The organism is Eisenbergiella porci (assembly GCF_009696275.1).
Classification (GTDB): Bacteria; Bacillota; Clostridia; order Lachnospirales; family Lachnospiraceae; genus Eisenbergiella; species Eisenbergiella porci.
On sequence record NZ_VUMI01000011.1, the window covers coordinates 1 to 115,343 of the forward strand.

96 protein-coding genes and 2 pseudogenes are annotated in these 115,343 nt (G+C 49.3%); 32 read left to right on the top strand and 66 right to left on the bottom strand.

What is annotated here, in order from left to right; all coding sequences use genetic code 11:
- The 5 genes and pseudogenes from FYJ45_RS08515 to FYJ45_RS33120 form a co-directional block, all read left to right on the top strand.
- Window positions 1–1,182, top strand: a 1,182-nt coding sequence (locus tag FYJ45_RS08515) for an IS110 family RNA-guided transposase (RefSeq protein ID WP_154464263.1), incomplete at its 5' end; no start/stop codon positions are given.
- 468 nt (window positions 1,183–1,650) lie between these two features.
- Complete coding sequence (locus tag FYJ45_RS30565) at window positions 1,651–2,160, top strand: hypothetical protein (protein ID WP_235930728.1); 510 nt, start codon at window positions 1,651–1,653, stop codon at window positions 2,158–2,160.
- Between the two features lie 54 nt (window positions 2,161–2,214).
- A complete protein-coding gene (locus FYJ45_RS30570; RefSeq protein ID WP_235930729.1) occupies window positions 2,215–2,520 on the top strand; it encodes a hypothetical protein in 306 nt (101 codons plus the stop codon).
- Between the two features lie 177 nt (window positions 2,521–2,697).
- A complete protein-coding gene (locus FYJ45_RS08525) occupies window positions 2,698–3,432 on the top strand; it encodes a lysophospholipid acyltransferase family protein (protein WP_021635280.1) in 735 nt (244 codons plus the stop codon).
- A 27-nt stretch (window positions 3,433–3,459) separates the two neighbouring features.
- A pseudogene (locus tag FYJ45_RS33120) lies at window positions 3,460–3,759 on the top strand (acyl-CoA--6-aminopenicillanic acid acyl-transferase); the annotation flags it as partial.
- Between the two features lie 18 nt (window positions 3,760–3,777).
- Here the strand turns inward: FYJ45_RS33120 and FYJ45_RS30575 are convergent.
- From FYJ45_RS30575 to FYJ45_RS08545, 5 genes are all read right to left on the bottom strand, one after another.
- On the bottom strand, window positions 3,778–4,011 hold the full coding sequence (locus tag FYJ45_RS30575) for a hypothetical protein (protein ID WP_235930730.1): 234 nt from the start codon (window positions 4,009–4,011) through the stop codon (window positions 3,778–3,780).
- Window positions 4,001–4,834 carry a serine hydrolase domain-containing protein gene (locus FYJ45_RS08530; RefSeq protein ID WP_235930731.1) on the bottom strand — a complete coding sequence of 278 codons (834 nt, stop codon included), beginning with the start codon at window positions 4,832–4,834 and terminating at the stop codon, window positions 4,001–4,003. The genes FYJ45_RS30575 and FYJ45_RS08530 overlap by 11 nt, the downstream gene beginning before the upstream one ends.
- Window positions 4,835–4,958: 124 nt before the next feature.
- Window positions 4,959–5,399 carry an RbsD/FucU family protein gene (locus tag FYJ45_RS08535; protein WP_154464264.1) on the bottom strand — a complete coding sequence of 147 codons (441 nt, stop codon included), beginning with the start codon at window positions 5,397–5,399 and terminating at the stop codon, window positions 4,959–4,961.
- Between the two features lie 12 nt (window positions 5,400–5,411).
- On the bottom strand, window positions 5,412–6,887 hold the full coding sequence (locus FYJ45_RS08540) for a rhamnulokinase (protein WP_154464265.1): 1,476 nt from the start codon (window positions 6,885–6,887) through the stop codon (window positions 5,412–5,414).
- A gap of 90 nt (window positions 6,888–6,977) precedes the next feature.
- Complete coding sequence (locus tag FYJ45_RS08545; RefSeq protein WP_154464266.1) at window positions 6,978–8,771, bottom strand: L-fucose isomerase; 1,794 nt, start codon at window positions 8,769–8,771, stop codon at window positions 6,978–6,980.
- Between the two features lie 229 nt (window positions 8,772–9,000).
- On the opposite strand from FYJ45_RS08545, the gene FYJ45_RS08550 reads away from it, so the two are divergent.
- Window positions 9,001–9,864 (top strand): AraC family transcriptional regulator, encoded by an 864-nt coding sequence (locus FYJ45_RS08550; RefSeq protein ID WP_154464267.1) that lies wholly within the window; start codon window positions 9,001–9,003, stop codon window positions 9,862–9,864.
- Window positions 9,865–10,224: 360 nt separating this feature from the next.
- Here FYJ45_RS08550 and gnpA read toward each other — a convergent pair whose 3' ends face one another.
- From gnpA to FYJ45_RS08570, 4 genes are all read right to left on the bottom strand, one after another.
- A complete protein-coding gene (gene gnpA / locus FYJ45_RS08555; protein ID WP_154464268.1) occupies window positions 10,225–12,381 on the bottom strand; it encodes a 1,3-beta-galactosyl-N-acetylhexosamine phosphorylase in 2,157 nt (718 codons plus the stop codon).
- Window positions 12,382–12,423: 42 nt separating this feature from the next.
- Window positions 12,424–13,296, bottom strand: coding sequence for a carbohydrate ABC transporter permease (locus tag FYJ45_RS08560; protein WP_021635271.1), 873 nt, complete (start codon window positions 13,294–13,296; stop codon window positions 12,424–12,426).
- 15 nt (window positions 13,297–13,311) lie between these two features.
- A complete protein-coding gene (locus FYJ45_RS08565; protein ID WP_154464269.1) occupies window positions 13,312–14,205 on the bottom strand; it encodes a carbohydrate ABC transporter permease in 894 nt (297 codons plus the stop codon).
- 83 nt (window positions 14,206–14,288) lie between these two features.
- Window positions 14,289–15,644 carry an ABC transporter substrate-binding protein gene (locus FYJ45_RS08570; RefSeq protein ID WP_154464270.1) on the bottom strand — a complete coding sequence of 452 codons (1,356 nt, stop codon included), beginning with the start codon at window positions 15,642–15,644 and terminating at the stop codon, window positions 14,289–14,291.
- A gap of 371 nt (window positions 15,645–16,015) precedes the next feature.
- Between FYJ45_RS08570 and FYJ45_RS08575 the strand changes: the two genes are divergently transcribed.
- Window positions 16,016–16,843: a helix-turn-helix domain-containing protein gene (locus tag FYJ45_RS08575; RefSeq protein WP_154464271.1), complete on the top strand. Its 828-nt coding sequence runs from the start codon at window positions 16,016–16,018 to the stop codon at window positions 16,841–16,843.
- A 12-nt stretch (window positions 16,844–16,855) separates the two neighbouring features.
- On the opposite strand, the gene FYJ45_RS08580 is transcribed toward FYJ45_RS08575, so the two are convergent.
- The 7 genes from FYJ45_RS08580 to FYJ45_RS08610 form a co-directional block, all read right to left on the bottom strand.
- Window positions 16,856–17,821, bottom strand: a complete 966-nt coding sequence (locus FYJ45_RS08580; RefSeq protein ID WP_154464272.1) for a DUF1848 domain-containing protein — start codon at window positions 17,819–17,821, stop codon at window positions 16,856–16,858.
- Entirely contained in the window at window positions 17,818–19,197 is a 1,380-nt protein-coding gene (locus FYJ45_RS08585) for a UDP-N-acetylmuramoyl-tripeptide--D-alanyl-D-alanine ligase (RefSeq protein ID WP_154464273.1), read from the bottom strand. Before FYJ45_RS08585 ends, FYJ45_RS08580 begins: the two co-directional genes overlap by 4 nt.
- A 19-nt stretch (window positions 19,198–19,216) precedes the next feature.
- Window positions 19,217–20,242 (bottom strand): D-alanine--D-alanine ligase family protein, encoded by a 1,026-nt coding sequence (locus FYJ45_RS08590; protein WP_154464274.1) that lies wholly within the window; start codon window positions 20,240–20,242, stop codon window positions 19,217–19,219.
- Between the two features lie 303 nt (window positions 20,243–20,545).
- Window positions 20,546–21,739 carry an amidohydrolase gene (locus FYJ45_RS08595; RefSeq protein WP_154464275.1) on the bottom strand — a complete coding sequence of 398 codons (1,194 nt, stop codon included), beginning with the start codon at window positions 21,737–21,739 and terminating at the stop codon, window positions 20,546–20,548.
- 1 nt (window position 21,740) lies between these two features.
- Complete coding sequence (locus FYJ45_RS08600; protein WP_154464276.1) at window positions 21,741–22,658, bottom strand: M23 family metallopeptidase; 918 nt, start codon at window positions 22,656–22,658, stop codon at window positions 21,741–21,743.
- 89 nt (window positions 22,659–22,747) lie between these two features.
- Window positions 22,748–23,755 (bottom strand): SpoIID/LytB domain-containing protein, encoded by a 1,008-nt coding sequence (locus tag FYJ45_RS08605; RefSeq protein WP_195841739.1) that lies wholly within the window; start codon window positions 23,753–23,755, stop codon window positions 22,748–22,750.
- Between the two features lie 595 nt (window positions 23,756–24,350).
- Window positions 24,351–26,642: a hydratase gene (locus tag FYJ45_RS08610; protein ID WP_154464278.1), complete on the bottom strand. Its 2,292-nt coding sequence runs from the start codon at window positions 26,640–26,642 to the stop codon at window positions 24,351–24,353.
- A gap of 406 nt (window positions 26,643–27,048) precedes the next feature.
- Here FYJ45_RS08610 and FYJ45_RS08615 point away from each other — a divergent pair, with 406 nt between their 5' ends.
- Entirely contained in the window at window positions 27,049–28,275 is a 1,227-nt protein-coding gene (locus FYJ45_RS08615) for an HlyC/CorC family transporter (protein ID WP_154464279.1), read from the top strand.
- Window positions 28,276–28,361: 86 nt separating this feature from the next.
- Here the strand turns inward: FYJ45_RS08615 and FYJ45_RS08620 are convergent, their stop codons facing one another.
- Window positions 28,362–29,477, bottom strand: coding sequence for a phosphotransferase enzyme family protein (locus FYJ45_RS08620; RefSeq protein ID WP_154464280.1), 1,116 nt, complete (start codon window positions 29,475–29,477; stop codon window positions 28,362–28,364).
- Between the two features lie 520 nt (window positions 29,478–29,997).
- On the opposite strand from FYJ45_RS08620, the gene FYJ45_RS08625 reads away from it, so the two are divergent.
- Window positions 29,998–30,921, top strand: coding sequence for an AraC family transcriptional regulator (locus FYJ45_RS08625; protein WP_154464281.1), 924 nt, complete (start codon window positions 29,998–30,000; stop codon window positions 30,919–30,921).
- A 54-nt stretch (window positions 30,922–30,975) separates the two neighbouring features.
- On the opposite strand, the gene pap is transcribed toward FYJ45_RS08625, so the two are convergent.
- The 4 genes from pap to FYJ45_RS08645 all read right to left on the bottom strand — a co-directional run bounded on the left by pap (window position 30,976) and on the right by FYJ45_RS08645 (window position 35,120).
- On the bottom strand, window positions 30,976–32,448 hold the full coding sequence (pap, locus tag FYJ45_RS08630; protein ID WP_154464282.1) for a polyphosphate:AMP phosphotransferase: 1,473 nt from the start codon (window positions 32,446–32,448) through the stop codon (window positions 30,976–30,978).
- A 274-nt stretch (window positions 32,449–32,722) separates the two neighbouring features.
- Window positions 32,723–33,472 (bottom strand): DUF3169 family protein, encoded by a 750-nt coding sequence (locus FYJ45_RS08635; protein ID WP_154464283.1) that lies wholly within the window; start codon window positions 33,470–33,472, stop codon window positions 32,723–32,725.
- A 135-nt stretch (window positions 33,473–33,607) separates the two neighbouring features.
- Window positions 33,608–33,811, bottom strand: coding sequence for a helix-turn-helix transcriptional regulator (locus tag FYJ45_RS08640; protein WP_025487603.1), 204 nt, complete (start codon window positions 33,809–33,811; stop codon window positions 33,608–33,610).
- Window positions 33,812–34,343: 532 nt separating this feature from the next.
- Entirely contained in the window at window positions 34,344–35,120 is a 777-nt protein-coding gene (locus FYJ45_RS08645; RefSeq protein WP_025487604.1) for a DeoR/GlpR family DNA-binding transcription regulator, read from the bottom strand.
- Window positions 35,121–35,566: 446 nt separating this feature from the next.
- Between FYJ45_RS08645 and FYJ45_RS08650 the strand changes: the two genes are divergently transcribed.
- The gene (locus FYJ45_RS08650) at window positions 35,567–36,829 is read left to right on the top strand and encodes a sn-glycerol-1-phosphate dehydrogenase (RefSeq protein WP_154464284.1); all 1,263 of its coding nucleotides are present in this window, start codon (window positions 35,567–35,569) and stop codon (window positions 36,827–36,829) included.
- Here FYJ45_RS08650 and FYJ45_RS08655 read toward each other — a convergent pair.
- Window positions 36,826–37,242, bottom strand: coding sequence for a hypothetical protein (locus FYJ45_RS08655; RefSeq protein ID WP_154464285.1), 417 nt, complete (start codon window positions 37,240–37,242; stop codon window positions 36,826–36,828). The genes FYJ45_RS08650 and FYJ45_RS08655 overlap by 4 nt on opposite strands.
- Before the next feature lie 129 nt (window positions 37,243–37,371).
- Here FYJ45_RS08655 and FYJ45_RS08660 point away from each other — a divergent pair, with 129 nt between their 5' ends.
- From FYJ45_RS08660 to FYJ45_RS08670, 3 genes are all read left to right on the top strand, one after another.
- The gene (locus FYJ45_RS08660; RefSeq protein ID WP_154464286.1) at window positions 37,372–37,638 is read left to right on the top strand and encodes a hypothetical protein; all 267 of its coding nucleotides are present in this window, start codon (window positions 37,372–37,374) and stop codon (window positions 37,636–37,638) included.
- Window positions 37,639–37,770: 132 nt separating this feature from the next.
- Window positions 37,771–38,193 carry a hypothetical protein gene (locus tag FYJ45_RS08665; protein WP_154464287.1) on the top strand — a complete coding sequence of 141 codons (423 nt, stop codon included), beginning with the start codon at window positions 37,771–37,773 and terminating at the stop codon, window positions 38,191–38,193.
- A complete protein-coding gene (locus tag FYJ45_RS08670) occupies window positions 38,174–39,559 on the top strand; it encodes a glycosyl hydrolase (protein WP_154464288.1) in 1,386 nt (461 codons plus the stop codon). Before FYJ45_RS08665 ends, FYJ45_RS08670 begins: the two co-directional genes overlap by 20 nt.
- Window positions 39,560–39,630: 71 nt before the next feature.
- Here FYJ45_RS08670 and FYJ45_RS08675 read toward each other — a convergent pair whose 3' ends face one another.
- Window positions 39,631–41,148: a response regulator transcription factor gene (locus FYJ45_RS08675; protein WP_154464289.1), complete on the bottom strand. Its 1,518-nt coding sequence runs from the start codon at window positions 41,146–41,148 to the stop codon at window positions 39,631–39,633.
- Entirely contained in the window at window positions 41,145–42,887 is a 1,743-nt protein-coding gene (locus FYJ45_RS08680; protein WP_154464290.1) for a sensor histidine kinase, read from the bottom strand. The genes FYJ45_RS08675 and FYJ45_RS08680 overlap by 4 nt, the downstream gene beginning before the upstream one ends.
- Before the next feature lie 318 nt (window positions 42,888–43,205).
- Between FYJ45_RS08680 and FYJ45_RS08685 the strand changes: the two genes are divergently transcribed.
- The 3 genes from FYJ45_RS08685 (at window position 43,206) to FYJ45_RS08695 (ending at window position 46,413) form a co-directional block, all read left to right on the top strand.
- Window positions 43,206–44,558 carry an ABC transporter substrate-binding protein gene (locus FYJ45_RS08685; RefSeq protein ID WP_154464291.1) on the top strand — a complete coding sequence of 451 codons (1,353 nt, stop codon included), beginning with the start codon at window positions 43,206–43,208 and terminating at the stop codon, window positions 44,556–44,558.
- Between the two features lie 72 nt (window positions 44,559–44,630).
- Entirely contained in the window at window positions 44,631–45,545 is a 915-nt protein-coding gene (locus FYJ45_RS08690) for a carbohydrate ABC transporter permease (protein WP_154464292.1), read from the top strand.
- 10 nt (window positions 45,546–45,555) lie between these two features.
- Entirely contained in the window at window positions 45,556–46,413 is an 858-nt protein-coding gene (locus tag FYJ45_RS08695; RefSeq protein WP_195841740.1) for a carbohydrate ABC transporter permease, read from the top strand.
- A 214-nt stretch (window positions 46,414–46,627) separates the two neighbouring features.
- Here the strand turns inward: FYJ45_RS08695 and FYJ45_RS08700 are convergent, their stop codons facing one another.
- The 3 genes from FYJ45_RS08700 to ileS form a co-directional block, all read right to left on the bottom strand.
- Window positions 46,628–46,930, bottom strand: coding sequence for a hypothetical protein (locus FYJ45_RS08700; protein WP_154464294.1), 303 nt, complete (start codon window positions 46,928–46,930; stop codon window positions 46,628–46,630).
- A gap of 309 nt (window positions 46,931–47,239) precedes the next feature.
- Entirely contained in the window at window positions 47,240–49,735 is a 2,496-nt protein-coding gene (locus FYJ45_RS08705) for a glycogen/starch/alpha-glucan phosphorylase (protein WP_154464295.1), read from the bottom strand.
- Between the two features lie 248 nt (window positions 49,736–49,983).
- Complete coding sequence (gene ileS / locus FYJ45_RS08710; protein ID WP_154464345.1) at window positions 49,984–53,151, bottom strand: isoleucine--tRNA ligase; 3,168 nt, start codon at window positions 53,149–53,151, stop codon at window positions 49,984–49,986.
- Window positions 53,152–53,946: 795 nt separating this feature from the next.
- Between ileS and FYJ45_RS08715 the strand changes: the two genes are divergently transcribed.
- The gene (locus FYJ45_RS08715; RefSeq protein ID WP_195841742.1) at window positions 53,947–55,212 is read left to right on the top strand and encodes a chloride channel protein; all 1,266 of its coding nucleotides are present in this window, start codon (window positions 53,947–53,949) and stop codon (window positions 55,210–55,212) included.
- 135 nt (window positions 55,213–55,347) lie between these two features.
- Here FYJ45_RS08715 and FYJ45_RS08720 read toward each other — a convergent pair whose 3' ends face one another.
- Window positions 55,348–55,509, bottom strand: a complete 162-nt coding sequence (locus FYJ45_RS08720) for a hypothetical protein (RefSeq protein ID WP_154464297.1) — start codon at window positions 55,507–55,509, stop codon at window positions 55,348–55,350.
- A 149-nt stretch (window positions 55,510–55,658) separates the two neighbouring features.
- Between FYJ45_RS08720 and FYJ45_RS08725 the strand changes: the two genes are divergently transcribed.
- Together FYJ45_RS08725 and FYJ45_RS08730 are read left to right on the top strand one after the other, a co-directional pair.
- Window positions 55,659–57,116 (top strand): nicotinate phosphoribosyltransferase, encoded by a 1,458-nt coding sequence (locus FYJ45_RS08725; RefSeq protein WP_154464298.1) that lies wholly within the window; start codon window positions 55,659–55,661, stop codon window positions 57,114–57,116.
- 27 nt (window positions 57,117–57,143) lie between these two features.
- Window positions 57,144–58,025 (top strand): DegV family protein, encoded by an 882-nt coding sequence (locus tag FYJ45_RS08730; protein ID WP_154464299.1) that lies wholly within the window; start codon window positions 57,144–57,146, stop codon window positions 58,023–58,025.
- 135 nt (window positions 58,026–58,160) lie between these two features.
- On the opposite strand, the gene FYJ45_RS08735 is transcribed toward FYJ45_RS08730, so the two are convergent.
- From FYJ45_RS08735 to bglB, 6 genes are all read right to left on the bottom strand, one after another.
- On the bottom strand, window positions 58,161–58,793 hold the full coding sequence (locus tag FYJ45_RS08735) for a YczE/YyaS/YitT family protein (protein ID WP_025487617.1): 633 nt from the start codon (window positions 58,791–58,793) through the stop codon (window positions 58,161–58,163).
- Between the two features lie 30 nt (window positions 58,794–58,823).
- Window positions 58,824–60,494 carry a hypothetical protein gene (locus tag FYJ45_RS08740; RefSeq protein ID WP_154464300.1) on the bottom strand — a complete coding sequence of 557 codons (1,671 nt, stop codon included), beginning with the start codon at window positions 60,492–60,494 and terminating at the stop codon, window positions 58,824–58,826.
- Window positions 60,495–60,693: 199 nt separating this feature from the next.
- Window positions 60,694–62,328 (bottom strand): extracellular solute-binding protein, encoded by a 1,635-nt coding sequence (locus FYJ45_RS08745; protein WP_195841743.1) that lies wholly within the window; start codon window positions 62,326–62,328, stop codon window positions 60,694–60,696.
- A 120-nt stretch (window positions 62,329–62,448) separates the two neighbouring features.
- Window positions 62,449–63,318, bottom strand: a complete 870-nt coding sequence (locus tag FYJ45_RS08750) for a carbohydrate ABC transporter permease (protein WP_021639510.1) — start codon at window positions 63,316–63,318, stop codon at window positions 62,449–62,451.
- The gene (locus tag FYJ45_RS08755) at window positions 63,318–64,259 is read right to left on the bottom strand and encodes an ABC transporter permease (protein ID WP_154464302.1); all 942 of its coding nucleotides are present in this window, start codon (window positions 64,257–64,259) and stop codon (window positions 63,318–63,320) included. The genes FYJ45_RS08750 and FYJ45_RS08755 overlap by 1 nt, the downstream gene beginning before the upstream one ends.
- Window positions 64,260–64,291: 32 nt before the next feature.
- Complete coding sequence (gene bglB / locus FYJ45_RS08760) at window positions 64,292–65,401, bottom strand: beta-galactosidase BglB (protein WP_154464303.1); 1,110 nt, start codon at window positions 65,399–65,401, stop codon at window positions 64,292–64,294.
- Between the two features lie 140 nt (window positions 65,402–65,541).
- On the opposite strand from bglB, the gene FYJ45_RS08765 reads away from it, so the two are divergent.
- The gene (locus tag FYJ45_RS08765; RefSeq protein WP_035323848.1) at window positions 65,542–66,474 is read left to right on the top strand and encodes a helix-turn-helix transcriptional regulator; all 933 of its coding nucleotides are present in this window, start codon (window positions 65,542–65,544) and stop codon (window positions 66,472–66,474) included.
- A 79-nt stretch (window positions 66,475–66,553) separates the two neighbouring features.
- Window positions 66,554–66,706 carry a hypothetical protein gene (locus tag FYJ45_RS08770; RefSeq protein WP_154464304.1) on the top strand — a complete coding sequence of 51 codons (153 nt, stop codon included), beginning with the start codon at window positions 66,554–66,556 and terminating at the stop codon, window positions 66,704–66,706.
- A gap of 24 nt (window positions 66,707–66,730) precedes the next feature.
- Here FYJ45_RS08770 and FYJ45_RS08775 read toward each other — a convergent pair whose 3' ends face one another.
- Window positions 66,731–67,393: a lysoplasmalogenase gene (locus FYJ45_RS08775; RefSeq protein ID WP_154464305.1), complete on the bottom strand. Its 663-nt coding sequence runs from the start codon at window positions 67,391–67,393 to the stop codon at window positions 66,731–66,733.
- Window positions 67,394–67,858: 465 nt separating this feature from the next.
- Between FYJ45_RS08775 and FYJ45_RS08780 the strand changes: the two genes are divergently transcribed.
- A complete protein-coding gene (locus FYJ45_RS08780) occupies window positions 67,859–68,182 on the top strand; it encodes a hypothetical protein (RefSeq protein WP_154464306.1) in 324 nt (107 codons plus the stop codon).
- A gap of 39 nt (window positions 68,183–68,221) precedes the next feature.
- Here FYJ45_RS08780 and FYJ45_RS08785 read toward each other — a convergent pair whose 3' ends face one another.
- Both FYJ45_RS08785 and FYJ45_RS08790 read right to left on the bottom strand, forming a co-directional pair.
- Window positions 68,222–69,076 (bottom strand): sugar phosphate isomerase/epimerase family protein, encoded by an 855-nt coding sequence (locus FYJ45_RS08785; RefSeq protein WP_154464307.1) that lies wholly within the window; start codon window positions 69,074–69,076, stop codon window positions 68,222–68,224.
- A gap of 4 nt (window positions 69,077–69,080) precedes the next feature.
- Entirely contained in the window at window positions 69,081–70,118 is a 1,038-nt protein-coding gene (locus FYJ45_RS08790) for a Gfo/Idh/MocA family protein (RefSeq protein ID WP_154464308.1), read from the bottom strand.
- 577 nt (window positions 70,119–70,695) lie between these two features.
- On the opposite strand from FYJ45_RS08790, the gene FYJ45_RS08795 reads away from it, so the two are divergent.
- Window positions 70,696–71,904: an ROK family transcriptional regulator gene (locus FYJ45_RS08795; RefSeq protein ID WP_154464309.1), complete on the top strand. Its 1,209-nt coding sequence runs from the start codon at window positions 70,696–70,698 to the stop codon at window positions 71,902–71,904.
- A 125-nt stretch (window positions 71,905–72,029) separates the two neighbouring features.
- On the top strand, window positions 72,030–73,106 hold the full coding sequence (locus tag FYJ45_RS08800) for a Gfo/Idh/MocA family protein (protein WP_154464310.1): 1,077 nt from the start codon (window positions 72,030–72,032) through the stop codon (window positions 73,104–73,106).
- A gap of 144 nt (window positions 73,107–73,250) precedes the next feature.
- Here the strand turns inward: FYJ45_RS08800 and spoVT are convergent, their stop codons facing one another.
- From spoVT to yaaA, 8 genes are all read right to left on the bottom strand, one after another.
- Window positions 73,251–73,796: a stage V sporulation protein T gene (gene spoVT / locus FYJ45_RS08805; protein WP_154464311.1), complete on the bottom strand. Its 546-nt coding sequence runs from the start codon at window positions 73,794–73,796 to the stop codon at window positions 73,251–73,253.
- A 422-nt stretch (window positions 73,797–74,218) separates the two neighbouring features.
- Window positions 74,219–74,899 carry an LrgB family protein gene (locus FYJ45_RS08810; protein ID WP_154464312.1) on the bottom strand — a complete coding sequence of 227 codons (681 nt, stop codon included), beginning with the start codon at window positions 74,897–74,899 and terminating at the stop codon, window positions 74,219–74,221.
- Complete coding sequence (locus FYJ45_RS08815; protein ID WP_025487640.1) at window positions 74,892–75,266, bottom strand: CidA/LrgA family protein; 375 nt, start codon at window positions 75,264–75,266, stop codon at window positions 74,892–74,894. The genes FYJ45_RS08810 and FYJ45_RS08815 overlap by 8 nt, the downstream gene beginning before the upstream one ends.
- The gene (locus FYJ45_RS08820) at window positions 75,263–75,799 is read right to left on the bottom strand and encodes a cysteine hydrolase family protein (RefSeq protein ID WP_025487641.1); all 537 of its coding nucleotides are present in this window, start codon (window positions 75,797–75,799) and stop codon (window positions 75,263–75,265) included. The genes FYJ45_RS08815 and FYJ45_RS08820 overlap by 4 nt, the downstream gene beginning before the upstream one ends.
- A gap of 126 nt (window positions 75,800–75,925) precedes the next feature.
- A complete protein-coding gene (locus FYJ45_RS08825; protein WP_021639540.1) occupies window positions 75,926–76,375 on the bottom strand; it encodes an Lrp/AsnC family transcriptional regulator in 450 nt (149 codons plus the stop codon).
- A 34-nt stretch (window positions 76,376–76,409) separates the two neighbouring features.
- Window positions 76,410–79,946 (bottom strand): transcription-repair coupling factor, encoded by a 3,537-nt coding sequence (mfd, locus tag FYJ45_RS08830; RefSeq protein ID WP_154464313.1) that lies wholly within the window; start codon window positions 79,944–79,946, stop codon window positions 76,410–76,412.
- The gene (gene pth / locus FYJ45_RS08835) at window positions 79,943–80,530 is read right to left on the bottom strand and encodes an aminoacyl-tRNA hydrolase (RefSeq protein WP_021639542.1); all 588 of its coding nucleotides are present in this window, start codon (window positions 80,528–80,530) and stop codon (window positions 79,943–79,945) included. Before pth ends, mfd begins: the two co-directional genes overlap by 4 nt.
- Before the next feature lie 196 nt (window positions 80,531–80,726).
- Window positions 80,727–81,512: a peroxide stress protein YaaA gene (yaaA, locus tag FYJ45_RS08840; RefSeq protein ID WP_154464314.1), complete on the bottom strand. Its 786-nt coding sequence runs from the start codon at window positions 81,510–81,512 to the stop codon at window positions 80,727–80,729.
- A 1,069-nt stretch (window positions 81,513–82,581) separates the two neighbouring features.
- Between yaaA and FYJ45_RS08845 the strand changes: the two genes are divergently transcribed.
- Together FYJ45_RS08845 and FYJ45_RS08850 are read left to right on the top strand one after the other, a co-directional pair.
- Window positions 82,582–83,067: a sigma-70 family RNA polymerase sigma factor gene (locus tag FYJ45_RS08845; protein WP_154464315.1), complete on the top strand. Its 486-nt coding sequence runs from the start codon at window positions 82,582–82,584 to the stop codon at window positions 83,065–83,067.
- A gap of 25 nt (window positions 83,068–83,092) precedes the next feature.
- Entirely contained in the window at window positions 83,093–84,508 is a 1,416-nt protein-coding gene (locus FYJ45_RS08850) for a hypothetical protein (protein WP_154464316.1), read from the top strand.
- A 69-nt stretch (window positions 84,509–84,577) separates the two neighbouring features.
- On the opposite strand, the gene thrS is transcribed toward FYJ45_RS08850, so the two are convergent.
- The 6 genes from thrS to FYJ45_RS08880 all read right to left on the bottom strand — a co-directional run bounded on the left by thrS (window position 84,578) and on the right by FYJ45_RS08880 (window position 90,346).
- The gene (gene thrS / locus FYJ45_RS08855) at window positions 84,578–86,335 is read right to left on the bottom strand and encodes a threonine--tRNA ligase (protein WP_235930733.1); all 1,758 of its coding nucleotides are present in this window, start codon (window positions 86,333–86,335) and stop codon (window positions 84,578–84,580) included.
- Between the two features lie 427 nt (window positions 86,336–86,762).
- Window positions 86,763–87,086 (bottom strand): DUF885 family protein, encoded by a 324-nt coding sequence (locus tag FYJ45_RS08860; protein WP_154464318.1) that lies wholly within the window; start codon window positions 87,084–87,086, stop codon window positions 86,763–86,765.
- Window positions 87,007–87,276 carry a hypothetical protein gene (locus tag FYJ45_RS08865; protein ID WP_195841744.1) on the bottom strand — a complete coding sequence of 90 codons (270 nt, stop codon included), beginning with the start codon at window positions 87,274–87,276 and terminating at the stop codon, window positions 87,007–87,009. Before FYJ45_RS08865 ends, FYJ45_RS08860 begins: the two co-directional genes overlap by 80 nt.
- Window positions 87,277–87,659: 383 nt before the next feature.
- On the bottom strand, window positions 87,660–87,935 hold the full coding sequence (gene spoVG / locus FYJ45_RS08870; RefSeq protein ID WP_021634407.1) for a septation regulator SpoVG: 276 nt from the start codon (window positions 87,933–87,935) through the stop codon (window positions 87,660–87,662).
- A gap of 21 nt (window positions 87,936–87,956) precedes the next feature.
- Complete coding sequence (glgD, locus tag FYJ45_RS08875; RefSeq protein ID WP_021634406.1) at window positions 87,957–89,075, bottom strand: glucose-1-phosphate adenylyltransferase subunit GlgD; 1,119 nt, start codon at window positions 89,073–89,075, stop codon at window positions 87,957–87,959.
- Window positions 89,072–90,346 carry a glucose-1-phosphate adenylyltransferase gene (locus tag FYJ45_RS08880; RefSeq protein ID WP_154464320.1) on the bottom strand — a complete coding sequence of 425 codons (1,275 nt, stop codon included), beginning with the start codon at window positions 90,344–90,346 and terminating at the stop codon, window positions 89,072–89,074. The genes glgD and FYJ45_RS08880 overlap by 4 nt, the downstream gene beginning before the upstream one ends.
- Before the next feature lie 461 nt (window positions 90,347–90,807).
- On the opposite strand from FYJ45_RS08880, the gene murC reads away from it, so the two are divergent.
- The 6 genes and pseudogenes from murC to FYJ45_RS08910 all read left to right on the top strand — a co-directional run bounded on the left by murC (window position 90,808) and on the right by FYJ45_RS08910 (window position 97,276).
- Window positions 90,808–92,187, top strand: coding sequence for a UDP-N-acetylmuramate--L-alanine ligase (gene murC, locus FYJ45_RS08885; RefSeq protein ID WP_154464321.1), 1,380 nt, complete (start codon window positions 90,808–90,810; stop codon window positions 92,185–92,187).
- 306 nt (window positions 92,188–92,493) lie between these two features.
- Entirely contained in the window at window positions 92,494–93,645 is a 1,152-nt protein-coding gene (locus tag FYJ45_RS08890) for a DnaD domain protein (protein WP_154464322.1), read from the top strand.
- A gap of 39 nt (window positions 93,646–93,684) precedes the next feature.
- Entirely contained in the window at window positions 93,685–94,656 is a 972-nt protein-coding gene (locus FYJ45_RS08895) for an ATP-binding protein (RefSeq protein WP_276892491.1), read from the top strand.
- Between the two features lie 11 nt (window positions 94,657–94,667).
- Window positions 94,668–95,846: a ribose-phosphate pyrophosphokinase gene (locus FYJ45_RS08900; RefSeq protein WP_154464323.1), complete on the top strand. Its 1,179-nt coding sequence runs from the start codon at window positions 94,668–94,670 to the stop codon at window positions 95,844–95,846.
- A gap of 422 nt (window positions 95,847–96,268) precedes the next feature.
- Window positions 96,269–96,520, top strand: a pseudogene (locus FYJ45_RS32635) (diguanylate cyclase domain-containing protein); the annotation flags it as partial.
- A gap of 267 nt (window positions 96,521–96,787) precedes the next feature.
- The gene (locus FYJ45_RS08910; protein WP_154464324.1) at window positions 96,788–97,276 is read left to right on the top strand and encodes a QueT transporter family protein; all 489 of its coding nucleotides are present in this window, start codon (window positions 96,788–96,790) and stop codon (window positions 97,274–97,276) included.
- A gap of 168 nt (window positions 97,277–97,444) precedes the next feature.
- Here FYJ45_RS08910 and FYJ45_RS08915 read toward each other — a convergent pair whose 3' ends face one another.
- The 15 genes from FYJ45_RS08915 to atpA form a co-directional block, all read right to left on the bottom strand.
- A complete protein-coding gene (locus tag FYJ45_RS08915) occupies window positions 97,445–98,389 on the bottom strand; it encodes an alpha/beta fold hydrolase (protein WP_154464325.1) in 945 nt (314 codons plus the stop codon).
- Window positions 98,390–98,397: 8 nt separating this feature from the next.
- Entirely contained in the window at window positions 98,398–99,747 is a 1,350-nt protein-coding gene (locus FYJ45_RS08920; protein WP_154464326.1) for a sensor histidine kinase, read from the bottom strand.
- Window positions 99,726–100,397: a response regulator transcription factor gene (locus FYJ45_RS08925; protein WP_154464327.1), complete on the bottom strand. Its 672-nt coding sequence runs from the start codon at window positions 100,395–100,397 to the stop codon at window positions 99,726–99,728. Before FYJ45_RS08925 ends, FYJ45_RS08920 begins: the two co-directional genes overlap by 22 nt.
- A 21-nt stretch (window positions 100,398–100,418) precedes the next feature.
- Window positions 100,419–101,249 (bottom strand): TraX family protein, encoded by an 831-nt coding sequence (locus FYJ45_RS08930; protein WP_154464328.1) that lies wholly within the window; start codon window positions 101,247–101,249, stop codon window positions 100,419–100,421.
- A 91-nt stretch (window positions 101,250–101,340) separates the two neighbouring features.
- Window positions 101,341–102,201: a helix-turn-helix domain-containing protein gene (locus FYJ45_RS08935; protein ID WP_154464329.1), complete on the bottom strand. Its 861-nt coding sequence runs from the start codon at window positions 102,199–102,201 to the stop codon at window positions 101,341–101,343.
- Between the two features lie 262 nt (window positions 102,202–102,463).
- The gene (locus tag FYJ45_RS08940) at window positions 102,464–104,992 is read right to left on the bottom strand and encodes a hypothetical protein (protein ID WP_154464330.1); all 2,529 of its coding nucleotides are present in this window, start codon (window positions 104,990–104,992) and stop codon (window positions 102,464–102,466) included.
- Between the two features lie 10 nt (window positions 104,993–105,002).
- Window positions 105,003–106,148, bottom strand: a complete 1,146-nt coding sequence (locus tag FYJ45_RS08945) for a class I SAM-dependent methyltransferase (RefSeq protein ID WP_154464331.1) — start codon at window positions 106,146–106,148, stop codon at window positions 105,003–105,005.
- Window positions 106,149–106,302: 154 nt separating this feature from the next.
- Window positions 106,303–107,097 (bottom strand): hypothetical protein, encoded by a 795-nt coding sequence (locus FYJ45_RS08950; protein WP_154464332.1) that lies wholly within the window; start codon window positions 107,095–107,097, stop codon window positions 106,303–106,305.
- 172 nt (window positions 107,098–107,269) lie between these two features.
- Entirely contained in the window at window positions 107,270–108,661 is a 1,392-nt protein-coding gene (locus FYJ45_RS08955; RefSeq protein WP_154464333.1) for a hypothetical protein, read from the bottom strand.
- A complete protein-coding gene (locus FYJ45_RS08960) occupies window positions 108,651–109,784 on the bottom strand; it encodes a DUF58 domain-containing protein (RefSeq protein WP_154464334.1) in 1,134 nt (377 codons plus the stop codon). The genes FYJ45_RS08955 and FYJ45_RS08960 overlap by 11 nt, the downstream gene beginning before the upstream one ends.
- 71 nt (window positions 109,785–109,855) lie before the next feature.
- The gene (locus FYJ45_RS08965) at window positions 109,856–110,797 is read right to left on the bottom strand and encodes an AAA family ATPase (protein ID WP_154464335.1); all 942 of its coding nucleotides are present in this window, start codon (window positions 110,795–110,797) and stop codon (window positions 109,856–109,858) included.
- Between the two features lie 159 nt (window positions 110,798–110,956).
- Complete coding sequence (gene atpC / locus FYJ45_RS08970; RefSeq protein ID WP_021634382.1) at window positions 110,957–111,361, bottom strand: ATP synthase F1 subunit epsilon; 405 nt, start codon at window positions 111,359–111,361, stop codon at window positions 110,957–110,959.
- Between the two features lie 10 nt (window positions 111,362–111,371).
- Window positions 111,372–112,763 carry a F0F1 ATP synthase subunit beta gene (gene atpD, locus FYJ45_RS08975; RefSeq protein ID WP_021634381.1) on the bottom strand — a complete coding sequence of 464 codons (1,392 nt, stop codon included), beginning with the start codon at window positions 112,761–112,763 and terminating at the stop codon, window positions 111,372–111,374.
- Window positions 112,764–112,880: 117 nt separating this feature from the next.
- The gene (atpG, locus tag FYJ45_RS08980; RefSeq protein ID WP_154464336.1) at window positions 112,881–113,789 is read right to left on the bottom strand and encodes an ATP synthase F1 subunit gamma; all 909 of its coding nucleotides are present in this window, start codon (window positions 113,787–113,789) and stop codon (window positions 112,881–112,883) included.
- Window positions 113,790–113,808: 19 nt separating this feature from the next.
- The gene (atpA, locus tag FYJ45_RS08985) at window positions 113,809–115,314 is read right to left on the bottom strand and encodes a F0F1 ATP synthase subunit alpha (protein ID WP_021634378.1); all 1,506 of its coding nucleotides are present in this window, start codon (window positions 115,312–115,314) and stop codon (window positions 113,809–113,811) included.
- Window positions 115,315–115,343: the final 29 nt, after the last annotated feature.

Sequence of the window (115,343 nt, forward strand, 5' to 3'; positions counted from 1 at the left end):
TCCCGTGAGCTTGCCGTCTCAAAAATAAAGGAAGCACAGGAGATGTATTCTCTTGAAAGCCGCTGCTTCCTTGAATCCACCGGGATCTACCACATCCCACTCCTGTACTTCCTTCGTGATAAGGGTTTTGACTGCGCCGTCATTAATCCTATCATTACTAAGAATAGCACAAATAGGAACGTCAGGAAACTCCATAATGATAAATTTGATTCAAAAAAAGCTGCTAAAGTCGGCCTGGATGCCTCCCTTAAGACTTCCATTGTCCCGGATGACGCAATCATTGACCTGCGCAATCTCGTGCGTGACTACTATTATTTCAAGGACCTGCAATCCGCTATCGTATTGAAGCTTAATGCGGAACTCAAAGTGTCCTTCCCCGCATACCTGAATGTGTTCAGCAAGGTCACAACCCAGACTTCCTTAAAGCTTCTGGAAGCTTACCCCCTTGCAGCGGACATGCTTGCCGCCCCAAAAGACGAGCTTGTGGAAATCATCCGCAGCACGGCACGCTTTGGGGAAAAGTATGCCCTCGCCAAGTATGATGCCATATGCACCGCTGCAAAGGATGCCGCTGTTTTCGGGCGTGCCCTTAAAAGCAACGCTCTCCGGATCAGGCTATACATAAAAATGTACTGGGAATACCATGCCCATCTGGACAGCATACTGGAAGAACTGCATCAGGCTGTCGACAAACTGGAAGGGACACCGGACTATGACCGCATCTGCCTTATCCAGACACTGCACGGTATCGGCTTTTTGAGTGCCGTCGTCCTGATCGCGGAAATGGGATCCTTTGACCTGTTCCCTTCGCCTAAGAAGCTCTATGCTTACTTTGGACTGGATCCTGGTGTAAACGATTCCGGCAAGTTCCATGGAGACAGGGTTCACATGTCCAAGCGGGGCTCCAGTCTTGCCAGGCGTATCCTGCATATGGTCGCCATCAACAACCTGAAAGTGGATAAAGCAACAAAAGCCCCCGTGAACCCGGTCATTTATAATTATTACATCCGCAAATGTGCCAGCAAAAAAAAGATCGTTGCTGTCGGGGCCGTCATGCACAAAATCTGCAACATCATTTTCGCCATGCTCCGGGATAATAAGCCTTTTGAGCTCATTACGCCGAAAGAACACTGTGAACATTATGCAACAGAGCACCCAGAATCTGTGAACAACGCTGCCTGATAGATTTGAATTACATTTTAAAATCCCATGGCAATGGGTTTATTAAGGTTACCCTTTTTTACATCAGCTGCTTGAAAAAAACTTTGTAAACATTTTTCATTTTACCTATTGACATTTCTTAGCTGGACTTCTCTTTCCTTATGCTTCTATTCTAACAAATCACAGGAAAGGAAAATCCTTCTGATTTTTTGGATTTATTACTGTTTTTTTGGAAAATTGGTTGTGCCGCCATCCAATCCGTGTTAAATTATCCCTACGGATATTCTAATCTTCTTCCGGCCTTTTTAACAGGCCTTTAAATATCCGTTCTTTTCTCTTATGCCGCCAGACGGCATCCGGCGTTTTCGCCATCATCTCTTTTCTAATAATTACGAAACAGAAAGCGTGGTGTACAGCCTATGGTTTAATTTCGCCCACATTACCGTTGAAACAAAATAAAAATACTGTATAATGGAGGTAACACAAAAATTGGAAGTACAAATTACCAAAGAATACAAGGACAGGCTGTTCCGCCTGGTTTTCGGGGAAAAGGAGGATTTGCTTGCACTATATAATGCGGTAAACGAAAGCGCCTATTCCAACCCAGAGCAGCTTGCGATCGTGACGCTGGAAAACATGCTCTATCTGAAAATGAAAAATGATATCTCCTTCCTCATCGGAGATATCCTGAATCTTTATGAACACCAGAGCACCCTGAATCCCAATATGCCGGTCCGCGGTTTTCTCTACTTTGCCGAGACCTACCAGAAATACCTGATGAAGCATAAATACAGGCTGTACGGCAAAAAGCTCATTCCCCTTCCCCGGCCGAAATATATTGTCTTTTACAACGGCCTGGAGGATCAGCCCGACCGCGTTGAGCTGAAAATGTCCGACGCTTTTCCTCCTGCTTCGGATGCCGGAGAGCCATGCCTGGAATGCCGGGCAATTATGCTTAACATCAATGCGGGGCACAACAGCGGGCTCATGGATAAGTGAAGGAAATTAAAGGAATATTCCATCTTTGTAGAAAAAGTACGAACGAAACTGCAAATGAATCTGCCCTTCGATGAAGCGGCAGATGCCGCCATCCGGGAATGTATTCAGGAAAATATACTGAAGGACATTCTCACAGCCCATCGCGCGGAGGTGATTGATATGTTATTTACGGAGTATGACGAGCAGGAACACATGGCTTTTTTAAAGGAAGAAGGTCTGGAAGAAGGCATAAAAGAGGGAGAAAACAGGGTCAATCAGTTAATACGGCTCCTGATTGAGAACGGACGCAGCAGTGAAATAGAAAAGGCCGTTACCAGCCATGACTTTCAGGAAAGCCTGTTCCAGGAATTTGGCCTCTGATATCTGCATTATTTGCTGAATTAACCTTTCCCTGTATCTATCGCAGGATAAACGCCTCTATCGACACAAAGCAAATAAATTCTTGCTTTGCAAATAATGGTAGTATATACTTAAAAATACAAATACCCCGGGTATTTATCACGGTTTCCGGGGACAGGGAAAGGAAGGAATCATCCCATGATTCGTTTTATCAGTGTGGCAGTATTCGTAGTTTTATTTCTTATCCTGAGCATTCCGCTTATGATCGCAGAGTGGATTATCGGGAAATTCAATATGGACGTCAAAAACAGGAGTTCCCTGGCTATTGTCAACTGGGCTTTCCGCTGGTGTCTGCGCCTGTCCGGCGTTAAAATCACCTACATCGGCGAAGAACGCGTTCCCAGGGATCAGGCCGTGCTTTACATCGGAAACCACCGGAGCTATTTTGACATCCTTATGACCTATGTCCGGGTTCCACGCCCCACCGGCTATGTTGCCAAAATAGAAATGTTGAAAATACCTCTCCTCAGCAACTGGATGAAGAACCTGCATTGCCTGTTTCTGGACAGGAATGATTTGAAACAGGGCGCCAAAATTATTTTAACCGCTATTGGAAAAATTAAGGACGGCATTTCCATCTGCATTTTCCCGGAAGGCACCCGCAACAAGGTTCCCGATACTTTCCTGCCTTTCCATGCAGGAAGCTTCAAAATTGCCGAGAAATCCGGCTGTCCCATCGTCCCTATTGCTTTGAATAACGCCGGTGATGTTTTTGAGGATCATCTTCCCAAGATAAAGAAAACTCATGTCGTCATCGAATACGGCGAGCCGATTTATCCCAATGAGCTTCCAAAAGAAGACAAAAAGAGACTGGCGGATATTACGCTGGAGAGAATTAAAGAGATGTATTTTAAGAATAAAGAGCTGGTGTAAACATACCGTAAAATAAACAAAGCGGATATGAATGAAATAATCAGATTATTGGATCGATGGTGTCCGGGTCTTAACGATGAACTGCAGGGTTTTGCCGATGCAAGTAGTATACCTGTCTCGAAAGTTGCTTATTATGCAGGTACATATCTTCGTCCGTCATGTAGCCAAATCGCAATATCTGCCCAGAAAAGTGCAAACGGCCACCCTATTCTTGCACGGAGTTATGAATATCATCACGATTTAGAAGAATTTACACTGGCGCGCACATGTGCAGATGGGAAAAATGTTCATATAGGCACCTGTGTGATGATGTTTGGGCGGGAAGAGGGGATTAACGATAAGGGATTAGCTGTAGCTATGAGCATGAACACTGGACGCCAGATAAAAACCCGTGGGATGATGTACCGCCGCCATCCGGGCAAGCTCCTTCTCCAGACGCTCCACCGTCTCCTCAGCCGGAAGCTGGCCCTCAAACAGATAAAGCTTATTATCATCGTAGTTCGTGGATAGTAAATCCCCGAAGGCGCCCGCGATGCGTCGGCCCAGATTTGCAAAATCAATTCCCTCCTTATTCGCCATCAGTGTAACGCATACCAGTTCCTTTGCATCCGTAAAGCGGCTCATGAATCAGCACGGAACCGGCCAGTCCGATATCCCAGAAGGAAATATCCTGTGCGGATGCCCAAATATCCGAAAAACCTCTTAACGCGGAGGAATCCGTACGTGGTATCAAACCTCCTTCTCCGTCATAGCTTGCCGCAGGCTCTGTGGGATCAATGTACAGCCGATCCTTCTTAAACAGCTGATGTACATTTTCCGTAAGAGAAACATCCTCATGCATAAAACGCCCCAAATCCTCCGCAAAGCCGGTATGGCGCAAACCAAGGTATTGAATCTGCCTTTTCGTAACAAAGTCATGGTAGCTCTGTTCCCCCGCCCTTTCCACAATTTCCGTCAGCAGAAGAAAATTCGTAGCGCTCTGCATCACCTCTGTTCCCGGTTTAAAGTGCAGCGGCAGCGTCTGAACCGAATCTATTAATTCTCCAAAGGCCCCTGCCCTGTATGGATTAAAATCCTGCTGGAAGCGGTAATCCGGCAGACCCGATACATGGCGCAGCAGCTGAAGTATTTCAATTTCCTTCCAGGCTTCCGGAACCACCTGAATCCATTTTCCTACCGTATCGGAAAGATCCAGCCTGCCGTCTTCATAAAGCTGCATAACGGCCACCGCCGCAAAAGCCTGGGAAATATGCCCCGCCGGCCACATAGTGTTAGGGGAGGCCAGACGCCTCTGCTTTTCATCAGACATTCCGTATCCAACCACCCGCGGGATATACGGCGCCTGTACAATGGCAGGCGTAAGTCCGGGGATCTCATGCTCCCGCATAAAATCATATATCATACTGTCTACCGCCTGTCCCAGATTTTACCTCCGACACATAAAAAGGGTATTCCAATACCTGAGCACACAGGCTTATGGAATACCCTTAAAGTCATTTCTGTTTTATTTTCTCTTCGTTCTTTCCTTAATCCTTCACGACGCCCTTCTGCAGCATCACATTGGCATATACAGCCATTTCGCCGGTCGCCACAATGGCATAAGCAGTTTTTGCCTCATCATAGAAGGCAAACCTTTCAATATTGCCGACCGCCGCGCTTCCCCTGTTGTCGTACCTGGAAATGATTTCTTTATACTCATCCCAGATAGGAGTCTCCACAGGATCTCCCGGCATTACCTCCATCAGGTTCACGGGATGCTCTACATAAGTATCAAGCGGGAATACCTGAAGGATGGCGTCCAGAATTTCCGGGACACCGTGTCCGTCCAACCGAACTACCTTGGCATTTTTCCCCATGGATTCCACCGGGAAATTCCCGTCCGCAATTACAATCCTGTCACTGTGTCCCATTTCACACAGAACCTTTAACAGCTCCGGTGATAAAACAGAAGGAATTCCTTTTAACATAGCTGCCTCCAATCACCATTTCATGATAGCTTCACAATAGTTCCGATAGGCTTCCTCCCAGCGTTCTCCATCCTGCGGGTCAAACCTGCGGATTTCTTCCGAAGCCTTAATTACACTGCGGATTTCTTCCAGACTTTCCACAGCGCCTTCCGCCATTAGCTGAATCGCCACGTTTCCGTAAACAGTGGCCTCCACAGGACCTGCATATACGGGACGCCCGCATGCATTTGCTGTCAGCTGGCACAGCAGCGCACTCTGTGTTCCGCCGCCCACCATATGTATCACGGGATATTCCTTTCCCGTACATTCCCTGATTTCTTCAAAAGCCATACGGTATTTCAGCGCAAGGCTTTCGTTAATGCAGCGTACGATCTGCCCTTCCGTTTCCGGTACCGGCTGCCCGGTACGTTTGCAGAATTCCCGGATTCTGCGGGGCACATTTCCTGAAGGCGCAAATTCGGGAGCGTCCGGATCGATCAGAGAACGGAACGGCTCCTCTTTGGAAGCCAGCTTTTCCAGCTCGCCGAAGCTGAATTCCTTTCCTTCCCGCATCCACTGCCTGCGGCTCTCCTGAATCAGCCAAAGACCGATAATATTCTTCAGGAAGGAAATTTTTCCTCCCACGCCGCCCTCGTTTGTAATATTAAAACGGGCGCTGTTTTCATCAATAATCGGCTCATCAAGCTCTGTGCCAAACAGGCACCAGGTCCCGCAGCTTATGAAAATAAAATCCTTTTCCCCTGTAGGCACGGCCGCCAGCGCACACTGGGTATCATGTCCGGCGCCCGCCACTACCTTCATAGGCTCAATCCCCAGCTCCTCACACAGCTGCTGGCTGAGTGTTCCCACGGTAGTACCGCTGGGAACCACCTGCTGCAAAAGCCTTTCAGGCAGGCCCAGCTTTTCTATCACCTCATCCGACCAGTTCTTCTTTACAGCATCCAGCATCTGCGTTGTGGATGCAATGGAATACTCGCAGCATTTCCCGCCGGACAGATAATAATTGAATAAATCCGGCATCATCAGAAGGCTGTCAGCCTGTTCCAGCAGTTCCTTTTTATTCAGCGCAAGATACAGGAGCTGGAATACCGTATTGATTTCCATAAACTGATTGCCGGTGATTCCATAAAATGTATCCTTGTCTATTTTTTCAAAGCTTTTATCCAGCATCCCATTCACTCTGGCATCCCGATAATGCACCGGATTCCCCAGCAGATTCCCTTCCTTATCCAGAAGTCCGAAATCCACTCCCCAGGTATCCACACTGATGCTGTCTATCTTCCCATATGCTTTGGATTTAATCAGCCCCTGCTTGATTTCATGAAACAGGCGGAGAAAATCCCAATACATGGTATTCCCCAGGATGACGGGATCGTTGGAAAAACGGTGCAGCTCCTCCACGGTTATCTTTTCCCCGTCAAAGCTTCCCAGCATGACTCTTCCGCTGGAAGCCCCCAGGTCAACCGCTAATACCTTCTTTGTCTCCATAGGCGGCTCCTTATTCTGATTCTGTGAAACAACAAATCAGGGCCAGGCGGACCTTCGATTCGTCTGACCCTAATGACCTGCTCCGGGATGTTATTTGTACATAGGGCCGTAAGTAGCACATGCACGGTAATCCTGGCCTTCCTTATCCATACCGAATGCATTCCATGCGGAAGGACGGAAGATCTTTTCTTCAGGCACGTTGTGCATGCTTACCGGGATTCTCAGCATGGAGCACATGGTAATCAGATCCGCTCCGATATGCCCATAGCTGATAGCGCCATGGTTTGCGCCCCAGTTATTCATTACATCATATGCTGTTGCAAATGCGCCCTTGCCGGTTGTGCGGGGTGCAAACCAGGTGCAGGGCCATGTATAATCCGTACGTTTCCAGAGCTTGTCAGAAACCTCATCGGGAAGCTTCACCGTCCAGCCCTCTGCGATCTGGAGCATGGGCCCAAGTCCCTTTACAAGGTTCAGACGGATCATGGTAACAGGCATCTGGGCTTCCGTAACAAATCTTGAGGAGTAGCCGCCTCCTCTGAAGTATCCGAAGTCCGCTTCATTCCATGTGGTGGCTTCCATGATAGCCTTCTGATCCTCCTGAGTAATCTCATACCAGGGCTTCATCACGTTGTTGCCGTCCTTATCCTTTGCCTGTCCGTTGGCATCCAGACATGCTGCGCCGGAATTAATCAGGTGGATAAATCCGCCCGCTTCCTTCGCTACGCCTTCTATCTCATAGCCAGTCGCTTTCTTAACCGCTTCCGGGCTCCAGTAGGTACGCACATCTGCAAAAATCTGCGCCCGGTTGGTCAAAAGCTTCATAAACATCATTCCCAGGCCGTTGAGGACGTCATTTTCCGTCGCGAGTACATAAGGCTCTCTAGGTCCGTTCCAGTCAAAGGAGGTATTCAGCATCGCTTCCGCGAAATCACAGTTGGGGTAGAAATCCGTCCACTGACGCTGTCCCTGGAAGCCTGCCGCAATCGCATTATGGCCTACCATTTCCTCTTCACAGCCAACGGGCAGGTTCTTGTTGCCGTTCATCAGATCTTTGATGATACACATCATCTTAACAACGAACTCCCAGTCCTCGTCCTTCTTCTCTCTGGACTTCTGAACCTCTTCAGGATTTTTATCAAAGCCTTCAATGCAGTTTGCTTTTGTCCAGGCCAGCGCCTTTTCAAATTCTGCCTTGTCATAAATGCCTTCCGTCATACGGCGGATGATTTCCACCTCATCCACGGATTCCACACGCATTCCCAGATACTCTTCAATAAATGCGGGATCAATGATGGAACCGCCGATGCCCATGCAGATAGAACCAATCTGCAGATAAGATTTTCCTCTCATAGTGGCAACCGCTACCGCAGCTCTTCCGAAGCGAAGCAGCTTCTCCACAACATCCTCCGGGATATCCGTTGCGTCCGCATCCTGAACATCATGTCCGTAAATACCGAATGCCGGAAGTCCCTTCTGCGCATGGGTAGCCAGTACACTTGCCAGATATACGGCTCCGGGACGCTCCGTACCGTTAAAGCCCCATACGCCCTTGATCGTATTGGGATCCATATCCATTGTTTCCGCGCCATAGCACCAGCAGGGTGTTACGGTCAGGGTAATATCCACACCGCCCTTGCGGAATTTGTCCGCGCATGCCGCAGTCTCGCCCACACGCCCGATGGTAGTATCTGCAATGATCACCTTTACAGGCTCCCCGTTGGAGTAGCGTAAATTCTCTTCAAACAGCTTTGCCGCTGCCTTCGCCATATTCATTGTCTGCTCTTCCAGTGATTCCCTCACCTTCAGGTAGCCTCTTCTTCCGTCGATGGTGGGCCTGATGCCAATTACCGGATAATCCCCTACATATCTGTTTTCTGCCATTTCTTTCCCTCCTTGAAAAAATACCTTTACCGGTTTCCACAGGAACTTAACTGATACCGCTAAGTTCGTTAAGTTCAGTATATCATTGGCAATTTCTTTTTGCCTGTGTTATAATGGCAAAAAATATAACAATATTCACTTTTTTTTAAAAAACTGTGAAATAAATAAAAACAGGGGAAAACCCTCTGCAGGCCGTTTGTGAAAGCGCCATATATATGGAGGAAAGCGTATGCATTATCTGGATTATAATGAAAAAATAGATCATGGGACACCGGATTTTCCCATTGCATTTTATCATGTGGATGAGCATCATTCGCGGTATAATATGCCCTTCCACTGGCATAAGGAAATGGAGCTGATTCAGATATTAAGCGGTTCTCTCCGGCTTTATCTGGATGATGAAGAGATAAACGCAGGGGCCGGCGATGTGATTCTTATCGGGGAAGGCATCATACACGGCGGCGTTCCTGAGCATTGTATATATGAATGCGCCGTTTTTGATTTAAATCCCACTCTCATGCATACGGACGCCTGTAAACGGTATATCCGGCTCATTTCCCGGCATCAGATACGGCTGTATAACTATTTTCAGGCGGGGGAAAGCAGGAATTCCCGCCTGCTGAAGGCAGCCTGCCGTCTTTTTGACGCGGTACGTTACCCCCATGCGGGAAGCGAGCTGAGAACGTTGGGAGCTTTGTTTGAGTTTTTCGGCTGTATTTTTGAAGAGGAATATTATGTTCCCACAACGGAGGAGCCTTCGTCGGCCCCCAAGAAAATGGATCAGCTTAAGCCTGTTCTGGAATACATTGACGCCAATTATGCCAGCCCTGTCACACTTGCGGATCTGTCACGGATTGCGGGAATGACGCCCAAATACTTCTGCCGCTATTTCCGTACCGCGGTGCACCGGACTCCCATGGATTATCTGAACTATTACCGCGTGGAGCGCGCCTGCTACATTCTGAGCACCACCGAGCTTCCCGTCACGGAAATTGCCTATCAATGCGGCTTTAATGACAGCAGTTATTTTGTCAAAACCTTTAAGAAATATATGGGAGTGACCCCGAAGCACTATGCCCTGGGACGAGTTTGAAAAAAGACAGGATTTCCAAAACAGAATCTTTTATCGCATTTCCGGTAATACAGGCACTTTCTGAGCCTTTCGGATAAAAATGTAAAAGATCCTGCTTCAGAAACCTCTGAGAGAACCGGACATCGGTATTAATATGGATAGATTCCATATCGATATGTTTTGTACATTTATATAATAAATAATAACGTATTGCATTACATGTGTCAACTCTATAAAATCTTAGTTCTTCCGGTTTTCAGTATATAAAAAAAATACTGTCCGGCTTCCTGTTCCCCCCTCGGAAATGCACGCTGTTTTTTTATCTTCAAAATTAAAACAGACGCCTCCGGCTGCTGCCGAAAGCGTCTGTCATCACTGTTCTCAGATTTCGTACCAGATAATCTGGTTTGCTTCCAAATCCAAATCAAAGCCTGTTCCGTCACCCTTATATACGGTCGTGGACTGGGGTTCATAGGTGTTATTTACCACACAGTATTTGCCGTTTTTAATATAGGCATGTACTTCCACGCTATAGTTGGTGCTGAACCACTTATTGATATTTTCTTCTTCGCCTGTGCTCCATAAAATAGCACGGTAGAGAAGCCTGCTGTTTTCAAAGCTGTAAGGAAGCCCGCTGATATATACGGCGCGGCCCTTGCCGAACTCATTCACCGCCAGCTTTACTTCTTTATCCTCGGATACAAGCACCTGTGCGTTTTCCAGCGCATAAATATATTTCCTTGATTCGCCGAAATCAATTCTCTCCTGAGAGTCAGCCGTAATGAAGTGGCTGTGGTTTTCCCAGTTGTATTTATCATAGCCGAGTGTGAAGTCTCTTTCTTCCTCAACGCCGAACACATTTGCCAGCTGGAAGAAATGTCCGTTTGCCTGATGGCCGCTGGGTTCTCCCACACCGATAATGCCGCCGCCGTTATATACGAATTCCTTAACGGCAGAAGAAATTACCGGATTGCACCACCACTCACCGCCTGTCTGTGCGGTATCCGCATCGCCTACGTTGATGATGACATCAATATCCTTTAAAATATCCTTATCTTCCAGGATATCTTCAAAGCTGATGAACTTCACGTCAAACGGCGCGCCGGAGAGCGCCTCTATAATTCCTGCATAGGAGTAATTCTGCTTGAAGTAAATCGCATGATGCACCATATGATTTCCCCAGGCTCTCATTTTTCCCCAGCAGTTCAGCACTGCCACCTTCTTAATGCAATAAGGCGTAGTGCCCTTGATATTATCGTAAAGCTCCCTGAATTCCGCACATACGGATTCCACGTAATCCACAAAATCGGGGAATTCATTCGCCAGCTTCAGGTAACCGCCATAGCCGATGCGGTCAATAGGCTTTCTCAGAATCGCACGTCTTGCCGTTACCCAGTTCGTCTTTGCTTCCTTAACAGGATCGCCTCCCTCATGGAAGGTATCCGGGAAGAAATAAGGCAGGAGGCGGCCTTCCGTATATTTCACCCCTTCGATATCGCTGATCAGACGGAGTGTTGCTCCGTTGCCCACGCTTCCAACCACCGCATCAAGGCCGATGGTCTTAAACTCATCCATAAACGGTTCCGTTCCAATCCAGTGGTCACCCAGGAACATCATCGCCTCCCTGCCGCATTCATGGCAGATATCCACCATTTCCCTGGCAATCTTGGCGACCTCTCTTCTCTGGAAGGCCTGGAAATCCTTGTATTCTTTGGAAGGAATACGGTACTGGTTATTGTAATAGCCCTGATCAATGATGAATTCAGGCCGGAATTTGTAGCCTGCTTCCTTTTCGAACTGTTCCAGGATATAAGGGGATACTGATGCGGAATATCCGTACCAGTCCACATATTTTTCTCTGGCCAGCTCGTCAAATACCAGCGTAAACTGGTGGAAAAATGTGGTGAAACGCAGCACATTTACATACGGATGCTCCTCAATAAATTTGCGCAGGCGCTTCATGGTATATTCATGGGTTTTTGGCTGTCTCACATCAAAGGTAATCTGATGCTCTACATCCTTCCACTCATTTACCACCGCGTTGTACATATGTACCGGATCCCACATGATATATGCAAGAAAGCTCACGGTATAGTCATGGAAAGGCACGCTTTTGATTTCCACCTCTCCCGCTTCTTCATCATAGGTCCAGTCCGCTGTGGGAACCACCTCTCCCGTTGTCCGGTCGATTACCTCCCACCAACGTCTGATGTCATCCCTGCTGTTAGGGGTAAGCATATCAGGATACAGGCCTTTCATAAGCCTGATCCTCAAAGCTTCCCCGGCTGCCGTGTAGAACGGCGTCATTACATACATCTGCTGGATTTCATCAGGATTAGCCTTTGCCCAGGCATTATCCTTTCTCGTAGTATAATAGGTGGAATAAACCTTCAGTCCCACATCCTTTAACTCTACGGGAAAATCCGTGCCGTCGCAGTCACGAACCGCATCTGCGCCCCAGCGTTTGGATAAATCCAGTGTTTCCTGTATCACGTCTATATCGGTGGGAATTGTTACTCTCCCTTTTTCCTGACTCATATTGTGCCTCCTCTTCTTTAAATAAATACGGCATCCATGCCATTAACCTTTGATACCGCCTCCTGTAACACCGGCAATAATCTTCTCGGATAAGAAAATGTACAATAAGAATGTGGGCAAGAACACGATAACAACCGCCGCAAACAGTCCGCCGTAGTCTCCCGTGTACTTCATGGAGTTTACAATCTGGAGAAGGCCGACGCCTACAGGTGTCATTCTTTCGGAGCTTGCAAAGATCAATGCCATGAAGAATTCGTTCCACACACCCAGGAAGTTAAAAATAGTTACCGTAATCAGCGCCGGCTGTACCAGAGGCAGCATGATAACCCAGAAGGTTTTAGCCGGAGGGCAGCCGTCAATTGCCGCCGCTTCTTCGTAGGTCTTACTCAGAGTTGCGAAGAAGTTGAGCAGATAGGTTGTTGTATAAGGTACATTTAAGAAAATATACAAAAGTATCAGCAGAATCCTGCCCTTCAGATTCCATTTTGTGGAGAGTGAGAAAATAGGCATGATAATCATAACCGCAGGAATACTCATGGCAACGATCAGGCTGGATTTCATGACCTTGTTGCCGAGGAATTCAAACCTGGACAGCACATAGGCTGCAGGCGCGGAAATCAGGATTACGCCGACACAGGCCGTTATCGCATACAGCAGGGAGTTGGCGAAGAATACGGAAACATTCTGCGCTTTCCATGCGTTTGCATAGTTCTCAAAATGAAGGCCGCTCTCAAATTTGAATACTGATCCGGAGAAAATTTCCCTGGATGTGGAAAGGCTGGCGCCCAGAATCCATAATAAAAAGGCAGCTGTGAATATGATCCAGACAAGTACGATAATATATCCCGGAAGAAGAGATGCTTCTTTTCTCCAGTTAATTCTTTCTTTTACCTTAGGCTCTTTCTTTTTGCTCATAATCCACACCTCCTCTTAGAATTCCAGATCATCATCTCTGAGCAGTCTGTTCATGACGACATAGATAACAACAATGATGAGTGCCAGAATCACGCCGGTAGCAGCACCTGCGCCCGCATCTCTTGTTGAGTTGCCCTTGCCGCCGAAAACCGTATCATACAGATAAACAACGGGAACCGTGGTGGTAATCTCCGAATCCACAGGTGAAAACATTTTTGACCACAGGAAGAATGTGGTGGTATGTACGCTCCAGAAGGTAATGTTCGTCTTGGTAATTCCCTTCAACAGAGGCATTGTTATCTTGCCGAACTGCTGAACCTTGTTGGCTCCGTCTATCGTTGCCGCCTCATATAAATCCGCCGGGATTCTTTCAATACCGCTGATAAATATCAGCATGTAATAGCCGACCGCACCGAAGATGAATGCAAACAGCATTGCCCAGAACTTGGTATCATTGCCCAGCCATTTTACGCCCTCCAGCCCAAATGTCTGAAGGATTTTATTGAGCATACCATAGTCGTTGTTGTAAACATACTGAATCCACATGGTTGCCAGGGCAACAGCACTGATAACGTTGGGAAGGTAAATTGCAGCACGGAAAAACTTCTTAAAGCGGATGCCGCTTGTCAGTATAACAGCGAACAGAAGCGAAAAGGAAAGAACAATAATGCCGCCCACAAGCCAGATACGGAACATATTCCACATGGAAGCCTGCCATCCGGGGCTGTTGAAAATCTTCTGATAGTTGCTCATACCGTTAAAGACCCAGGTGGAGGTGTCTGATGTCACACTTTCAATCTGGAAGAAGCTCATGATTACGGTCCTGACCACAGGATAAAAATACATGATGAGGAGGGTTAACAAACAGGGTAATATAAAACCTACAATTAAGGACTTATTTTTTTTCATTAATATGTCACCTCTTCTTGTCAAAAGAGGCGGCACCACTTCAGTGCCACCTCCACTTGATAAACCTGTTTAGTTTTTATGTTTTAGTATAAAGCATCCATTGCTGCTGCGAAATCTTCACCGGTAGCATATTTGCCTTCATACAGGCTGATGATGATATCCTTAAAGCTGGTCTTTAATTCGGAGTTATCATTCAGGCCCATGTTCCAGGACAGGGGAGCTTTGGTAGCAACCAGAGCTTCTACGGTACCGCTCATGATAGCGGGTGCTGTATTGCTGGGGTCTGCAGGAATCTGATCCGCTGTATCAGCCATCTTCTGGTCAAATTCGCCGCTTGTTAAGAACATCAGGAAATCAAATGCTGCCTGTGCGTTCTCGCTGTATTTTGTGATAGCAAGGGAGTTAGCGCCTGCATATGCATTAGAAGGATCCGCGCCGCCTTCAACTGCAGGGTAGTTGAACATTCCCCAGTTGATTTCTGTGCCGGAGTTGTTGTTTACTTCAGGTGCTACGTAATTAGCGCAGACAACCATTGCCACTTTACCAGTTAAACCAATCTTGTTCTGGCTGGAAGGATATTCATCCGGAGCGCCGTCTGCAAGATATCCTGCTTTAACAAAATCGATAATCTGCTGAGCTGCTTTTACAACGCCTTCGTTCTTGCTCCAGCCGCCGTTTACAGCCAGGTCGGAGATTGCTTTTTCACCGATTACTCTGTCAAGATGGTAACCAAAGGTGAAATCTGCGTATGCGCTGTCAAGAGCCAGGGGCTGATAGCCTTTGTCAACCATGGTCTGGCATGCTGCAAGGAACTCATCCCATGTGGTGGGAACGGAGATTCCGCAGTCATCGAAGATATCCTGGTTGTAGAACACGCCGCCTACCTGGGGCTGCTCTGTTACACAGGGAAGGAATCCTGCCCACTCTGTTGCAACTTCATTGAAGCATGCATAGCTGGTTGCGTCATAGTTAGCTGCCTTAGCCATATCTGTAAGGTCATAGCAGTAATCTTTGTAGTTCTTTGCGATTCTGGAATAGTCATCTTCGAAGATATCAATCTTCTCATTGGATTCCAGAGCTGCCTGGATGATGGTGTTGATGTCACGGCCCTTCCACTCGATATTAATGGTTGCGCCTGTCTTCTCCTTGAAAGCATCTGCTGCTTCCTGGATTACCTGGCCCTGAGGCTCTGTGGAGTTCCACATGGACCACATTGTCAATGTAACGCCGCTGTAATCTGCCGCTCCGCTTTCTGCTGTCGTTTCAGCTGCTGCGGTTGATTCAGCAGGAGTTGTTTCTGCCTCAGCTTCCTCTGTAGCTGCGGGAGTCTCTGCAGGCTTTGACTCAGCAGGCGCTGTTGTGCCGCTGTTGCCGCAACCTGCCAGCAGGCTTGCTGCCATAACAGCTGTTAAAAACAAACTGACGAATTTCTTTTTCATTTTTTTCCTCCTTTAGTTTGTGCATCATGTATCGTTTTTTGATAATCTCAGTATATCTTTTATAGCCAATCTATACAATCCATATCTTGCTTCTTTTTTTAGAAATATTGCTTTTTATCGCAAGATTTGTTAATATATTTTTAGTCATATACGTGCGCCATCAGATTTAACTGCTTGTTTTTTTAAACAGATTGCTTAATCTCTTACTTTAAAAACCTGTGTTTTTTATATTTTTATACATCTTTTTTGCACAAATGTTTGCTTTTCATTGTTATCCGCCCGTTTTCAAGCGCAGTATTTCTAAAAAGAAAAGGAATGACGGATTGCATGTATAGCCTAAAAGACACCGACCAACCATAAAGGAGAAATTTATGCCGATTACAAGATACCCCCTGGAAACCGGGGAAATTGATCCGATTAATGCAAAGCTTTTATATGTCACGCATTCCATTTATGAAAACGACTGGCCCAGCCTGCCGCATATGCACTATTTTACTGAGCTTTGCTATATTAAAAAGGGTACGGGGAATTATTTGATTGAAGATCAGAACTTTCCTATTAAAGAGGATGATTTTATCATCATCAATTCCTATACCTCCCATACAGAGCGGTCTGTGGGGGAGATTCCGCTGGAATACATTATCCTTGGTGTTGAAGGCCTGAATTTTTCCTTCGGTGGGGAGCATGAGCACCTTATTTTCAACTGCAGGCGTGATCATGAGGAATTTGCCTACTTTATGGATTCCCTGCTGGGGGAGATGGAGAATAAAAGGCCCCACTATGAGCTTGTGTGCCAGGATCTTCTCAACATGTTGATCGTCAAGCTGATACGCAGGACGAACTTTTCCTTTGAATTCGTTCCCTCCGTGAAGTCCAGCCGGGAATGTATCAAGCTGAAGCAGTATATGGAGGCGAATTATAACCAGAACATCACGCTGGACACGCTTGCCCATGTATCCCATCTGAATAAATACTACATGGTGCATGCCTTTACCCGGCAGTTCGGATGTTCTCCCATGAATTATCTGATAGAGGTAAGAATAAAGGCCAGCAAGGAGCTGCTGGCCAGTACGGATTACAGTATAACGGAGGTTGCGCAGTCCTCCGGATTTTCCTCACAGAGCTATTTTGCCCAGTGCTTTCTGAAACACTGCCATATGACGGCCAGCGCTTACCGGAAGGCCTGTCAGGGCAGATAGGATCCGGCAGGTTCAGAGCTTCAGCTCATACTGTCCATCGAAGCAGGAAACAGCCTTCCGCTCCGTTACCTTGTCTCCTTCTCTGACATGTCCGACAAGCATTTCGCTGTTTTTATCCATCTGCCGCAGATTGGCCTCCAGAGCCTTCGGGGAATGGTTGGCATAGCAGTAGATGCAGCCATTAGGACAGGTGTTATAGGCGCCGATGTCAATGCTTTCATAGCAGCCGCAGCCTTTTCGCTGTCCTTTGTCAGGCTTGAGCTTCACGCTGCCGCCCAGGATATCCTCTATGACGGCCCTGTCAATGCAGGAGGCTCTTCCCACGCCAAATGCGGTCAAATCCTTTGCCTCACAGCAGGCGCTGACCTGCAGCCCATATGTCGCACCGGTGCGGGCAAAAAAGGCCGCCAGCTCCTCCATTTCCGTTTCCGCCGCATCGCGCAGCAGGCTTTTCCTCCTGGCTTCAGGTTTTCCCGGTTTCTGCCAGTACCCATTTCCGGAGTATCTGTCCACAAAGCTGACAATCACGCTCCGCATACAGCCCTGCAATTCCAGGCACAGCTGCCGGAACGCCTGTTTATGATATCCGATTCCCATTTCTTCATTTAAAATAACAGGATCATAACGCCAGATAATCCTGCTGCTTCCAATCTGTTCCGCCAGGCTGCGGAAGGTGCGGATAATTTTCTTTTTATCCCGCAGGCCCGGTTCCAGCGCTTTGCCATAGGGCGTAAGCGTAAACTGGAAATAATACCGGTAGCCTCTGCTGTCCAGTTCCTTCAGATAAGGCATCAGCGGCTGCGGATCCTTCGTCCAGAAAACAATGCAGTCCACTGCCTCCGGCGTCATGGGTATGCGGCCAAGCTGGCCCGCGTTAAACGGATTTCTTACCACCGCAAAGCCTTCACGGATCCGGTTCATAAACCATTCGCAGTATCTGCAGGGGATATCGGTTCTTCTGGAAACAGACAGAATCATGTCAGTTGCTCCACCACCTTTTCAAAGCCCATCCCACGGGAAGCCTTCACCAGTATCGTGTCACCCGGCAGAAGGAGGTCCGAAAGGCCTTCCAGAAGGCTTTCCCTGTCCGGAAAATAATGGATGCCGTGTTTTTCCCCCGCTTCCGCCGCCTTCAGGGCGCCTTCGTACATGTGACGGGACAGCTCCCCGGTACAGATCAGGCAGTCCACGCCTTTTTCCACGGCATACCCTCCCACGCATTCATGCAGCTTCGCTTCCTCTTTCCCCAGTTCAAACATGTCTCCCAGCACCGCCACAGTCCGGCCGTCGGCCTGAAGGAGAAGATCCACGGCCGCCTTCATGGAAACCGGATTGGCATTATAGCAGTCGTCGATGACAACTTTATCCGCCAGCTCAATGATGTGGCTGCGTCCGCTGACACCTTCCACCGCGGCAATCCCCTTACTGATTTCCTCCGGCGTAAGGCCAAGCAGGCGTCCTACGGCAGTGGCGGCCAGGGCATTATATACCATATGTCCGCCGGGAAGCGGTATCTTCGCGTTAAAGCTTATCCCCGACTCCCTGTCATGAATCACCGCCTCGCTTCCGAGAAGTCCCCTGCCTGCAATATCCGCCGCATAAATCCGGCAGCTTGAAGAAAGCCCGAAGGTTACCGGAGGCTTTCCTTTTACTTCTTTTATTGTGCTGAGCATGTCATCGTCGCCGTTAACGCATACGGCGCCGTCTTCGCCCATGAAATCAAAAATTTCCGACTTGGCCTTCAGGATCCCTTCCCTGCTTCCCAGGAATTCCAGATGGCACTGGCCGATATTTGTCATGATACAGATATCGGGACGGGCAATGCGGCTTAAATTATGCATTTCCCCGAAATGGTTGATACCCATTTCCAGTACCGCAACCTCCGTGTCCTCAGGCATGGAAAGCACCGTCAGCGGCACGCCGATTTCATTATTATAATTTCCCAGGGTCTTATGGACCCTGTATTTCTGCGAGAGTACGGAAGCAACGAATTCTTTGGTGCTGGTCTTCCCCACGCTTCCGGTGATGCCTACAACCTTCACAGACAGCTGCCTGCGGTAAAATTCCCCTATCCTTTTCAGGGCTTCAAAGCTGTCCTCCACCAGAATGCAGGGGCCTGCAGGCTGCTCCGGCAGCCGTTCGCATACTACGCCAAGCGCGCCGCCCGCAAAAACCTCCGGTATAAACCGGTGTCCATCCACCCGTTCTCCTTTTGCGGCAATAAAAAGGAAATCCTTTCCGGCTTTTCTGGAGTCGATCACCACGCCCGCCGCCTCGGCAGCAGGGGGCTCACCCGGGCAGATCAGCCTGCCGCCGCATGCCTGGGCGATGTTGGTTAAAGTCATATTTTTCATATACGTCCTCTTTTCCTGATCAGTCCTTTTGCGCCAGCTCCAGAATCCACTGGCACAGGTCTTCAAAGCTTATTCCAATGGCCCGGGCTTCCTGCGGAATCAGGGAGGTAGGGGTCATTCCGGGAAGGGTGTTGGCCTCCAGGCAATACAGCTTGCCTTCCTTATCCATCATGAAATCCATCCGCGCATATTTTTTGAGGCGCAGCGCCCGGAATACTTTTTCGGAAATGAGCTGCATTTCCCTGGACTTATCCTCCGGCAGGTCCGCCGGGCAGGTTTCAATGGTGCTTCCCGCCTGGTATTTGTTCTTATAATCATAAAAGCCGCAGAGAGGGGCGATCTCAATTACCGGCAGCGCTTTTCCGTCAATGACTGCACAGGAAAATTCCCGTCCTTCAATATACTGCTCAATTACCGCTTCCTCATCATATTTGAAGGCTTCCTCCAGGGCGGCCTGGTATTCCTTTTCCTCATGCACGATGCATACGCCCACGCTGGAACCGCCCTTGCAGGCCTTAACTACACAGGGATAAGGCACTCTTTCCGCGCTTTCCTGTCCCTTTCTCACACGGATCCCCGCCGGGGTCGGAATGCCGTGGAAGGCAAAAAGCTCTTTTGCCAGGCTCTTATCCATGGACAGCGCCGAGCTGACGTAATCCGTTCCCGTATAATGGATTCCAAGCAGGTCAAAAGCCGCCTGCACCTTTCCGTTCTCTCCGTCCTCTCCATGCAGTCCCAGGAAAACAACATCGGCCATCTGGCAGATCTCTATCACGTTGGGGCCGAAAAAGCTCCTTCCGCCATCCTTTCGCAGCGCCTTTATCTGCACTATATCAGGATTGCTTTCCTTGATTCCCCCTATGTTTTCAGCCCAGTCCACATCCTTTTCAAAAATGCCGGCGTAATCGTCTTCATATCCCAGATAGACATCCAGCAAAACCGCCTGGTGTCCCTTTTTCTTTAACGCTTCATAAATCATGCGGCTGGAGCTTAAGGAAACATCCCTCTCCGTACTGATGCCGCCGCCTAATACCACAATTTTCATGAGTCTCCTCCAATTCCTGTAATTTATTTTAAGCTAAGACAGCTTTTCTCAGGAACTGTTATAAAATGCACAGTCCAGTTCCTTACTACCTTATTTTTCACAGGGCCAATTTATGTCAGATACCGCCCGTGCTTTTCAATTGTAGCATATCCGGGGCTATTAGAAAATGAAAAAGATGCTTTTTTTAAGGCTCACAGTGTTCCGGGGGAGGGCATGGAAATACCCGTCCGGGCCGCGGGAGGGATGCGGTTCGGGCGGGTTGGGATTTGAACAGGGACCTGGATAAGAATTCAGGAATTAAAATTAAAAGCCGGTATCCCTGTATACAATTTTTCCGTTAATTATAGTGCACATGGTCCTGGTGAAGGTTTCCATAGGGTTGCCTGTAAAAATAGCAATATCCGCATCCTTTCCTGGTTCCAGGCTGCCCACACGATCAAATACGCGGCAGATACGGGCGGGATTGCAGGTAATGGCTCTCAGTCCTTCCTCCAAAGGCAGTCCGGACTTTACGGCAAGACCCGCGCAAATGGGCAGCGACTGGATAAGGGATACGGGGTGATCGGTGGTAATTGCCACCAGCACCCCTGCCTCGCGCAGAATGCCTGCGGTTTTAAAAGCCATATTCTGTACTTCTATTTTGCTTCTGCTGGACAGGTCGGGGCCGACTATTGCGGGAAAGCCCTCTTTTGCCAGGTCCTCCGCGATGAGGTGTCCTTCACTGCAGTGGTCAAGTGTCATAGAGAGTCCGAATTCTTTTGCAATGCGTATGGCGGTATATATATCGTCCACCCGATGTACATGCGCCTTCAGGGGAATTTTCCCTTCCAGTACGGGCATCCAGCATTCCAGGCGGAAATCCGGTTCAAAATCCGGTTCCTGCCCCTTCGGGCAATCCTTTGTCAGGCGCATTTTTTTCTTACGGTATTGTACAGCCTTATGGAGCTCCTCCCGCAGGATTCCCGCGATGGCCATTCTGGTAACCGGGGATTTTTCCTGGCCGGAAAAATTAACCTTGGGGTTTTCTCCGAAAGCGATTTTCATAGCGGCAGGGGCCTTTACAATCAAATCATCTATGCGTCTGCCCTTTGTTTTAATAAAGGCAAACTGGCCGCCCACCACGTTGGAGCTTCCCGGGCCTACCATAATTGAGGTAATTCCTGCCCGGACGGCATCGTCAAATGCGGCATCCATGGTATTTACGGCGTCTATGGCTCTCAGCCAAGGCGTTACCGGAGAGACATTTTCATTGCAGTCATCTCCCTCCATCCCTTTTTTTTCTTCCGTAATGCCAACATGGCAGTGGGCTTCAATCAGGCCCGGCATCACCAGGCAGCCGGATGCATCAATGATTTCCGTACTGCCCGTGTCCGGGACTTCTATCCTTTCCGCCACTGCGGTTATTTTTCCATTTTCGATCAGGACGCTGCCCTTGGGGATAACCTTTCCCATCATGGGAAATACGCGTCCGTTTTGTATCAGCAGCTTACCTTCCATCTCAGCTCAGCCTGTTCAGTGGATTTACCGGCTGTCCGTCTTTGGTCAGCTTGAAATAAACATTGCAGCCTTCCACGCTGTAATATTTGGTAGGCTCCGCCACCTTTCCGATAATTTCCCCGGTGGTTACCACATCACCTTCGGCTACGGTAAGATCCGTCAGCTGTCCGTAGGTAAGTTCATAGCCGTCGCCCAGATTCATAATGACTGCGGTTCCGATTTCCGGATCCTCATAAATGGTGGTTACCTGTCCGTCGGCGGCAGCCGTAATGCCTTCTCCCTGGGTAGCGGCAATGATGATCGCCGGATTATATTTATACTGCTGGAGTGTGGCAAAAAAGACGGTCTTGTCCATGCTGTAATTCACGAGGACATTTCCCACGATGGGCCATACAAGGGTATCTGACTCGGAAAAATCCAGGGCAGGCACCGTATTCATGGCATCCTCGTCTCTTTTTGCAGTCTCATTCCCATCGTCTGTTTTTGCTATGGCATCGGACGCGTTTGCTTCCAGCGCTTCCTGTGATTCCTGTGCCAGCGCCTCCTGTTGCGCTTCGGCCTGTGCCGCCTCTGCAGCTGCCTGCTCCGCTGCCGCCTGCTCTCCGGCGTTTGCCGTGCTGCCAAGCATTTTCATGTCAGGGTTGTCCACTTTCCCGGAATTGGCCTCCTGAAAGCTGGGATCATAGTCCAGCTCACCGGCATCAGCCTGCTGTTCACCCAATTCCTGTGCTTCACCCGCTTTATCCCTGTTGGCTTCGTCCAGCGTGGTGAAATCCACAATATAATTATCCTCTTCTTTTTCCTGGCCTCTGTTTCTTACATACAAGCCGGTAGCGGTCAGCGCCGTCAGAACGAGGCAGCTGGATACCAGCATGATTGCTTTTTCTTTTCTAAAGCTTGATCTCCTTCTTCTTCTCATAGGGCATTCCTTCTCTTTCCTATTCATTTTGGCAGATGCCAATTATCAGTTGAAATCCTTCAAGCTTAGTCTTTCCGTTTTCCTTTCCATTATTCAGTTTTTTGTATTTCAACACCTTTAAAAAAATCTTTTAAAAGAGCCAGAAAATCCTCGCCCTGCACCGCCCTGCGGTTAGCCTCAAACTGACAGAAACCCAGCCCATGCCCTACGCCGCGGCTTTCCAGCACTACAAGCCCCTGCTCCTCACTGATGGTAAAGCAGGAGGAATTCAGGGAAAAAAGGCTGCGGAATTTTTCTCCCGACATATGTATTCCCTCCGCATCCACCCACAGGACATAACCGGCGCTGTCTCTTGTGAGGGTTATTTTTTCCGTTTCACTGACTCCCAGGGCCGTCCAGAATTCGTTTTTCTTTATGGTTGTTCGCAAGGTATAGCCTTCGGCTTCTATATCATGCTCGCAGTCCACGCTCACCAGATAATCATAGCCTTCGCCCAGCACCTCCCTGCCGTTTCTCGTCTTTCCCGCACTGAGCCAGAAGTAGGCCGGTTCTATAAGCTTTCCCTCCCAGGTCAGATACATACCCTTTGTTTCTGATACAGCCCGGGAAATTTTTGCCTGATTATCCACAGCCGAGCTTCCCCAGAGAGCTTCCCGTTCCCGCAGATCCAGATAGTCCTGTCCGATTTTCCTGGCGGAAATCGTTGTTTCTTCAACCGATGCCCTTTCCTCATACGCCTTCATGCACATGGTCCGGAGGATCACAGCCTGCGCCTTGAGCGTCTCTTCCTCACAGCCTGCGGGGATACTGGCCGCCAAAGCGCCTTCCACATAAACCTCCAGGGGGATTCTGCTCACTCCCGCGCTGCTTTCACAGGCCACCATGAACTTTCCTTCTTCCTCAAATACCGGAACGGTTTCATGGCCGCTTTCTCCTTTTCCGAAAAAAAGGCTGCATACATAGGGAAGCAGGAGTAAAAATAAAAGGACCGCACAAAGATCCAGCAGCCGCTGCCGGCCTGCGGAATTTCTGAATGCGGGGGAAAACGGCCTGCGGGGGGTGGGGCGGGTTTTCGGAAGTAACTTTTTTCTGTCCATAGTCATCTCTCCGCATTCTGCATATTTACTCCATTCTATGTCCCACCACCCATTTTTATTCGTGGGGAACGGATGAAGGCATGTGCCACGGCGGCTTCCCGTCTCTGTCCGGTGGGGGCCGGGGCCTGTCTGTGTTTCCCGGGGGCGGCGGTGGGGTATTTTCTGATCCAGTTTCAAAAACGGGGTGTTTCTAACTGTTTCGCAAAGCCAGGATTCGGCCAACGTGGCCAAAACTCCTCGCCCGCGCGACTTACGTCGCATTGGCTCGTCAGACAGGCCACTAGGGGCGGCCGAATCCTGGCTTTTCGAAGCAGTAAGAAACATCTCCGTTTTTTCCAATGGATCTGAAAATATCCCCACCGCCGCCCCCGGGAAACACAGACAGGCCCCGGCCCCCACCGGACAGAGACGGGAAGCCGCCGTGGCACATGCCTTTATCCTATTGGTTGTGATAATAGGGAGGAAGGACAAGGGGTAAATATGGCAAAGGCCATATCTGTATTTGGGAACAGATATGGCCTTTGGAGGTGATAATGATAAAAAGTTATTGGTAATGAGCGATATTTAATAATAATTTGTTAGGGTTGTTATTTTACTATTTTACGCGGTTGTAATTTATGAGGCAGCCGTCCAGGATGATTTGGCGTTCTTCTTTGGTTAGGTCGCCCAAGGTTAGGGGGAAGGGGGTGAGGCCTTCGGGGGTCACGGTGTAGGCGGTAATGGTGTCCTGGGCTTCTTCTACGGCTTTTCTGATGCCGGGGATGAAGAGGTAGTCTTTGTTGGTAAAGGGAAGGGGGCCTTCTTCAATGAGGAAGGGGAGCATTCCCCAGTTAATCAGGTTGGAGCGGTAGCGTTTGGTGGCGTATTCGGTGGCTATGTTGGCCCAGCCGCCCAGGACTTTCTGGCAGCTGGCTGCCTGTTCCCTGGCGGATCCATCGCCGGGTTTTACTGCAAAAATGGTGGATCCAAAGCCGATGTTTCCTTCGCCTGCTTCCGGGAAGCGGGTGTGGATGGTTTCCATGACGGGCTTCAGCTCGGGCTTGGCCTCCAGGGGGCACTTTCCTTCCATTACGGCGGTCTGGGCGGTTTGGATGTCTTTTGCCAGGCCTACGTAGGCGGGGTCTTTGCGGGAAAGCGTGAATTCCGCAAGGCCCAGAGGGTTGGAGCGGTAGGAGGAGGTTTCTCCGGAGGGGATCAGTTCATCGGTTGTGGTAACCGGGTCGTGGATCTCGGATACTAAGCGGAGTACCAGGTTTTCCGGGAGTTCGCACATGGCCGGCCAGTCTTTGATGTTGGGGCCGAAGTGGATTGCCACCTCAGGATCCGCCGCGCCCTTGGAATCGAATACGCGGTTTGCATATATTTTGGAGTCAAAATGGTATTTGTATTTGCCCAGGGTAGCATCAAATTCCGTTGCCGGTGTGAGGACGCCTTTGTTGGCTGCAGTTGCCGCAATGGAGCGGGCATCCATGAGCGCAACGGATGCGATCTGGCCGTTCTGGAGCTTGCTGCCTTCTCTGTTGGGGAAGTTCCTGGTGGAGTGGCGGATGCTGAAGCCGTTATTGGCCGGGGTATCGCCTGCTCCGAAACAGGGGCCGCAGAAGGCGGTTTTCATGACTGCGCCGGTTTCCATAATCGTGGCGGCACAGCCGTTTTTGATGAGTTCCATATAAATGGGCATGGAAGCAGGGTAAACGCTGAGCGTAAATTCATCCGCACCGATGTATTGTCCTTTGAGGATGTCCGCTGCCGCGCAGATATTTTCAAAGCCGCCGCCTGCACAGCCGGCGATGATTCCCTGGTCCACATGGAATTTTCCGTTTCTCACTTTGTCGTGCAGGGTGTAGTTGACAGCGCCGTCAAGGCTTACCTGGGCTTTCTTTTCCACATCGCCCAGGATGTCATCCAGATTGGCGTTGAGTTCTTCAATCGTATAGGTGTTGCTGGGGTGGAAGGGCATGGCAATCATGGGTCTGATGGCGGAGAGGTCCACAGTTACCAGGCCGTCATAGTAGGCCACGTTTCCGGGGTTGAGTTCCTTATATTCTTCCTTCCTGCCATGGATTTCGTAGAATTCTTCGATTTCCCTGTCTGTTTTCCAGATGGAGGAGAGACAGGTGGTTTCCGTGGTCATGACGTCGATGCCGATTCGGAAGTCAGCACTCAGTTTTTCCACGCCGGGGCCTACAAATTCCATGACTTTATTTTTCACATAGCCATTTCTGAATACTGCGCCGATGACAGCCAGGGCAACGTCCTGGGGGCCTACGCCTCTGATGGGCTCTCCGGTGAGGTAAACGGCAACTACGCCGGGCATTTTGATATCATAGGTCTGGTTGAGAAGCTGTTTAACCAGCTCCGGCCCGCCTTCGCCCATGGCCATGGTTCCCAGCGCGCCGTAGCGGGTATGGGAATCGGAGCCGAGAATCATCCTGCCTCCGCCGGCAAGCATTTCCCTGGCGAACTGGTGGATAACAGCCTGATGAGGGGGCACATAGACGCCGCCGTATTTCTTGGCACAGGTGAGTCCGAAGAGGTGATCGTCTTCATTAATCGTCCCGCCCACCGCACAGAGTGAATTGTGGCAGTTGGTAAGCACATAGGGTATGGGGAATTTGGTCAGCCCTGATGCTCTCGCCGTCTGAATAATTCCTACAAAGGTTATATCATGGGAGGTCAGCTTGTCAAATTTGATTTTCAGGTTGTCCATGTTACCGGAAGTGTTGTGGCTTTCCAGGATGCCGTAGGCAATTGTTTCCTTTGCCGCTTCCTCCTTTGTTACCTGTCTTCCGGTTTCGGCAGCTATCCGCGCCGCCGCATCCTGATTATCAGGAATGATCTGTGTGCCGTTTACAAGATAGGCACCGCCTTCTAGTAATGTTACCATGTGTCTCCTCCTTTATTTATGTAATGCATAATTTTCAGCTTCACTTACTGATTACTTATTATAGAGGAAACACAAAAAGGAATCAATCTTAAATTGCGGGTACTTTCCGGTATCCGCAGATAGCGCTGCAATTTACATCTCCTTTGGGCTTCCGGCGCCTATGCTAAAATTCTGTTAAGCTGTGTGTAAAACAGTTGAGTCATCTTCTGCTTTCTGTTATTGTGTATAGTAAAAACATTTCCCAAAGGAGGTATGCATTTTATGGATGAATCAGACGACAGTGACGGAAATCCTTCCTGTTTTCAGTTCCGCAGAATGGTATTGCTGGAATGATCCTTTTTGTCACAGGAACCGGCAGCCATCACTGAATTGAATTATGAAAGGATTTTATCTGTAAGGTTAAATTATGAATATTACACTGTTAATTATTATTTTATGTATTGTCATGTCTGCTTATTTCTCCGCAACGGAAACCGCTTTTTCTTCCCTGAACCGTATCCGCATAAAAAATATGGCCGATAAGGGGAACAAAAGGGCCGCGCTTGTCCTGAAGCTGTCCTCGGATTATGACAGGCTTCTTTCCACCATTCTTATCGGCAATAATATTGTGAATATAGCCAGCGCTTCCCTTTCTACCCTGCTGTTTGTCAGGTTCCTGGGGGAGGATATGGGCGCCAGTGTTTCCACCGCCGTCACTACTGTGGTGGTCCTGATTTTCGGCGAGGTGTCTCCCAAGAGTATTGCCAAGGAAGCGCCTGAGAGCTTTGCCATGTTTTCAGCGCCCCTTCTGAACGGTTTCGCCCTTCTGCTCACTCCCCTGAACTTTCTTTTTAAACAGTGGAAAAAAGTGCTCTCCCGGCTTTTTGGCACCGCCTCAAACCAGACTATTACAGAAGAGGAGCTGATAACGATTGTGGAAGAGGCGCAGCAGGGCGGCGGCATCGACAGCCAGGAGGGCGAGCTGCTGCGCAATGCTATTGAGTTTAACGAGCTGAAGGCGGCTGACATCCTTACTCCCAGGATCGATATTACCGGAATCAGCGCGGATGCCTCCTCTGAAAAAATTGCTTCCGTTTTCGCGGCTACCGGTTATTCCCGTCTTCCTGTATATCAGGGCTCCATTGACAATATCACCGGAATTTTGTATCAGAAGGATTTTTACAATTCGGTTTATGGAACGGACAAAGCCATTGAGAGCATCATCCGCCCGGCGCTTTACATAACCAGGCACCGTAAAATCAGCCTGCTGTTAAAGGAGCTTCAGGCTTCCAAGCTTCATATCGCCGTCGTCATCGATGAATTCGGCGGCACCGTAGGCATTGTTACCCTGGAGGATATCCTGGAGGAGCTGGTGGGGGAAATATGGGATGAACATGACGAAATCATCCAGCCCATCCGCAGGCTTTCCGGGAAGGAATATCTGGTCATGGGCAGCGCCAATGCGGATAAGCTGTTCGAAACGCTTGGCGTGGATGAGGAAACGGAGACGGTCTCCGTCAACGGCTGGATTATGAATAGCCTCTCAAAAATACCGGAAAAGGGAGACTCCTTCAGCTTTCACGGCTGGAAGGTAATCGTAACGGAAATGGAAGAAAGACGTGTGAAAACCGCACGTATGGTCCGCACCGATTAAGACAGGCGCCGGACGGCGCACCATCAAAACAGCCGCGCCAATAAAGGCGCGGCTGTCATATGATAATCATTCCCCATGTAAAACGCTTATAAATATTTCTCTGCGATTGCCGTCATTTTATCCCACTTGCTCTCCATGTCGGCCACCAGCTTGAACTGGGTGCGGGCGCGGTCCAGGTTATGCTCGGGACGGTGGATTTTGAAATAAACATCTCCCTGAAGATAGTCCGCCAGGAATCTCATTCCGCATTCAAGCGTCATGAGCTTTGCCCCCATGGGAAACATACGGATTTCCTGCTCTGTCAGGCTGCCGCCGCAGCCTTCCACATAGCCTTTGGTATAGATTTCAAAAAGCTTCAGGTCACAGCTGATTAAATCCAGATTTTTCTCATCTTCCGCTCCGGTGCTCGCGCCAAAACGGATGGAATCACCGTAATCATAAAGTGCGGAGCCGGGCATTACCGTATCCAGGTCAATGACGCACAGACCTTTTCCCGTCTTATTGTCGATCATGATATTATTCAGCTTCGTATCATTATGTGTAACACGCAGCGGAAGCCTGCCCTTAGCCAGCGCATCACAGATAACATGGGTATCAGGCTCTCTGTCCAGCACGAAACGGATTTCTTCCTGCACGCCGGAGGCTCTCTTCATCACATCCTCTTCAACCGCCCTGGTAAAATCCACAAACCGGCTCACCGTATTATGGAAATTCGGGATGGTTTCATGCAGGGTCGCCGCCGGATAATCCGCCAGCAGCCTCTGGAAATTACCAAAGGACAACGCGCTGTTATAGAAATCCTCCGGCTTCTCAACGATATCAAAGCAGGTCGCATCTTCAATAAATATGTAGGTTCTCCAGTAATCGCCGTCCTCGTCCACCAGGTAATTATCTCCGTCAACCGTGCGGATTACGTTCAGTGTTTCCCGATCCGGATCTCCGCCGTTCTGGATAATTTTATTTCTGAGGAAGGAGGTTACATTCATGATGTTCTCCATTAGCTCCCTGGGCTTTTTAAAAATTTCATGATTCATGCGCTGCAGAATGTACCGTTTTGGCCTGCCGTTATCAAGCGTACAGGTCAGACGGACCGTATCATTAATATGACCGCTTCCATAAGGAACCGCTTCGGTCAGGGTTCCTTCAATCCGGAACATCGGCGCAATTTTCTCTTGAATTACCTTCATATCCAGTTTATCCATTTCCACTCCTATCTGCGCGCTGTGACGCGCATGCGGCTGTAGCCGCATACAAATCCTACCGGCTGCAGTGCTTTTCTTCCGGCCCCTGAAAACGCTTTTCTGCCAGCCTTCATCTCCGCTACTTCTCCGGTCCCAGATCCGCAGCCATTTTCCCTTTTTGTATTTTCATTATAACATTATTACACAATAATTATTTACACAATAATTTCGCTTTTTTATCTGATTATGCCAACAGATAGACTTTTTACATAAAAATATATTCATTTATTTTTATTTTTTGTTTATATTTTGTAATTTATTTATTTTTATTTTCAATATCAAAGGCTCATTGCACAAATAGTTCAAATCTCTTTGTACTATCTGTCCGCTTATTTATACAATCAGTTGGGCAAAATAAAAAAAAGTATGAAAAAAAGGTGAATTTCTTCCCCGAATTTGTTAATATAAGTTCATACGCATTATAAACTTTCCGGAGTGAACAGCTTTTTTTCCGGCCCCGGATGAAGAAAGGATAAGAGACATGGAAAATACAAATGCCGGCGCTTATGAGTATGTGACACTGCAGCCTTCCCTTCTGATCAACAGGCTGTATACCGTACATTATTTTGAATATATGAATGATTTTTCCTTTCCCGGGGAAGCCCATAATTTCTGGGAGTTCCTGTGTGTGGATAAGGGCGAGGTCAATGTGGTCGCCGGAAGCCGCACCCTGTCCCTGAAAAAGGACGAAATTATATTTCATAAGCCTAACGAATTCCATACGGTGCGTTCCAACGGCAAGGTGGCGCCTAACGTGGTGGTGGTTTCCTTCGAATGCACCTCGCCTGCCATGGATTTTTTCAGGGACCGGGTGTTTACAATCGGCGAATCGGAACGCAGCCTCATCGCCCAGATCATTACGGAGGCCCGGCAGCTGTTTTCCTCCGTCCTGGATGATCCTTATCTGAAAAAAATGGAGCTGTCCGCCAATCCGCCCTTTGGAAGCGCACAGATGATCCAGCTTCATCTGGAACAGCTGTTAATTCAGCTGATCCGCCATTATACGGCAATAAAACCGGAGCTTAAACGTCCTACCACACTGAAGCAGAAATCCGATGTGGATCTTTATGAACGGATAATGAATTACCTGGAGCTTCATATTTATGCACAGCTGACGATTGAACAGATCTGCAGGGACAACCTGGTGGGACGTTCCCAGCTGCAGAAGCTCTTCCGTGAAAAAAACGGCTGCGGCATCATCGATTATTTTTCCCGGATGAAAATCGACACCGCCAAGCAGCTGATCCGGAACCAGAGCCTGAATTTCACACAGATAGCGGATACCATGGGTTATACGTCCGTCCATTATTTTTCCAGGCAGTTCAAAAAAATTACGGGCATGACGCCCTCCGAATATTCTTCTTCCATCAAAAAATTATCAGAAGAGCCGCAGTTCAGGAAATAACCCTGAGCTGCGGCTCCTTTTTATCAGTCCGGGCAGCCGTTTCCGACCTCGCGGCTACTCTCCCAAAACCTTTTCCAGTTCCTTAATAACTATTTTCAGCGCTTTAATTCTGGCGTATTTCTTATCCACGGACTCCAGGATATGCCATGGCGCATAGGTGGTGCTTGTTTTCTGAATCATCTCATTGACCGCCAATTCATAGGCATCCCATTTTTCCCGGTTTCTCCAGTCCTCATCCGTAATTTTCCACTGCTTTTCCGGTGTGTTCTGTCTTTCGTTAAACCGCTCCAGCTGGGTATCCTTATCAATATGCACCCAGAACTTGATGACCACCGCGCCCCAGTCCACCAGCTCCTTTTCGAACTCATTGATTTCGTTATAGGCACGCTGCCAGTCGTTAGTACTGCAGAAACCCTCAATTCTCTCCACCATAACGCGGCCGTACCAGGTTCTGTCAAATACTGCAATATGCCCGGTCTTGGGAAGCCTGGTCCAGAAACGCCAGAGATAATGGCGCGCCTTCTCATGCGGCTCCGGGCTGGCGATGGGGTGCACCTCAAAGCCTCTGGGATCCAGCGCCCCGGTGATCCGTTTGATATTGCCGCCCTTTCCTGCCGCATCCCAGCCCTCATAAGCGATGATCACAGGAACCCGCTTACGGTACAGCCGGTTGTGCAGTTCTCCCAGCCTTTTCTGAAGCTTATCCAACTCCTCCTGATATCCAGCTTCCTCTATTGTTTTATCCAGCGCGATTTCGCCAAGCTTCGGCATTTTTTCCAACGGGAAGGTATTCTGCAGCAGCGGAACAGCAAGGCTCTTATTCTGCAGCGCCACGTCAATCCCCTGACAAAGCATCTCCAGCACCTGCAGCTGCGCCCACTTCCTGGAATGGGCATCTACAATATACCAGGGGGCGGTGGAAACATTGGTGTCATCAAGATAGCGGTCGAATACCTTCAGACATTTATCATAATGCTTATTCTGCCAGCGGTCGGATTCGCTCACCCGCCAGCTCGTATCCTTATTTACCAGCAGCGCGTCCAGACGCTTCCGCTGTTCTTTTTCATCAATATGGAAGAAAAACTTCATAACAAGATAGCCGTTGTCCGTAAGCTGTCTTTCAAAACGTTTTACACTGTCAATTCTGGAAGCATAGCCCTTGTCATCCAGCTTTCCCTGCAGCACATCCCCTGTGATTTCGTCCATCCAGCCGGAATCAAGGAACGTGAATTTTCCCGCCTCGGGAATCCTGGCAAAATACCGGTACAAAAACGGTTTCCTCAGTTCCTCCTCCGTAGGCGCCGCCATGGTTGCCACCTTGAAAAAACGGGGATCAATGTTCCTGATAATCTTCCCAATAGTACTGCCCTTCCCGGCAGTTCCCCAGCCTTCCATCAGCACCAGCACCGGCAGGCCGTGCTCCTTAATCTGCATTTGCAGCGCCCCCAGCCTCTTTCTGGCCTCCCCCAGACGCCTGCCCAGTTCCTCTTCCCCGGGTCTTTCCTGCTCTACGTGATTTTTCAGCATATTACCTCCCTCCTGGTCTCCTTGCAGAAGATCATACAAATATAATTTGTAGTTTTCCCGTAACTATTCAGCAGGTCTGTTCAGTAAATGCAAAGGCCTGTCTGAAATACTGCAAACAATTACATTTTGCTTTCCCCGCCTTTCTTTCAGTGTATCACACGCAGGGCCGGGAGACAAGGAAGATTGCCCGAATTACGTCAATTAAATACTACAGCGCCGTATTCACAAATACGGCGCCATAATCACTCATTATATCCAGGACAAACCAATATCGTTACATCTTATTCCCTTTCTCCAGCCTCATGCTGCCAAAGCAATAAACCCCCGTATTCACACCCCAGGCAATACAAATAAGAACAATCGGGAAATTTCCCGTATCAAACATCAGTTTACCAAAAAACGCTGCTGCCTCCAGCAGGGGAAGTAAGGTTTTCATTGCTATAAAGGAACTGTAGGACGCCTTATAAATCACCATCTGCTCCGCTTCATCACAGCTCTCCAGCCATTTCTGCGTAAAATGGGCGTCTCCCACATCCCCCCGCTTCAGCGGCTGAATCCGCTTCACCTGCTTCACCAGAAACGCCTCCATAACCACAACAACCGTACAGCACACCAGGAAACATACGACGTTTGCCAGCATCATGGGATTCTTCCCATCCACAGCCAGTCCGAACAAAAGAAACTGAATCACCATATTCAGTTCATTCGCCGTTATCGCCGCATTCTGATATTCCCCTGCCCGATCCTCCGCTTCATAGTTCCCCAGCTTAATCTGCGCACCGGCCCTGAAATAAAGCGTCACAGCAATGCCTCCCAGCACAATAAAAAATCCAAGCTGATACCACAGGGCATATGCCAGATAGCCATTAAAAAACAAATGCATTACATTCTCAGTCTCTCCCTTTATGGAAAAAATCAGAAAAGCACCGAAAAACCCCAACGCTCCCCCAATCACAAGCCAAAGCGCTATTTTCCCAATAATACGCCCCATACTCTTTGATTTCCCTGTCATCTTTTCACTCATAAAAACCTCCTGCCGGCCGGCTTTTACCTGCCATCCTTTCAAAATATCCGTTAACCTTTCCAAAAATTACACGCCTGTCAATCCTGCCCAATCTTCACTCAGCCTTCCGCCAACCCTTCATTCGTCCTCAAACCTTCATTCATCCTCATATGTAAAAATATCCTCCACAGTCGTACCGCAAATAGCCGCCAGCTTCAGCGCCAGGCTCACCGACGGAGAATAATCCCCCCTCTCGATAAGGCTGATCGTCTGCCTGGACACCCCCGCCAGCTTCCCCAGCTCCGCCTGATTCACACCCAGCCTTGCCCGATGTTCCTTCAATCGATTATATAACGGCATCCCGCCCTCCTTTCCCGGCCATCCCATAACGCCTCCGGCCGCAGCAGCATGATTAATTTACTTCCTGCCTAAGAGCTCTTATCCAATCTTTAATGACAACTTTCCTTGTCAAAATCATCATACCACTGACAAATAAAGTTGTCAATGACAAATTTACTTGTCATTCTTATTATAGATTTAACTGTTAATTCTATAATACATTTCCCTGCCATTTCACTTTACCCTCTTCTTCCTGCCACCCTTGTTTTTTACTTTCCAAACGGACATGTCTGCCTGCGCAGACATCACCATGAATGAAAGCCGATTGCTCCGGGACTTTCACAGTAAATCCCCAATAAAATAAGCACCTGATTCGCTTTCCCTCCTCAGATGCCCTTAAAAAAACTAAAATTTATCAATCTCCACAGCCCAGTCAAAAATCCCTCCCTATACAATCCGCACAGCCAGGGGATAAATGCATCGGCGCCAGCGCCTTCGTCCTTTTGCCATAAGGGAACTGCCGGGGGCCGGTGCATTTACCTTATCCCTCCACCTAAAGCTGAGGCGCCACCACTGTTTTGACCCCCTTATCCCCAAAGCTCTCCACCAGTTCCTCCGGTGCATGCCAGTCCGTAATCAGAACATCAATATCCTCCGGCCGGGCGATAAGCACCATGGAATCATCACCGAATTTCGTGTAATCCAGCATCATTATTTTTTCCTTGGAGATAGAAAGTATCTTTCTTTTCAGCTCAGCCTCTCCCAGCGTCGGCGTGGAAAAGCCTCTTTCCACCGTAAAATGATTGCCGCTGATAAAACCCTTGTCAAAAAAAAGGTTCCCAAGCACCTGCTCCGCCAGATAACCCACGCAGGAATAAATATTCGTGCGCAGCTCTCCCCCGATAATAATGCTGTGGATATCGCTTGCCTTCGCCAGCTCCATGGCCACATAAATATTATTGGTACACGGCATTATATTTCTTTTCGGCCCTTCCACGATTAACCTTGCCAGCTCACAAACCGTCGTACCGCTGTCCAGGAAAATAGCTTCCCCGTCCTGGATGCAATCATAGGCCGCCATGGCAATCGCTCTTTTCTCCTCCCGGTGACGCACTTCGTTTTCCTGATGGGAAAATTCCCGCAGCGATCCGTACCTGCTGACCGCTCCGCCCCAGGTCCGCTTCAGAACACCCTCCTGCTCCATGCTCGCAAGAAGCTTACGCACAGAAACCTCCGAAAGCGAAAAAGCCTCGCTTAATTCCGAAACTGAAATAGATGATTTTATTTTCAGCTGATCTAAAATATATTTCCGACGTTTCTCCTGATTCATATGCCTTCCTCTCTGCCGTCCTGCTCCGGCAGTTCCTTCTTTTTTTTACAAAACCCATAGCCCCTTGGGCTGATTTCAGGCCTGCATGATGCCCCGCTCCCATCTGACATGCTCTTCTTTCGAAACACCCCCTGGAATATCGGAACACGCCCGGGTTCTGTCCGGCTTCGTTCTTACCCAATTATATACTTTATCCCACACATTCTGCAACCGTTCTTTGTGTTTCCCTTCTGTTTCATGATAAATTTCGTCAACAGATCCGATTGTTGTTACGGTTCTTTCATTTTATTTACGATTTTATTTCATTTTCTATGGACATCAAAAGATGATTATATTATAATATAGCTGAATCGGATGCCGAAAGTGCCGGCTGGCGCGGCAAACATGCTATTTTAACCGGATAGTTACATTCTTTACCATAAATCAAACCCATAGGAGGAATCCACATGATAATCGACAGTGCCAAACTCAACGGCCCCTGCTCCTGCGGCAGAAGCCATGAAATGATCACAAAGGAAGCCATAATTGAACCCGGCTGCCTGAAAAAGCTGGATCTTTATATGGACAAATACGGCCTTACCGGAAAAAGGGCTGTAATCTACGACGAAAATACATATCATGCCAAAAACATCATCCATCCGGCCGCTGATCAGGAAATCATTCTCGATCCGTCCAATCTCCATGCCAACGAAATCGCAGTGGGAAAGGTGATGGAGCAGCTTGAGGAAAATATTGATTATCTGGTTGCCATCGGAAGCGGAACCATCCACGATACTACCAGATATTGTGCAAACGACAGAAAAATCCCCTTCGTTTCCTGTCCCACGGCCGCCAGCGTAGACGGCTTCTGCTCCACGGTTTCCGCTATGACCTGGAAAGGCTATAAGAAAACCATGCCCGGCGTGGCGCCCGTTTTTGTCCTGGCCGATATTGATATTATCAAGGAGGCCCCTCTTTACCTTGCCCTCAGCGGCGCCGGCGATATTTTTGGAAAATATACGGCTCTGGCTGATTGGAACGCTGGCCATGCCATTACGGGCGAATATTTATGCCCGGTTATCGAAGGTATGACCCGGGATGCTGTGGACGCAGTCCGTTCCTGCTGCACCGGCCTGGCCGAAGGAGATGAAAACGCCTTTGAACAACTGACCTATGGTCTGATTCTTTCCGGACTGGCCATGCAGCTTATGGGAAATTCCCGCCCTGCTTCCGGTTCGGAGCACCATGTCTCCCACCTTATCGAAATGCAGCCTGCCGCTTTTCCGTTCCATTCAGATGCTCTCCATGGCGAAAAGGTGGGCGTGGGCACCATCCTTATTTCCCGTGCCTGCCATAAACTGGCTGAAATCGAGGATATTACGCCTTATGTACATCCTTATTCCATGATCCCCGCTTCCCAGCTGGAGTCTTTCTATGGCCCCGCCCTGTATCCCAGCATCGTGGAGGAAAACAAAAAGGACTGCATGGAAGGGGCCACCCCTGAAATGCTCATTAAAGCATGGCCGGAAATACGCAGAATCATTTCAACCATCCCTGCTCCTGAAGAACTGTCCGCCCTTTATGAGAAAATCGGTGCAAAAAAAACACTGGAGGATATCGAAGTTCCCTCCGAATATCTCCCCCAGCTTCTTAAATTTTCTCCCAGCGCCCGCAACCGCCTTACTTTGATGCGTGTATGCTGGATGCTGGACATTCCTGAACTTAGCTAATCTATGCAGGAAAAAGCTGCAGAATTTATTGCTGAAAAAAACAGCTGTTCTTCAAAAAGGCAGGCCGCCGGATTCTTAGCGGTTCCTGCCTTGCACTGTCCCCGGTACACATAGATCATCTCAAAAAAATCATGATTATGGAATGCTGTAAGAAAATACCGGATACCGTTTTCCCTGTCTGTGGCATGAACCGTTTCCATCGTCACCTTTGCCTGCTCCTCTTTATCAAAGGCCTGGACGGCACGTATGGTCCGATGCCTTTTTGTCCCTCCAAAAACATCCTCCATTTCCCCATATCTGTTCCGGGAAAGGTTTGTCATATAACCGTCTCTGTTTTCATGGTTCCTGTTTTTTTCCGTCTTTTCAAGCAGGATCCATTCATTAATAATCTCAGTATCTTTTTTCTTTCCCATAAACCTCTCCTGTCACTTTATTACATAAATAGCAGTATATTTTGTCATTTCCCTCAATACGGAAATCCCTGCTTTGCACCTATAATGGACTTGTAGCCAATATTTTATTTACATACTAGGAGGAATCCAATGAAAGCATATACTACCGAACCAATATGCCCCAGGCTGTCTCATTATAATACCTCTGCCGGCTTTGCGGAAGAATTCCGCAGTCCTGCAGGAAACACCCGCCCCAGAATACGCTGGTGGCTGCCCTCCGCCTATCTAAGCATGGGCGGTATCGAAAATGATATCCGCTCTATGGCAGAAGCCGGCTTTGGCGGTGCGGAGGTGGTCCCCATGCCTCGCTTTGACATCCCTGGTGATTTAACCATAGAGTGGGGTACGCCCCGATGAAAGGCTTTTGCCGAACACATCCTGGAAATCGCTGGGAAATATAATTTTACCATTGATTTTTCCATAACACCCTTCTGGCTCCTGGCGCTGCCTTCCGTTACGGATGCATCCAATCCGGAACATGGTGCCCAGATGGAAACCGACTGTGCCTGGATTGACGGCATTACCAAAGCTGCTCCTTTTTCAGGATCCGTTCCTGTATCAGAGCAAGCCGTAGCGGATGCCGCCTCCGTAGGCTGCATCCCTCGTCTGGCTGCTGTCACCTGTGCAAAATATGCAGATAAGCCTTCACATACCCTTGTCCATTCTTCCGCCCGTGCCTTTCTCCTTAACAGGGAAGTTCTGGCTGACAAATCGGATCCTCTTTCCTGGAGTCTCTCCTTTACTCCTGAGGAGGATGGAGAATATGTAATTTTCGCCTGGTGGGAACACCCCTCAGGAAACAAAACCTGCCAGAACCTGCAGCTAGATCATTACAGCCGCAAGGCCACAAAGCTTTTAACCGACTACTGGGAAAAAGAACTGATTCCATGTTTTGAGCGAGTTTTCCAATAACTGGAGCAGCTGTCAGCCAAACTGGCTGCATGCCAGATTATATACAGACTTTCTGGCCAGAAACCAACTTGTCCTAAGACAGGGAAGCAGCAAAATGGATCTCGCAGTTTACAGACATAGCTATGAGGAAATCATTGATTTCAACCATGCTGTCAAGCTGTATGATGACGACGGGCTTTTGGAGCAGCCGGGCTATACCTATGATTTCGTCAGTCCCTCCTCACTGGAGCTTTCCGGCCTTTACGTGTCCGATGGGCGCCTGGCTCCCGACGGTCCCGCTTATCAGGCACTTCTGCTGAATGCACAGCAGTTTCTGCCCTATTCTACTGCGCTGAAGCTGCTGGAATTTACAAAAGCCGGACTGCCAGTACTGTTTATCGGAACGCTGCCCGGGCAGTCCGCCTTTCATCTGGAAAAGGACATTTATCCCATCATAGAAGAAATGCTTCGGCTTCCTCTGGTAAAGCAGGTGGATTCCGTCCGGAGTGTTCCCTCCGTCCTCCTGGAACTCGGAATTCTTCCCAATGCTAGGTACCACAGTCCCTCCAAAATGCTGAATGTCCACAGGCAGACACAACAGGCCGATTTTTATTATTTTTATAATTACGGGGATGCTGACACTTATCCTCTGGCCCGGGAAATGGCTGCTGTTAAAACAGATGTGACGCTTCACGGCAGCGGCGTGCCATTCCTGCTGAATGCATGGGACGGACGGATTACCCCCATTGCCGCCTACGAATCTACGGACACAACGGTAACCCTCCGTCTCCGTCTGGATAAAAACGACAGCTGTATCATCGCTTTGATACGAGAACCCGGATATCTTGACACAGCTTTCCCCGGACTCCATACGGTGTTGCCTGAGCTTTGGGCTGAATATACCGACGGACAGCAGATACTTCTGAAATCACTGACAGGCGCCCGGATTGATGTTCCTTTTTCCGATAAAAAGGTGGTATCCGCCGGCTTTACTGCGATTCCTGCCTCCATCCCTTTAAAAGGCTGGGAACTTACCCTGGAAAAGTGGTCGGAAAGTCCGGTTCCCAATGAAAGCATAAAAAGTATACAGACCTTCTTTTCCCTGGAACATTTGGTTCCCTGGAAAGAGCTTCCCGGCCAGGAGTTCACATCAGGAATCGGTACTTACCGTATTTCCTTTTCCCTGGATAATGGCTGGGAGGATTGCGGGGAGAATACCCTGTGCATTACCGTCGCTTCCACACTTCTGAATGCCCTCCTTGCATATTCCAACTGTCATCCGCTCTCCTTCAGCCGCTGGCAGAAAGAAATCAGAGTACCTGACGCTTATGGCATACTTAATGACGTTACCCTGGTTCCCTATGCCTGGAGTATACCGGAAAACTGATAGCAGTAAACGTACGCCGCCGGGCGCATCATCAGGAAAAAGCTGCCGGATAAATCCGTCGGCTTTTTCCTCTATTTCGAAGGCTTTTTATTATTGCGGATAACCGTTCTCTTATATTCCCGAATTGTCATGCCTGTAACATTTTTAAACAGCCGGATCATATAATTCATATTCTGAAAATTCATTTCTGCCGCAATTTCATTTAAAGAACAGCTCCCACAATCCAGATATTCCTTGATTTTCTCCACCCGTCTGTTATTAATATATTTCACATAGGTCTCTCCCGTATATTCCTTAAACTTCTTGCAGAAATGCGGAACACTCATAAAGCTCTGTGCTGCCGCTTCCGTCAATGGAACCTGTTCACAGATATGAGCCTCAATATACTGCAAAACCGTTTCCATTGTGTCATCAGCCAGCCTTTTTAAAAGTTCCTCTGAAAGCTCTGCCATATCCGCCTTCAGCCTGTGTTCCAGTAAGCTTCTCCCGGCTGCATTCATTATACCTTCCATTCTGACGGCAAATTCTAATATCATCTGGCCGGCCAGACTGTATTTCTGCGCCAACGCATAAATAAACTGGTTCATCTGGTGAAACAGATCGCTTTTCACGCTCTCCACATCCGTCCGCCTGCTGCCATAGAAATCGAAAAATAAGTTCAGCTCCCTGCTAAATTCCTCCAGCCATCCCGGCTCCAGGAAGCTGTCCACATTCAACGCAAGGGAGATTTTTCGTTCCGTCTGCTGCCTGTCAGCCATAAAAAAACAGCTTTCCCGTTCATAGAAATCCAGGCTCAGCAGTTCCAGCCCCTCCTGGTAATAAGCTCTGATTTCCTTCAGTTCCTCAAAGAAACGGCTGCAGCCTATCATAAGTCTTTCATTGATAAACAGCCTCACATTCTGCCGCAGATCACTGCAGTTTTTCCGAAGCAGTTCCATTTTTTCTGCTTCCTCCATCTGTTTGGGGAATTGAAACAAAATGAACATTTCTTTATTATAAGGGGAAAAAAACGTTCCCATTCCTTCTTTTTCCACAATATTTTCCAGTAAATGAATCAGCATGGTCCGATCCACATTTTCCAACAGTAGGGAAGCCTCCATACTTTCCGCACTATGTATACTCAATACTCCGACCGCATAGCTGAAATATTGTGTACCTTTTTCATTGGCCCATTTTGTTTTTACCTCCCCTGACTTTTCCGCCAGCCTGGGAATGATTTTTTCGGCATTAATCTTTTCAATTATGCTGTACAGCTTCTCTTCTGTCACCTCCTGCTTCAATATATAACTGTCGGCTCCCAGTTCCAGAGCCTCCCTGGCATAAGAAAAATTATCATGGCAGCTTACAATAATAATCCCTGTACTGAGGTTTTCCTCCCTTACTGCTTTAATTAAGATAAGTCCGTCCATGTCCGGCATTTCTATATCTGTAATAACAATATCCACCGGCCCCTGTTCGCGCAGATAAACAAGCGCATCAAGAGACGAAGAAAAAGTTCCCTGCACCGCTATATTCTGTTTGTTTTCCAAAAAGGTCTGGATTCCTATCCTGGCCAATATCTCGTCATCAATAATAATTATTCTTATCATTCCATCTCCCCGTCTTCCAAAACCGGCAGAATAAAATGCGCACAGGTTCCCTTCCCCGGCTCGCTTTCCATAAACAGACCATAGGAAGTCCCGTATTCCAGCTTTATTATCTGTTGTATATTCTTAATTCCCACATTCGTATGCTGTTTGTCCGCCGGCTCTTCTCTGCTTTCCCATTCCTGCACATCAAATCCTTTGCCGTTATCACGTATGATGACATGAAGCCGTTCCTCTTCCTTGTATGATTTCAGCTCTATTCTTCCATCACTCAGCTTTCCTCTGCTGAAGCCGTGTATTATCGCATTCTCCACAATCGACTGCAGTAGGAACTTCCGTATCAGAAGCTCCTGCGTATCCTCCGATATAGAATATGCAATATCAAAATTCATAAATCTCGTTTTCTGGATTACAGTATAGTTCTCCAGCAACCTGATTTCGTCCGTAAGCCGGTGAAGGCTGCTTCCTTTATTGGTAATCTGCATCAGAATATAGATTAGTGAATCCGTAACCTTCTGAATCACCAGCTGCTTATTGATCACGGCAAGCCATTTTACCGTATTCAGGGAATTATATATAAAATGCGGGTTCATCTGCGAAATCAGCACCTGCATCTCAAAATTATTTTTTTCCCGCTCCACCCGCCGATTGTCCAGAATCAGTTCATGTACCTTCCTCGTCATAGTATTAAAATGTATGAAGAGCGTTTTAATCTCCTTAGTTCTGCAGGTTTCCTCAGCGCTCACCTGCAGATTTCCTTCTGCAAAGGTATCCATTGCATGCGTCAGCAATAGGATCGGCTGGACAATATGCCGGTTCATCAAAATAATCATGACAAAGATAAGGAGGACATAAACACTGACAATAAACAAAACACTGAGCCCAACCGGTTTAAAATCCGAAAAAAGAGAATTTACCGGTACAATAGCAAGCTGAAGCCAATTCGTCTTATATGACTTTGCATATGCCACAAGACAGTTTTCACCCCCTACCTTTTCCGTAAAAAATCCCGTCTTATCCTTTACATCCAGTATATCAAACGGTTCATTCAGCCGCTTTATATCCGAACAATACAACACCGTACCGGATGGATGTATTATATAGGTTGTCGCCCCTTCCATATTGATGGTAGCAAAGGCATTATCAAAAATCTCCTTATCCACGGTCATATACATAATTCCCAGATTCTTCTTTTCCGCAGTATTCAAAGACCTGGCAATTACATACTTATAGGTTCCGAACGGATACGGAGAGTAAAAGCTTTCAGGAAGCCATATCATCCGTCCCCCCTCCGCAATAATCTCTTCCTTTTTCCCGTTAACATATTCAACAATTTTCGCATTGGAAGCTCCTGCGTGCACCATTGTGTCATGGGAATCGATCTGCATGGACGCCATATCCGCATTAGATGCGCACATATTGCTCATTTCCACTCTTATCCTGTCCCAGTCCCCCGCGGACAGATCTTTCTTTTCCAGAATGGCAACTGTTTTATTCAAATAAAGCGTCATAGAAGTATCACGATACCTGTTATAAGCCGTATTCAGCTGTTCCTGTGTGGATGCCAGATTGGTAACCAGATATTTTCCATAGATTCTGCAGGTATACTTGTACATAATATTGACGGACAGAGCAACCAGCAGCAAAAAGGGAGCTATAATAAGGAAAATATAATACAGCACTACATGGTGCTTTAGGCTGATCGATAACGGCTTTGCTTTGATACTATTCATTTTCCGCATATTCTTTCCTCCCGCTTTCTGTTTTTATTGCCGGCTGCACATCCCCGCTGAATCATTACAAATATTGTAATTGGACAGCTTCCAAATATTTTTCATTCTAGCATACCCATTTTTTATTTACAATCAAACAGGCGTAACGGCGGACTTTCCGATAAAATCGTGAACAAAAAAGAAAATAGGTAACTTTACCGCCTGTGCCGTACGGAATTGGATAATATTGTGAACTCCAATCATAGGAAAGTTAATTGCCTTGTATTTTAAAAAATATATAATGGGTACATAATCTCGAGGTTGCAGCAAATATAAGGAGGATTCATTATGAAAGGGAAAAAAGTTCTGGCACTATTGACATGCACGGCTCTTCTGGCAGGCGGCCTTACGGCCTGCGGCAATTCATCATCCACCGCACCTGCACCATCCACGGATAATACCGCTGAAACAGCCGCTCCGGAAGCAGAAACTACCAAGGCCGCCGCTGAGCAAACATCCGCAGCCTCTGACGATGCCTCCACTGAGGAAGATATCACAGGCTCCCTGACCATCTGGGAACATGGAACCACCTTTGAAAATTCGTTAGCTGCCGTTATTGAAGGCTTCCAGAAAAAATATCCCAATGTGGAAGTTGAATATGAAATTAAAGACGGAGATACCTATTACAGCCTTCTCACCACCGCAATCCAGTCCGGTGAAGCGCCGGATCTGTTCTGGACAAACGGAACAGCTACCACGAATATGCAGGATTATGTAAAAAATGACGTGTTGATGGATATCAGCGATCTGGATTTCAGTGCATTGACGGAAGACAGCATGAAGCTCGCTACAATCAATGACACGGTTTATTCAGTTCCCTGGCTTACCATGGACACACGCGCATGTTTCTACAATAAAGACCTCTTTGCAGAAAACGGCTGGGAAATCCCAACTAAATTCAGTGAATTTGAAGCGCTTTTGGAAAAACAAAAGGGAGCCGGCATTATCCCCATCTCCTTCTCCCCTACCAGCTTCTTCAGCGTACTTTTCATCTTTGAACCTGTGTTATCCGCTATGGATCCTGCCTATACAAAGGGTCTGTCCGATTACTCCGTAAAGCTCACGGATCAGCCGGCCAAGGATGCCCTCAACAAACTGATTGAATGGGCGGACAAAGGCTACTATGGTGAGAACTATAAGGGCGTTACCGATGGTTCCGCCGCCATTCTGACCTTTACAATGGGAAAAGCCGCCATGTTTATCGGCGGTTCCTGGGAAATGTCCAGTATTGAATCCAATAACCCCGACCTGAATTATGGTGCATTCCAGATTCCCGCAGAAGACGGCACTACTGGTATGGTTGGTACCTGCGCCAACGGATTTTCCATCTATAAAGATACTAAAAGCCCGGAAGCTGCCAAAGCATTTGCCCAGTACTGCGCATCTCTGGAGGCGCAGACAACATGGGTACAGGTGCAAAGAGCCGTATCCGGAAGTCCTGAAATCCAATCCGCCAACCCGATTGCCAATGAAATATCTGACTGTGATAATGTTTATACCAGCTGGCAGTCCCTCATTTCCAAATATTCCATAGAAGGAGGTACGGGAAATGCCATCACGGAAGAATACTTCCCCAAACTTTTCGTGGGAGATATCACAGTGGATCAGTTAATGGAGGATTTAGCTAAAGAAATGCAATAACCAAAGCGGTATACGGACCTGTATGGATACAGGTCCGTATCAGGCTTTTTTTATCAGACTGGAGATTTGCTTATGAAGGAAAGAAGTAGAAAAAAGAAGCCCTATCTCTTTTTTATTGCCCCGGGCTTTATCGCATATACAGTTTTTATCATCCTTCCCATTATTTATGTCATATATCTTTCGGTATTTGAATGGTCGGGATTAGGTGAAATGAATTTTATCGGCATCGGGAATTTCAAAACTCTTTTTACCAATACAAGAATCGCCCCCGTGTTCTGGAATGCCCTGAAAAACAACCTGAAATATCTGCTCTGCGTATGGTTTATTATCACGCCCTTCCAGTTCCTCGTCGCTTATCTGTTCTATCTTAAAATACCGTTTTTCAAATACTATAAATTCATGATTTTTATGCCCTACGTCATTAGTTCCACCATCGTAAGCTTTTTTGCCACAATGATGTTTAACCCGACTATCGGTTTCCTGAATACTTTTTTTGAAAAACTGGGACTCCATCAATTCGTAAGCGCATGGGTAGGGGATCCTAAGCTATCCTTTAAAATCATGATAGTGCTTGTTATCTGGCAGGGCGCCGCTTCGGGAATGATGATTTTTTATGCCAATATGATGGATATTCCCCAGGACATTATCGAGGCGAGCAGAATTGACGGCTGCTCTGAGGGGCAGCGGCTTACAAGAATCCTGATCCCGCTTTCCCTTCCCGCCTGCTCCTCCATCATTGTCATGAGTTCCATCTGGGCACTGGGTGTCTTCGATATTCCCTTTATGCTGGGCGGGCCTACTGGAGGGGTAAACAGTTCGCTGGATTTCGTGAACTTGGTATTTTACAGGTATACCTTCGGGAGTGTGCTCAGCGGAGAAGTAAACCTGGGCTTCGGCGCTTCCATCAGCGTTACCATGTTTATTATTATCATGATCGTTACCTTCATACAGAATAAGGTATTAACTAAATTTGAATATGATACATAAGGAGGACAATATGGCACGGAAAGGAAAAAATAAAGAAATCATCTCCACAACCTCCCGGCTTGTGCGTTGGTTCTTTTCGATATTATTGCTTATTTTTACCAGTATCACCATATTCGTTCTTCTCTCCACACTTTTAAATTCCTTTAAGACAAAAACGAATATACTTAATGATACCTTTGGATGGCCGCAGGCCTTTTCACTGGACAGTTATGTGGAAATATTTACGAAGGACAAATTTGGAAAGTACTTCTTCAACAGCATCATCCTGACTGGCTGCGGCACTACCGGCTGCGTTCTCCTCGCCGCGCTGACCGCCTTCGGCATTGCCAGATATGAGTTTAAGGGAAAGCCGTTCCTCACCTCCTATTTCCTGTTCGGCATGATGTTTCCCATTCAGGTAAGCGTACTGCCGCTGTTCATTATCCTGAAAAAGCTTTCTTTGCTGAATAAGCTTCCCGGCTTGATCCTTGTATATGCATCCGGTATATCACTGTCCGTATATATCTTCCAAAAATTTTTCAGGACGGTCCCAACAGCACTGGATGAATCGGCAAGGCTTGACGGAGCCAGTGAACTGCGTATCTTTGCACAGATAATCCTTCCCCTTTGCAAACCGGTAATATCCACCGTTGCATTAATCACCGCCGTAGGCGAGTGGAATGATTTCTATATGCCCATGGTTCTTCTGGGCGGAAAAAATGTCCGGACACTCCCTCTGGCTATTTATAACTATCTGAATGAATTTATCAAATATATGAACGTTTCCTTTGCCGCTGTAATGATAACGCTGGTACCCATTATTGTTATCTATTTTCTGTTCTCCAACCAGCTGGTGGAGGGGATTACCGGCGGTGCCGTTAAGGGCTGATGCATCCTGCTGTTACTTTTCGTCCCATAGAGTACTCAGCTATAAAAAAAGAAGCATACGGCAGCAAATCATCCGGAATTCAGAAAGTATTACACTCCCCGGAACTGATAAACTGGCCGTATGCTTCTCTTTTAATAATTTAAAATATACGAAATCTGTTGCTTACTTTTTAGTTGACCTGAATATGAGGAATAAGTAATCCGGTTCCGTATTGCTAATCTTCCATAATCTCGTTTACTTTTTCCACACTGATGCCACAAATTTCAGCAATTTTCTTCTCGGAACAGCCCTCTCTTAAGCACCTCTTTACCTTTTTCGCCAGATTGATTCCCTTTTCAATGCCTTCTTCCAGTCCCTTTTCAATGCCTCTTTCTTCAATTGCTTCACTCAAATTACTCATCTGTCTCAGCTCCTCTCCCATTTCCTGTTCTATTTCAATCCCATAATCCCGCGCCAGTATCTCTTCTTTCTCCGTAACGCTCATCGAAGGAGAAAGAAGCATATTAAGCTTCTGCACTTCCTGCCGTTTTAAATGTGATTTTTCGGCAGAAACTGCCAGAATGTGCGAATGCACTAAAATAAATAAGAATATAAAAATGATACTTTATTAATGTTTAGTTGTCAACAATAATCATTAACAAAATATCGCAATAAAACATAGCAATTGAAATATAGAATGAAATATTAAAATATAATAAATACAAAAAATGCCGTCACCGACGTAAAGCAATTCCTACATAGCTTCACGTCAGGCGGCGGCATTCTGTCTTATTTTTTGAAGATTACCGATATTTTAATCTCTTCTTTAACCAACCGGCTGCTTTTCTTATTTTGCCTTCGGCTTCTCCACTCTCTTAGGCAGCACTACCTTATCCAGATGCCAGATATCGTCCACATATTCCTGGATAGTCCTGTCAGAACTGAATTTGCCGGAGCAGGCCACGTTCAGGATTGCGCTCTTTGCCCAGTTTGCTTCATCCCTGTAAGCTGCCTCCACTCTGCGCTGTGCTTCCGCATAAGGCTTGAAATCCTTCAGAATAAAATACATATCCGCCTTGGAGGTGCTCTGTGTGTTCAGCAGGGAATTGTACAGCGGGCGGAACAGCTCCGTATCATAGGGGGCAAAGGTTCCGTTGATTAACTGCATCAGCACTCTGCGGATGTCAGGATCGTTGTTGAAAATATCCATGGGGTTATATCCGCCGTAGTTCTCAAAACGGATAACCTCGTCGGAGCTTAAACCGAAGATAAAGGTATTTTCCATTCCTACCTCTTCCACGATTTCCACATTGGCGCCGTCCATGGTGCCCAGGGTAAGCGCACCGTTGAGCATGAATTTCATATTTCCGGTTCCGGATGCTTCCTTGCTTGCCGTGGAAATCTGTTCGGACACATCTGCTGCGGCAAAAATCCATTCCGCATTGGAAACCTTATAGTCTTCTATAAATACCACCTTGATCTTGCCGCCAATGGAAGGGTCGTTATTCACTACATCCGCTACCGCATTGATCAGCTTAATGGTAAGTTTTGCGTTGCGGTAGCCCGCCGCCGCCTTGGCCCCGAAGATAAAAGTTCTGGGATAGAACTCCAACTGGAGATTGTTCTTGAGTTCGTTATAAAGATACATAATATGCAGGATATTCAGCAGCTGGCGCTTGTACTCGTGGAGCCTCTTTACCTGCACATCGAAAATGGAACGGGGATCCACTTCCACACCGTTATGCTCCAGGATATATCTGGCAAGGCGCACCTTGTTCTGATATTTGATATTCATGAACTCCTGCTGTGCTTTTTCATCCTCGGCATAAATTTTCAGGCCGCTGATTTTGGACAGATCAGTAATCCAGTCATTGCCCACATGATCCGTTACCCACTGTGCAAGCAGCGGATTCCCATGGAGCAGGAATCTTCTCTGTGTGATGCCGTTCGTCTTATTGTTGAACTTTTCAGGCATCATTTCATAGAAATCTCTCAGCTCCTGCTTTTCCAGGATTTCCGTATGGAGCCTTGCCACGCCGTTGACAGAGTAGCCGGATACGATGGCGAGGTGTGCCATTTTCACCTGTCCGTCATAAATAATAGCCATTTTGGCAATCTTGTTCTGATCTCCCGGATACTGCTGGGAAACCTGCGCTATGAAGCGGCGGTTGATTTCCTCCACGATCTGGTAGATTCTGGGGAGCAGCCTTGAGAATAGCTCAATGGGCCATTTTTCCAGGGCTTCCGCCATGATGGTATGGTTAGTATAGGCACAGGTTTTGGTGGTCACAGCCCATGCTTCATCCCAGGTGAGATAATAATCATCCATCAGGATACGCATCAGCTCGGCAATTGCCACCGTAGGATGGGTGTCATTGAGCTGGAAGGTCACCTTCTCATGGAATTTTCTGATATCATCATGCTTTCTCATGTATTTTTCCACAGCCTCCTGGACGGAAGCGGAAATGAAGAAATACTGCTGCTTCAGACGAAGTTCCTTGCCTGCATAATGGTTGTCATTGGGATAGAGGACCTCTACGATATTCCGGGCCAGATTCTCCTGCTCCACAGCCTTCTGGTAATCTCCCTTGTCAAAGGACTCCAGCTGGAAGCACTCCACCGGCTCCGCATCCCAGATGCGCAGTGTGTTCACGATCCCATTTCCATAGCCCACAATCGGCATATCATAGGGAATCGCCTTTACGGACTGATATCCCTCCTGTTTAAAGTTATTGCGGCCGTTTTCGTCCACGTATACATTGACATAGCCGCCGAACTTAACCTCTTTGGCATACTCGGGACGGCGCAGCTCAAACGGGTTTCCATCTGCCAGCCAATTATCGGGAACCTCTATCTGGTATCCGTCACGGATCTCCTGCTTGAACATGCCGTAACGGTAACGGATGCCGCAGCCATAAGCGGAATACCCCATGGTTGTCAGGGAATCCAGGAAGCAGGCAGCCAGTCTGCCCAGGCCGCCGTTGCCCAGCGCCGGATCAGGCTCCTGATCCTCCACCAGATTGATATCGATACCCAGATCCTCCAGGGCCTCGGCCACATCATTATAGGCTTGCAGGTTGATCAGGTTATTTCCCAGCGCGCGGCCCATCAGGAATTCCATGGACAGATAATAAACGGTCTTGGGATCCTGCTTCGCATATTCCTTCTGGGTATTCATCCAGTTGTCTACGATCACATCCTTGATAGCATAGGCTACCGCCTGGAAAATCTGCTGCTGCGTCGCCTCCTCCAGGGTCTTGCGGTAAAGAGTTTTCACATTATATATAACGCTGTTCTTGAAAAGCTCTTTGTCGAATTTCTGTAATACCGTTTTCTTAAGCATGTATTTCCTCCTCGATCCTCTTTATATTCTTTAATTACGGTCTTTTCCGGCACTTCCGGGCTTTGTCCTTTGCCCATATTCGCCCAATACGTACAGTTTACAACAATTTACCAATAATGAAAACAGTAATTTTGTAAAAAGAACTGATAAAATAAGGTAAAGAAAGCCGCCACTTTAGCCAAGCGGCGGCCTTTCTCCCTTGAAAACCCGAATTACCGTACTTTGCAACTGTTCAGTTCACAGCACAGTTACTGTACTTTTTCAATTCCAATGGTCACATTTTCACCATTTACGTTCCATTCCTTGCTTACAGCCAGGTTTTCCCCTGCCGTAATGGAATCCGCAAGAACCTTGCCTGCAATGAACTCCTGATTGGAGGCGGCGATTCCTGCCACCTTTTCATTGCCGCACAGGGACACTCTGATGTGATCCATCACTTCAAAATCCGCTTCCTTACGCATGGTCTGGATCTTGCTGATGATTTCATATACAAAGCCTTCCTCGATGAGTTCTTCCGTCAGGTTCGTATCCAGAACTACTGTCATATTATTATCCGCCTCGGATACATAGCCTTCCTTCTGGGTCATTTCGATAAGAAGGTCATCCTTGGTCAGGCTTACTTCCACGCCGTTTACGTCGAATTTCAGCGCTCCTGCCGCATTCAGCTCATCCATGGCCGCATTGCCGTCCAGGGATGCCAGGGTCTTCTGGATGCCGCCCAGCTGTTTTCCGTACTTCGGTCCTACCGTACGCAGCTGCGGCTTGAAGGTATAGGTGGTAAAGTCCCTTACATCCTCTGTAAATACCACCTTCTTCACATTCAGCTCATCCTCCACGATCTCCTTATAGAAATCACTGAGGACGGTTCCGGCCTTCACGAACATGGTTCCGATGGGCTGGCGGTTCTTGATGTTTGCCGTATTTCTGCAGGCGCGTCCCATCACGACGATGTCCAGCACCTCTTCCATGGCTTCCTCAAGTTCCTTATCCACATAAGAAGGATTGGCTGTGGGGAAGTCGCACAGATGCACGCTTTCCGGCGCGCTCTTGTCCAGGCTTCTCACCAGGTTCTGATAGATCTCCTCCGTCATGAAGGGAATCATGGGCGCTGCCAGCTTGCTCACCGTTACCAGTGCGGTGTAGAGGGTCATGTAAGCATTGATCTTGTCCTGCTCCATTCCCTTTGCCCAGAAACGTTCACGGCTTCTTCTTACATACCAGTTGCTGCATTCGTCCACAAAATCCTGCAGCGCTCTTGCCGCTTCGGAAATCTGATAGTTACCCAGACGGGTATCCACTTCCGTAATCAGCGTATTCAGGCGGCTAAGCAGCCACTTGTCCAGCACGGAAAGCTTATCGAATTCCAGTGTATATTTGGAAGCGTCAAAATTATCAATATTGGCATACAGTACAAAGAATGCGTAGGTATTCCACAGCGTCCCCATGAACTTACGCTGTCCCTCGATAACCGCTTTCCCATGGAAACGGCTGGGCAGCCAGGGCGCGCTGCTTGAGTAAAAATACCAGCGGATCGCATCCGCGCCGTATTCCTGCAACGCTTCAAAGGGATCTACCGCATTGCCTTTGGACTTGCTCATTTTCTGTCCGTTTTCATCCTGCACCAGTCCCAGGACGATTACATTTTCAAAAGAGGTCTGGTCAAACAGCAGCGTGGATTCCGCCAGCAGGGAATAGAACCAGCCGCGGGTCTGATCCACCGCTTCGGAGATGAACTGCGCGGGGAACTGCTGCTCAAAGGTTTCCTTATTCTCAAAAGGATAGTGATGCTGGGCAAAAGGCATGGCTCCTGAGTCAAACCAGCAGTCAATTACCTCGGGCACACGCTTCATGGGCTTGCCGCACTTCGGGCAGGGGATGGTGATGGCATCGATATAAGGGCGATGAAGCTCAACGGTCTTCGCTTCCGGATTGCCACTTAAGCGCTCCAGCTCCTCCCTGCTTCCTACGGAAAGCATTTCCCCACAGTCACACTGCCAGATATTTAAAGGGGTCCCCCAGTATCTGTTTCTGGAAAGTCCCCAGTCCTGGATATTTTCCAGCCAGTCGCCGAAACGTCCTTTTCCGATGGATTCCGGAATCCAGTTGATGGTATTGTTGTTGCCGATCAGGTGCTCCTTGACAGCGGTCATCTTGATGAACCAGGACTCTCTCGCATAATAGATCAGCGGCGTGTCGCATCTCCAGCAGAAGGGGTAGCTGTGTTCGAACTTCGGCGCGGAAAACAGCAGGTCTGCCGCCGCCAGCTCCTTTAAGATGATCGGGTCCGCTTCCTTGCAGAAGGTACCTGCCCAGGGAGTCTCTTTTGTCATTTCACCTTTGGCATCCACCAGCTGAACGAAGGGCAGATCATAATTGCGGCCCACATTGGCATCGTCCTCACCGAAGGCAGGCGCGATATGAACAACACCGGTACCGTCCGTCAGGGTAACATAGTTGTCACAGGTTATATAAAATGCTTTTTTATGCTGTTTTTCGCAGGTTTCCACCGCACAGTCAAACAGCGGCACATATTCCTTGTATTCCAGATCCTTGCCCACATAAGTTTCCAGCACTTCATAGGCCGGCGCCTCCGGGTTTTCCTTGTTCAAATCGCCCAGCACGGTATCCAGAAGCGCCTGCGCCATATAATAGGTATAGCCGTCGGCGGCTTTTACCTTGGCATAGGTTTCCCCGGGGTTCACGCACAGCGCCACGTTGGAAGGCAGTGTCCAGGGTGTGGTGGTCCATGCCAGGATATAGGCATCCTCATCCTTTACCTTAAAACGTGCGATTGCGGAACGTTCCTTCACATCCTTGTAGCCCTGAGCCACCTCATGAGAGGACAGCGGGGTGCCGCAGCGCGGGCAGTAGGGAACGATTTTAAAGCCCTTGTAAAGAAGGCCCTTGTCCCAGATTTTTTTCAGCGCCCACCATTCGGATTCAATATATTCATCGTGATAGGTTACATAGGGATCATCCATATCAGCCCAGAAGCCGACCTTTTTGGAAAAATCCTCCCACATGCCTTTGTATTTCCATACGCTTTCCTTACATTTTTCAATGAAAGGCGCGATGCCGTATTCCTCGATCTGCTCCTTGCCGTCCAGGCCCAGAAGCTTCTCCACCTCCAGCTCCACCGGAAGCCCGTGGGTATCCCACCCGGCCTTCCTGGGCACCATATAGCCCTTCATGGTGCGGTAACGGGGAATCATATCCTTGATTGCACGGGTTTCCACATGTCCGATGTGGGGCTTGCCGTTTGCGGTGGGCGGGCCGTCATAAAAGGTATAGGTCGGGCATCCCTCCCTGATTTTCATGCTTTTTTCAAAAATTTTGTTGTCTTCCCAGAATTGTTCCACCTCGTGTTCACGTTCCACGAAGTTCAGGTCTGTGTTTACCTTAGTGTAAAGTGACATTTCCTTCTTCCTTTCTTTCTCCGGCATACAGCCATTCCTGTTTGATAAATTCGCGTCCTGCCGCGTGTCCGCCGTCTTGCATGGCAGTTCAGATCTCCTGGCACCTGCGCCATTCTGCGTCTGAAACAAAAAAATCCCCGTCCTTTCTTGTAAAAGGGCGAGGTCTGAGGCTCGTTGTACCACCTGTTACATCATACGGCTTATAAAAACAGCTGCCAAACCTGTCCTTATAAGAAAATATGGTTTCCCGTAACGGGGGAAATCCGGCGTCGCCTACTCGAAAAACCGGATGCTTCCTGCATCCTGCGCTTTCTTTCAGCCTGCGGCTCCGAAGTGATATTCACCATGTCTTACTCGTACCGGCCTCCCACCTGCGCCGACTCGCTGTAACTTTCCAAACATGCCTACTGTCTTCATCACGGCCTTTGTTTCTGTGTTCATGTCGGTATTATATAGCCCGCAAAGCCGCATTGTCAAGGGCTTTCGTGCTTTATCCCCCCATTTGTGCGCAGAGGGGCATGCGGTGCTTCCGGCTGGTGTTCGGGGTCCGGCTGTGTTCTCCGGGAGGCGGCGGGGTGGATGGAGATAAATTTGACGGATAAGGGTTTTGTGCTGTATTCTGTTTGAATGGTTTGTTGTTATGCGCGGGAGGTTGTATAATTGTAGTTGGTATGGAGGGAGGACAGGGGATGGCGGGCGGGGATAGGAGGAGTAAATGCGGGATTTTGGTTAAATGTGGTATGTATGGTTTGTTTTTGGCAGCGTGATATGGATAGGGAAATTGAGGAGGATATTATGAACTGGCTTAGGGCTTATGCGGAAAAGCTATACAGGAATCTGGGGCAGTATTTTCGGTGGCTATTGTTTGGGGTTGTTACGGGAGTGGCCGTGGGGTTGTTTGCTTCGCTTTTTTCCTGGTGCCTGATACAGGTTACGGCTTTCAGGATAGGGCATCGTTATATGTTTCTGACGCTGCCGCTGGGCGGGCTGCTTATTGTTTTTACGTATAAGGCGTTTCATTTTGAGAATAACGGCGGGACGGATTCGGTGATTGAGAGCATTCACAGTGAAATCACGATTCCGTTCCGGATGGCGCTGCTGATTTTCAGTTCCACCATTATTACGATCCTGTGCGGCGGCTCCGTGGGGCGCGAAGGGGCGGCGCTGCAGATTGGGGGAAGCATCGGCAAAAAACTGGGGGACATCTTCCATTTTAATGTAAAGGATAAAAAAATCATATTGATGAGCGGCATGGCGGCGGCTTTTGCGGCTCTTTTCGGGACGCCGATGGCAGCGGCTTTTTTTGCCATGGAGGTTTCCAGTGTGGGGATTATGTATTATGCGGCGCTGGTGCCCTGTATCTGTGCGGCGCTCATTGCCCATAAAATTGCATTTTCCCTGGGCGTACAGACCGAAAATTTCCATGTGATGAATGATTTGGAGCTGTCCCTGATCCCCGGGCTGAAGGTGGTGCTGCTGGCCATATGCTGTGCGATTCTCAGCATCCTTTTCTGCATGATGCTGCAGATGGGGGAGGCCCTGTTTAAAAAATACTTTACCAACCTTTATATCCGAATCGCCGCCGGCGGCCTGCTCCTGATACTCCTCACCCTCATCTGCGGCAGCCAAGACTACCTTGGCACAGGCATGCCCGTCATCGAGCACGCCCTCTCCGGGACAGCGATCCCCTGGGCCTTTTTCTTTAAAATGCTCTTTACGGTCATCACCATATCCGCCGGCTACAAAGGCGGAGAAATCGTGCCCTCCCTTTTCATCGGCGCCACCTTCGGCTGCACCCTGGGCGCCCTCCTTGGGCTCCCCGCCTCCCTCGGCGCCGCCGTTGGCATGATCGCCGTTTTCTGCGGCGTAACCAACTGCCCCGTAACCTCCATCCTCATAGCCTTCGAACTCTTCGGCTTCGACGACGCCTACTACTTCCTCATAGCCGTAGCCACCAGCTACATGCTCTCCGGCTACTACAGCCTCTACCACAGCCAGACCATCGTCTACTCCAAGTTCGAAAACAAATACGTCAACCAACCCACCAGCCACCGCTTTTAAGTCCTTTTTCTTTTCCTCCTGAATTCTTCCATCACCTGCCTGCTCACCAGCCGCCCGTGGAGGAAACCGGTGTGCCGGCGTGGGCTATGTTCTCCAGGGGAACGGCGGTGCAGGTGTGTTTTTTGCGGATGCCTTTTATGCCATGGAGATGAGACCATAAAACCGGCAGACGCCCCTGCCGGTTTTAGTCCTGGGCTCATCGGAATGCCCGGCATAACCGGCACCCGCAAAAAATACACCTGCACCGCCGCTCCCCTGGAGAACATAGCCCGCCGCCGGCACACCGGTTTCCTCCACGGGCGGCCCCCCTCGCGAAAAAATCTTGCTTTCTTGGGTAATTACGCGTATGATATGTGTAATTTAATACATTCCTATACAGGCATGGGACAGCCCTTCATCCGCCGTCCCGTGTCTGAACCCATAATGCTGAAAGCGGAGGAGAAACCATGAAAACGCGGAATCTTACCCTCATGACCGATCTTTACGAACTGACGATGATGCAGGGCTACTTTAAGAACATGGACCGTAATGAAACGGTAATTTTTGACGCCTTTTACCGGAATAACCCGATGGAATCCGGATACGCCATCTGCGCAGGGCTTGCGCAGGTTATTGAATATGTGGAAAACCTGCATTTCGATAATGATGAAATTACCTATCTGAAAAGTCTGGGAATTTTTGAGGACGACTTCCTTGAATATCTGCAAAATTTCAAATTTTCCGGAAGCATCTATGCAATTCCGGAAGGAAGCATCATGTTCCCCAGGGAACCAATGATTAAAGTCATCGCTCCTATTATGGAAGCGCAGCTGATTGAAACCGCTATTCTGAATATTATCAACCACCAGAGCCTCATCGCCACCAAGACGTCCAGGGTATGCTATGCGGCCCGCGGCGACGGAATCATGGAATTCGGCCTCCGCCGCGCGCAGGGGCCTGACGCCGGCATTTACGGCGCAAGGGCCGCTATGATCGGCGGCTGCATCGGCACCAGCAACGTGCTTGCCGGACAGATGTTTGATGTACCCGTGAAGGGCACGCATGCCCACAGCTGGATCATGAGCTTCCCGGATGAATACACCGCCTTCAAGGTATATGCGGACATGTATCCCGGCGCCTGCATCCTGCTGGTAGATACCTATGATACCCTGAAATCCGGCGTTCCCAATGCCATCCGCGTATTTACGGAAATGCGTGAGGCGGGCATTCCGCTGACCTTCTACGGAATCCGCCTGGACAGCGGCGACCTGGCGTATCTTTCCAAGAAAGCAAGGAAGATGCTGGATGAGGCAGGCTTCCCGGACGCCGTTATCTCCGCCTCCAACGATCTGGATGAATACCTGATCGACAGCCTGAAGGCACAGGGCTGCAAGGTTACCTCCTGGGGCGTGGGCACCCATATGATCACCTCCAAGAACTGGCCTTCCTTCGGCGGCGTGTACAAGCTTGCCGCCATTATGGATGAGAACGGGAACTTCATCCCCAAAATAAAGCTTTCTGAAAATTCAGAAAAAATCACCAATCCGGGCAATAAAGTAATTCACCGCATCTATGAAAAGGAATCAGGAAAAATCAAGGCGGATCTCATCGCCCTGGAGGATGGGGTTTTTGACGAGAATGAGCCTCTTCTCCTCTTCGATCCCCTGGAGCCGTGGAAAAAGACGCTGCTGGAGCCCGGTACCTATACCATGCATGAACTGATGGTTCCCGTCTTCCTGGATGGGAAATGTGTCTACACCTCTCCCAGTGTTATGGAAATCAGGGAATACTGTCAGAAGGAGCTGGACACGCTCTGGGATGAAACGAGACGTCTTGTCAACCCTCACCAGGTATATGTGGATCTTTCCTCCGAGCTGTATCATATCAAAATCCAGCTGCTGGATCAGATGGGACAGGTTCACTGACCAATATAAAAACAACAAGGAGACTTTATGCTTAAAATAATCACGGACTCCGCCTCTGACCTGACGGAGGAAGTCATCCGCCGCTATCAGCTTCATGCCATACCCACTCCGGTGGTCATTGATGAGGTGGATTATCTTGACGGCCAGACCATCCATTCCAGGGAATTTTACAATATACTGGACGATACCAGCCGCGATGTGAAAACCTACCACATCAACCCGGCCATGTTTGAGGAAGCCTTTACCCCCTATGCCAAAAACGGGGACAGTGTAATATATCTCTGTTTTTCCACCGGAATCGCGGGCACCTTTAATGCCGCCAATCTGGCAAAGGCTAACGTACTGGAGGAATACCCCGATTTTGATCTGACCATTATCGATTCCCTCTGCGCCTCCGCAGGCTTCGGCCTTCTGGTGGTCAAGCTGCTGACCATGCTTGAGAACGGCGCCTCCAAGGAGACGCTGCTGGAAGCCGCCGAATTCTACCGCAGGCACATCCGGCATGTGTTTACGGTAAATACGCTTGCCTATCTGATTAAAGGCGGCAGGCTTTCCAAATGGAAGGGTAATCTGGCGGAAGCGCTGGATATGAAGCCGGTGCTGATTGTGGACGAAGCAGGGAGCCTGCAGGTCCTGAAAACGGTGCGCGGGCACAAGAAATCCCTGAAAAGCCTGGTGGAATATGCCCAGGAAAACGGCGTTGAAATCGAAAAACAGCTGTTTTCCGTCTGCCACGGCGAGGATGAGGAGGCTATGGATTTCGTCCTGGACCTGCTCCGGGAAAAACTGCATCCCGCAGATATTATGGTATCGGTTGTAGGCTGTGCCATCGGCGCCCATACGGGACGCGGACTCGTGGGTGTCTGTTTCCTGGATGCTTCAGAGGAGCCGTACCGGAAGTATCTGTAACCGTTTAATCCTCTGAAGGCTGCAATCTCCACAGAAGAAATCATGTCAGTATAAAAAACGCCTGTCATCCGGAAGAATCAGCTCCCGGATGACAGGCATTTTTTTGTATATTGCAATTGTTCTGTTTTCTTGCAGCTACTGTTTATTTTCCTTTCCATACAAAAACGGCCGCGCGACGTGAATATTAAAAAAGTCTATCAGCGGTCCCATAAAGAACGCCGTCACTACCGTTCCCACCCCCACTACCGCTCCCAGGGCAAATCCCACAATAACGCAGATCACATCCGTGGTAATCCGCAGATACCGGAATTTTCCCAGCTTCCGTTCCGTCAGAATCAGGGACACGGCATCATAGGTGGATACTCCCAGATCCGCCGTAAAGTACATGGCCGATGCAAAGCAGAGGATTACCAGTCCTGCTGCCAGCAGCGCAATCCGCACCGGCATGGACGGACTGTCCCCCACCAGGCCTGCCACCACGTCGTCCGAAAACTGTACCACGTATCCCAGCAGGAAAATGTTCACAAAAGTGGATATCCCGATATGATGTTTATTCAGGAGAAAAATAAGCAGCAGCATCAACAGGTTTATCAGCATATACAGCGTCCCGAAGTCCATAAATGTAACCTTGTTGCTGATTCCATTCACAAACACCTGAAATGGATCCGTCCCAAACCGGGCGTTCCGGAATAATCCCACCGCCAGTCCGCTGACGATGACGCCGATAAAGGCCATCAATATTCTTTTTTTTATTTTTTTGTCATTCATAATATTCTCTTTCCATTTTCCTGACCGTCCTTACTGCCCGGCCAGCAGTTTTTCCTCCAGATCCCTGCGGTTACGGATGCGGATCGTATGGTCGAAGGCAGTATAATCGGTGAAATATACCGTAACAGCTCCCGGGGTCTTGGTTTCACTGTCCTCCTTCCCCTCTGTAAAACGATGCTCTCCAAATCCCGGCCCGATTAACAGGCTGTCCTTTTCATTGTAGACCTCCAGTTCCGGATCCTTGATTACCAACACCTCACTGCCGTTCACCGGAAGCATCACATGCTCGCTTGCCATATAATCAATGCCGGAAAAGGCCAGCTCCACTCTCCAGGGTGCTCCCTGCACTCCCTCTGTTACCACACGCACGTCTATGCCGCCCTCCGCAGGCTCCACATACACATCAATCTCCATATCCGGTCCCAGCTTCTTCTTCCTCTTGCTCTGATCCATCTTCCACCAGTCGCTGGTTTCCGGCTTTTCTTCAAAAGGCAGGTAGTACCAGCCCCTCATGGTCTGATGGAGATGGGCCGTGCCGCCAGGCAGGATTTCCATCGTTTCCGCCTTAAACGCCCTGTGCTCACAGAAGCTTCCCGCCACCTTCATCTCCAGCTTGCTGGTTCCGTTATGGAAATAGAGGAAATTGGACTTCTCCCGCATCACCGTGTAGCTGTAGTGCCCCTTCCTGGCCCGCAGTATTCCGGAATCCTCATATAACCGGACGAAATCCGGCTGTTCATAGCGTCCCGCATACTCAAAGCTTCGGTATTCGGGGTGCAGCATCAGATAAATCAGGCATTCCGGCGAGGAAATCTTTTTTTCCTCAATGATGTCAAAAATAGTGTTGCACATCCCGAGGAATTCCGGAATGTCATATTTCATGCCCATGGCCAGATACTCTATGTAATAGCTCAATGGATATACCAGCCTGTCTTTGTCGAAACGGGTGGAATTGGCAGTGAAAATACTTCCGTCCGGCTCCCAGTAGGTAAGCATCATATGAAGGTTGCGGATAGTATGCTGCTCGTATTGGGCGTCCCCAGTGGCGTCGGAAAGCATCAGCATGGCATCGTTATTAACGCTGTTATAATTACCGGCGGATTTCTCTGCGAACTCACCGTCGGCATTGCAGTCAATCCCCTCTATCAGGTAAATACCCGCGCTTTCCGACAGCTTTTTATCATTGAAAAGCACCCCGCATTTCGCCAGTGAAGAAGCAATTGCCCAACGGTGGTTGGGCGTATGGAAGCCGCCCTCCAGCAGGCCGTATGCGCCGTCATGTACAATTTCCCCCACCCTATGTAAAAAAATCTCTTCCTGTTCGGTGCGATTCCCAAGCTTTTGCAGATACTCATACACCGGGATAAAGAAACCAATGCAGAAAGCCGTATCCGGCGCTGAGAAGAAGTTACAGGTAACATAGTCAAAAAGTCCGTTTTCGTGCTGCACGCTGCGGATATAGGAAAGCCCCAGTTCTGCCCGCTGCGCCAGCAGGGAATTGCGGTAATAGCGGCTGTCCGGATTACAATACAGCGTGATCATGGGTTCCACGCAGATAATCGTATATTTGGCCTGGACCATCCGATCCCTGTCATAAAAGCCTCCGTAACAGGGGCTTTTTTCATCCAGCTCCTGCGACCGCAGACGGCTGAATACCCGTTCCTCGGTATCCCTTAAAATTATTTCATAATGTTTTTCCATTCTCGTTCATTCCTTTCCCATTACTCAAGTACAAAGAAGTGTGGCTTAAGCATATTATTATATCCCCGGAGCCGCTCATGGCTCAGGGAATCAATTGATTACCTGAGAAAAGCCTGCTACCGGAGTAACAGGCTTATTCTGCTTATCAATAACTATAAATTTCGGTGCATCCAGCCTTCGCCTTCCATATTAACGCACTCTAGTTCTGGCTGTCAAAGTATTCTGCTCTTCCGTCCAGGATTTTCTGCAAACCTGCATTTACCAGCTCGTTACGGCCTGACTCATAGGTAGCCTCAAACTGATCTGCGGGCGCTACGATACAGCGATATACAAACTCAATCATACGGGTCTTAACATCCGTGCCGTAGGTCTGCTCATCTTCTGCTATGTAGGAGAATACAGGGAAACGGAACTTTCCTACTTCCTTCACTGTCTGGATACTTTGATACCATTCAAGGCTTGCCCACTGGGTGGCCTGGTTGTTGAAGGAGGTCTGCGCCAGCACCTCGGGATCATTGGCCCACTCAAAGTTCAGGTTCATGATGCACCAGTCATCACAGGTGCCAGGATAACCTTTCTCGTTCTTTTCAGCCTCGGCAGGCTCTACTGCCACACCAAGATCATCTGTCTTGTAATCCGGTGTATAACGTATTTTGACAGCCACTTCAGGGTCAGCCATCCAGTTCAGATACTTCATGCAGGCTTCCACCTTCTCATCACTTGTGGCGGTAGGAATCATTACAAACATGGCATAACGGTACTCAAAAGGATTTCTGTAGCTTCCATCCGGCAGATCAAAGCACTGAATGGGTACGAAGGTCTCATGACCCAATGCATTGTTCAGAATTTCAAAGCTTGCATGAGGATGATAAGGGTCGTCCAGGACGAATCCCACGTTGCCGTTGGAAATTGCCGCCATATATACATCTTCAGCCGTATCAGTAGGGAAATCTTTGGTGATCAGGCCGTCATTGTACCATTGGTTCAGCTGCTTCAGGCCTTCCTCCGCACCGGGAGCCACCGACATATACCATTCATTATAGATATAGGCTGTACGGTCATCCGGCAGATCCACATAGGAACCAAGGAAATTCAGGTACATCTTCTCGGTATCATTCCGTCCGCTCATAGCCCAGGGGATAGTGGTGTCGCCGCCCAGATTTTTTTCTTTTACAGCATAGAGATATTTGCCAAGTTCCTCTTTCGTAGTGGGCATTTCCATGCCAAGCTCGTCCAGCCAGTCTTTTCTGATGTATGCCATGTGGCGGGGTTCCTCAGTACCTCTCTGCTTCATCACGGCATATTTCTTATCCTCCATTACACTGATATCCTGGGCTTCAGCGCAGAACTTCTGGATATTGGATCCATACTGATTATAAACGTCAGTCAGTTCATGAAGCGCGCCGCTGTTGGCATAGCTGTAGAACAGGGTCTGATCATAGGTAAATACAATATCCGGGGCGGTTCCGCCGGACATCATGATATTCAGCTTGTCATCGGATTCCGAACGGGGAACGGAAACATATTCCACATTAATATTATACAGTTCCTTTACCTGCTCCTGGATCCACTGAGTCAGAGCGTTATTCTCCGTGGTTGTTCCGGGCGCCGCATTTCCTCTGTCCCATGCCATCACGCGGATGGTAACCTCTTTCCCTTTTTCCGCAGTATCTGTTCCGGCTGCCGCCTCTGTGCCGGAAGCGGCTGTCTGGGCGCTGCCTCCGTCCGCCGTGCCGGCTCCTGTCTCTTTTCCGCCGCAGCCTGCCATTGCCAAAGTCATTGCAGCGGCAAGGGCAACTGCCAGTGTCTTCTTAAAAATACCTTTTCTCTTCATAGCTGTACCTCCATTTAAAATTATATTTCTTAAAAATATCCGGATTTTCCGCCGGATATAGTTTAACAAAACCATATCACCTCTCCGGAGCCGTACATCGGTTTTTCCGGACCTTACCGGTTACCCCTTTACAGCCCCGATCATGATGCCTTTAGTGAAGAATTTCTGTACAAACGGATATACCACCAACATGGGAAGCATGGAAATCACAATACTTGCCGCCTTGATATTTTCCGCTATCAGGTTTGTAGTCATACCTTCCTCTACGGATACGTTCACCGCCTCCACAAACTGCTTCAATACCATCTGAACGGTATAAAGCGAAGAAGAGTTTATGTAGTACAATACATCACTGATCCCGTTCCACCGGCCCACCGCATAGAACAGGCCCAGGGTCGCCATTGTGGGGTATACCAGCGGAAGCGCCACTTTTGTCAGCGTGGTAAGCTGGCTGCAGCCGTCTATCTTTGCCGCGTCATAGATGGCGGAATCAATCCCGCGGAAGGAATTGCACATGATAATCATGTTGTAGGCACTCAGCGCTCCCGGAATTATCAAAGCCCATACCGTATCGATCATGCCAAAGCTTCTTACGTTCAAATATTCAGGGATGATTCCCGGATTCAGATACATGGTCAGTACAAACAGGGTCATGATGAGGCCGCCGCCCTTTAAGCCTTTCTTGGAGAGCGGATATGCCGCCAGCACAGTCATCAGAAGGTTCACTGCCGTAGAACCCAGCATCAGTACGATGGAATAGCCAAATGCACGTACGAAGCTTCCGCTCTGTAACGCCTTGGTATAGGCTTCCGTATTAAAGCCTACCGGGAATACAAAAACCCTGCCTGCCGTAATCGCATCCTTGGAGCTGAAGGATACGGAGATAACCCGCAGAATTGGAATCATCGCGATTACCGTTATCAGGATAAAAAATGCCGTCCAGAAGAACTGGAATAATTTTTCTGTTCTGCTGTTAATTCCGCTGTTCATTACACAATCCCCTCCTGTCCCATCTTCTTAATCACCCAGTTGGCCGACAGTACCAGCACGACTCCTACCACCGTCTGGAAAAGTCCCACCGCCGTAGCAAAGTCAAACCGCCCTGATGCCAGACCAATGGAATATACATAAGTGCTGATTACACTGGATGCATCACGCACCATGGTATTTCCCATCAGATAAGGCCTGTCAAAGCTGATGGACACCAGCTTGCCAATCTGCATAATCAGCAGGACGGTTATCGTGGAAGAAATCTGCGGCAGCGTCACATACCAGATTCGCTGCAGGCGTGTAGCGCCGTCTATGTAAGCAGCCTCTCCCAGGGAAGCATCCGTAGCCATCAAAGCCGCCAGGTAAACGATAAGAGAATAGCCTGCGCCCTGCCATACGCCGGAAAACCAGTACACAAACCGCCATATTCCGCTGTTGCTCAAAAACGGGATACTTTCAGCGCCCAGGGCGTTTGCGATGTTGTTCACCATACCGGTATTGGCAAACAGCTGGGTAACGATACCTGAAATAATAACCCAGGACAGGAAATTCGGCAGGTACAGCAATGTCTGCGTCACCTTACGCACCCTGCCGCTACTCAGCTCATTCAGGAAAACTGCCAGAAATATAGGGATGGGAAAGCCGATAATCAAGTCTCCCATATTCAGTATCAGGGTGTTTTTCAAGGCATCCCAGAAATCACGGGAAGTAAAGGCTTCCTTAAAATGTGCCAGTCCAATCCACGGACTGTTCCAGATACCCTGGAAAATATTGAACTTTTTAAACGCTACGACCACGCCCAACATGGGTTTGTACTTAAACAAAATCATGTAGATGACGGGAATCAGCAGCATGGCATACAGCTGCCAGTTATTTCTCAGGTAGAGTTTTGCATTTGTTTTTTTCCTGTCCGCCCGGGACGGTGTGTTCTTCCCTTTCATATGTCCTCCTGTTGTTTTGATAAATCCGGTAACTATTCAGTCACTTCGTCATCTGCTCTTAATTTTTTCCATTCCACCAGGAATAAAATAGCCAGCGCCTGTCCGTAAGGCATGGGCTTCAACGGAATTTCTTTGTAGAAATCCCTGTTTTCCCTTCCCATAGGTGTTCCATAGGATACCTGTCCCAGAACTCCCTCCTCCGATATCAGGGATAAAACAGGCTTCAGCGCCCGTTCCGCCGTCCCCAGCCACTTTTCCTCCAGAAGCCCGCAGTGCACTCCCCGCAGGATTCCGTAAGCAAAGCCACAGGTTGCGCTGGCCTCCTCGTAGGATTCCGGATCATCCAGCAGCGTGTGCCACATACCGCTGTCCGACTGATACCCCGCCAGAGCTTCCACCTGATTTCTGAGGGCCTCCTGTAAAATACGCGCCACAGGCTCGGAACAGGTTATGCTGTCAAGCAGCTCCGGAATTGCAATTGTAATCCAGCAGTTCCCCCGCCCCCAGAAAGCCCCTGCAAAGTGGTTTCTTTCCAGAAAGGTCCATCCATGGTACCAGAAGCCGCTGACCGGATCCTGCAGGTATTTCATATGCAGCAGAAACTGATACTGGGCCTCGTTCCTGTAGTCCTCCCGATCCAGGATTCTTCCCATATTGGCCAGGAAAAGTACGGTCATCACCAGGGTATCGTCCCAAAGCTCCTGCTCATTGACATCATCGGAGGTCATATGCTGTATCCCGCCTTCCGAGGTTCTGGGCATTTCGTACATGATCCATTCCGCGGCTTCCCGGCAGGGCTGCAGGTAAGTCTCACTCTGCAGGTATTCCGCCAGATAGGAGAGGGTCAGATAAGGAGCGGCCGTATTCACATTGCACTGCGGAAAGCCTACCTGCAGCTGTCTGTCATAATACCGGGTCAGCATTTCCAGATATTTTTTCTCGCCGGAAGCGGCAAACAATTTCCAGATGCCGTAAAGTCCTACTCCCTGTGTCCATTCCCAGTGCGCGTATTTTTGCAGTTCTTCCTCAGGAAGGTTCTTTTTCCGGCGCATATTCTCCATGAATATTTCATCATCCTCATATAAGATCTCCGAAAAGGCTCCTATCAGCTGCTGAAGCTTTTTGTCAACTTCCTGTAACATTCCTTTATCCTCCTGCCTTTATCTGAACAATAACCTGCTGTATTTTTCATATTACTTGCCATTTGGCATTTGCCCTGCTATAATATAATTGTGAAAAAATTGGCTAAATGCCGGCGCGGCAGAAAGAAGGTACGTTATCCATGCCTCAGACAATTGAATATGAAGAAAAACATTTTATCATTGTCAACGATATTGAAAATTCTCTATTTTATTTTTTTGATTTCGACGTCCGTTCTACGGAAAAGAACATGGAATTTGAGCATCTTCATTCCTATTACGAAATCCATATACTGTTAAGCCCAATGGCCACACATTTCATCGAGGGCATCCCCTACAGAATCCGAACTAATGATTTCGTTCTGCTGGAGCCTTCCCGCCTGCATAAGTCCTTTTATCCCAGTGAAACGCCCTCCAAGAGACTGGTCATCACCTTTATGTACCGCGACGATGGCTATGGTTTCAAAGACACCTACGAAAATCTTTTAACGCCTTTTCATGAGCCCGTACCTATCTTCCGTTTTCCGGAAGCCCAACAGGAGGTTCTGGTTCGGATCCTGAATGAAATCGTAGCGTTGTCCCACCAGGCCGGCTCCCAGGAAATGACCGGTGCCTATGAGCTCATGGTACACAGCCTGTTTACCCAGTTTCTGTATTACCTGAAGGACTTCCAGGACTGCAATATCTACAAGACAGAGAACCCGGAGGATCGTCTGTCCGAACGGATATATACCGTAGCCAATTATATCCATACCCATTACATGGACAACCTCACCCTGGAGGAACTTGCCAAAAGCATCTACATGGATCCTTTTTATCTGTCCCATCAATTTAAGGAAGTCACCGGCTATACCATTACCCAATACATCCACCTGGTACGCATCCGCAACTGTCAGTTCCTGCTGCTCAATACGGAAGACAAGATTACAGATATTTCTTCCGCCTGCGGCTTCACCAGCTTTTCACAATTCAACCGGGTCTTCCATAAGTTCTGCAACGAGTCTCCTTCGGAATACCGTAAAAGCCAGTCAACCGGCCGGCTTCTTACAGAACGGCCTAAGATTTTACATAACTGATCGTTTCTTTACTTTTCTGAGTATAACGTAATTAAATCGCATAGTCTATGTATTAATTGTGTTTTAGGAGGTAAAAACATTGCATATTTTGCGTTCGTTTGGTGATCGCAAGACCGATTGGTTCATAGACAGCTGTAAAAAACGCCGCCTGGTATTCCTCTTTAACTCCATGGCGGCGTTCTCCTTTGCCGGCGGCTTTCTCTTTTGCCGGCGGCTTTCTCTTTTGCCGTAAGCACCTCTCTTTTCCTCCCGCTGCTCACAGAAAATACATTGCGGCTGCAATCAGATATACCGCCGAATAATACAGCGTCAGAAGCACCCCGCTCAAAACACGGGATTTCGTTTCGTGCAGCAGGCGGAAGCCCAGAATATTATCGGATATATAAAAACAGATTCCTCCTGCCGCCGTCAGATACCCGGCCGGGCTGCCCAGCTGAACCGCCGCCGTCACAGCCATCGCTGACATGGCGGAAAGAAGCGCCGCATAACCTATCATAAGTATCATCTGCCAGCCGGGCTGCGGCAGAAATTTCCCATGAAGCAAAAGCATGAGCAAAAAGAACAGCAGAAATACCAGCACCGTGTATCCGCGAAACTGTGTCAGATGCATATAAGCCGCGATAAAACAGACATGCCCCAGCCCAAAGGAGACAACTCCCGAAAGGAAATAAAGCTCCAGCAGCACATCCGCCGTCATGCACAGGAAAGCCCCTGCCAAAATCATCAGGGAAAGCGTCCTGTGCACCTCCTGCGCTGTCAGGGCATACAAAAATGCCAGCATAACCGGCATGGCCGTAGCCAGCGCCTTGAATACCAGCACCTGTTTTTCTTTTTTTGTATTATTCCGAAAATAATGCTGACCGAAAGCAGCCATCAGCACCGCCGCTGCTGCAAGCAACAAGAACTTCTGTAAATTCATAGGCAGCCACCATCTATTCCGGAGCACCGGCCGCGGTCCGTCCCTCCTCCGCAGCTTAAGCTCCTCTTTTTATCATCATACCTCATATGAACGTATATTTCTATCCCGGGAACAAATTCTGATAAATTTAATAGGGTGTGGCCTAAAAGCCGCTATTCATTCCATGCGCAGTAACAACGGTGGAGCTGCCGCTGAATTATCGCAATACTGGAGATTTAGGAATACGCAATATAGTGGCTTCTGCAATATGGCAATACAGCAGCTTACATAATACGGCAGATGTCAATAATACGGCAGATTGACAGCAGGAAAAAAGTACGCGTATACTGAATATACTTTATTCATAAAGAATAAGCCGTTCCTGCCCTGTGCGGAACGAAAAATCAAACGGAAAGCAATAGCAAACAGCAATTTGACGAGACAATAACAGGCGCCGCGGACAGTATCGATCCGGGCGCCTTAAATATGTTCTTATCCAAAGAGCAGGTGTATGATAATGAAGGCAATATCCAATGGGAGCCGCTGGAAAACGCCCTGAACGTCACAGCCGTAAGGCAGGGCACAGACGGCATCACCGGAAAAACGCTGGAAAAGCTTCTGGCAAAACGCATATTCCCCATCGTACGGGTCCGCGTAAACGGTTCCGGCAGCTTTCATTATGTACTTATCGTAAACAGTAACGGAAAAGAATTCCGGTGCATGGATCCCATGAACCCTTCGGACTCGCTTGTACCGTTGTCTGACTTTGGTAACCGCATCTATGCGGTCAGATATGTTTACCGGGAATGATGTGAACTTCCGGCTCCTCACATCATATCTGCCAGCCTGCTAATTCTGTGCTTTTGTCAAAACAGAATTTTCCGCTGCTATCAAATCCTCCAGCAGCTTTTTCCCCATCAGAATATCCTTCTTCTGTTCCTCACCGGATATTTCCCGCTCTATCGTGATATCGCCTTCATAGCCGATTTCCTTCAGCTTTCTGATAAAGGCCGGGTAATTCACCCTTCCCTGGCCCAAGGGCATCTCCGCCCCCAGCTCATGGCCGTCCGTGGGATAGCAGCCGTCCTTGCCGTGGATGCCAAGGACATACTCTCCGAACACATCCAGCGCATCTACCGGATTTCCTTTACCGTACATGAGCAGATTGGCCGGATCCAGATTCACGCCCACGTTATCAAGGCCGATATCCTGAATTGCCCTTTTCAGCGTGACAGGAGTTTCCTGGCCGGTTTCAAACAGAAAATTCTGTCCGTTTTCCCTGCATTTTGCAGCAAGCTCCTTCAGACATATGATCACGCCCTGATAATTCGGATCATATGGATTTTCCGGCATATATCCCACATGCGTTACCAGATTCTTCACACCGATCAGCTTTGCAAAATCAGAGCCCTCCATCAGCATCTGCAGCCTCTGGAACCGGAATGCCGCAGGCACCAGGCCGAGCGTTTCCTGCCCTTCATAAAAATTCCAGGTCCTGGGGCCTTCCCAGCCGCACCAGAAAGCTGTGATGTCAATCTTTTCTTCCTCAACCGCCTGTTTTACAAGGGCTGCCGTCTCCTCATTCAGAAGCGTCCTGTCCCAGCACACAAGCTGGCAGCTTTCCATTCCCATTTCCCCCAGTTCGCTGAACTTTTCCTTTAAATCCGTATCCTTATGTAAACCTACCACCACGCCTACACGCATTTGCCTATGCCCTCCTTCTGTTTTCCTCCAGATATTTTTTAGCCGCCTTCAGTTCCTCCAGCCCCAGCAGCACAGATTTTATGCCCTCCGAAAGCGGCGCCCTTTCGATCTCTTTTTCCTGCTTCAGGCAGTCATAAAAGTATTTAATTTCCGTATAGTAAGGCCCCAAGTCAGATATATTGATTCCGGCTGAGGTATCATGCATGGTAAACTCAGGCGCAAGCTGCGGGTGGTTGACCTCCCCGCCTTTGTGCCAGACCGTCAGGGAAGGATTGCTCCTGCCCTGGAATATTACCGTTGCTTCTTCAAAGCAGGCACGGAAGGACGGATCGAAGGGAAGCTGTGTACATACATCCCATATACCCTCCGCCGTGGCAAAAACATCCCCGAACTGGTAGGAAACAAGCACCTGGTTTACCATGCCGCTGTCAAAAGCAGTTGCCTTTACCTCAAAGGAATCCGGCTCTCCCAGCATATACCGTAGAAAATCCAGATCATGGATATGCAGATCCAGTATCACGCTGCCGCTCTTTTTCTCATCATGGAACCAGTCCTCAAAGCCCCACTTCGTATCGCCGCTGATACGCTGCATCACGATGGATTTTAATTTCCCGTAGGTTTTGTTGTCATATACATCCTTCAGATAACGGTATTCATCAAAGGAGCGCACCACCTGCCCTACCATCACGCTGACACCGGTTTTCTTCTGCACCTCAAGCAGCCGCCTGCCCTCCTCCGCCGTAAGGCAGACCGGCTTTTCGCAAAAAACATGCATGCCCTTTTCCATGGCTAAAACGGCATGTTCCGCATGAAGATAGCTGGGAAGACATATATGTACCGCATCCAGTTCCTCATTTTCCAGCAGCTCCCTGCCTGTGACATAGGTCTTTGCCTGCGGCCACTGCTTTGCGGCCCGCTCCAGAAATTCCTGCCTGCAGTCGGCAAGCGCCGTTACCTCCACATCCATTTTCCCGGATAATGCTTTCAGGGACAGATTATGTGTGGTTCCCATGCCCCCGCAACCAATTAATCCAATTTTCATGACTCCTCCTGTCTGCGCGAATTGATGCCCCTGCCTGTTACACAGACTGGCAGTACGCATCCTTCGGCTTCTCTTTTTTCCCTTCCCTGTTTTGCAGTCTCAATTAGTAATATCATCTTACAAATTCAAGATAGCATTCTGCAATGTACTTGTCAATCCCTTTTGCATGCCTAAATTTTTCTCTCCACTACACTCGTTACTGTTCACTCCGTGACCAGTAACTGCATAAATCCATTAAAAATCGCCTGCGGCAATGGGATTTATGCACTCTTGAATCACTTTCTTACGTACTGTGCAGTAAATGCACAGTACTGAGTGAACAGTAACCTACACTCTCCACTACAATTAAAACAGTTCTGACAATTAAACCGCTGCAGGCATCCAGCCATTTAAAATCACTGCGCAATGAGAACGTATCCGTTGCCTTTCTTTGTTGTCTGTGTTAAAATTCCAATTGTAATATGAGATAACAATTATGCTTATCCATAAACAATTATATGCTTTGTGTCATCACAGCTACTGCCATAATATACTGCCCGCCATGCCGGCATGGCCGCAATTCACCAAAGAGGTGCCCATGAAATTAGTCAATCAACAGCTCATTAAAAATACCAACCTGAAGCTGCTCTACAACTCCATTTTTGAAAACCGCGGAATCTCCAGGGCCGCCCTTGCAAAGAAAACAGGATTGAGCCGCACTGCCGTTTCAGCGCTTATCGATGAGCTGACGGAAAGCGGCTTCCTGTATGATTCCGGCACCGGAGACAGCGCCGGCGTGGGCAGAAAGCCCAACTGCCTGGAGCTTTGCTCCGGGAACCACTATATCGCTGTTTTTGGCTGGGAGGAAAAAAGGGTGCACGCCCAGCTCATTGATATCTGTGGTTCCCCCCTCCTGCAGCAGGAGCTTTACAGAACGCCCGGGGACTCCTATACGGAGCTTTGCCATGCCTTTTTGGAGGAAAGGATGCTGAAGCTCATCCGCAGTACGCAGCTTCTCGGGATTTGCTTCGTGCTGCCCGCCATGATTGATCCGGAAAAAGAAACGGTTTTCTCCACTACCATTTCTTTGGAACAGGATCAGGGGGAGACCGGCGTGATTCCTCTTCTTCGGGAAACCTTTTCCTCCTACGCGGCAGCAGTTCTCAACGACACCGCCTGCGCCGCTTATGCGGAAAAGGTTTACACTGCAATCCTGGAAAAGGACTATGCCTTCATCCGCTTCAGCCGCGGAATCGGCGCGGCGCTCTTTATCCAGGACAGGCTTCTGGGAAGGGCCTGCGCCTCCTATACACAATTCGGCCATTTCAGCATCTCCCCGCAGGGTCCGCACTTCCCCTGCGGGAATAACGGCTGCCTGGAGCTGGTCCTCTCGGAAGAAGCCCTGCCCGGACGGCTTCATGCCGAAGGAACCTCCTCCTCCCTTCTTTCCCTGCCCTCCATCAGCTATGCCGACCTGGGGAGATCCGCCCTTTATGGGGACCAGACAGCGATTCAGGTGATACGGAAAATGGCCCGGGAATTTTCCTTTGCCCTGTCCAACCTGATTTGCCTCGTCCATCCGCGCCTGATTGTCCTTGGCGGCAATGCCTGTACCCTCGGCCCCGTTTTTTTAGAGGAAATCCGTCTGTCCCTGCAGGAAACCGGATTTCGCCGCATGACGGAAAACGTGCGCATCCGCTACAGCGGGCTGGATGCCTACGCCTGCTATAACGGCGCCATGAAGTACTTTTTTGACATTCACTATCAGTTTACGGGATCAATGAAAGGCAGCTTTTTTATCGGATAATTTGGGAGTACTGCCGGCCCGGCCGCAGGCCGGAACCCCTTCCATCCAAAAGCAAAAAAATAAAGGCGGGAACGCACCTTCCGCCTCATTAAAACACGTGCTTCGCCACGCAGACAGGAGTCCTTATGAAAAAACTTCGAATTGCCCTGATAGGCTGCGGAAGAATTTCCGCCTGCTATGCAAACGCATTTCCGAAATTATCGGATATCGCAGAATTCGTCTGTGCCATAGACACAGATATTGAAAAGGCTCGGGCCTTTGCCGCCCCCTTCGGCGCCGCTTACGGAACCGGCTTCGAGGATCTACAGGAAAAAGGAATTGATGTGGTCCACCTGTGCCTGCCCCATTACCTGCATGCCCCCATGGCAGTCCGCGCCCTGCAGGCAGGAATGCATGTCCTTACGGAAAAACCGGTGGCCATCACGCTTCAGGACGCGGATCTTATGAAAGCAGCAGAAGCGGCTTCCGGTAAAAAACTGGGCGTCATTTTTCAGACCCGTTATGAAAAAGGCGTACAGCAGCTCCGTCAGATGATAGGGGAAGGCCGCTTCGGCCGCATCCTCAGCGCCCGCTCCTATCTCACCTGGTCACGTCCCTATTCCTATTATGAAGGAAGCGACTGGAAAGGAACCTGGGACAAGGAAGGCGGCGGCGTGCTCATCGACCAGGCAATCCACAGCATTGACCGCATCAGGTATATACTGGACAGCGACGTGGAGTGGATAGACGGCAGCGTGCATAACCATTATCACGACAAAATTTTTGTAGAGGATACCGCGGAAGCGGCCATCCGTTTTAAGAACGGCTGTATTTACAGCCTCTACGCCTGCAATTCCTACGCAGCGGACGCCCCCATTTACCTGGAATTCCAGGGGGAAAAAGGACGCTGCGGCCTGAAGCAGGACACCGGTTTTTATGAAACAGACGGGGTTTACCAGGAAATCCTTCCCACTGCCGATGCCAACGGCAGTACCCCTGCCTACTGGGGAAGCGGCCACCTGTCCCAGATCCGTGATTTCTATCTTTCCATAATCAACGACGAGCCTGTCAGGGTGGATGTCACCGAGGGACGGAAAACGCTGGAAATCGTAAAGGGAATTTATCTTTCCTCCCTGCAGGGAAAACGCATTTATCTCCCCTTTGAGGACAGGATGTATATCGGTGTGGACAAAGCGGCCCCCGGCTGCCCTGATGCCTGTTAGAGCGATTTCGAAAATTGCTCCGGCCTCCATATAAAAAATAAAAGCGGCGCAGGTTTTTCCGATATTTGGAGCATATCACTTCTCTCCCGGAAACCCTGCAGCCGCTTTTTGTCTGCCTTGTTGTTTTTTTCAGCTTTCTTTTTCCTACTGCTCCATCTGCCTGCCGAGAAAACCGGCTGCGGACAGAATCAGCTTCTGCTCCACTTCTCCCATTTTTAACTTGGGATCGTTATTCAGAAGAAGCACCGCGCCGATTACATCGCCTTCACAGATAATAGGGCTGATGGCTTCATGTATAAATTCCGGTTCTCCTTCCTCAGTAACCTGAATAAAATTCTTATCTCCCTTTGCAGCGAGAATGCTTTCCCTGTTCTCAATGTATTCCTCCAGCGCTTTGCTGATGGATTTTCCCATAAGCGCCTTGCAGCCGCCTGCTGCCGCTATAAACTGGTCACGATCCGCAATCAGCGTCATCTGCCCGGATACCTGTGCCAGACTTTCCGCATACTGTTTTGCAAATGTACTCATTTCACCGATAGGGGAATATTTCTTCAGTATAATCTCTCCCTCCCTGTCGGTAAAAATTTCAAGGGGATCGCTTTCCCGGATCCTCAGTGTTCTCCTGATTTCCTTGGGGATGACAATTCTACCCAGATCATCTATTCTCCGCACAATTCCTGTCGCTTTCATATTTCCTCCTTCTGCATGGTCTTTGGCTGTGCGCCTCTTAACCTCTTTTTACATTTATTTTATTCCCGCAGGCAACGGCCGGCCGGACATACCCGCATGTCCATCCTGTGACTGCCGCGAGGCCAGATACCCCGGAACTTGTCCACCGCGCTTGCTGTAAGGTATTTGACTTCATTGGTTTGGTAAATGTAGTATTTGTAAAATTGAGGAAAATATTCACTGTTTTTATTACTTAAAAATCATTAACAGGATTCATGCTTTTTTATGAATATCACACGCCTATAACCGTAACTGTTCAGCCTCCTTACAGTTACTGCCGAAAGTTGACTCATTTTACAGCATATAAACTAAAAAGAGGCTTCCCTTACGGAAACCTCACATTTTACTCAGAGTATTTACTCCATGCCTGAACAAAGCAGGAACTAAATCAAAAACAAAGAAAATACAACGGTAAGTATCCCGCAGATACCGATGGCCAGCCCGCTCATGGCCCCTTCCGTCTCCCCCAGCTCAATTGCTTTGAAGGTTCCCACCGCATGGCTGCACGCGCCGATAGAAAGGCCTGCCGTCATGGAATCCTTCACCCGGAAGATACGTATCAGCCACGGCGCCAGAATGCTACCCATAATGCCCGTGATAATAACCGCCACCACCGTTACCGGCACAAGCCCGCCGTGGCTCTCGGAAATTCCCACCGCAATAGGCGTGGTAACGGACTTGGGGAGCAGGGAATTCGTCATCGCTTCATCCAGGCCGAACAGCCTGCACAGCAGGAAAACACTCCCCATGGAGGTGAGCGATCCCACAGTACAGCCCACCAGAATAGGAAGCCAGTTCTTCTTCAGAAGCTCCACCCTTGTATAGATGGAAACCGCCAGACAGCTGGTGGCCGGAGCAAGGAACATATTGATAATGCTTCCGCCCTCATTGTAAGCCTCATAAGGAATATGAAACAGCAGCAGCACCCCGATAACCAGCACAATGGCAATAATCAGGGGATTGCAGACCACAAGCCCTGTTTTCTTCTGAATCCATACCCCGATGGAAAAGGCAATAATGCTCAGGGCAATGCCGAAAAAGGGAGAAGATGTCAGCTCAGCCATTTTCCTGCCCTCCCTTTCTGCGGTTCATCAGCTTCAGCGTCAGCCGTATGCTCCCTGCCGTAGCCGCAAAGGTAAGCACGGTAGTGAACAGGCATATCAGAAGAAGCTGTACCACGCTGCTCTTTAAAACATCAAAATAATTGATAATGCTCACTCCCGCAGGCACAAAAAAGAAAGCCATATTTGCCAGCAGGAAATCCGACTTTTCCCGGATATGCTCCACCTTCAACACCCGGAATACGAGCAGGGCAAACAACAGAATCATCCCGATAACACTGGCGGGAAAGTCAATGGGAAGCAGCGCCTCCACAATCTGGCTCACCCAGCACAGGGAAAAAATGATACCTATCTGATATATGATTTTCATGCCTGTTCCTGCCCTTCCATGGCTATCTGGCACATTTTCATGGTGAGCAGGGCCGCCTCATGGCTCTTTGGCGTCACTCCCGCACAGCATGCAGGATCCACTGCGATCCGGTTGTCCGGCATAAAGCTCTTAAGAAGAAGCGCGTTGGACACCACACAAATATCGGTGCACAGCCCCACCAGTTCAATTTCCAGCGTTTCTTTTTTATTTTCCTCAAAAAGAAGCTCTGCCAGCGCCGTGGAACCGAAGGTGGGCTTATCCACAATGACTGCATCCGGCATGGCCCTGGCAATTTCCGGACGGATCTGCCAGCCATCGGTGCCGCGCACACAATGAACCACCGGAAGGCTCTTTCCTTCCGGCGTTTCCAGATAATTCTCACCGTGCGTATCCCTGGTGGCGTAAATCCGGTCCGCAGGATAGGCCTTTATTTTCTCAAGCACTTTTCCCACAATGGCCTGCGCCTCCGCAGTTCCCAAAGAACCGTCAATAAAATCATTCTGCATGTCAATCACTACAAGAACCTTTTTCATTTGTTTACCTCCTGTCTATCGCAGACCTGCCTGCGATACCGCATCAATCAGCAATTTGAAAGGAACCTTCCGGCTGTTACCGCCCCTTTTTTACAGGGAGCAATTCAGGCAATCGGGCCGCCGTTCTTATTCCCCGGGTATTGCCGCATACACATTCTTCACTTCCTTCAGCGCAAAATGCGTCCTGGTGGCCGAAACTCCGGGAATAGATTTGATTTTCCTGTGGATTTGCTCCAGCTCATCCGAGGACGCGCAGGTCACCTTCAGGTTAAAGTCAAAATCCCCCGTCAGATAATAACAGTCCACAACAGCGTCAATCCCCCTCACCGTCTCCGTAAATTCATCATAAAAACGGGGATGCTCCAGGCTGACCTCCATCAGGGCGATCACATCATTGCCCAGCTTTGACGAATCCACCAGAATCGTATAGCTTTTTATCACACCGGAATCCTCCAGCTTTTTTATCCGGTCCAGTACTGCCGACACGGACAGATGAATTTCCTTTCCGATATCAGAGGCGGACTCCCGGCCGTTTTCCTTCAATATCCGTAAAATCCTGTAGTCTGTTTTATCCATTGCTGTCTCCTATCCTTACGGCAAAAACGCCGTCCTAATTCCCCGCCAGTATCTCTTTCATGTCGGCAAGCAGTCCCTCCGTCAGACGGATCAGGTTTTCCGCATCCTTTTCCACAACGCCGCATTTCTTATAACGGTAAAAAAATACCGGCGTCCCCTTGGCGCTGAAGGTCAGCTTGTTTTTATGCTTCTCCAGAATTACAGGGAGATTTTCCACCCGCACATTGGCATCCGGCCGCATGGTGATTTTCAGTTCCCCATTCCGCCCCTTCACTTCCGTAATATACAGCTCATGCGCCAATACACGGATCAGCGCAATCCGGAGCAGGTTATCCACAGATTTCGGAACCTCCCCGAACCGGTCAAGCAGCTCCTCCTTCATATCCTCGCTTTCCGCATGAGTTTCCACCCCGGCAATACGCTTGTAAATATCCAGCTTCTGCTGCTCGTTGACGATATAAGAGGGCGGGATAAACGCATCCGCCTCCAGCTCCACCGTGGTGGTAAAATCCACAATCGTAAGCTCGCCCTTCAGATTCTTCACCGCTTCATTGAGCATTTTGCAATAAAGATCGTAGCCTACCGCTTCCATATGGCCATGCTGCTTCCGTCCCAAAAGATTGCCTGCACCCCTGATTTCCAGATCCCGCATGGCAATTTTAAACCCGCTTCCAAGATCCGTAAATTCCCGGATGGCGGAAAGACGTTTTTCCGCGATTTCCTTGAGCATCTTATCCCGTTTATACATCAAAAAGGCATAGGCGGTCCGGTTGGAACGCCCCACGCGCCCGCGCAGCTGATAGAGCTGGGAAAGCCCCAGCTGATCGGAGTCATGTATGATCATGGTATTCACATTGGAAATATCCAGCCCGGTTTCAATAATCGTGGTGGCAACCAGAACGTCTATTTCCCCGTTAATGAAATCATACATAATCCGCTCCAGCTCATGCTCCTTCATCTGCCCGTGGGCAAAGGCCACGACAGCCTCCGGCACCAGCTGCTGCAGCGCGGCCGCCACATCAGCTATATTGTTGACCCGGTTATACACATAATAAACCTGGCCGCCCCTGGTCAGCTCCCTGACAATGGCCTCCCGTACCATCTCCTCATTATACTCACATACAAACGTCTGGATCGGCAGCCTGTCGTTGGGCGGCTCCTCCAGCACGCTCATATCCCGGATGCCCACCAGCGACATATGGAGGGTTCTGGGGATAGGCGTCGCCGTCAGCGTCAGCACATCCACATTGTCCTTGATTTTCTTGATTTTTTCCTTGTGGGTCACCCCGAAACGCTGTTCCTCGTCGATGATCAGAAGCCCCAGATCCTTGAACTGGATATCCGAAGAAAGGATGCGGTGCGTCCCGATGACAATATCCACCTGCCCTTTCCGCAGATCCTCCACCGTTTTTTTCTGCTCCGACGGCGTCCGGAAACGGGACATCAGATCAATCCGCACCGGGAAATCCTTCATTCTCTGGACAAAGGTATTATAATGCTGCTGGGCAAGGATCGTGGTAGGCACTAAAAACGCCACCTGTTTTCCATCCTGAATGGCCTTGAACGCGGCCCGAATGGCGATTTCCGTCTTACCGTAGCCCACGTCGCCGCATATCAGGCGGTCCATAATCCGGTAGCTTTCCATATCCTCCTTGGTAGCTGCAATCGCCGCCAGCTGATCCTCCGTCTCCTCAAATGGGAAGCACTCCTCAAACTCCTTTTGCCATACCGTATCCCTGGAATAAGGATACCCCTCCTTCTGCTGTCTGACGGCATAAAGCTCCACCAAATCCTTTGCCACCTCATCCACAGCGCTGCGCACCTTGGATTTGGTCCGGCTCCATTCCTGGGTGCCCAGCTTGTTAAGCTTGGGCGTTTTGGCCGCATCGGAGGACGCATACTTCTGAATCACATCCAGCCCCGTGGCAAGCACATACAGATTTCCTCCGTCCCGGTAGGAAATCTTGATGTAATCCTTTACAACCTTATCCACCTCAACCTTTTCAATCCCCTGATAGATGCCCAGACCATGACTCTCATGCACCACATAATCGCCGATCTTCAGTTCGGCAAAATCATTGATTTTCTGGCCTTCAAACTTCTTTTTCTTCTTCTTTTTCTTCTGCTGCGAACCGAAAATATCACTCTCCGTGATCACCACGAATTTCAGCAGCGGATACTCAAACCCCCGCTTCACATGCCCGTAATACAGCATGACCTCTCCGGATTTTACCTCACGATCCCCATCCTCGCTGTAAAAGCTTGATAGCCCCTGCTCCTGCAGATCCTCCGCAAGCCGCTTCGCCCTGGTCCGCGAGCCTGAAAGCAGAAGCACCCGGAAGCCGTTTTTCTTATACCGCTTCAAATCCGAAACCAGCGCTTCAAAGCTGCTGTTATAGGAGGACATGCCTTTTACATTCACATCAAACTTCTTCTGCGGCTTCAGCAGCGCATTTTTACTGTCCATGGAAGAAAGCAGCACACACCTTAAATTCTGCAGAAACCCGGCCGTTTCCTCAAAGCCATACAACAGATCCGCTTGTCCCGGCAAAATATAGCCCTTCTCCAGCCTGTGCCCCATGCTCTCCCTGAATTCCATCTCAACCGCTGAAGCATGCTCCTTTACCCGCAGCGCCTCATCAATAAAAACACAGGTCTCCCCCACCGGGAAAAACTTCAGGAACGAAACCGTCTCCTCATAAAAATACCGGATATAGCTTTCCAGGTTCGTAATCTGGGAAAACTCCTGCACCTGCTCCCGCAGTTCTTTCACCTGCGTCCTGACCCGGTGCGCCTCCTCCGTCTGGAACGACTCCTGAAGCTTCCCGGCAAAGGCCTTCGCCTCCTTCTCAATTTTCCGAAGCCCTTCCTCCTTCTGCTGCCCGGAAAGCATCATTTCCGTCGCCGGATAAATATCCACGTTAGCCAGCTTCTCCACACTGCGCTGGCTGAGCAGGTCAAAGCTGCGGATGGACTCCACTTCCTCCCCCCACAGCTCGATACGGTATGGATTTTCCTCCGTCAGATCAAAAATATCAATGATCCCGCCCCGGATGGAAAACTGCCCCGGCGCGTCCACCTGATAATTTTTTTCATATCCCATCTGCGTCAGGCTGCGGGCGAGACTGCCCTCGTCCAGCCTGCTGTCGCCGTCAATATGGATGACCGACGCAGCGATTTCCTCCAAAGGCACCTGGGGGGACATCAACGCCGCAAAGGTGGTGATCACCGTCAGCGGCTTCCCCTCAATAATTTTACGCAGCGCCTTCATCCGATCCGTCACCAGCTGGTTCCCATGGATATCCGCCTGGTAAAAAATCAGATCCTTCGCAGGATACAGGGTCACATCCCTGTCATAAAACTGATAATCCTCATAAATTTCCCGCGCCTTCAAATCACTGAAAGTAACGATGATTTTATACCGGAAACCATCGCTGAGTCCATACGCCATATGAAGCTTCTGGGAATCCACACATCCGGTAAAGCCGATACAGGCCCTCTCCTTTTTCAGAAGCGCCTGACCCTCTTCAAATTCCGCCAGTTTCCGTAACGGTGCTGTTATCGCATTCATTTACCTTCCCCGCCTGCCCGCTTTCCATTGAATCTGTTCATGGCCTCGTCCGGCCCCTTCTCCAGCATGGTCACGGCAGCATCCACCGCATACCCAATGCTTTCATCCATGATTTTGCGCTCCGCGCCGGTAAAATGTCCGAGCACATAATCCGCCAGATCATATCCCTCCGGCTTATTGCCCACGCCCATTTTAATCCGCGCAAAGCCGTCCGTCCCCAACTGGGCAATAATATTTTTCAATCCGTTATGCCCGCCTGCGCTTCCTTTTTTCCGGATACGCAGCTGTCCCAGCTCCAGGCTGATATCATCGCACACCACCACCAGCTCCGACTGAGGATCTACCTTATAATAGTCTATGATTTCCCGGATGCTTTCACCACTCAGATTCATAAAAGTCTGCGGTTTTGCAAGCACCACCTTCATTCCGTCAATATAGCCCCTGCCCACAAGGGCCTTATGCTTCCTCTCAATCACCCTGATTCCATATTTGGAAGCAATGGCATCTATCACATCAAATCCCACATTATGCCGGGTATTCTCATACTCCCGCTTCGGATTACCAAGCCCAGCTATCACGTACATCTCAATCCATTTCCTTTCCTGTTTCTAACGTTTCAGCCACCCGAACCGCTGTTCCTCATTCTTTAGTTTAATGCCAGATCCTCCCCCTGTCAAATAGCGCGCTCATCCGCCCTCCCCGCAATTCCAGGTACAGGCCGACAAAGAGGCCGGTGAGCAGACCGTTACAGCAGAAAGCCAAGGGGGATACGGACCGCACCTAATCCTTCTTTTTTACAAACACCAGCTGACTTTCCGAGGAATACTCCTCCCTGAATTCATATCCCAGCCTGTTAAAGCCCTTCAGCTCCCTCCAGTCCCTGATATCCTGCTGCGCCGCAAACCGTACCATTTCCCCTCTCGCCATCTTCGCCTGCGTCCCCTTCTGCACCACCGGCGGCCACCCCTTTTTCCCCGGTACGCTCTTATCATCTCTTATCTTTTCTTCCCCAAAAACACAGCTTATATACCTCACATCCCCCGTCAGCCAATCCTCCACGCACCGCGAATACTCCTTGGAAGCCAGATTCACAATACAATCCGTCTCCTCCCGCAGCTTCCCATAGATCGCATCCTTCCAGAAATCATACAAATTTCCCTTTCCCTCCGGATTCCCCTTCGCCTGCATCTCCAGCCGATACGGCACCACCCCGTCAAGCGGCCGCAGTATCCCATAAAACCCCGATAAAATCCTCACATACTCCTCCACATACTCCCACTCACCCGCCTCAAACACCCGGGGCGCCATATACTGATACTGAATCCCCTCATAAGCCAGCACCGCCGGAGTCACCCCCTTCTCTAAATCCATCCCCCGCAGCCTCTCATAATTCAACTCCGCAATTTTTTCATTACACCCCCAAAGCCTCTGCAGCTCCTCCTTAGACTGCCCCTGCAGCCATCCCTTAAGCACCTCCGCCCTCTCCAAAAAAACCGGCCTCCCAACAGCCTCCATCGTATCCCCGTCCACATTCATCTTTTTAGCCGGTGAAATAATAAATCTCATCCCTTCATCCTCCATTGGTTTCCCGTCCGTGCGGGGAGCAAAGATTTGGGGCCGCTTCCGGGGGATGGGGGCGGTTCTGCTTTCGGGTGTCCCTGGGGCGGGGCCGGTGGGGGTATTTTCCTTGCCAACCTCAAAAATGGGGGATTTCTAACTGTTCCCTGCGGCCGGTCCCCGGCTAATACGGCTGAACTCCTCGCTGTTAACGTTTTCTTATTAATGTCAGATGTTTCCTGCGCTCGTCAAACAAGCCGTTAAGGGCAGCCGGGAACCGGCCGCAGGGAACAGTTAGAAATCCCCCATTTTTGAGGTTGGCAAGGAAAATACCCCCACCGGCCCCGCCCCAGGGACACCCGAAAGCAGAACCGCCCCCATCCCCCGGAAACAGCCCCAAATCTTTGCTCCCCACACTCACTTTATCTCTGTCTCTTCTGCACAAAATATGCTATACTAACCACCAACACTAACTCCGCCCAACATTTACACAATAAACTGCCAAAGTATACAACACTCATACCAATTCAAAAAAATACAAAAACGTATTCCCTCAGTTCATTACCTACAGGAACAAAACGCCCTTACAACCTGCGCGCAGTTCCGGGGAAGCCGGACGGCTTTATGCTTTGCCGTTGTCCTGTCCCGTCCCCGCCGGGGTGTCCCTGCTGTGTCTGTCCGGGGGAGCGGGTGTTTTCAGATGCCTTTGAAGATTTGGAGCCGTTTCTTAAAGCGGAAGGAAACCGCTTATCCCGCCAATGCAGCATTGTCTGAGGAGCCTGCGACGAGTTCATGCTGCAATCAGGGACGTCCAAGCGGTTTCCTTCCGCTTTTAGAAACGGCCCAAATCTGAAAGGCAGCAGAAAACACCCGCCCCCCGGACAGACACAGCAGGGACACCCCGGCGGGGACGGGACAGGACAACGACGAAGCCATAAAGCCGTCCGGCTTCCCCGGAACTGCCCACTACCTAAATTTTTAACATTTTTTTTAATGAAACGCAAACTTTTTTGTTCCCCGGGCAGTCTAACAGATGTAAAGGGACGAAAACAAGACTTTTAGAAAGAAGGTGGGGCACATGAGCCAACATTTAAGCAAGAAACAATTCGCACAGCATATGGAAAACAACAAGGCAAAATTTTACCGTCTCGCTTTCTGTTATGTCAAAAACGAGCACGATGCCCTGGAAATTATATCAGAGGCTACCTACAAAGGCTTTATAAACCTGGGCAAACTGGAAAATCCTGAATTTTTTGATACCTGGATGAGCCGTATCATCATCAATTGTGCTTATGATCTTTTGAAAAAACAGAAAAAATACGAATTCATCATACCGGATGATACCCTTCCTGCCCGGGAAGAGGATTTATCCGTTGACGACCGCCTTGATCTTTACCAGGCGCTGAACACTTTGCAGCCGGATGAAAGAACGCTGATTATCCTGAAGTACTTCGAAGACCGGAGCTTCCGTGAAATCGCCGAAACCCTGAAGCTGCCTGAAAGCACCGTGAAAACACGTCTGTACCGCATCATCGGCAAGCTGAAAAGCGCCGTATCGGTCTGACACATTTAAGAAAGGAGATGCTGTTATGAATAAAGGAAAAGAAAGCTACAACAATATACCCCTTCCCGATTCCCTTTCCGCTTCCATTCAGAAGGGGCTAGACCGGGGAAAGAGATATACGGAAAAAAAATGGATTACAGGCTTCGGTTCTCTGGCGGCCGCCTGCCTGTGTATCGTGGTTCTCTTCCGCATACTTCCGTTTTCCGGAAGCAATAATACCCAGACACCCGACACGCCTATGGCCGCACGTTCCCAAGACACCCCGGTGACTCCCCAGGCCTTTTCCGATGAGAAGCCCGTGGAGACCCAGGCAGCGGAAGTCTATCGGATTCCCTGCCGCCAGACAACAGACGCCGATACACAGGTTCCCGTCTATAAAATGGAAGAAAAGCTGGCCCCCCACCGTCTTGTTTTCACCCTGTATGATGTGCGTGATTTTGACTTTGATGCCCTCAGTGAAGAATTAATGGACTCCTCTCTGGTAAAAGATGTTTACCGCAGCATCCTGCTGGATGATTCCGCAGTCAGCTTTGTGGTGGAGCTTTCCATTAATACGGCCTTTCAGCTGACGGAGCAAACGGCGGACGGCTATCTGGAGCTGAGCCTTTCTCCTGCAGATACTGCCGATGAAATCCGCGAGGTCTTCTATCTGTCCTCCGACGCGATGCACGGCGGAGAGGAAACCGCGCTGCTGCAGGAATCCCTCGGCACACTGGACAGCAGTCTGGTGAAGGCCCAGGACGGAAGCTTCTGTATTGTTTCCGGAGAATTTGAAACCAGTCAGGAGGCTGAAGAAATGCTTGAAAAGCTGGAAAAAGAAGGTCTGGAACCTGGTCTGCTCCATGTGGCGTCCGGAATGAGCGACGAAGCTCCTGTGGGGAATGCTGCCGGCGATACGTCCCCCCTGCCTGAAGCCACCATGCCTTCCTCCATCCAGGTATACGGCACAGTTACGGAAATCAACGGCAATCAGGTTATGCTGGAAAATGACAATCAGAACGATCCCTATTCCAGCATCGTCCTGAATATCAATGAGGATACCCTGATACTCACAGCCACAGACTGTATTCCTAAGAAGCTGAAGGATCTGAAGGTAGGCGAAACCCTTTACGCCTATGTCAGCCCTATGATGACAAGAAGCCTTCCTCCCATTTCCAATGCGGAGCTGGTTATCTGTCAGGTCCCTGAAGATATGGCTGCACCGACCTATGCCACCATCACCGAAATTACCTCCATGAATGACGGCACTCCCGCATATGTTACCGACCGGGACATCATCTACTTTATTGGTGAAAATACCGTCATTAAAACCCTGGACGGCAAAAAAGAACTGACAGCCGCCGACCTGACACCCGGCGCCAAAGTCCTGGCCTGGTATCAGATAATGACCATGAGCATCCCTGCGCAGACCACACCGGATGAAATCCGGGTTCTGCAGTAATCATTTAAGCAAATACCCGGGGCATCTGCATCACCGCCCCGGGTATTTTTTCATTGTATAAAGATTATATTATTCTTCAGCCTCTTTTGCCGCCTTCCTTACAAAATCCTCCAGAGCGAAGCTTCCCAAATCCCCATCCTCTCTGCTTCTTACGGATACCGTCTGGCTCTCCTCCTCCTTCTGGCCGACAATCAGCATATAAGGCACCTTTTCCATCTGTGCGCTCCTGATTTTATAGCCGATTTTTTCATCCCTGTTATCCATCTCACAGCGGATTCCCGCTGCCTTGAGCGACTGCAGGATATCTCCCGCATAACCGAAGAATTTCTCGGAAATCGGCAGTACCTTCACCTGCACCGGCGCCAGCCATAACGGGAATTTACCCGCATAATGCTCGATCAAAATACCGATGAAACGTTCAATGGAGCCATACACTACCCTGTGAATCATGATAGGACGATGCTTTTCCCCGTCCGCTCCCATATACCCCGCCTCAAAACGCATGGGCAGCTGGAAATCAAGCTGAATCGTACCACACTGCCAGGTTCTCCCCAGAGAATCCTCCAGATGGAAATCGATCTTGGGTCCGTAGAAAGCGCCGTCCCCCTCATTCACCACATATTCCATCCCGATTTCCTCCAGAGCCTTGCGCAGCCCTTGTGTTGCAAGCTCCCAGTCCTCGTCGCTGCCGATGCTGTTTTCCGGACGTGTGGAAAGCTCTACGTGATAGATAAAGCCGAATTTGCTGTATACTTCATTGATCAGCCGCATAACGCCCTTGATTTCATCCGTAATCTGCTCCTGCGTCATAAAAATATGGGCATCATCCTGCGTAAAGCAGCGGACACGCATCAGGCCATGGAGCTGCCCTGATTTTTCATGCCTGTGCACAAGCCCCAGCTCGCCGATCCGCAGCGGCAAATCCCGATAGGATCTGGGCTGGGATTTGTATACCAGCATACCTCCCGGACAATTCATGGGCTTTACCGCAAACTCTTCCTCATCAATCTCGGTTGTATACATATTTTCCCGATAATGATCCCAATGCCCGGAAGTCTCCCAAAGCTTCTTATTCAAAAGAATGGGCGTTGATATCTCCTGATACCCTTCTCTTTCATGCAGCTTTCGCCAGTAATCAATCAGCGTATTCTTCAAAATCATGCCCTTGGGCAGGAAAAACGGGAAGCCCGGGCCTTCTTCCATTAAAGTGAAGAGTCCCAGCTCTTTTCCCAGCTTCCTGTGATCCCTCTTCTTTGCTTCCTCAATTCTTGCCAGATGCGCTTCCAGCTGCTCCTTATCCGGGAAAGAGGTTCCATAAATACGCGTAAGCATCTTATTTTTCTCATTGCCTCTCCAGTAAGCGCCCGCCAGGCTGGTCAGCCGGAAGGCCTTCACATAGCCGGTATTGGAAAGATGAGGCCCTGCGCACAGATCCACAAAATCACCCTGCCTGAAAAAGCTGATGACTGCATCCTCCGGCAGATCCTCAATCAGCTCCACCTTGTAGCTTTCATTTCTCTCCTTCATCAGCGCAATCGCCTCTTCCCTGGGAAGGGTAAAACGTTCCATTGGCAGCCGTTCCTTCACAATCTTCTTCATTTCCTTTTCAATTGCCTTGAAATCGTCACTGGAAATAGGGCTGCTGAATTCAAAATCATAATAAAATCCGTCATCAATCGCAGGTCCGATTGCCAGCTTTGCATCCGGATACAGCTTCTTTACGGCCTGCGCCAATATGTGAGAAGTCGTATGACGGAAGGTCCTTGCCCCATCCCTGTCTTCAAAGCTCTGTTCGCCTAAGCTTCCATCCTTTAAAATAACATCCATTTTTCTCTTCTCCTTTTCTTTTATCTGCATTAAAAAACACCCTCAGAAAAAACAGCCATCGCTGCTTTTCCTAAGGGTGCAATAATTTTTCTGTTCCTAACGGCCACGGCCCGCATATCCTGAAGCACTTACTGAATATGCCTCCGCCGGTTCCGTTTCCCACTATCCTGCACGGTTCCACCTTAATTTTTCACTTCAGATTCTTTCAAACCCTAATCCTTAACGCGGATATACGTCCATATTTATCTCTGACCGGCATCTGCCCGGACAGCCTTCACATGGCGGCTCCGGAATGGTCTTCACCTTCTTCATTCGCAAAAGGGCTTTCAGCTGATGCCCTTCTCTCTGGTTACGCTGATGCAAGGCTACTCTTTCCTTCATTGCTTTTGTCTGTTTACCTGTATCTTAGCATTGTGTTTTTTCAAAGTCAACCACTTTTTTGGGCCGTTTTCAGCCATTCATCAAAATAATCCCGTATAATGGTAAACGGCGCCGGTCCCATATCCAGTATAAAGGTATGGAATGCCTTCTCATCAAATGCGGCTCCCAGCTTCTCCTCCGCCTCCGCGCGCATCCTCTCTATTTCCAGGCATCCCGCATAATACTGCAGATAATTGCCGGGATTGGCAATCAGGGCATCGTAGATTTCATTGACCGTATCCTCGTCCAGATTATAAATCTGCTGCAGAAAAGAAGCCGTTATTTTCCAGTGAATAACTGCCGAAAACCGATTTTGCTTCCGTAATCCCATAGGCCGAAGGATCCGCCAGCGTATAATTCAACGTAAGCTCGTCCTGGGAAGCCAAATCAATAAACAGATCCCATGTAAAGCTGTCAAATACGGCCGCCGTATCAGAACCGGCATCCCCGCCAATACCCACCGCCAGCGTATCGCACCCCGGCACCAGACATAAAATTAATAATACAAGGGAGAGAAACAAGGCTATATGCCTGTTTCCAAAATCTCTGTTTCCCTTTTGCCTCTTTCTTTGCATCTGCCTACTCCTTTTCAAGCTTTCCTTCCGATGAGCTTTTATACACAGCCATTCAGGCCCTTCATGGCCGCCTTCCTCTTCTGTAGCAGCTGTTCAGTCCCCTCACTACTGCCTTCTGTATTACTATACCGCCTTCTCTATGAAATGTATACCGCCAGGTAAAAAAGAATCTCGCTTGCGTGATTCTCCGCCTGCGGCGGGTCGCTTTAGCGGCATGATTCCTTTCCGCCGCAGTGCGATCCTCGCGGAGCGTTTTTTATTCCATAGGAGCACTTTCCTATGGAATAAAAAAAACGGGAATGCTTTCCGCATTCCCGCCTTAGTAAGAATCAAATTCCATCATCCGGTTCCAGCAGCGCCGCTTCATATCTTTCCAGGATAATCCTCTGGATATTCTCTCTCGTAGCCTGGTTAATCGGATGCGCAATGTCCCGGTACTCTCCATCGGTAGCCTTCTTGCTGGGCATCGCTATAAACAACCCCTTCTCTCCTTCAATTACTTTTATATCGTGAACGACAAACTCATCATCAATTGTAATAGATACGATGGCTTTCATCTTTCCCTCTTTAGTGATTTTCCGCACACGCACGTCTGTAATCTTCATTTGAGATTCCCCCTTTTATCTTTAGATGACATACCTCTCGTTCTTCTCAACCACAATCTTAATTCCGTCTTCTCCTTTGTAGAAGGTATTTGCACGGATCGTATCCCTGCTCTCTACGATGCAGTTCTCAATGTGTGTGTTGTCTCCTATATAAACGTCATTTAAGATAATGGAGTTCTTAATATAGCAGTTATTGCCCACAAAGGACTTCTTGAATATCACAGAATCCTCCACCGTACCATTTACGATACAGCCGCTGGAAATCAGGCTGTTGCTGACCTTGGCGCCCACATTGTACTTTGCGGGAGGCAGGTCGTCCACCTTGGAATAAACATCAGGATACTGCTTGAAAAAGTAATCCCTGATTTCCGGCTTCAGGAAATCCATATTCGTGGAAAAATAATCTTCTACGGACGCAATATTGCGCCAGTATTCCTTGATCTTATAACCGTAAATTCTCTTCTGGTTCTTATAACGGATCAGAATGTCTTTCACGAAATCGTATCTGTCTTCCATGGCGCAGCGCTCAATCATTTCAATGAGCAGGCGGCGCCTGATTACATAGATGCCGCAGGAAATTGTGTTGGATTTCGCCACAATGGGCTTTTCCTCGAATTCCTCAATCCTGCTGTCCTCGTTCATCTTGATGGTACCGTAACGTTCCACATTCGCGCCGATTGGCATGTCCTTGCACACCACCGTGATGTCGGCCTTCTTCTCAATATGGTATTCCAGTACCTTATTATAATCCATTTTATAAACACAGTCACCGGATGCAATCACTACATAAGGCTCATGGCTGCTCTTCAGGAAGGAAAGATTCTGATAAATGGCATCCGCAGTCCCTCTGTACCAGTAGCTGTTGTCCGCAGTTACCGTAGGAGTGAACACGAACAGCCCTCCCTGCTTACGGCCGAAATCCCACCATTTGGAGGAATTCAGATGCTCATTCAGACTTCTGGCATTATACTGGGTAAAAACGCCTATTTTCTGGATGTGGGAATTGGACATATTGCTGAGGGCGAAGTCGATGCTTCTGTAGCTGCCTGCGATAGGCATTGCCCCGATAGCTCTCTTCTGGGATAATTCCTTCATCCTGTGGTTATTGCCGCCTGCTAAAATAATTCCTATCGCTCTCACTGTTCGTCACCTGCCTTAATCAAAGATTTCCCGCTTGCAAGAGTGCCGCCTTCATAGTCCTCAGCCGCCGTCTCACCGAACACAACCGTATTCTTTCCGATAGTAATTCCCTTTGGTATCGTACTCTTTTCTCCAATGGTAACAATACCGCTGTTATAGATGTGGGGAGCGATATCATTCTCAGCTTCCTCTCCCACGCCCATCTTCACGCCTTCTCCTACCTGTACATTTTCGGCAATAATCGCCTTGTTCAGCTCACAGCCGCTTCCGATAACCGTATTATTCATGATGATGGAATCGCGCACTACCGAATCCTTGCCGATAGTAACGCCGCAGCCGATAACGGAGTTGTATACCTTTCCGTAAACCTCTGAGCCTTCGCCGATAATACTTCTCTCAATAACCCCCTCCGGAGCAATATACTGCGGCGGGAGAATCTCGCTCTTCGTATAGATTTTCCAATATTCCTCATACAGATTGAATTCGGGAACGATATCAATCAGTTCCATATTCGCTTCCCAGTATGAGTTCAGGGTTCCTACATCCTTCCAGTAACCATTGAATTCATAGGCATACATCGGAGCGCCTTTTTCATGACAATAAGGAATGACATGTTTTCCGAAATCCAGATTGGGCTGATCGGATCTGGCAATGAGAGCTTCCTTCAGAGTTTTCCAGTTGAATATGTAGATTCCCATAGAGGCCAGGTTGCTTCTGGGATTCTCGGGTTTTTCTTCAAAGTCTGTTATCTTGCTGTTTTCGTCCGTGATGACAATACCAAAGCGCTTCGCTTCGTCGATCGGTACAGGCATTACCGCAATCGTGCACTCTGCGCCGTTCTGCTTATGGAAATCAAGCATTACCTCATAATCCATTTTATAAATATGATCCCCTGACAGGATCAATACATAGTCCGGATTATAACTGTCCATGTAATCAATGTTCTGATAGATGGCATTGGCCGTTCCGGTATACCACTCGCTGTTCTCACTCTTTTCATAAGGAGGAAGAACCGTTACGCCGCCTATATTTCTGTCCAAATCCCACGGAATACCGATCCCGATATGGGTATTCAATCTAAGTGGCTGATACTGTGTCAGTACACCTACCGTATCCACGCCTGAATTAATACAGTTGCTTAATGGGAAATCAATAATCCGGTACTTGCCGCCGAAGGACACGGCAGGTTTCGCCACTTTGGAGGTCAGCACACCCAGCCTGCTTCCCTGACCGCCAGCAAGCAGCATAGCAATCATTTCTTTCTTAATCATGTCATCACCTCATGTTTCTGCATCCATATTCTGCATAGATTTACGTATATAACGTAATAAGATTATACCACATGCTTGTACAAAAGTGAATAATCTTTTACAATTTCTTTCTGTTATATTTTTTTAAATATTGTGTATATTTTACATATTTCAAACCTTTCATTTTGCTGTATTATGTATTTTACATAAGATATTACTCCTCACAGCCATGCATCTTTCTTCTATTTTCCACAAAATGTGCGCTTTTTCGCGCAAAAATCCTTTTCCGGTCTTTTCTTTTTGTAATTGCCTATTGGTTTTTTTTTCATGAATGCGTATAATACATATCAGAATGAACAAAGACTGCTTACTTTGCGTACACTGTCAGTGGAGGGTATCAATGGCTGACTGATAATTGCGGCTTTTTACCTTCATAGTTCCTGCCAGGCTTTGTCCAAATAAAAAACAGGAAGGGTATCCTTATGTATCAAGTAGATTTTAATCATCCGGTTCACGTTTACTTCATCGGCATAGGCGGCATCAGCATGAGCGGCCTTGCAGAGATTCTTCTCTCCGAAGGCTTCCGTGTATCCGGCTCCGACATGAAAAAATCGTCACTTACCGAACTTCTGGAGAAAGAAGGCGCCGTCATCCACTACGGGCAGCGTCGTGAAAATATAACCGATGATATCGATCTGGTGGTATATACCGCCGCTATCCACAAAGACAACCCGGAATACGCCGCCATGGAAGAGCTGGGGCTTCCCAGCCTGACCCGCGCACAGCTTCTGGGACAGATGATGCGCAACTACAAAACCCCCGTGGCGGTCAGCGGAACTCACGGTAAAACCACCACCACCTCCATGATTACGGAAATACTTCTGGAGGCCAAAGCAGATCCCACCATTTCCGTTGGCGGAATCCTGAAGGCTATCCATGGAAATATCAGGGTTGGCAAGTCCGACCTTTTTGTTACGGAGGCCTGCGAATATACTAACAGCTTTCTCAGCTTCTATCCCCGTATCGGGATCATACTTAATATAGAAGAGGATCATCTGGACTTCTTCCGGGATCTGGCGGATATCCGTTCCTCCTTCCGCAGATTCGCCCGGCTTCTTCCGGAAGACGGGGTTCTGATTATCAACGGCGATATTCCAGACTACCGTGAAATTACAGAGGGCCTGGCCTGCTCCGTAATCACCTTTGGCTCTTTGGAGACCTCCGATTATTACCCGACCGATATCAGCCATGATGAGCTGGCCCATGCCGAATTTACGCTCAACCGAAGGAACGGCTCACCCGTTCCCGTATCTCTGGGAGTTCCCGGGGAACATAATATCCTGAATGCCCTGGCGGCGCTTGCGCTTGCAGATTATCTGCAGCTTGACATGGGAACCGCTTCCTGCGCCCTGAAGAATTTTGTGGGCACGGATCGCCGCTTTGAGTATAAAGGCAGCCTGGACGGCATCACCATAGTAGATGATTATGCGCATCATCCCACAGAAATTACAGCAACTCTCAAGGCTGCTGTGAATTATCCCCATAAAACCCTCTGGTGCGTATTCCAGCCCCATACCTATACCAGGACAAAAGCCTTCCTTTCTGATTTTGCAGACGCGCTGTCCCTGGCGGATAAGGTCATTCTCGCCGAAATTTATGCCGCCCGCGAAACGGATACCCTGGGAATCAGCTCCCGCGATCTGCAAGAAGAAATCGGTAAAAAAGGAACGGAATGCCATTATTTCCCATCCTTTGAAGAAATACAAAACTTTATTTTAGAAAATTGCACTGCCGGTGACCTGTTGATAACTATGGGGGCCGGAGACGTTGTAAATATCGGAGAAAACCTTCTGAAACGATAGTTATCCACAATATCCACATTTTTCATGTGTATGAAAAGTGTGGATATTTTACTTTCTCCTTCCTTGATTTTGCGTCATATTCACAGATTCATCCACACTTTCCACATTATCCACAATTTCCGCAAACCCAGTATTTACAAGGTTTTTCGGCAATTTGACTGTTTCTTTTTCCACATTCGTATGATATAATGCATTTGCTTAAAATATGAAATGCACAAAGCCGCCCGGCTTTTGTGCGGTTTGATGTAGCTGTGAAGATATTGAACGGTTACGTCTTGGTTAATAATAGAAGAAATAGGTGAGATTATGAGTTGTCTGAGGATTTACCAGGATAACTATATTGACGCGACCATCGTATCCAATCGCTTTATTGATGAATATATGGCGGACGCCAATGATGCGCAGCTGAAGATCTATCTTTTTATCCTGCGCATGATGAATACAGGGCGTGCTTTCAGCATTTCTGAAATTGCCGACACCTTCAACCACACGGAAAAGGATGTCATGCGCGCTCTCAAATACTGGGAGAAATGCAGGGTTTTTTCCCTGGAATACGACAGTGACAGGAATTTAAGCGGCATTCATCTCCTTGCGCTGGAAGCCAGGGAAGCCGCAGAAGCTCCCAAGGCTCCTGTTGTTTCTCTCGTATCCAGGCAGGACGATAAGGCAGAGCCGCAGCCGTCCGTGCAGAAGCCTGTCCAGGCCGAAGCCGTGAAAACACCGGCGCCGGTTCCCTCTGCAAAGAATGCGCCTGCTTCTGAAGAGGACAAGCCCACTGCAGCAGCCTCCCCCGCTTTCGTCAAACCCGCCTATTCACTGGACGAGCTGAAGGCCTTTCAGGAAAAAGATTCCACGGCACAGCTCCTTTTTATTGCGGAACAGTACCTGGGAAGAACGCTGAGCCCCGCCGATATGAAATCCATTCTTTTCTTTTCGGACGGCCTGCACTTTTCAGACGATCTGATTGATTATCTTCTGCAGTACTGCGTGGAACGCGGTAAGAAGGATTTCCGTTATATCGAAAAGGTGGCTATCAGCTGGGCTGAAGCCCATGTATCCACTCCTGTTGAAGCGGAAGGCCATGCCAGCCGTTACGATAAATGTGTTTATACCATCATGAACGCCCTGGGCAAGACAAATGCCCCCACCAGGCGTGAAGCGGAATATATCTGCCGCTGGCGCGAGGAATATACCTTCGAAACAGATATTATTATAGAGGCCTGTGAAAGAACCGTACTGGCTACCGACAGGCACCGTTTTGAGTATGCGGATAAGATTTTACTTTCCTGGAAAGAGGCTGGCGTGCGGCATCTGGCCGACATTGCCAAGCTGGATGAAGGCTTCCAGAAGACCAAGCCTGCAAAGCAGACGTCCGACCGTTCCATAGATAAGTACAATCGTTTTATGCAGAACAATTATGATTACGACGCCCTGGAGCAGGAGCTTCTGCGCAACTGAGTCCGACCGTCAGTATCCGTGATTTGAAGGAGAACAGCCGTGGCTTTAACCAATACCCAATACAATTCCATTATGAGGCTGTATGAGCAGAGACAGACCAAAAACCGCCATCTGCGTGACGAACGGATTCATTATGTCTATACCCATGTAAGCGGGTATCAGAAGCTGGACGAATCCGTGGCAACCCTCTCCGTTGCCCAGGGAAAGAAGATGCTTAACGGTGATCCCAACGCCCTGTCCGAGCTGAAAGAGTGCCTGCATAAACTGACCAAAGACAAACAGCGGCTGCTGGATGCTGCGGGTCTTCCTGCCGATTTTCTGGAGCCGGTTTTTGACTGCCCTGACTGCCGGGATACCGGATATGTGGACGGGAAGAAATGCCACTGCTTCCGCCAGGCGGAAATAGAGCTTCTTTATCAGCAGTCCAAATTAAAGGATGTGCTGGAAAAAGAAAATTTTGACACCCTTTCCTACGATTTTTTTGAAGGAGAACAGCTGGCCGCATTTCAGACGGCCGTCAATAAATGCCGGGATTTTGCCCGCAGCTTTTCCCGTCTGGGAAGCAATCTTTTCTTTTACGGGACCGTAGGAACCGGAAAGACATTTTTAAGTAACTGCATTGCAAGGGAAAGCATAGAAAGCGGACATTCCGTTATTTATTTCAGCGCTTCCAGCCTTTTTGACACCCTTTCCCGCAACGCTTTTGATTATAAGAACCAGGAATCCCTGGATTACTTATATAATGACTTGTATAACTGTGATCTGCTGGTCATCGACGACCTTGGGACGGAGCAAAGCACGCCATTTACCCTGTCTCACCTTTTTACATGCCTGAACGAACGGCTGATCCGCAGAAAGTCCATGATTATTTCCACCAACCTTTCCCTTCCTGAGCTGAAGGAACGTTATCAGGACCGTATTTTTTCAAGAATCACAAGCAATTTTGAATTCTGCAAGCTCACAGGACCGGATATACGAATGTGTAAAAAAAGACTAACGAACAGAAAGTGAGGACTCATTCCATGGCGGAAGAAAAAAGAAACCTAGAAACAATCCCTGCAGGCTCTCTTGGTATTATCACTCTGGCCGGCTGCCAGACGCTGGGAGAACAGGTAGACCATTACCTGGTTAATTGGCGTCAGGAAAGAGAAAGCGAGCACAAAAACAGCCTTGCTTTTTCCGGCTATCAGCGCGATTCCTACATCCTGAAAAGCAAAGTGCCGCGTTTCGGCACCGGTGAAGGAAAGGGTGTCATTCTGGAGTCCGTGCGCGGTATGGACCTTTATCTTCTTGTGGATGTGGTTAACTACAGTCTGACCTATTCTTTATGCGGGCATGAAAATCATATGTCCCCTGATGATCATTTCCAGGATCTGAAAAGAATCATCTCCGCCGTAGGCGGCAAAGCCAGAAGAATCAATGTAATTATGCCCTTCCTCTATGAAAGCAGGCAGCACAAGCGCTCCAGCCGTGAATCCCTGGACTGCGCCATTGCACTGCAGGAGCTGGTAAAAATGGGCGTGGACAACATCATCACCTTTGACGCACACGATCCGAGGGTACAGAATGCCATCCCCCTGCACGGCTTTGAAACCGTACAGCCTGCATACCAGTTCATTAAGAACCTGCTGCGCGATCAGAAGGATCTGCAGATTGATTCCGATCATATGATGGTAATCAGCCCCGATGAAGGCGGTATGGGACGCGCAATCTATATTGCCAACGTACTCGGCCTGGATATGGGTATGTTCTACAAGCGCAGGGACTATACGCGCGTTGTAAACGGCCGCAATCCTATTGTTGCCCACGAATTCCTGGGTTCCGACGTGGACAGCAAGGATGTGATCGTGATTGACGATATGATTTCTTCCGGTGAAAGCGTTCTGGAAGTGGCAGCCGCCCTGAAGAAAAGAAAAGCCCGCAAGATTTTCATCTGCTCTACCTTCGGTCTTTTCACCAACGGCCTGGAAGGCTTCGATAAAGCCTATGAGGACGGAAACATCGACCGTGTCCTGACCACCAACCTTATTTACCAGACACCCGAGCTGCTGGAACGGGAATGGTATATCAACTGCAATATGAGCAAATATGTCGCCTACTTAATCGACACGCTGAATCACGATACCTCCATCAGCGATTTGCTGGATCCCAATGAAAAGATTCAGAAGCTGCTTGCAAAATATCGTGCAAATCAGCTGTAATATGTATTTTTATAACTGGCCGATTTCATAATAAAACAGACCCGCATGCTTCTGCAGTGTGCGGGCCTGTTTTTGTTTGTTTCGTAATCAGGGTTCCTTCCGGAGAGTTTTCTTTCCGGGTTCTCTTTCAGGTTCTTCTTTCAGGGTTTTCCTTATCAGAAAATTAATTACACTTTATGAAAGTAATCTGCTATAATAGCTTTATGCGTAATGGCTGAACTAAATTATGGGTATCATTAAGCTGAGAAAGAAAGCGGGCGGGGCGCCTCGCAAAAGCTGGTTAAGCTGGAACTGGCGCACGAGCCAAACGACGAATTCATAAACTATCTTGACGAAATTCTTGGGGAACTTCTGACCGGAAACGGCCCTTATGATCTTCCTTTGGTTAAAGACGGCGATTACCGACTGGATTTGGGTACGTCTATGGGGACAGCATTCTTTCCCGTTATGGAGAAATTCTCCGCACCGGCCTGCAGGAGGACGAGATCTGCGGCAGGGTTACCGCCGATAATTTTGTGCTCCTTCTCCATTACAGTGATAAAGAAGAGGTCGCCTCGAGACAGCGACGGGCGGACAAGCAGATTACCGAATATATGAACAGTTCTCCTTCCAGCCAGTCCATTGCCACAAACTGCGGTGGCTCCTCCATATGCTTTATTGTTCCTCAAAAATAAGTCAAAAGGCAAAAAAATGGTTCAGCCCTTGACATTCCTATTTTTCCTGCTATACTAAAAAAGCCGTAAATCCTTATAAACAAAGCCTTTTCAAACAATGTTTCAAGGATTCATGGCTAATAACCAGTCAGTTCGAGACCTTCCTGACATCAGTGTGCAAATAAATTTGCACGCTGTCGCAGGGCTCGTCGGATTTTCGCTCATGCAAGCATGACGAAAGTTTTCCCCACAGCCTGCGCAAAAACAAAACTAAAGGAGAACAGAATAATGCAAAAGAAGAACATTCACTTCCTGACCCAGGCGGCAATGATTGCCGCTCTCTACGTTGTGCTTACCTTTATAGCCAACGCCTTCGGCCTTGCCAACTATGCAGTGCAGGTCCGCTTTTCAGAGGCACTTACCATTCTGCCGATTTTCACCACAGCGGGTATTCCCGGCTTATTTATTGGCTGTATTATCAGCAACGTGCTCACAGGCTGCGCCCTGCCGGATATCATTTTCGGTTCCATTGCCACACTCATCGGCGCGTTTGGCACTTATAAGCTGAAATCCAACCGTTTCCTGGCTGTGCTCCCTCCCATTATTGCCAACGCTGTTATTGTACCTCTGGTACTGAAATACGCTTACGGAATCGAACCTCTATGGTTCTCATTCGTAACTGTTACAGCCGGCGAGATAATTTCCTGTGGGGTGTTTGGCCTCATACTTGCCGCGGTGCTGAATAAATATAAAACGCAGATTTTCGGCACAGTATAATAAGGGAATGCAGTATCGGCGGCTTATGTCAGCTATATTCCAAAAGCTATAAACAAAGGGACTATAACCCCGAAGGCACTGCCGATTGAACACACTTCTCGCTCAGCTTTGTGTGTCGCGGCAGCGCCTTTGTCTTACATTCATTTTATAGATTTCTGCTGCAGATCCCTATTCCAGGAACTTTCGTATTTCGCTGACTATTTCCTCCGCCTTAAAATGATGGATATAATGGCCGCAGGGAAGCTCGATCAGCTCTGCCTGCAGCTTCTGAGCGCATTCCCGCTGAAGCTCCACCCAGAAATCAGCCACTTCCTTCCCATCGGAGCAAAACAGTAAAAAAGGGACCTCCGGCAATCCGCTTTTTCCAACCAAGGCAGCATTTTCATACACAATATCCGTTTCCGCCGCTATGCACCTGTTCATGAAATTCCGTTTTGCCAGCAGCTTTGCCTGCGCGTATTCTTCTTCCGTCAGTCCATCGTCAGCCGCTAACGAGAAAAGCGGCAGCCTGTGCAATCCGAACATCGCTGCCAGCCTCAGCAGACCGATCCCCTTCCCTGCATTTTCCGCTTTTTCGTATGCCTCCGGAAATGCCATATCCAACCCGATAATCGCCTTGATCTCCTGCGGATACTTCCGCGCCCAGTATATGGCTTCCAGTCCGGACATGGAATGCGGCAAAAGCACATAAGGCCCTCTTTCCCCCGCAAGGATCAGCGCCCGGCGCGTTTCCTCCAGCATGACATCCAGCCTTCGGTTTTTTGCCGAGATTTCCGAATATCCATATCCGGCCTTTTCCACCACAACACATCTGTAATAAGGAGAAAGCCGTCTGTACAAAGGCCTGAAATCATAGACCGGCGCAATCGTCCCTCCGCCGGATAAAAATACACATGTCTCCTTCGTCCGCACGCCTTCCCCATATACATGCATTTTATGGCCGTTCACCTCAACTATTTTCCCGGGAGGTGTCAAATGTCTTTCCTCTTGCCGGGCAAGCGCTTTATTCACCGCTGCTGCCGCTGCCATGCCCCCTGTTATACATCCCGCAATACCGGCCGCCCCTGAAATTAGTTTTTTCACCTTCATCTCTTCTCCTTCTCTTTTACCCATTTACCATTTCATTCCGACCGGATGCACAAGCTTACCCGGCCATGCCCTTCCTCCGTGTTTGACAGCCGCACGCTTCCCCCATGAAGCCTGGCCGTCTCCTGGGCAAAAGCAAGGCCAATGCCCATATGTCCGTTCTGGGGACGGCTCTCCGCCTCTGTGTACATTGGCTCCAGGCCATGCCGCAGCGCCTTTTGGGTAAATCCCGGTCCTTCGTCAGTGACCAGTATTTCCAGCCAGGGCGCCGTCCATATAAACTGCAGGTATATTTGCCCGCCCCGGGGCGTATGCTCCGCCGCGTTGCGGACAATGTTCAGCACGGCTCTTTTTATATCCTGCCAAACCGCCTCCAGCTCCGGCAGCTCTGTCTTATCCCCCTTCACAGTAAGCCCATATACCCTGCAAAGCTCCTCAGTCTCCCGGAGCAGTTCTGCCTGTACATGCTCCCCGGACATTGCTGTCTTCCTCGCTGCGCCCTCTGCCGGACTGCGGGCAATTTTTTTCAGCCGTTCCAGGTATTCCCCCGCCGCCGCCGTATTTTTCAGAACAGCATCCACGTATTCCCGCTGCTCCTCTGTCAGCTCAGTCTCCGCCAAAAGCTGGGTGTTCCCGTCAATCACTGTCAAAGGTGTTTTCAAATCATGGATCAGGGCGCTTGTCTGGGCGATTCTGCTGTGTTCCATTTTCCACTGCTCCTGCAGAGACTGGCGCAGCGCCGCCTGCAGCTGTTCCATGGCCCTCATCACCTCGTTATATTCCCGGATCCCCGGATTCCCAAGCGGACGCTCCAGTTCTCCTCTGGCCAGGTTGACCGCAGCCTCCTGCAGCACCCTCAGCCTGGCCTTAATCACCTTTACATAATGAAATGTAAGCAGTACCAGGGAGCCGATAAAAAACGCGCCCCAGAAAGTCATATAAAGCCCTTCAAAGCCTGGTATCCGTTTTCTCCATGCTGGATCGGCAAGCTGCATATGGAAGGTATACTGCAGTACCGCCTCTTTCTCCCCATTTTTGACCGAAATATGAAACCGGCCGGCTGCGTTTTTTCCGTTTTCCCGATAGTTCCCGGCAGCACGCAGCGCTTTGCCGTTCAGGTCACTATCCACAAGACTCCCCTTTTCCCATATCACATATCCACATAAATCCGGCACCAGCTCCTTTGTTATCCCCTCCTGTTCCATCCGCGCCGCGGCCTCCTGAGCCATACGCTCCCCGGCGTTGGCGGCGTACAGCGCACCGGAACCCAGCAGCAGGCTCATCCCCGCCCAGAAGCCAAGGAAAGCAGCGCCTGCCGCCAGGATGCACAGAATCATGTATTTTACAAGAATCCAAATTAAGCTTATGCTTTTTCGCTGTTCCATCGGTATCCCATTCCCCAGACCGTTTCTATCGGTGCGCTGCCGCAGGAGGCCAGCTTCCCGCGCAGGTTCTTAATATGCTCCGTCACCGACGCCTCCCCGGAATCGCTATCAAATCCGAAGACCTCCTCCAATAGCTGCTCCCGCGTGTATACCAGCCCCGGATGCCTGGCCAGCGTCTCGCAGAGCAAATATTCGCTTCTGGTCAGACTCAGCTCCCGTTCCCCGGCATATACCTTTTTCGCCTGCAGGTCAAAGCGCAGTCCACCGGAAACAAACCGGTAAGAAGGCACCCGGCGTTCCCGGCGCAGATGCGCCTCCACCCTTGCCCGGAGCTGTAAAATACTGAAGGGCTTGGTCAGATAATCATCCCCGCCCGCACCCAGCCCGTTCAGCACATCCTCATCCTCTCCCCTGGCCGTAAGAAACAGAATCGGACAGTCTGTAAATGCGCGTATCCGCCCGCAGGCAGCCACGCCGTCCTCTCCCGGCATCATTACGTCCAGCAAAATCAGATCCGCCGCTTTGCACAGCTTCTCATCCAGCTCCTGCGTATCAGGCAGCGCCGTTACAGAATGCCCATCCTTTTCCAGGGCTCTTTTTAATAAACGGCAGATATCCTCCGAATCATCCACCACAATTATTCTTGCCATCGCTTTTCACTCCTGCTGCCATTAGAAAATCTGCATCACCCAGGATATCCCGTACAGTACATATACATGGGCCGGATAAAACCAGTAAAACAGCTTTTTGTTCCCTCTTCCCCGCTTTCCATTATACAGATACATCGGTATGGCGGCAAAACCGCTCATCCATCCATACATCTGCGTAAAAAGCATCCGGAATTCCGCTCCCGGAGTAAGCAGGAAGGGCGCCAGCCCCTCCAGCAGCAGCGCCGCCGCAAAAAAGGCGGCAGCCTGCAGAGCCCTGTTTTTCCTCAATCCATAAAGAAGAAGGCCTTCCAGGATAAAATATGTTCCGCCATCCATAATTGCCGTGTGCATGGGGAGGACCGTATAGTGCAGAATCAGCACCACAGGCGTGGAAGCGGGAACCTGATATATAAGCCCCATTCCAAGCACCGGCCACAACAACGGCAGCAATACCGCGCACAGCCCCTTCAGCCATTGTTTTTGTCTGCACCATTCAATCCCCTGCAGGATGACCAGCAGAATGGAAAAGGTGGCCAGCATCTGATTCTGCGGCACAAACCCATCCGGCCGTCTCACAAAGCTGAGAAATACATATTGCAGCGCTCCCATGCCCACGGCAATGGCATAAATCCGCAGAAAATATTTTTTCCGGTTCCGCGTATGCGCAAAGCCTTCCAGCAGACAGAACAAAAACAGCGGTGCCGACACCCTGCCCAGCATGGAAAACCATTCCGGAACCTTTCCCGTAAACTCAAAAAAATAGTGTATATGGTCAAATACCATCAATACCAATGCCAGCCACTTCAGCTGAAAATCCGTGAGACCCTTCCATTGCTTTCTTTTTTCCATCATACCTGCCTCCTGAATCCGGGGAATGCAAACTCTCCGTCATACATTCCCCTTATTTTTTCAATTCAAAGGATAGCAGGAAATTCTAAGGATTTTATAAGGAAGAATCCTCTTCTTTATAATTTTCCCCCTGGTTATCTTCTTTCGTCCTTTCTTTCTTCAATCTTCTGAAATAATCTGCAACGGCATAGTACACCGGTATTGCCAGAAATACCAGCCATCCCGGATGCCACAGCCCCTTGAAGATGCCAAGGAGCAGAAAAATAAGGAAGGTCAGCAAAGGAAAGGCAAACCTCATCATATCCCTTTTCCGGAAAGCTTCCAGACAGGTATGCCACAGAGGAATCGTAAGGAGGATTACCCAGGCCAGATGCCACGCCCCGGTAAGGACGCCAATAACGATAAAGGCTGCAATTACCAGAACCGCAAAGGGGAACTCCGGCCTGGCCAGCTCCCAGAGATATCTGCCGTCATATTTTTCACCATTGACATAGACACCGTTGGAATCCACGTGCACTTCATCCTCCGTATCCACCACATGGATCCCCTTCCAGCCCACATGCACCTCGCTGTCCTTATCCTTACAGTGGATTCCGTCCAGGCCGATATGTACATATTCCGGTGTGTTCCACCGTCCATCCGATGCAGTCCCCGCAGCGTCTCCCGAAAAAGGGCCGCCATCCCCGGCCGGTACCGGCGATGCTTCCTCCTCCTTCTCCGGCATTTCCTCATTTTCCGGCATGGGGATCTCATCCTCCGTCCGCAGCAGCTCATCCATGGAAATTCCGTAAATCCGTGAAAGCAGAATCAGGTTATCCGTATCCGGCGATGCTTCAGCTCTTTCCCATTTACTTACCGCCTGACGGCTGATGCCCAGCTTTTCCGCCAGCGCCTCCTGAGACAGACTGTTCTGTTTCCTTAAATTTACAAGCCTGTTGGCGATCTCAATATTCATAACATAACCTCCTGCTGTGTTAAAATTTATCGTTTCCGTTGGCTTGCATTATAAGGGATTTAGCCAAAGTTGCACTACCAATTCTGCTTTTCATCACCGCAACTATCGGTTGCATTGCCCGGAAACAGCCATTTTATGCGTACTCCCGGAATATACTTGCAGCCGGCTTCCCGCAGGGCAGTCTGTTCCGTACACCCTTAATCTTAAGAAAATAATCTAAAGAAAAAAGTGCACGGACCGGGCCGCCCGCAGGCGCCGGCTGTTATTTTTTCACATAGGATATAAAGTGGCAGCCATTTTCCGTAAACCAGTCTGCCGCATCGTTCATGCCCATTTTGTATACCTTATCCGTCTCCGGATTCATCAGCACCACATTCTTTTCATTGAAACCGATAATCAGCACTGCATTGCCGTCGCCCAGCATGGCCAGTACGGGAATCTCTCTGTCCGGATAATAAAGCACGCTGTCCAGTGTGCAGCCGGACAGATCCAGCACCTGCACATTCTCCAGGTTTTCCTGAAGCACCTCCTGCACCGTCTTGCCCTGGGTAAGCATATATTCCGAGTTTCTCATAATTCCTTCATATGCCAGAATCGTATCCAGACAGACTGCCAGGCTGTTTTTGTCCTCCGTTACCGGCGAAGCTTCAATGGCCATAATCTGGTTCTTGGTATTGATTTTGTCCTTCCGCCATACATAAGCGCCGCTTTCCCCGGTCACTGTGCCGCTGATTTCATAGGCAAGGCTGATGGCTTCTCCCGCAGTGGAAAGGATGGCCACCTCCCCGTCAGGCCCATATACATAATAGCTTTCCATAGGCTGCTCCGCCTGCGGCAGCTGAATTTCCCTGCTGCCCTCGTACAGAACCTCCTTAGGCGTAAGCCGCTTCAGCTTCTTGCTGTCAGGAGCCGATTTCATCTGTATTTCGGTTATGGTTTCACAATCATCCACCGGAATGGTGATAACCTTATTGCTCTTGACTACCTCTGCCGCCCCGCTCACAATCTGATCATTGGGCGCGGCCGCATAATTACCTTCCCCATCTTTCTCCACACGGCTCAGATTAATTTGATTTCCGTTAATACTGCAGTCCGTGGTATAGAAGCCGTCTTTTTCATAGGTTTTCAGCACTTTTCCGTTCTCATCCTGTATTCTCACCTGGAACATGGGAAAAATCATGGTTCCCGTATCATCAAGAATCACGTCCGACTGCCTCGCCACGCCATATATCACATCCTCACCCATAAAGCCAAGAGGCATGATATAATTGCCGCTTCCCGCTTCTATCTTCATCTGCTCCCCGCTGTTTAAGTTCATCAGGGTCAGGCTGCTGCTGGCATATTTTTTCCCCTCATTCTGCCACACAATCATACGGTTGCTGTCCGATACCTGGTAGGTATCCCCGCTCATATTCTCCGCGATCACATCCACCGTCTGCCGATCCAGATTCACACAGTTAATCTGGTTATTCATCAGCAGATACAATTCGTTCTTACCGTTGATATAGGCCAGGCGTTCCAGCTCCGCCTCAAAGATTTCCGGGGATTTGGTGCTGGGGATAAATGCCAGCTCCTCCACCGTGTTCAGGGAATTATTGTACAGATAGATTTCCGCTCCGGTATAACCTTCCCTGCGGCCCCGGCTGATATAGCCGTATACCATAAAAAATACATTTCCCGCTTCATCCACCTGAAGGATTTTAAAATCATGTCCGCTGTAGAAGGTTCTTTCATCCCTTCCCTCAGAATCGTAAAAGGAAAAAAGCTTGGAAAGCCTGTTGTCCGTCACATTCACGCTGTAAAGCACGCCGGCCTGGGCAAACGCAAGTATTTTGCCCCCGTCGCTCTCCATCATTTCCACATGCGGATCCGTAATGCCCAGCACGATCTTATCTCCCACAAAGGCAGAATTATCCTCCGCAAAAATTTCACTCATCTGCCGTTCATAATCCAGCAGATACATCCGGTCCGTTCCCTGGCGGACACGGTAAACCTCTTCCACGGAGGCGTAGGTTTCCCTGCCCTGCCGGATGTAGTTTACCAGATATTCCACCGTAATGGATGCGGTCTCCTCCGAAATCTCCCGGATGGTGAAAACCGGCTCCGTTATCTGCTCCACCTCCAGCCCGGCCCAGCCAATCTGGGATGCGGTGTTGTTTATCGTTACCCGGCTGAGCGTAGTATTATCGGCGTCGCTTTTCGGCTCCAGATTCTTGCCAAACTCGCCCGGCCATCCGTCACTGAAGGTAGCCGCATTAAAATTCCTCACAAATTCCAGCTTTTCCTCCACGCCGTAGCCGTCCGCCTGAATAATCCGCATATAATAACGGACGCACCTGCCATCCTCCAGATTCACGAGAAAGGTCAGCCCGTATTCTGTTTTTTCCTCAATGAGATCCTTCAGGACGATATCCGCCGTCAGCGTATCCCCCAACGTCCGGTAATTGGTGATTTCCGTATTTTCCACCAGACGGCTGCCGTCCACGCTGCGCACCTCAAAGGCGAGGGATTCCACGGACTGCCCGTACTTTTTTACGCTGAAGGACAGCCTTCTGTCCGACTCAATGGGCATAATGCTTTCCTTCATATACTGTTCATCCATAGCGTTTAAAAAGCCGCGCATCATATTCACATGCTGCTCTCCCACGTTTACATAGACAAGAGGCAGCTCCGGCAGCTTCATTTCCGCCGTCATATCCGTATTCCCTCTGTTCAGAAACAGGCTGCTGACAATCAGCACCACGATAAATGTCGCCGCAAACACGCAGCCCTTAATAATTGTTTTCTTCATTCCGCTTCCTTTACTGCTTCAAAAGTTCCTGCAGGCAGGTATGTACGTGCAGGAAGTCCGTCATTTCCTGTATGCCGGTATCCGCCGGCTTTGTCCCCTTCCTTTTCACCGCCCTGATAAGAATATTCTTCGGCGTATGCTCCATATCAATGAACTCCAGCAGATGCGTGTCATAGCCTGCCTCCTCCAGCAGGTTTCCGCGCAGCGCGTCCGTCAGAAGGGCCGACATCCGTTCTTTTACCAGTCCGTATTTGAGGGCGGGCTTAAGAATATCACATGCGATCTGCCTGTTCATCTCATGCTGACAGCAGGGAACGGACAGGATAACCTCCGCATTCCAGCACACGGCCTTATACAAAGCATAATCCGTAGCCGTATCACAGGCATGCAGCGTGACCACCATATCCACCTTTTCTTCCCCGGAATAATCCGCAATATCACCCTGCAAAAATTCCAGGCCTTCATACCCGTATTTATCCGCCAGCTCCTGACAATGCCGGATGACCTCCTTTTTCAAATCCAGCCCCGTAACGCGGATATCCAGGCCGCAAAGCTCATGCAGATAATAATACATGACAAAGGTCAGATAGCTTTTGCCGCAGCCGAAATCTATGATGCGCACACATCTGTCTTTAGGAAGTATAGGCATAATATCCGCAATAAATTCCAGAAATCTGTTAATCTGCCTGAATTTATCATAACGGCTCTTCACAATCCTGCCGTCCTGAGTCTGCACACCCAGATCCACAAGAAAAGGAACCGGCTTTCCTTCCTCCAGAATATATTTTTTTGCTCTGTTATGGGAAAGGGAAAGCTCCTTCGCTTTTTCCCCTCCGCTTTTTTTCTTTTTTATTGTTATTTTCCCTTTCTTACTGACAAGGGCCACCGCCTGGAAATCCATGGTTTCCACATCAAGCTGCCGGAAGCTGTCTTCCATGGCCTTTCCCATTTCTTCCATGGCTTCGGCAGCGCTTACATTGTGGTGAAATACCTGGTTTCCCCGGTAACTCTCCATCTGAAAGCACAGCTCGTCCTTTATCATGACAGGCCGCAGCTTCAGCCTGACAGCTCCATCCTTTTTTCTGGGGCCTCCCGCCGTTATCTGATACAGCCTTTCATTCAGGCTCTCTTGCAAAAGCTTGTATAATTCTTCCATAACAATACCTGCTGTTTCTCCGTATTTTCCGCCAACATCCGCAGTGGCTTCACTCCGGCTGCGCCGCCGGCCTGCCCTGATACCACAGCAGGCCCGGTGCGCGGCGCCGTCAAAAGTCTGAATCTATTTTAATTCCTTTGTCTGAAATGCACAACTAGAATTTATAAAATCCCTTATTTCCCCCAAAAACCGAAAAACCGCCATAGGATGCGCTCCTGATCCGGTTTCCTCTTCCGTGTCTTCTGCGGAATATTTCGTAAAAAAGGAGGGCCTGAATCAGATCTCTTCTATGATTCCATTCCTCTTCCCTGTGGGAAGTGATTTGCATCTGCTGCGGCCCCGGGATGACAGCCGCCGTTTCAGATACTGCCGCGGCCTCCTCCGGCGCAGCTTCCTCTCCGTCCGGCACACGTGCCTGGATTTCCTCTCCGTCCTTTTTTCTTGCGGAAGCTCCGGCGGCAAGCTCTCTTTCCACCGCCGCCCGGCCCTCATCAGCCTGCTCCTCTTCCCTTCTTATCTTGTTATAAATATCCTCTCCCAGACGGTAAAGCGCCATCCGGTCAGGATATTCATCATAAATCATGCTGCCGTTGTAATCCATGGTATCCAGGATATCACTGATTTTTTTCTGATAACGCTGGGCATCCTGGGGATAGAGCTGAAGAAAATATTCCAGATCACGAATTGCATCGTCCTCTTCCTCCCAGTACATGGGCATGGGATAGGTCATATAAAAAGGAAGGGGGCTCCCCGGTGCGCCGCAGTTTCCATAAGGGCAGCCATAATTCATATTCGCTCCCCCGTTCCTCCACTCCTCCGGAGTTCCCTCCATATTGTACTCTCTGTAACTTCGCTGTTTTCCTCTGTAACCGGGCATTCTCCGTCCTTCGCTTTCTTCGCGGTAGGGTTCTTCCGGAAATCGGCCCGGGAATTTTCTGATATCGTCCATTCCATTTTCCTTTCCGGACACTCCGCCCCTGAAGCCCGGTATCTTATCTCATTGATATTCGGCGCGGCAGGCTGCGCCGCAAGACGGAATATGAATGAGATAAGACACCGGCTCAGACGCTTCACATCCAATCAGCCTTTATCTTATGTTATGCGCCCTGAAAGGAAAGGGTTTATGCCATTTTTTTCTTTTCTGTAATTCTGTCTGCCGCCTGCCCTGCTCTTGCGGCCTCTTCCTTCGTGCAGCCGCCGCAGTATCTGGCCTTTTCATACAGCCCAAGCAGCTCCTGAGCCGCCTTCAGGTTTTCTGTTTCGGTAAAGCAGCCGGCCTCCAGGATTTCCCTGGCTGTCTGCGTGTGGATCCTGCCGTCCGTCATGCTTTCTTCCTCTTTTTTCCATGAACCCCGGCCGCAGCGTCCTGTCTCCGGCGCCGGCAAAAGCCCCAGCTTCTTAACGGTTTTAACAAAAATCTTCCTGATCTTCTCCTCCGGGCTTCTGGCCAGGAGAGGGAGAGCTTTTTCCCTGTCCCGTTTTCTTTTGTCCCGTTCCAGGGATTCCCGGATTTCCGTCGTCCTGCCTTCCTCCACCTCCACCGCATTCCCCTTTTCATAGAAACGCCGGATTGCGGCAAGGACCAGCTTATATACCAGGAAACAAAGCAGCGCCGCCACTGCTGCCGCCATCAGATATTCCGTGATTTTAATCAACAGTTCCAGCCAGGCTGGCTGGGCTGCCGCCTCGCCAACACCCATATCCATTTGCCGCTGCTGTACAATCTCCGTCACAGGCTCCTGCTCCTTGCCGGAAAAAAGCTGCAGTAAAAAGCTGGCAGCTATGGCAATGGCCCTGGCAATATAATAGCCGAGCTTTTTTACCAGATCCATCATTCCCTGCACCAGCCGGTTATTCGTGCCCGCACCCAGGATTATCACCGTGAACAGACCGAAAAGCCCCGCCATTGTCCCGCCTCTTACGAGCATTTTCTTCACCGGGATATGGGCATTGCTACTGCGGTTAAACTGTACGAACCGATCCAGATGCTCCAGATAGGAGTATACAAAAAAGAGAAAGGTATACAGCAGCGCTGTATTAATAATCCGGCCGCAGCCGGCCTCCATCCCCATATAGGCGCATAGCAGGAAAGAAGCGCCGGCACCGATTCCCGCAGCCACCGCCCCCAGCTGTCCTTCCCCGATTCTCTGCTTTGAAATCCGGAGCATAAAGGAAAGCATCAGATAAATCGACACAAAACCCCCGAAGCAGACCCTCTGCGCCGTGCCCTGTCCCAGCAGAAGTACCGCCCCCGCAGCAACAGCGCCATGCAGCGCCACAAAGCTCATAAAATGGGCCGCCTTCGCCCGGATCAGCAAAAACAGAAACGGAACTGCCATAAGCAGGATCTGCCGGAACAGACCGGGAGCGCCGAACTGCCCGTTTTCAGCCTCCAATATCTTTTCCATATCGGGAAATGAAACAAATATTACCGTCTCCAGGCAGAAAATCACAAGGAAATTCATCAAAACCTCAAGACACATCATGCAGCGATCAATCCATTTATTTTCCATTCAGCATTTTCTCCGCATTCAGCCTGATAAAATGCAGTTCGGCGTCCTCCACCAGGCCCTCCATCCTTGGAAACAACGGGCACATCCAGCTAAAATCCGCGCCGCTTCCTGCAAAATGCCGTATAAGTTCCTGGAACGCCGCACTCCGATCCACCGAAAGGAACAGTGTGGCAATATCCTTTCCCTCTTCCTCCAGCTCCCGTTCAAACACCTCGCCGAACGGGTATACTTCCTTCTCCAAATCCAGCCTGGCAAAAGCCCGGTTAATGCTTTCCATATGCCCCGGCGCCGCGCTTGGCTGCATTTTCATGGGTTCCCCGGTCAGCACATCCCTGCCGTTGGCATATACCGCCACGCGGATTCCCTGCCCCAGCAGCTCTCCTGCAAACCGGACCGCAATGGAAACACACAGCTCCACCAGCCTGTCGTTTTTCAGGATGCCGGAATCCTCCAGATTCAGGAAAATACGCACCGCCCGCAGGGAGGTGAAATTACGCATATTCACCATCAGCTCTCCCATCCGGGCCGTGGCCTTCCAGTTGATGGTTTTCATTTCATCAAAAGCCGCATATTCCCTGATTCCCCGGTATTCAAAAGGATCCTCCAGCATGTGTCTCTTTGCCAGGATTTCCCCGTTCAGCTTCTGCAGCGCCGTATCCAGCTCCACCCCCGCCGCAGGTCTTGGGTAAACATACAGCGTGGTGTCCGCCTCCGTCTCCGCAATCATCTCTCTTGTCAGGAACAGATCCGCCGCCACCAGATCCAGCCCCCGGATACGGTAATAGCCCCTGGCTCCGCAGAGGAAGGGTATTTTCCTCGTCACACGCTGTCTCGGCCCCAATGACAGAATATCGTTCCTGTAATATTTATCGGTGACCGCGCCGTCCCCTTCGTCGGAAAACCGCAGGTTCCTGGAAACCTGGAATTTTACCTTCAGCATGGGAAGGGGAAGGAGCTTCCGGTTTTCCACCCGCTCCAGCAGAAGGCATTCCTCCCCCTCCACCGCACTCTCCCTGGAAAAAAGCAACTCCGCGGACAAGCCCTTTTCCCAATAGTGGCTGTATATCCACGCCTGTGCCGCAAACAGCAGCACAGCGCCCAGTCCAATCCAAATAATCAGCATAATTTCTCCCCTGAAGCCGCCGCCGTATCCAGCTATCCTGCAAAAAACGGCTGAAAACGGCAACCTGCAAGCTATCTCCTGCTAAAATCCTCCACCGGCACCGGCACGCTTTTCAGAATTTCTTCCATCAGCTTCACCGCTTCCTCCTGCCGGCTCCTTCCGAAGGAAAACACCAGCCTGTGGGCCAATACCGCAGGAGCCAGCTTTTTCACATCATCAGGGGTCACATAATCCCTTCCCTCCATACAGGCCAGCGCCTTGCAGCACCGCATCAGGGCCAGTGTTCCTCTGGGGCTTACTCCCATTACCACCTTTTCCTGCTTTCTGGTGGCAAGGACAATATCCGCCAGATAACCGTTTATCAGCGGATGCACATATGTTTTCTCCGCCTGTCTCTTTACCGCAATCAGCTCTTCGCATGTCATGACGGCGTTAAGCTCCAGGAGAGGATCCTTTTCCCGGTAGGTTTCCAGAATCCGGATTTCCTCTTCCCTGTCCGGCAGCCCCATGGAAAGTTTCATCATAAAACGGTCCGTCTGTGCCTCAGGAAGAGGGAAGGTTCCCGCAGTTTCCACCGGGTTCTGTGTGGCGATTACAAAAAAAGGCTCAGCCAGCTTCCGTGTCTCTCCGTCCACCGTCACCTGGCGCTCCTCCATACATTCCAGCAGTCCGGCCTGAGTCCTGGGCGTGGCCCTGTTGATTTCATCCGCCAGCAGGATATTGGTGAACACCGGCCCTTCCTTCCATTCAAACTGTTCCGTTTCCCTGCTGTAAATATGCATACCCGTGATATCCGCAGGCAGCATATCCGGCGTGAACTGGATTCTGCCGAAATCCACGCCCAGTGAGGCTGACAGGGCCTTTGCCAGCTTCGTCTTCCCTGTCCCCGGCACATCCTCAAGAAGCACATGCCCGTCCGCCAGCAGTCCGGCCAGCAGTTTTTCCAGCACATCCTTCTTTCCGATAATTACCTTTCCCACATTTTCCAATACCTTGTTAATATCTTCATGCATCGTCTTTCCTCCCGCCCCGGAACATTATGGCTGCAAACGGCCGCAGTACCGTAAACAGCAGTCCTGTTCCATGTAAACTGTTATGCAATGTACGCCGCCGGGAATACTTAAGAAAAAGCAGGCATATCCTTAAAGATTACACCTGCTTTCTCCTCCCTTTTATTTTAAAACGTTAATACGTGCCATGGCTCTGTCCAATGCAGTTTCCGCCCTTGCCAGATCCGTATTCGGTTCATGGCGCCTGATGCGTTCCTCTGCCCTTTCCAACGCTGCCTTTGCACGGTTTGCATCAATTTCCTCAGGCCATTCCACCACTTCAGCAAGCACGGTCACCTGTGTCTGCAGTATTTCCACAAATCCCGCATGCAGCGCCGCTTCTCTTTTGCCCTCATCCGTAGTAATGGTGAGAATGCCCGGTTTAATCATAACGGTCATGGGAATATGGCCCTTATAGATACCAATTGCCCCTTCCGTTGTATTGAACTCCACCATAGACACCGGCCCTTCATAAAAAACCCGTTCCGGCGTGATGATTTTCAATGTAAAATTCCTGTCCTCTGCCATAAATGCACCTCTATTTCACACGGGCAAGCACATCGTCAATGCTTCCCGCGTTGAGGAAGTAGCTCTCCGGAATATCGTCATGCTCACCTTCCAGAATCTCGCGGAAGCTGCGGATGGTTTCGGAAATCGGAACATACTTTCCTTCCATTCCTGTAAACTGCCCTGCAACGAAGAAGGGCTGGGAAAGGAATCTCTGTACCTTTCTCGCACGGGATACCACCAGCTTATCCTCCTCGGAAAGCTCATCCATACCCAGGATAGCAATGATATCCTGCAGCTCGTTATAACGCTGCAGCAGCTCCTGCACACCTCTGGCCACACGATAATGCTCCTCCCCTACAATTCTGGGATCCAGAATTCTGGAGGTGGACTCCAGCGGGTCAACCGCCGGATAAATACCCAGCTCTACGATGGAACGGGAAAGTACCGTTGTCGCATCCAGATGGGCGAAGGTTGTGGCCGGAGCGGGGTCCGTAAGGTCATCGGCAGGCACGTATACCGCCTGAACGGAAGTAATGGAACCGTTCTTGGTGGATGTGATACGCTCCTGCAGGGCGCCCATTTCCGTCTGCAGCGTGGGCTGATAGCCTACTGCAGAGGGCATACGTCCCAGAAGCGCGGACACCTCGGAACCTGCCTGGGTAAATCTGAAAATATTGTCAATGAACAGAAGCACGTCCTTACCGCCCTTGTCACGGAAATATTCCGCCATGGTCAGGCCGGAAAGTCCGACTCTCATTCTCGCTCCCGGAGGCTCGTTCATCTGACCGAATACCATGGTGGTCTTATCGATAACCCCGGATTCTTTCATTTCATAATAAAGGTCATTTCCTTCTCTCGTACGTTCGCCTACGCCGGTGAACACGGAATATCCGCCGTGCTCTGTGGCGATATTACGGATCAGCTCCTGGATCAGGACCGTCTTTCCTACGCCCGCGCCGCCGAACAGGCCGATCTTGCCGCCCTTCTGATAAGGACAGAGCAGATCGACTACCTTAATGCCTGTTTCCAGCAGCTCCGTTTCCGTTGACTGCTCCTCAAAATCCGGCGCCGGTCTGTGAATGGGCTCATAATCCACTCCGGTGGGTGCCGGAAGGTTATCTATCGGCTCTCCCAGGACGTTAAACATACGTCCCAGCGTTTTCTCCCCTACCGGGACACAGATGGGGGCGCCTGTGGCGATAACGTCCATTCCCCTCACCAGTCCGTCCGTGGAACCCATGGCAACACAGCGCACAATATCGTCACCCAGATGCTGGGCAACCTCTGCAACCAGCGTGCCGCCGCTTCTGGTAGGAATTTTCAGCGCTTCATTGATATCCGGCAGGCAGTTCTGTTCAAATTTCACGTCCAGAACCGCGCCGATTACCTGCGTGATTTTTCCGTTTTTATTCTCTGCCATTGTTGTTTCCTTTCCTGTTTCGTAAATACCCGCAGGCAGTTAACTGCCTGCAGCCAGTCACTGCGCCCGCAGCCATAAGCAGCTTACAGGCAATGATTAGCTGATCGCAGACAATCATTAACTGATTGCCTGGGCGCCTGCAATAATCTCCGTCAGCTCCTGCGTAATGGAGCCCTGACGCGCCCTGTTGTACAGCAGCGTCAGCTCCTCAATGATATCCTCCGCATTGCTCGTTGCGGAATCCATAGCCTGCATTCTCGCGCCGTTCTCACTGGCGGAAGCCTCCAGAAGGCCTCCGTAAATCATACTGGTAATATATTTGGGTATCAGCAGATCCAGCGCATCCACCTCTTCCATTTCAAAATTCATGGGCGCTGTGGGTCCCTGCTGTTCTTCCGGCGTTTCCGCCTCAGAGCCCGAAAGGCTCCCGCGGCAGTACTTTTCTCCGGCGAAGTCATCCGTACATACGGGGAGCAGCTTCACCAGAACCGGAATGTGCACCACTGTATTTTTGAAAATTGTATAGGCCAGGTAGATTTCTCCAATCTCACCCTTTTCAAAAGCCTCAAGAACACGCCTTCCGATATGCATGGCATCATGGTAGGAAGGTTCCTCCATCACCTCCGAATAATCGGCGGCGATATGGTAGCCGTTTCTTTCCAGCGTATCCCTGCCCTTCTTACCCACAGCATAGATTTCCAGGTCCTCCTTGGAAAAGTCCCCTTTGGTAATCAGCTTGGTAATATTGGAATTGTAGCCGCCGGCCAGCCCCCTGTTGGAGGTAATGACGATTACCCCTTTCTTACTGCCGGCTCCGCCGTCCAGATACGGGTGGCTGATGTTCTCCGACATGCTCAGAATGGAACGGACCGTCTGGTACATGGTGTCAAAATAAGGCTTGGATTCCTCGGCTTTTGTCTTGGCCTTCTGCAGCTTGACGGTAGAGACCAGCTTCATGGCTTTCGTAATCTGCTGGGTACTTTGGATACTCCCCTTCCGCCTTTTTATATCTCTCATGGAAGCCATACAAATTCACCTGTTCTTTCTACCTGAATTGTGCCTTGCATTCCTCAATGGCCTTAATCAGCGTTTTTTCCGTCTCCTCGGAAATTACCTTTTCCTCACGGATTGCCGCCGGAACCTCCGGATACTTCACGTTCAGGAATTCAAACAGCTCGCTCTCAAATCTTGTAATATCGGTTACCGGAATATCCAGCAGATATTTGTTGGTAGCGGCATAAATGATAATAACCTGGTACTCTACAGCCATCGGCTTATACTGAGGCTGCTTCAGAACTTCCTTAATACGTTCGCCCTGTGCAAGCTTCTCCTTGGTATCCGCATCCAGATCGGATCCAAACTGTGAGAAAGCCGCCAGCTCCCTGTACTGCGCCAGCTCCACACGGATGGGAGCGGCAATTTTCTTCATGGCCTTAATCTGCGCTGCACCGCCTACACGGGAAACGCTCAGGCCCGCATTAACAGCAGGACGGAAGCCCGCATTGAACATTTCCGTCTCCAGATAAATCTGGCCGTCGGTAATGGAAATAACGTTGGTAGGGATATAAGCGGAAACATCGCCTGCCTGCGTTTCAATAATCGGAAGCGCAGTCAGGGAACCGCCGCCGTACTCCTCGCTCATTCTCGCCGCACGCTCCAACAGTCTGGAATGCAGATAGAATACGTCACCGGGATATGCCTCACGTCCCGGCGGCCTCTTAAGAAGCAACGACAGGGTACGGTAAGCCGCCGCATGCTTGGTCAGGTCATCATAAACCACCAGCACGTCGCCGCCGTTCTCCATCCACTCCTCGCCGATTGCACAGCCGGAATAAGGCGCAATATACTGCAGCGGTGCCAGCTCACTTGCGGTGGATGCGACCACCGTGGTATAAGCCATGGCGCCGAATTCTTCCAGGGTCTTTACTATCGTTGCAACCGTAGATGCCTTCTGGCCGATTGCCACATAGATACATTTAACATTCTGCCCCTTCTGATTGATAATGGTATCAATTGCTATGGCAGTCTTTCCGGTCTGCCTGTCGCCTATGATCAGCTCACGCTGCCCTCTTCCGATGGGCACCATGGAGTCAATCGCCTTAATACCTGTCTGCAGGGGAGTATCTACAGATTTTCTTGTAATTACGCCGGACGCAACCCTTTCAATCTTGCGGTATTTGTCCGTCTGGATAGGCCCTTTGCCGTCGATCGGCTGTCCAAGGGCATTGACTACACGTCCTGTCATCGCATCGCCTACAGGAACCTCAACCACCCTGCCGGTGGTCTTTACGATATCGCCTTCGCGGATATTTCTCTGGCTGCCCAGAAGAACGGCACCCACATTATCCTCTTCCAGGTTCAGTACCATTCCGTACACTTCACCGGGAAATTCCAAAAGCTCGCCCTGCATTGCGTTTTCAAGTCCGTGGATACGCGCGATACCGTCCGCAACCTGGATGACCGTACCAACTTCCGCCACTTCCAGCTTGGAGGAGTATCGCTCTATCTGTTCTTTTATAACCGAGCTAATCTCTTCTGGTCTTAAATTCATGGACTTTCAACCTTCCTCATTTTCTTGTT

Coding starts and splice junctions, on each gene's coding strand:
- FYJ45_RS08595 (WP_154464275.1), bottom strand. CDS start 21,739: ATGGAAGGTAAGCTGCTGATACAAAACGGACGCGTATTTCCCATGATG.
- FYJ45_RS08745 (WP_195841743.1), bottom strand. CDS start 62,328: ATGAAGAGAAAAGGTATTTTTAAGAAGACACTGGCAGTTGCCCTTGCC.
- FYJ45_RS08655 (WP_154464285.1), bottom strand. CDS start 37,242: ATGGGAAAGAAAAAAGATACTGAGATTATTAATGAATGGATCCTGCTT.
- FYJ45_RS30575 (WP_235930730.1), bottom strand. CDS start 4,011: ATGGCGAATAAGGAGGGAATTGATTTTGCAAATCTGGGCCGACGCATC.
- spoVT (WP_154464311.1), bottom strand. CDS start 73,796: ATGAAAGCGACAGGAATTGTGCGGAGAATAGATGATCTGGGTAGAATT.
- FYJ45_RS08815 (WP_025487640.1), bottom strand. CDS start 75,266: ATGAAAATCATATATCAGATAGGTATCATTTTTTCCCTGTGCTGGGTG.
- bglB (WP_154464303.1), bottom strand. CDS start 65,401: ATGTTACAGGAAGTTGACAAAAAGCTTCAGCAGCTGATAGGAGCCTTT.
- FYJ45_RS08675 (WP_154464289.1), bottom strand. CDS start 41,148: ATGATAAGAATAATTATTATTGATGACGAGATATTGGCCAGGATAGGA.
- FYJ45_RS08780 (WP_154464306.1), top strand. CDS start 67,859: ATGTTCTTATCCAAAGAGCAGGTGTATGATAATGAAGGCAATATCCAA.
- FYJ45_RS08785 (WP_154464307.1), bottom strand. CDS start 69,076: ATGCGTGTAGGCGTGGTGGTAGGTTTACATAAGGATACGGATTTAAAG.
- FYJ45_RS08665 (WP_154464287.1), top strand. CDS start 37,771: ATGGAAACCGACTGTGCCTGGATTGACGGCATTACCAAAGCTGCTCCT.
- FYJ45_RS08525 (WP_021635280.1), top strand. CDS start 2,698: ATGATTCGTTTTATCAGTGTGGCAGTATTCGTAGTTTTATTTCTTATC.
- FYJ45_RS08890 (WP_154464322.1), top strand. CDS start 92,494: ATGAGTTGTCTGAGGATTTACCAGGATAACTATATTGACGCGACCATC.
- FYJ45_RS08795 (WP_154464309.1), top strand. CDS start 70,696: ATGAAATTAGTCAATCAACAGCTCATTAAAAATACCAACCTGAAGCTG.
- mfd (WP_154464313.1), bottom strand. CDS start 79,946: ATGAATGCGATAACAGCACCGTTACGGAAACTGGCGGAATTTGAAGAG.
- FYJ45_RS30570 (WP_235930729.1), top strand. CDS start 2,215: ATGAATCTGCCCTTCGATGAAGCGGCAGATGCCGCCATCCGGGAATGT.
- atpC (WP_021634382.1), bottom strand. CDS start 111,361: ATGGCAGAGGACAGGAATTTTACATTGAAAATCATCACGCCGGAACGG.
- FYJ45_RS08690 (WP_154464292.1), top strand. CDS start 44,631: ATGAAGGAAAGAAGTAGAAAAAAGAAGCCCTATCTCTTTTTTATTGCC.
- FYJ45_RS08550 (WP_154464267.1), top strand. CDS start 9,001: ATGCATTATCTGGATTATAATGAAAAAATAGATCATGGGACACCGGAT.
- FYJ45_RS08965 (WP_154464335.1), bottom strand. CDS start 110,797: ATGCATGAAGATATTAACAAGGTATTGGAAAATGTGGGAAAGGTAATT.
- FYJ45_RS08640 (WP_025487603.1), bottom strand. CDS start 33,811: ATGCCGTTATATAATCGATTGAAGGAACATCGGGCAAGGCTGGGTGTG.
- FYJ45_RS08565 (WP_154464269.1), bottom strand. CDS start 14,205: ATGAAAAAAAATAAGTCCTTAATTGTAGGTTTTATATTACCCTGTTTG.
- FYJ45_RS08645 (WP_025487604.1), bottom strand. CDS start 35,120: ATGAATCAGGAGAAACGTCGGAAATATATTTTAGATCAGCTGAAAATA.
- FYJ45_RS08820 (WP_025487641.1), bottom strand. CDS start 75,799: ATGAAAAAGGTTCTTGTAGTGATTGACATGCAGAATGATTTTATTGAC.
- FYJ45_RS08590 (WP_154464274.1), bottom strand. CDS start 20,242: ATGAAAATTGTGGTATTAGGCGGCGGCATCAGTACGGAGAGGGATGTT.
- murC (WP_154464321.1), top strand. CDS start 90,808: ATGTATCAAGTAGATTTTAATCATCCGGTTCACGTTTACTTCATCGGC.
- FYJ45_RS08605 (WP_195841739.1), bottom strand. CDS start 23,755: ATGGACAGAAAAAAGTTACTTCCGAAAACCCGCCCCACCCCCCGCAGG.
- FYJ45_RS08540 (WP_154464265.1), bottom strand. CDS start 6,887: ATGGAGACAAAGAAGGTATTAGCGGTTGACCTGGGGGCTTCCAGCGGA.
- thrS (WP_235930733.1), bottom strand. CDS start 86,335: ATGGATGTTATTTTAAAGGATGGAAGCTTAGGCGAACAGAGCTTTGAA.
- FYJ45_RS08940 (WP_154464330.1), bottom strand. CDS start 104,992: ATGAAGAAAACAATTATTAAGGGCTGCGTGTTTGCGGCGACATTTATC.
- FYJ45_RS08575 (WP_154464271.1), top strand. CDS start 16,016: ATGCCGATTACAAGATACCCCCTGGAAACCGGGGAAATTGATCCGATT.
- atpG (WP_154464336.1), bottom strand. CDS start 113,789: ATGGCTTCCATGAGAGATATAAAAAGGCGGAAGGGGAGTATCCAAAGT.
- FYJ45_RS08580 (WP_154464272.1), bottom strand. CDS start 17,821: ATGATTCTGTCTGTTTCCAGAAGAACCGATATCCCCTGCAGATACTGC.
- ileS (WP_154464345.1), bottom strand. CDS start 53,151: ATGTCACTTTACACTAAGGTAAACACAGACCTGAACTTCGTGGAACGT.
- FYJ45_RS08790 (WP_154464308.1), bottom strand. CDS start 70,118: ATGAAAATTGGATTAATTGGTTGCGGGGGCATGGGAACCACACATAAT.
- FYJ45_RS08920 (WP_154464326.1), bottom strand. CDS start 99,747: ATGGAACAGCGAAAAAGCATAAGCTTAATTTGGATTCTTGTAAAATAC.
- FYJ45_RS08600 (WP_154464276.1), bottom strand. CDS start 22,658: ATGAGAAGAAGAAGGAGATCAAGCTTTAGAAAAGAAAAAGCAATCATG.
- FYJ45_RS08915 (WP_154464325.1), bottom strand. CDS start 98,389: ATGGGTAAAAGAGAAGGAGAAGAGATGAAGGTGAAAAAACTAATTTCA.
- atpD (WP_021634381.1), bottom strand. CDS start 112,763: ATGGCAGAGAATAAAAACGGAAAAATCACGCAGGTAATCGGCGCGGTT.
- yaaA (WP_154464314.1), bottom strand. CDS start 81,512: ATGAGATTTATTATTTCACCGGCTAAAAAGATGAATGTGGACGGGGAT.
- FYJ45_RS08810 (WP_154464312.1), bottom strand. CDS start 74,899: ATGGCTGAGCTGACATCTTCTCCCTTTTTCGGCATTGCCCTGAGCATT.
- FYJ45_RS08750 (WP_021639510.1), bottom strand. CDS start 63,318: ATGAACAGCGGAATTAACAGCAGAACAGAAAAATTATTCCAGTTCTTC.
- FYJ45_RS08800 (WP_154464310.1), top strand. CDS start 72,030: ATGAAAAAACTTCGAATTGCCCTGATAGGCTGCGGAAGAATTTCCGCC.
- FYJ45_RS08545 (WP_154464266.1), bottom strand. CDS start 8,771: ATGGCAGAAAACAGATATGTAGGGGATTATCCGGTAATTGGCATCAGG.
- FYJ45_RS08755 (WP_154464302.1), bottom strand. CDS start 64,259: ATGAAAGGGAAGAACACACCGTCCCGGGCGGACAGGAAAAAAACAAAT.
- FYJ45_RS08635 (WP_154464283.1), bottom strand. CDS start 33,472: ATGAGTGAAAAGATGACAGGGAAATCAAAGAGTATGGGGCGTATTATT.
- FYJ45_RS08660 (WP_154464286.1), top strand. CDS start 37,372: ATGAAAGCATATACTACCGAACCAATATGCCCCAGGCTGTCTCATTAT.
- FYJ45_RS08705 (WP_154464295.1), bottom strand. CDS start 49,735: ATGCTTAAGAAAACGGTATTACAGAAATTCGACAAAGAGCTTTTCAAG.
- FYJ45_RS08725 (WP_154464298.1), top strand. CDS start 55,659: ATGAAAACGCGGAATCTTACCCTCATGACCGATCTTTACGAACTGACG.
- FYJ45_RS08685 (WP_154464291.1), top strand. CDS start 43,206: ATGAAAGGGAAAAAAGTTCTGGCACTATTGACATGCACGGCTCTTCTG.
- FYJ45_RS08845 (WP_154464315.1), top strand. CDS start 82,582: ATGAGCCAACATTTAAGCAAGAAACAATTCGCACAGCATATGGAAAAC.
- FYJ45_RS08860 (WP_154464318.1), bottom strand. CDS start 87,086: ATGGGATTACGGAAGCAAAATCGGTTTTCGGCAGTTATTCACTGGAAA.
- FYJ45_RS08570 (WP_154464270.1), bottom strand. CDS start 15,644: ATGAAAAAGAAATTCGTCAGTTTGTTTTTAACAGCTGTTATGGCAGCA.
- pth (WP_021639542.1), bottom strand. CDS start 80,530: ATGTACGTGATAGCTGGGCTTGGTAATCCGAAGCGGGAGTATGAGAAT.
- FYJ45_RS08535 (WP_154464264.1), bottom strand. CDS start 5,399: ATGTTAAAAGGAATTCCTTCTGTTTTATCACCGGAGCTGTTAAAGGTT.
- pap (WP_154464282.1), bottom strand. CDS start 32,448: ATGCTGAAAAATCACGTAGAGCAGGAAAGACCCGGGGAAGAGGAACTG.
- FYJ45_RS08615 (WP_154464279.1), top strand. CDS start 27,049: ATGAATATTACACTGTTAATTATTATTTTATGTATTGTCATGTCTGCT.
- FYJ45_RS08775 (WP_154464305.1), bottom strand. CDS start 67,393: ATGAATTTACAGAAGTTCTTGTTGCTTGCAGCAGCGGCGGTGCTGATG.
- FYJ45_RS08715 (WP_195841742.1), top strand. CDS start 53,947: ATGAACTGGCTTAGGGCTTATGCGGAAAAGCTATACAGGAATCTGGGG.
- FYJ45_RS08900 (WP_154464323.1), top strand. CDS start 94,668: ATGGCGGAAGAAAAAAGAAACCTAGAAACAATCCCTGCAGGCTCTCTT.
- FYJ45_RS08740 (WP_154464300.1), bottom strand. CDS start 60,494: ATGGAAAAACATTATGAAATAATTTTAAGGGATACCGAGGAACGGGTA.
- spoVG (WP_021634407.1), bottom strand. CDS start 87,935: ATGAAGATTACAGACGTGCGTGTGCGGAAAATCACTAAAGAGGGAAAG.
- FYJ45_RS08650 (WP_154464284.1), top strand. CDS start 35,567: ATGATAATCGACAGTGCCAAACTCAACGGCCCCTGCTCCTGCGGCAGA.
- FYJ45_RS08910 (WP_154464324.1), top strand. CDS start 96,788: ATGCAAAAGAAGAACATTCACTTCCTGACCCAGGCGGCAATGATTGCC.
- FYJ45_RS08735 (WP_025487617.1), bottom strand. CDS start 58,793: ATGAATGACAAAAAAATAAAAAAAAGAATATTGATGGCCTTTATCGGC.
- atpA (WP_021634378.1), bottom strand. CDS start 115,314: ATGAATTTAAGACCAGAAGAGATTAGCTCGGTTATAAAAGAACAGATA.
- FYJ45_RS08935 (WP_154464329.1), bottom strand. CDS start 102,201: ATGAATATTGAGATCGCCAACAGGCTTGTAAATTTAAGGAAACAGAAC.
- FYJ45_RS08585 (WP_154464273.1), bottom strand. CDS start 19,197: ATGAAAAATATGACTTTAACCAACATCGCCCAGGCATGCGGCGGCAGG.
- FYJ45_RS08960 (WP_154464334.1), bottom strand. CDS start 109,784: ATGCTGATTATTTGGATTGGACTGGGCGCTGTGCTGCTGTTTGCGGCA.
- FYJ45_RS08850 (WP_154464316.1), top strand. CDS start 83,093: ATGAATAAAGGAAAAGAAAGCTACAACAATATACCCCTTCCCGATTCC.
- FYJ45_RS08825 (WP_021639540.1), bottom strand. CDS start 76,375: ATGGATAAAACAGACTACAGGATTTTACGGATATTGAAGGAAAACGGC.
- FYJ45_RS08765 (WP_035323848.1), top strand. CDS start 65,542: ATGCCTCAGACAATTGAATATGAAGAAAAACATTTTATCATTGTCAAC.
- FYJ45_RS08560 (WP_021635271.1), bottom strand. CDS start 13,296: ATGAGCAAAAAGAAAGAGCCTAAGGTAAAAGAAAGAATTAACTGGAGA.
- FYJ45_RS08730 (WP_154464299.1), top strand. CDS start 57,144: ATGCTTAAAATAATCACGGACTCCGCCTCTGACCTGACGGAGGAAGTC.
- FYJ45_RS08530 (WP_235930731.1), bottom strand. CDS start 4,834: ATGATATATGATTTTATGCGGGAGCATGAGATCCCCGGACTTACGCCT.
- FYJ45_RS08695 (WP_195841740.1), top strand. CDS start 45,556: ATGGCACGGAAAGGAAAAAATAAAGAAATCATCTCCACAACCTCCCGG.
- FYJ45_RS08620 (WP_154464280.1), bottom strand. CDS start 29,477: ATGGATAAACTGGATATGAAGGTAATTCAAGAGAAAATTGCGCCGATG.
- FYJ45_RS08680 (WP_154464290.1), bottom strand. CDS start 42,887: ATGCGGAAAATGAATAGTATCAAAGCAAAGCCGTTATCGATCAGCCTA.
- gnpA (WP_154464268.1), bottom strand. CDS start 12,381: ATGAGTCAGGAAAAAGGGAGAGTAACAATTCCCACCGATATAGACGTG.
- FYJ45_RS08625 (WP_154464281.1), top strand. CDS start 29,998: ATGGAAAATACAAATGCCGGCGCTTATGAGTATGTGACACTGCAGCCT.
- FYJ45_RS08955 (WP_154464333.1), bottom strand. CDS start 108,661: ATGGAAAATAAATGGATTGATCGCTGCATGATGTGTCTTGAGGTTTTG.
- FYJ45_RS08925 (WP_154464327.1), bottom strand. CDS start 100,397: ATGGCAAGAATAATTGTGGTGGATGATTCGGAGGATATCTGCCGTTTA.
- FYJ45_RS08930 (WP_154464328.1), bottom strand. CDS start 101,249: ATGATGGAAAAAAGAAAGCAATGGAAGGGTCTCACGGATTTTCAGCTG.
- FYJ45_RS08880 (WP_154464320.1), bottom strand. CDS start 90,346: ATGATTAAGAAAGAAATGATTGCTATGCTGCTTGCTGGCGGTCAGGGA.
- FYJ45_RS08610 (WP_154464278.1), bottom strand. CDS start 26,642: ATGGTAACATTACTAGAAGGCGGTGCCTATCTTGTAAACGGCACACAG.
- FYJ45_RS08945 (WP_154464331.1), bottom strand. CDS start 106,148: ATGGAAGAATTATACAAGCTTTTGCAAGAGAGCCTGAATGAAAGGCTG.
- FYJ45_RS08950 (WP_154464332.1), bottom strand. CDS start 107,097: ATGGACGATATCAGAAAATTCCCGGGCCGATTTCCGGAAGAACCCTAC.